Genomic DNA, 115,343 nt, shown 5'->3' with positions numbered 1-115,343 from the left:
CTAGAGCCGCCTTGAATGGCTGAACTCCGATTCGCACTGCATTGCCTGCCAATTGCACGTAACAATCGTGCGCGGCATAGTCGGCACCCATCACCAGCGCGGGACCAGTCATTCCCTCTAAGCCAATGAGGCCAACTTCGGCATCCTTGCCGTCCGGAGTCATCGCGACAACAGAGCCGATGCCTTCCTCAAGGAAGTAAACGGCCTCTATCCTTGAACCGGCAGTCTCCAACGGCATTCTCAGATCAAGGGCACGTCGCTCAAAATGCGGCTCCAAACGCGCGAGGTCATCCGCGCTAAGCCGTCGCAGCAATTCATTTTTGTAGGAAGCATTCACTGGATTGGTCATGGCTCAATCCCACTTGGGGCAAGAGCATTCCAATCTCCTTGCCGTCCGCGCCCGTAAAAACGTGCAGACGATCTCGTGACAATACGCCCCTTGGTACGACAATGACAGCGGAATGCGAATCGATGCACGGCGAGCCCCCGCCGCGTGATTACAAAAGACGCGAAAAGTATGTCAGAGTGGGAAACGTACCAAACTCAGCTTTGTACGAAACCGACATTCTGAGGTCCCAGCTCTTTCCCGTTACCTGTCGTCCTAGCGCGCCGATTCCCTTGAGCTTCGTGAGAATCGCACGAACTCCTGATTTAGAGCCGGCGCGCTTTCAAATCGTAACTGTTCACTGAGAACGACACCTCGCGCTCGGGGATGCCGCTAGATGTAACCGCTCCCCAATGCCGCAGCGCGTCCGGTCGGCCGCGGTGGGGGGCGGAGGATTTTTGTTGTCCTTCGCCGATCGCTCGGATCTACGATTGCTCGGAAAGTTGCGTCGGCGGGACGTCAGCAACACTCAGCGTGTCCGATCGAAATGCCCTAGTGGCGGCTGTCGGATTTATTCTGTACGGGGACACGTTTGAGGATCGACTGATGTCAGCCCGGGGCCGTCTGGTCCAATGTCGCGCGGATAGCGCCGATTCCCAACTCGTCGATGATCATGTTGTGGTGACTGGCCGTCACCACATCCTGCAGGATGGGCGGCCGTTCGGACTTGCCTTTGTTCGAGCTCAGGTTCCGCTGATGACGGAGCATGAGGTACTTTGGCGAATTCTCCCGGCCAATCTACATTCGCGCTGCCGCGAGACTGTTGTGCAGGCTCGGCCTCAATGTGCCGCACCGCACTTCCGTGGTTATCGGGCGTCCGCGACGCATGGGCACGGTCCGAGATCACGAGTGCTGTAGGCACTGGCTAGCATGCCGCGCCCGGCTGTGAACGAGGCGACATGACATTGCCGTGTATACGCAGGTGCGCGCGCCGGGGTCGCTTGCTTTTAGCGAACTTGCATGGCTGTATGGTTTATGAAAATGGCCGGGGGGCTATATGACCATATACCTGTTTCTCAATAGTGTCGCTGCATTCGGCTTGGTTATCCCACTCTATTTTATTCAGCGCGAACCGACCATTCTCGAGACTTTACGGCCAGGCAGGGGGTCGCCTGGGACCGAAAATTAGCTGCGGTGATTCAGGCGGATTTCGGTTGAGGAAAACAGTGCGGCCTGTCGTCGCCGGGTGGAGGGGAGCGTGGCGATGGGCTTAAGCAGATTTGAGAGACCAGTCGTCGTTCAGGTCAACCGTAACAGCTCTGAACGCATCGTGCTTGAGGTGAATGACGCGGCAACTATTTTGATGCGGGATCTTCGTTCTCAGACCAAGAAGCGGAATGCAGCGATGGATGCCTGTCTGCACGTGTTGCGTGGTGAGGCTCATCCGCCAACTGCAAGGCGGGCATTCGTTGCGGCCGCGCTCGAGGCGAAGATTCTACGCGGCGATTAGACCAGCGCGAAGGTCGGCCGGATATCCATTCAGGTTCAATCCTCCTCCCGATCGAAGCATAGAATGGGAAGTCCCTCTGCGTGATCATGGCGCGACCAAGCAGGGTGGCGCGGAGCATGCCTCCGGTGATCTAGGTTTAACAGCTTCCAACGCCCGCAGACTTGGCTCAGCTATTGAACAGAAATGCCGCCTGGAACTCCCGAAGGGCGCCTCGAGCGGTGCAGAGGGTTCATTTGAGGATCACCTGGACGCATGGTGGACACCCTCGCGCCCGACACCGCCTGCTTCATACCACCAACGGAGTTGCTTTGAAGCATTCGCTCGGTGTTGATCCCAACTTCCCTTGTTCCAAAGCTTCCGCCACAGGACAGATACGGTTCTTGGGCGGCAACCCCGTAAATCGTGCAATTTGGCGTGACGCACGACCTGCTCCCCATCCTCGAAGCGAATGACGGGAGCTGAGCGGCCTTGAATTTCTCTTCCTGAGCCACTGTCATGTCACTGGCTATCTGTGGAAGAAAGTACCGTCCCTGCTTAAGCGGCGAACGATAGACGGGCAAGGCGGGTCGCGAACTGATCCAGGGCAGGGTGATCCACCGCCACCCCAGATAAGTAGACGGCCAGACTGCTGCTAGGAAGTCGAACGCTGGACACGCGTGGCCACCGACGGAGCGTCACGCGCCTTCGTGCGCCTTCTTCGGATGGATCCTGATGTCAGCCTGCTGGCGCGGGCCCCGGACGGTCTGATCGCCGTCTTCAACCTCGAAAACGGAGAGCAGTCGTGGCAATCCCTCCTTACACAGCCCCTTCGCGCAATGCCTATGATATCGTGATCATTGGTGGCGCGGTAGTCGGCTCGCCGATGGCGTATTGGCTGAGCCAGGATTTTTCTGAGTACAGTCACAACCAAAGAGGCTCGTGACGGTACTTTTTTGCCCTTTAAGGCACTGGAAAAAGGGATTTCCTGCTGCCGAGCCTTGAAATTGTACTGACGGTACTTTTTCAGGAGACCATTGGGCTGCTGACGGACGCCGCCCTTAAAGCGCTGAAAGCAAAAGAAAAGGGCGCACGTCGTCGGTAGCGGCTGACGCCGGCAGCGCGGCGACGAAGAGTTTCATCTGCGAGACCGCGTTGATCGGATCGGCGTCGGAGAATTGCGTCCCGTCGGTCGAAAAGCTGATGTCCTTGAAGTGCCAGTAGCGATGCATGTTCTTGTCGGCATAGCCGATGTTCTGCCCCGTTGGCGTGTCGTCGTCCTTGGTGTAGCCGTGGGCAGGGTCTTTGATGTCATCAGCCCAAACCGCCGCATGAACGAAAGCATACTGCGCCTTCTTGTCGTCCGGCACGCCGGCGACCCAGCTCTGATAGTCGGGGTTCAGTTTGATCGGGGCACCGGCCTTGGCCTTCGCCTGTGCGCTCAGCTTTGATTAGGCCACGGCGGCGATCTGCATGGGGCCGCCGTCCCACCAGGCCAAGGCGGGAGCCGATGATAGGATCAATGAAAGAACGGAACCAAAGACGAGCGCGCCACGCATGTATTCCTCCCCAGAGCCAACATCGCTGAGACGACACGGCAATGACGACAATGGTGCCTTCACGGAAGGCCGAAACCTCTTCTGGATTCGACAGCAAGAGACAAATAGCGCATGATCCTTCTTGGGTTGGGGAATTCATTCATGCATGTGCACGAATTTTCGTGCGTGTTGTCCGTGGTACTTATCTCGGGCTGCGCAGCCGACTATTTGAACAATTACGATTTCGGTGACGCTCGCCGCTGGCGATGCGTACCACGCCAACATGCTTTTGCAGACGGTCGATCCATTCAATCCCAACAGCAACAACACCCATATCGAGGGCGACGGCGTACGCGCCGCAGCAATCGTCAACAGGTATCGAGGCGTGGCCGCAACTGCCGCAGCTGTGCCATCTGGCGGTGCTGATTTGGACTGCGCAGGCGGCAAGGGAAACAATCCGGTCGCACCCCATGGGGTGAAAATCACCAACGGTGATCCTAACGGACTAGATCGCGATCGCGACGGCATCGGGTGCGAGTGAAAGCGGCCAGGACGGTGGAACGATCTCGCTACGACAATCGGTCCGACAAGTGGCTGAAACGCACCGGAGCCAAGCAATATCGCCCGCGCCGGTGGGCTGGCATGCCTTTGCGAGTGATCTACGTGACGGTAGCCGCGGCTTCGGCTTTGGTGGCGCAGTTCTTCATGCAACACAGCGGCTCATTGCCCGAGGTCACCTACTGAATCTGACCAAGCCGGCTCCAGCGCCGATTGCCGGTGTCGCCTCCATCATCGATGGCGACACGATCGAGATCCATGGGCAGCGTGTCCGCTTCAATGGCATCGACGCGCCCGAGAGCCGGCAATACTGCGACGACGCCAAGGGATTCGAATATCCATGCGGGCGCCGTTCCGCCGAAGCGCTGGACGGCTTCCTAGCAGCCTCGAGGCCGGTCAAGTGTACGTTCGGGACTTGGTCGCTACGGCCGGTTTGTTGGTGACTGCAGGCGCGCCGACGGTCGAGCGTCGCCGCCTGGATGCTCGAGCACGGCCAAGCGCTCGATTGGCCAAAATACAGCGATGGCGCCTATGCAAAACAACAGACCAAAGCGAAGGCGTCGAAGACCGGTCTTTGGGTCGGAACGCTTCTGCCGCCATGGGACTGGCGGGCGCAGCATGGCGACGATGCGCAAGCGCCGCCGGCACCGCTTTTGCGATTGGCAACGGCAACTCCGGCTGCAATATCAAAGGCAACATATCAGCAAACGGCGGCGCATCTATCACGTGCCTGGACAGAAGTACTACAACGTCACCAAAATCACCGAAGCCAAAGGCGAAAGATGGTTCTGTTCAGAAGCGGAGGCCATGACAGCGGGCTGGCGGCGATCGAAGCGCTGATCGGTTTGCGGAAGCATATTCCGTTCGTTTGACTGATTTGGTTGGCGTCTCGACGGAACGGCGGAAACGTCTATGTTGCAGACCTATTTGTGGACTGCACTCGCTGACGCATATGATTGCCGCTTGTTTGATGGGCGGCACCGCTGTCTATGCAAGTTCGCCCTCGCGACCGAATACACTCAATCCGTAAAGCCTTGGTGCATCACCTGTTGATAATTGCTCCAAAAACGAGTCGCTGGAGTGCCTACCGCAAAAAAATGTTACGATGGGACAAATCACGAACAAGGAGATGAAAATGTCTGAATTTGCAGCGGGTGATGTTGTTCAACTGAAATCCGGGGGTCCTCAAATGACTGTTGAGCAAGTAGGCAAGACGAGCATGACGGACGAGGACGGCGTGTGGTGCGTGTGGTTTGAAAAAATCGGAAACAAGCAAGTCGTTCAAAGAGAAACTTTTCCGCCCGTGGCGCTGAAAAAATACGAACGCCCCGCCACCGGATCGATTGCGGTGCACAGAGCCTAACCATGATCCGCGCAGCGTTTATCGGAATCAACAAACATCTTGATCCGCTTGCGCGGGAACTGAGCGGCGCTGTGGGTGATGCTTCGACTATGTGCGCGGTGCTGTCGGATTCTATTGACCGGTTTCAGCCAACGCTTATCACTGACCACGACGCGACTTATGCGAGGGTTTCGGCCATCTTTGACGATGTGCTCGACGGTGCATCAGAAGATGACGTCGTCATCCTGTTTTTTGCCGGCCACGGCACGCAAGACCACCGATTAGTTTTAACGGATACGCGCTCTGACGACGTTCCGGGAACGACAATAGACATGACGGAGATTGCCGCGAAGTTTCGGACTTCGCGAGCGCGCGCTGTCCTGCTTTTGCTAGATTGCTGCTTTAGCGGTGGCGCGCCGGCACGCGTTCTGGATGTCGGATACATTCCGCGCGCAGCGGGGATGCCGCTCGCCGAAGTTGGTGGACAGGGCCGTATTCTTTTCGCTGCATGCAATCCAAACGAGGAGGCCCTCGAAGACCCCCAAACACGCCACGGTCTTTTTACGAAGGCGATTTTGGATTGCATACTGGAGAGTGATGGGCCGGTGAGCGTGGTTGCGATGGTGGACCGCGTTGTGCAAATGGTCCGCGCCAACGCAGCCCGATTCGGTTACGAACAGACTCCGGTGATGTTCGGTCATGTCGAAGGAGAGCTAACCCTGCCGAAAGGTATGCGCGGTAAATGCTACCGCGCGCTCTATCCCGAAAGGGGCACGGTCACTGTTTCAGGTCCAATTGGGGAGCTTTCGGCCTACGGAATTCCTCAGAATGCGCTGAACGCTTGGAGCGATCGTTTCCCCGCCGGTCTGAATTCATTGCAGATCGCCACTGTGAATAGCCATGGCGTGCTCGATGGAAAATCTCTTCTCGTCGTAGCGCCGACAAGTGCCGGCAAAACGTTTGTCGGCGAGATGGCAGCACTGAAAGCAATCGGCGAGGGAAAGAAGGCGGTTTTCCTCCTCCCTTACAAAGCGCTGGTCAATGAAAAATTCGAAGATTTCTCTGCGCTCTATGGCGACCTTTTGAATCTGCGCATCGCCCGATGCAGCGGCGATTGGCAAGATCAGGTTGGCGACGTTCTAAGGGGCAAGTACGACATAGCCTTCTTCACTTATGAGAAGTTTTTGGCTCTGTCAGTTTCCTCTCCGCACATCCTTCACCAAATCGGTCTGGTGGTGATTGACGAAGGACAGTTTATCACAGAGCCGGGTCGTGGGATGGTTGTGGAGCTAATCCTCACCAATCTTTTGAGCGCACGCGAGCGGGGGATTGCACCTCAGTTGGTGACCCTGAGTGCGGTAATCGGCGACACAAACAACTTTGAGCGCTGGCTTGATTGTGAACTTCTCCTTACGACCGAGCGTCCGGTTCCCTTGACAGAAGGTGTCATTGATCGGAGCGGCGTGTGGAAGTTGCAGCGTCCTAATGGTGAGGTGGAGGTCGCGCAGTTGTTCGCACGCTGCGAGATACGGCAGCGCCGGGATAAGCCATCTTCCCAAGACGTTCTCGTACCGCTGGTTCGGCATCTCGCCGGTCAGGGCGAAAAGGTCATCGTCTTTCGTAACGCGAGAGGACCATCCGCCGGTTGCGCGGAATATCTCGCGGCCGAGTTGGGTTTGCCGCCAGCACAAACAATCGCGGACATGCTGCCGGGAATGGATCGTTCGGATATGTCCGAACGCCTTCGCCGCGCGCTCAACGGCGGCGTTGCCTTTCACAACGGTGATCTTAATCGCGAAGAACGCATGATCGTGGAGAGAGGCTTTCGCGACCCAAACGGTGGGATTCAGGTTTTGGTGGCGACAAGCACCGTAGCTGCCGGCGTAAACACGCCGGCTTCGACCGTCATCGTGGCGGAAACGGAATTTCGCGGAGTGGAGCCGCAGCCTTACACTGTCGCTCAGTATAAGAACATGGCGGGCCGTGCAGGTCGCCTGGGCTACGAGACAGAAGGCAAAGCCATAGTTCTCGCCGACACCGGCATGGAGCGAGAGAATCTCTTCCGGCGCTACGTTCAGGGACGTCCCGAACGCATCCAGTCTTCCTTCGACGAAAGAAGCCCGGGCACGTGGGTCGTTAGACTTCTGGCGCAGGTAAAGGATATTCCAAGCAATGCAGTTGTCGATCTGGTGGCAAACACCTATGGAGGATTTCTTGCCTCGCTGAGAGATCCCGCCTGGCGCGGCAGCATGTCAACCCGGCTCCTCAATTTGATGACGAGGATGCAGCACGATGGGTTGATTGATGAGCGCGATGGAAGGCTGAGGCTAACGCCTCTAGGGCGCGCCTGCGGCGAGTCACCCCTCAGCTTGGAATCCAGTATGCAGGCTGTTGAGCTGCTACGCCAATTGCCGCCGGATTCGATAGGACTAGAGACGGTTCTCGTTTTATTGGAAGCGCTGCCCGAACGCGATGAAGACTACACGCCTCAAACAAGACGCGGTGAGCCGCAACGGCAGCAACAAGTTTCGCAACGCTTTGGCCAACATGTGGCGCGTGCCCTATGGCATCGTGCGGAAAGCGATGTGAAATATTACGGTCGCTGCAAACGTGCGCTCATCGTTTCGGACTGGATCGAAGGCGTTACAATCACGGATATTGAGACTGGCTACACCACCAATCCGTTTTCGCCCATTCGTCATGGCGACATAAGGGGTTTTGCTGACGGTACCCGCTTCCTGTTGGACTCGGTGCTCCGAATAGCTGCGATCGTTCTTGGTCGAGCTGATGATCCCGATGAGGTGAGTACTTTGCTTAAACGCCTTGACCTTGGAATACCCGGCGCAGCCTTCTCCTTGACTGAATTACCTATCGTCTTAGCGCGCGGCGAAATCCTCGAGTTGTGGAAAAACGGATATGGAAGTCGAGAGCAAGTCGAACATGCAACCGAAGCCGAACTCGTATCCTTGTTGAACGCGAGAGGGAATATGTTGTACGCCGCATTGCACGAGGAACTTGCTATCACTGGGTCCTGAACAGCCTTCGTATGGCTGCGGTCGATAGGAAGGCAGGGGTTGCGATGGCTTTTTCACGCCCGCTCCAACCTCATTTGGCCAACAGATCGCGATGCGGCAACATGGCATGTAATGATCATCACAAGACCGATGACCGTGCCCAGATTTTGCCCTGAGGAAGAGAACGCGACCACTCCCCTCAGATAGAAATGACCAAGCCCTGCTCGCCTTGGGCAGGAAACACGCAGTGGTAATTGAAGCGGCGCATTGTCTCGGGGTCGTTCCAGATCGTGGTGTTCTCTTGCGCATAATTGAAATAGAGAACCTTTTGACGCACCGGGTCATTCACAAGGATTCTTGCGATAGTTTCGGGATCGGGGTGGTTGTGGCGCGAGCCATCCGTCGAAAAGGCGAATGCCGTGCAATCGAGAATCCTAAGAATCTCTGGCGAGGTATTGGCCTTGCTGCCGTGATGGGAGACTTTGAAGCAAGCGAGGGGATAGGGTTCGGCCTCGCTCGCTCCGAGCTCCCGCAAAGCGCGCTCCATGATGCCCGGATGGGCATCGGCGCCCAAAAGGACGCGGCGACCGCCGAACTCGGCAATGAAGGCGATGCTGCTGCGATTAGGCGCGGCGGTGTCTTCCTTGAAGCGTTTGGAGGCGAGTTGCTCGACGTCCAGCCCGGACAAGGGCTCGCGGCCTGAGCCAGGTTCGCCCATTCCGTGGTCAGGGTCGAATGGGCGGAGTCCATTGGCTTCAAGTTCGTCCATCCAACGCGGGATCAGCGCGGCAAGATCTGCATCGTTGGGCGAGAGTAGGCGAATCGCGAGCCCGGCGAAGCTAATTTCGCCACTTGCCTCCGGGCTCCCACGTGAGGCTATGCGGCTGGCGAAGCGGGAGTTCCATTTCCAATTGAACTTATCGATGCCGGACGAAAGCTTTTCGCCCTGCTCGGCGTTGAGTGGCTCGGTTTCGAGACCCGCTGTAATGCGGTCACGCGCTTCGACAAGCTGATGGTAGGCATTGAACCACACCTCTTTGGGATTGAACGGCGCCGCCGCCTCGCGCACCAAAGGCATGGCTCCTTCGATGTGATCGGCATCGATGTGGCTGATTACGAAGAGTTCGCAGTTGCTCATCTCCTTTAGCGCAGGCCGGGCAGTGCCGTAGTCCTTTGTGCGGCCGAGATCGACCAGGGCGTGATACGAATGGTCCTCATCGCCCCAGGCGAGGACAAGCGCATCGCCCTCAGACGCCGGATTCATGGTGAGTGTGAACATTGAGCTACCTCATGGAGTAAGCTTGACCACTGTGAAGGCCTGTTGCGGATCGACGCGAGCCGCGACCCGCCGGACCAGCCCTCGCTCCTCTGAAGACTCCTCCTGCGACCCAGGAACCGATTCAAGACCGCGGGCCAGCCAGTCGCAGGTGAGCGAGAAAAATGGCACGCCGCGGCTGAACCCTTGTTCGAGCAATTCGGAGATACGATCGAAGTCGGGCGACCTCTCGGTCATCAGGCGACGCGCCAGGATAATAGGCCCGTCGGGGATTTGCGGAAACCGGTTGGTGATGTTCTCGAGCCATTGCCGTGGCACAAGCTCCGATGCTCCGGCTCCCACTGCGATTAGAGCACCCGCCACGGCCGCAAGCGGGTTGGTCATCTTGCTGCGGACGGCCTCGCGGACCTCTCCTTGCATGACCTTGAGAACCTCGGAGCCACGCTCGAAGTCGCGCGAAGCGAGGAACGCCAGCAGGCCGGACCATCGGTATGACTCGACGATGCCCGACGTCGCGGCTCGCCCTTCTGCTGGAGCGGCGGCGACGATTAGGTGAGCGGACCATTCGTTTGGGTCGCTCGGCCGGCCCAACTGCGGCAGAAAGGCCGCTTCGATGCGGGTACCGAATCCAAGGACGGCCCAGAGCGGCCCGCTGCGCTGCGTGTAGGCGTCCTCGAAGACCAGAGGATTGTGCTCGGGCACATCAAAGCGAAGAAAGTCCCGATCGCCCGCTGCCTCCCGCAAGGCGGGTGTTCGCGGGCCTGCCGCACCTAGGCGGGCTGCGTCGCGCGGCTTGGCCATTACCCCGACGAGTTCGGAGAACGAGGGGGCCGGCATTGAACGGGCGACACTGGTGACCGTCGGTCCCCTAGGGTTGAGAGGCTGCTGTGGAAATCGAGGTGCGCTGACCGCGTCTGGCCCCTGGGATATTGAGGTGCTGGCAAGAAGCGCGCCGGCTAAGGTCGCATACCCCAGCCATTCATGCAGGGAAGGGCCGCTGACAATCAGGCTATGGACACTCGCGCCTTGCTCGGCTTGGAGTTCCCTGCTGACGCTCGTCCCGTCGGGAAGCGTAATGACGGCGCTGTAGGCACCCGGCTCGACGTCAAGGCGCAGCTTTTCGCGAGTGCCGCCGACTACTGGTTTCAGTGGACCGGGGTTGTTGCCGTCGCGCCGCGACAATGCGACGACGAAGCCGGCCCCTACCTCCGCTGCGGCAGTAAACTCAAAAACCAATTCGGCGCCGGGGCCGCGACGCGGGACTGGCGAGGCGGTTTCGACGGTCGGTACCGCTCCGATTTCGACGAATGCCACGGGAGCGCGAGGGGTAAGTATCTCTGACCCAAGAGCCTTGCCGTCCCGATCAATTGAAATCGTCACTGTCTTCAGTTCTTCGAGGTCAAACTCCGCGAAGAAGGGCGCGGCCTCGCCCGCAGTTTTCGTAGACACGACCTCCCGATGGTCTGAGATGACGGTGCGACAGCGTGGCCATCGGGCTCGATCGGAAAGACTGACATAGGTTTTCACCCGATCAAGGCCGCCAGGATAGGTGATCGCAAAGCTTCCAGCGGCTCGGCCCGCCGGCGTCTGCAACGACCCGTCTGGTCGAGCAAAGAGCCTTAGAAACTGAGTGAGCCGGTCAACGAGAATGCCGGGTCGAACCGGCCAGCGTGCCCCCGACACGTCGGCCGCGGCACCGTTGAGCGCTCGGAGCAAACTGTCGGTGAAGACAGTTGTCTTATCGCGCCGACCGTCGGCCTCCTCATAGAGGCTAGTTGAGCAGAGCGCCCATTGGTGGCGCGTTCCACCGTGGTCGTCCCGCGCTCGTGAAAGCGAGATCAGCTTGGTGCCGAACTCCTCTTCGGCAGGCAGCCCCAACGAGGTCTTCAAACGGCAGCAATCGAACAATAACAGCTGCGACGTCGGCACAGCGTTCTCGAGCGCTGTAATGAACTGCTCGATCTCGGTCATTCCGGCGGTCTGCTCAAGCGGGTCTGTGTCGTAGTCTTCAAGTAAGAAGGCTGTCCTCCGACCGAAGCTCTCGCCGTGGCTTGAAAGGAACAGCACCATCACGTTGTCCTTGTGCGTATTGGCCCGCTTGACCCAGTCCTTCACTGCAGCCTTCACCTCGGCAAACGTCGCTCGTGGCACGGTTACGCTTGCATATTGGGCGCCAGCCTGCCCAGGGGGCGTTTCAGAGAGGGCCAGTGCAAGGCTCCCGAGCGGCCGCTCCGGGTTGGTGAATCCGGCCTTCTGATCGAGAAACCAGTCGGCGATAGCGCGTGCCGAGATCGGCGGTGAAGTAACCGGCTTCAGCTTCTTGCTCTGAAACGCGCCGACGCCAATGATCATCACATGGGTCGCGGGCCGTCGGTCGAAAGCGGTATCCACAAAGACGAGACCCTTGTCGCGTTCAGCGTTGTCGTCGCTACTCATCAGTCCCCCAGTTCCATTTTGGTCCGGACGCGCCGGCACGAACTATCAGTCTCAGGCGGCTGGCGTTTGCCCCTTCACCAACACAACCTGATCAAGGTCTATCCCCGATCGTGACAACGACTCGAGCAAGGAGGCGTCGTCCAGCAGCAAGGCGTCCTTGAGGCCAAGTCTGGCCTGCTGCAAAGCCATCCCCGCCGGCTGTCCCTCAGCGATCGCTGCATAAAAACGCACTGCGAATACCCTGGCGCCAATATCCCCGACTTCACCACGCATTCCGATAATAACAGGGACCGTTTCGAGCAGCGCTTCGGCGCCGACGAGACTGTCGCACGCATTGAGGACAACGAGAATCGGTGGCGTTGTCGTTGCCGCCAGCAGATCGGCAATCCACTGCAGCGGTATCGGTCGTGCTTGAGTACTGTGGACAAGCCCGTCGTCAAATAGCAAGGCGCCCTCGGCGGCATGACCCGAAAAATGGATAACATGCGGACGTCGTTCGTTTGTCCCATCGATCAGATCGGCGAACGTCGCTGCCGGAAGATGCTCGAGATCGATGAGATCGCGATGCAGCGCACTCTTGAGTGCCTTGAGAACGTCCCGCACCTCACGGTCGGTCTGGAGCCAGCGGCCCTCCTCGACGACTGACCCGTCGTCGCGCTGGTAGATGCGTTCGGTCGCTTCGGGATTGGCTGTGACGTAGAGGACTCGGAGCCGTTCGGGTTTGGGCTCGGGGATACGCGCGAGATGCGGGGCCGACTGCAGGAGCCCGTGAACCTGACGCGCGTGAGTGAGTTCCTCACGTCGGCGCTTCTTGTCGGCGCGCTCGCGTTCCTTGCGCAGGTCTTCTTCCGCGCTAGCGATCGCTGCCTGCTTCCTCGCTTGGTCCTTGGCGTTGCGACCGATTTTCTCGGCGACCGCGGCAGCCTTCTTACCGGTTTCGGTGGCCTTGTGGTCGAGTGACACAGCCGAGCGGAGATAGGAATTGATCGACGACGCATTGCGGGACCGCGCCGCCGACTGACGCTTCGAACCGGCATCTTTCCGCGCCAAAGCAACTGTTGCCTCGTGCCCGGCGAGTTCCTTCCGAAGCCGCCCTTCCGATTGCTTAAGCCGAGCGAGTTCGCTGCGCAGGCTATCGATGCGCGACATTGTCTACTCCGAAATCAGAATGGGTGCGGTCGAGCCAAGAGCAAGGGCTGGCCGGGGGCAATCAAACCGTGGCGCCTGAAACATCGGACCTAGGCCTCCTCGCTTCCCTGGCTCGCGTTTCTGAGGACAAAGTTCAAGTAATTCCGCTCAGAAGGCGGCAGAGTTGGCTGGTTCATGCAATTCTCCATCACTGCTCTTGAACTGGAAGCTAAACCGTATGAACTTGCCTACCAATTGTCGACCCACGAGGCGACGTATGGTCGATCAAGGCGACGGGGTATTCTGCTGAAAGTTCGTGGCGACCGAACAGCGTTCGAGCGGGCCGCGGCATTGGCGCTAGGAAGCGCAGCTCCGCCGAGAAGATCCCAGCGATCCCATCGGCAGGTGGTGGCGGCAGCGGATCGCAAGAGACGTCGGCTCGAATCGGTTCAGGCGAACACAGCTCGCTTTAAGGTTAAGCTCGCGCCTCACGACGGGTACATTGCTCGGCATGCGCTGCATTGGGGATTAGCGTGGCTAAGACGGAAATCGACGCGAACGGAAGTGGGCTAAAAAGCCTTATTGGCTCGCTCAAGGCCAGGGCGAAGCGTACCGCTGGACACTACCGTAAGGAAGACACGGGTATCACGCCCGAAGAATGGCCCAGGGACGCGGAGGTCGAGCTGATTGAAAGCCTTGTGCGGGAGAAGGCCAGACGGGTGACCGGAGGGGATTCCAGCCAGCAGTGGAAGGGGTGCCGTGAGTTCGCGCAGGCGATCAGAGATTCGCGCAACCCAACTGTCTCGCGTGAACATTTCGGGACGGAGGAAGCGCAGCGTCGCTACGAACGCGCAGAAGCCGATTTCTTCGATGGTATCGCGCTCTGGGCCGACAGTACAATGGACTATGTGACCTATCTGAGCGCACTAGCTGTCGAGACGGCTACGAAGCTCCGGATACTCTTTCTAGCGGCCAATCCCTCGGACAGAACTCGGTTGCGGCTCGACAGGGAATTGCGGGACATTCGAGAAGAGCTGGCAACGGCAGGATACCGCGAGCGGTTTGACCTCCAAGCACGCGGAGCAGTCCGTGCCAAGGACATGGTGCGGGCACTGCTTGAGCTCGAACCGGCCTATGTGCACTTCTCCGGCCACGGTACTGCTGATGGTGCAATCTGTGTGGAAGCATCCGATGGCACGAGCCACGAAATCGACCCCGACGCGTTGGCCGCGCTGTTCGCGGCGGCGGGCGAGAAAGTCCGGTGTGTCCTGCTCAACGCTTGCTTTTCTGAAAACCAGGCTCTTGCGATTGCCCGGCATGTCCCCTTCGTCATCGGCATGCGCACGACAATCAGTGACGAGGCGGCGATCGCGTTCGCCACCGGTTTCTACCGAGCACTTGGTGCCGGAAAGGGCGTCCCGGTCGCATTCGAATTGGGGATTGTCGAATTGAAACTGTTTGGCATCGCGGAGCACGAAACGCCTGTTATCGTGCAGTGTCCTTAGCCGGGTGTTCGCTTCTACAAGCCGCTTGAGCTCCCACTTGCGCAACACGATTTGAATGACCTCCGACCGCCCACTTTCATCTCTGCAGCAATGCTGATGAGCGCATCCTCAGTTGCGAGGCGCTTTCTAGCTCTTCAGCAAAGGATTTGCGCGTCACTGTCGGGTTTGGAGCCGTTCTCTGCGCAGTTTTGCTCTCTCCAACTCAGCGGCGATGAAGGGTGTAGCGTGTCTATCGCGCGCCTAGTGTTCTCACGCATCTCGAGGACGGTCGCGGCGCAGCGACAGTCAATGGCGGCTTTCAGTCAACCGCAGCGGCGGGCTTTTGGCCCAACCGAACTGTTGCCAGCGCAAAGCAATACGCGAAAGTCGCATCCTGTCAGGATTGCGGAAACCAAGAGGAAGCGCAAGCTTCGGGATATCGAACCTCGTTCATCCGTCCAACGTTGCTAAAGTGGCTTACGTCGGCCTTCGGCGCATCGGGAGGCGTCGGATGCTCACCCCTGAGGTATGGCGGGCAACGAACCTGACCGGTCAGTTCTTCCATTGAACGTTATTGATGCATCCGCGGCGGGTTTCAGACACTGGACCTGTCGCCATTTTCCTACGAGCGATTTCGTGCAACGAACCGTTCCTCGATGAGGCTGTGATCTAGACCATTCAGGCCGCCGGATACTCTTGCGATGACGCCAACTACGACGTTGAAATGATCGGTCGCATGTCACCCCGGCGGCTCAGGAAGGAGACGGCACGCTAGCCTGTGTGCCCACGTGACCTTATGTGGTGATCGACGCCAGCCAAGGAACAGCTCCATGGATGTGCGACCCGATGATTGTCGCAGCCGCGCTCAACGCCGGCGATGCAGGAACCTTGGCTGCGGCTCGGTCAGCCCTCGAATTGACTTGTCTTGGTCAAAAGCAACCCATCGCACCAAACGTGGTCTACGCAGCCCCACTCACAGGCGGCAGCAGCATCCGGAAAAAAACCACGTCCATTGAGATTTGCACTCGTGTTGCAGAGCAGCGAAATGCCCGTGAGTTTCTCGTACTCTATGAGAAGTTCTGCAAATTGGGTGTTCGGAAGCTCTTGAAACCGTCTGAAGTCGCGCAGTTCCGTCGAGATGGACGACCGCCGGGATTATTTCTTTCCACTCTGAACGGGTTCGGTGGTCGAACAGCATGTAAGGATCCGGCGTGCCGGGGTCAAACATGTCAGGTGCACGATCCTCCAAGCATATTGGCGCTACCGGCCGGAAGTGCTCTCGCACTTTGATCTTGTTGAGATGGTCCTTCATTTCCGGCGAAGTCGCAGCCGCCAGAATGCTTCTGCCTCCCAAGGCACGCGGACCAAGCTCTGCGCGGCCTGCAAGGAACACCACAGGCTTGTTGTCGGCGAGCAAACGGGCAAGATCTTTCAGACTGAAAGCAGCAGATTGCCAACCGGGGGGAATCTTGCCACGGCCCACATTCGGCCCGCTGTAGACTGACCAGTCTGACATCGAGAATTACGGCTTGGGGGGTACTGCCGCGCGATGTCGGCAATGCCCCCCCCCGTGTCCGCCGTTAGCACACGAAACCCGTAACCCGTCAGATATTCCGCGAGCATGGCGGACAGCCGCCTGTCTTCATCGACGATGAGGACCTGGTCCGCCATGCTCGTTTGTCCGCTCCGTTCGAACCTGTGCTCGTACAGAGCTTATCCGCGATCTTCGAGATCCCCGAAATCGTCGAGCAACTGCTCAAGCTGCTCGGCCGTCAACACCTCGGTGGCATCCAGCAGATCGGTCGTCAGCGCGCGCAAAGCCTCGCCGGCCCACTCGACAATCTCGGCGCGCACCTCCTCCACTGCGTCGGGATCGAGGGTTGACGCGCTGAGCAGCTCGGCGAGATCATTGTGCGCCTGGATTAAGCCCTGCTTGATGAGGCGAATATGGTTATGGACCTGGTCGGTGATCGCCGCCAACTCTTCTTCCTGCTCGGGCGTGATGTCAAGATCAACGAGCTTGGACCCTAAGTCATGCGCGCAGTAGCCCGTCCCATGGCGGAGGCCGGTCTGCATGTGCATGTCGGGTCCGCCGTGGCCGCCGCCGACGTCGAAGCGCTGCACGCCTCCGTAACCCTGGCTGAGCGCGCCAGAGACGCCGACGCTGGCAAGCGTGACGACCGCAATGCCGCCGATTGCGATGCGCTTGCCCCAGTTCTTCGACTTCGGAGTGCGGGAGAAATGTTGACGAAGTTTCTGCCACGCAGAGGGTTCAGTTTGGGGCATGAACATATTCCTTTGAATGTTGGTCGAGTGGAATGCCTGGATCAGTAGAACCGGCATTTGCAGCAGATAGGTTTGTGCCAGTTAGAAGGCAAGAGAATATAAGTATATTTCTAAATATATCCGACTATTTTTGCGCGAAACGATGCAATCGGGCATGTCGCCTACAGTTGAAGAGGCATAAGAGCCTATTGATAAGATAGTCTGACTTATTGTTCAACTTCTGGATTGATGTGATAGCGTCAGGAGCCGCGGCGACTCCACGTACCCCTTATGACTGCTGGGCCTGAGGGTGGCCCGTCATCCGATAAGCAACGGCCGAGGGTTAAGCCAGCTGGCCGGCGCAGTGCCTCATGCACAAGAGGCGGGCCATATGTGGATATTCACAAGGAGCGGATTTCGATCGCGGTGGCAGCGAGCTGACGCGGCGGATCGCTGGAATATTTCGGCGAGATTCCCAATGACACTGATGCCATCAAAAAGCTCTGCAACCGTCTGGGCATTCCGGCAAGCCGCTAGCGTTTGGCTAGGAGACCGGCGCGTGCGGTTATGGCCGTTATCGCCAACTCACAAGCCTGAGTCATCGCTGCGACGTGGTGGCGTCATCGCTGATTCCGAGGCGGCCGGCGATCGGGTGAAGATAAACCGTCGGGATGCCACCATGCTCGCCCGCCGCAATCGGGCCGGAGAGTTGACCCCCGTCTGGGTGCCCATAACGATCACGAAGCCATTCGCGACCTGATCGCCTGTGTAGCCCCGTCGTGCGACAGATATTGACGCGAGCGCATGAACGTCTTCGCGATTTCTGCTGCGTCACGGGCATAAGCAAGAGCGTGGGGCGGCCTGGCGAATGGCTTGCTGCCGATTGCTTTTGACATTGGCCTTCGAACATCCCGCTCAGCAGGTCGGATTCAGGACTACGTCGATGCCGTCATGATGCGGAACGGCGCCTGCAGCAGGTCCAGTAACAGATACTCAGCCGATCCCGGAATGAACCGGCGCTCGGTGGGTGATGCCTGCAGGCAATACGCGGTATCGCGTCAGCCAATGCCGTGGTGCTGGTTGCGGAAGTCGGCGACTTCACCCGCTTCTTCAATCCACGCCGGCTCATGGCCTACTTCGGCCTGGTCCCGGCGAGCAATCGAGTGGCGAGACCGTCTGGCGCGGGCCGCATCGCAACGGCCGGCAACACCCATGCCCGGCGCGCGCTGGTCGAGGGCGCCTGAGCTTACAGGATCAGACCGCATCGGCCGGCGCAAGGTCGACCCGATCGAAGCGCTGCCACACGTCGTTCGCGATCGGGTCGTTCCAGACGCGCCGGCGCGTCCAGGCAAAAATGCGGCCCGTCAGGGCGTCAAGTCCGCCTCTTGCACCTGATATCCGCAGTCCAAGTGCCTCGATCGCCGATCGAGTGGCGGGCCAATTTCTACGCCAAAGGCCGTTGTCAGCAATCATGACGGTGGAAGGAATCTAGCGCTTGGTGCCCGCGTCTGGTGTCGACGATGATTTTGATCGCGCACTCGATCTTCTTTAGGACTAATTTGCGCATGTACATGAAGCCAGTTCCCGCTGCGGCGAAGGTCGTGGCGCATGCTGCGCGAATGCCTCGCCGGCATGGCATCGTTCGTCCCGGCCGAAGACGAGCCCACGTCGACCCCGGAGCGGATCGCCGAGGAAATCGTGCGGCGCGTGTTTGCGGAAATGTCAGCGCTGCCCAGAATTGCCTTGGCTATCGGACGTGCAATAATGACGAGTGGAGCGTAGAGGATTACCCGCAATCGCGCGCCCCATGAACACCTCGGCTGGCCACTTGGATCAGATTCTCCACAATGGAAGGGCGGAAGGTGACGGGGGCAGGCACTGCAGGCAGCGAACGACGTGATGCTAAGTACGCGGACATTTGTTCACTAATATACCATGGGAAGTGAATAGAGGCGGCGCTCTGGCAAAGTGAGGCTGCGACACGCACTGACTTCATAGGAGACGCAGCGGCTTTGCTTTCGCACTGGAGCGCTGCGGTGAGCGAGCCTGTCGAGAATGGCGGCGGCCCCTGATATTTAGCTCGGCGATGATGCCATCTGGCAACAGGCGGTGATCAGGGTGGTTTGCGTCGATAGCGTTTCTCGACGATTTCGAACAGATGGAAGTGCTGCTCCTCAATGAGGGAGTGCGTTCCGAAGTCGTCGAGGATGAGGAGCCGCACGCGCGTGAGCTTGTAGATGAGGCGGCGGCAGCGGCCATCAATGCGGGCGAACGCAAATCCCTCGGAGAGCCGTAAAACGCGCAGGTAGAGCACGGAATGATCGAGCCGTGCCGCCTGACGGTCGAAGGCGCAGGCCAGCCATGACTTTCGATCCCGGTCTGGCCGGCGACGACCAGGTTCTGGTGCGCCTTAAGCGAAACTTAACGAAACAAGAACGATACCGATGGCATGGCGAAGCTCGCTGAGGCCAGCTTCAAAGCGGCCGCTTTGGCTCACCGTTTGATGTGGCGGCGAGGTTCAAATGTCCCCGTGGGGCAAAAATGTCACTTGCGCGCACGAGGATCAGCCCCATCTAACCGGCTCCCCCGGGTTGTAAGGGCAGATCGGGCGGGCGAGGGACACCAGGAGTGGGGCTGCAGCCCAAGCTTCTTTGAATAGCAGAAACCATTCTCCCAGGAGAAGGCATGTATAGGCAGCACGAAGATACACCAGGATGGGATCGGTCCAAGGCCAATCGACTCTATAAAGCATTGAAGAAACTTATCGTCGATTTTAAGGTGCCCCCCGATACGCGACTCGACCCACGTCTAATCAGCGTTACCCTGAAAACGAGCGTTACCCCGTTACGCGAGGCATTGATTCAGATCGAAACCGAAAAGTACATCGTCGGATCTCCTCGCAATGGCTACTACACAAGAAAGCTGGATACAAAGCAATTATCAGATGAGTATGGTGTTGCCAACGCAATACTTCAGGGTGTTTTCAGGGAAGGCCCAGATGAGCATTCCAAGCCGTGGTCGACGCTTCCTACGATCCCCAGCTCTAACGACTGTATTTTGTTTGGGGAGTTCCTCGAGGTATTTTATGAGAAGATCGCAGAGGGTGGAAACAATGGAAAAATGCTGGATCTCGTTCATGAGTTCAACATCCGAACGAGATATGTACGTCTTTTGGATTTGCAACGGCCGGAGCGTCTATCATGTATTATAACTGATATGAGACAGCTTGTAGAGCTTCTTGACAAGCAAGACAAAAATGGGGCGATCGCAAATATTGGTCGGCAATTCAGTGCGACAATTGAAACCGTCCCCGAGCTTGTGCTGGAGGGTAATCTTCGTGCCGGGGATACGAAAGAGAGCTGGTTGAAGACATTGCAGTCGAATTTCGACGAGAGCTGACCGGCGGTTTCCACTGAGATGTGGCTCTGGCTCACTTTTGCTGCTGTTGCTGCCGGCGCTTTTGCGGATTCCCCGGAGGATTAACTAATGCAACATCGACTTGCCCGCGCGAGCCTCGCGCCTGACGGATTGGCGCGGTGATTGATGTGAAGGTTATAGCGAACACCGCTCAAAAGCTTCGATCGCGCCAATTTTCGGGAATTTTTCCAGACGGGGGCCAGCCGGAGCGTTCAAAGTAGATATGTGCGTCGGCCCGCTGGCCCGCTCCTCGTCGTACGGACGAGCACACGCTGGTGCTGCTGCGGGGGCTTGCACCGCATACCCGACGCCGTCATCGCCGGCATTCTCAACAAACAAGGCCGCCGAACGGCGTACGGCACCGCTTCGGCGCGCCACGCCGAGGCTCGCCGGCGCACGCCCCCTCGTCTGGCGACAGACGTCACGGTCTCGCCCGAAAGGAAACTCTCCTCAGCGCTTCGGACAGGACCTTGGCCCAATCGACCGCGTGGTCCCCGGCCATGGGGTTCGCTACCTGCCCGGCATCGTGGATGCGCGCCCCAGGCCTTCATGGCTATTACCCATCCGGTTATGCCTGGGGAGCAGGGAGGATTTGCTCCACAGGTCAATAGCTAGGGCGATCGTCTCAGAAGCGACGCACATCCGGAAATGGTAGCACCTCCGCCTGTTGGCGGGGCTGTTTGAATTCTTCGAAGGCGACCGCCTCAATTATAGCGTCCAAGGCTTCACGCCCCGTCTGGCTCATCGGGTCATCACCACCAAGATAGTGGTACGCCCGATCTAAATGCACCCGGGCCGCGGAAAAATCGCTCTTCATTTAACCTCTCAGTAGCCGCCGCGTCAGCCCTCTACGAGGTCAGTGTCGCGCAACGGTGAACATACATAGGACAATTTGATTTAAACTTGACACAATCAGGAGGAGTAGCATGCTCGGACGATGACATTTTGCCAGAACTGTGCCGCAGTGAGAGCTGGCCTCGCAAGCCGCTGAGCAAGGATGTGGTCCCGAGGGACGGGAGGTGCTGCGCTCCCTCGGCACACACGGTGAGCTCGCTGGGTAGGGGTCGAGAGCTGTAATCCGTCGGTGGTCAGCACACCACTCGAAAGCGGGGCTTACGATTGGGGCACCTGATCCTAAACGGGCCGGGACTTCGGCGACCTGGTACTTCGCGGCAGCGGAAACCGGCTTGATTGGCCGTGGGGGCTGGGCGGAACAGATTTCGAGGAGCTCTGCGATAGCGTAGACAATGCGAAGGCTCGAGAACGTTTTAAAAAGCTCCCACACCGGGCCAGCGTAGCGTCTAACCCGTGTACTTCTGTGTGGTCGCCGTGCCGAGCCGCTCTGACGATCCCCAGGCAGGGCTCCGGCAAGATGCCACCGAGGACGCTGTACCATGCATCGGCGCCCGCGATCAGGGCCGCCGTGACGTTCCAGTCGCCGCTGTAGCCGATTGAGAATTCTTTCGGCAATATTTCTTTCTGGTACGCAAGTTGGCCTTCGATAGCATCGCCCCGGTCCGCTGAGTTTTTCATAGCGAGGATCTCAGGCAGCTGTCCCAGACGCGGATGAGTGCTGGCGTGAAGCGAAAATGCGTGTTTGCAGGATCGTCGTAGATCACGATCGGAAGGCCACTTTCGCGCGCCACTGTCGTAAAAATGCTCGAAAACCTCGTCCTCAGTGAGCGGACTGTAGGACAAAGCGGCGAAAATCCCGCGGCTGCGCCGAGGGCCTTCGCATCACTTGCATATTTTACCGCTTCATCGGTGCGCAAAGCGCCCACGTTCGCCTGCTTGAGATCGGTGATCAAATCGGCGCCCTGTGCAGCAAAGGTGGATTCCATCGGCCTGCTCGGCAGCACCGGCACTTACATGTATCTGTCACGCGAGGAACGCCGTCGGGCTTTTCCGAGGCGCTGGACGAAACGGGTGGACGAGTCCCGCTCGCGGTTTACGCCAAGCGATAGTGACGGCAGCGACGGCGTCTTCAAGTCCTACCCACAGGCGCATGAGGTCGTCGCCGACTGCTTCAGGCAAATGCGCGTCCTTGCAGATTAACTTGCGCGAGCGGGTCAGGCTTGCCGGATGATAAATGAGACGGTCAGCATCGCCAAGGCTGACTGCCCTGGTGATCAACGTGAGACCGTCCATCATACGGCGCGCGCCCTCGAACCCCGTTTGGAGAGCCAACATGCCTGAGCCGTTCGACATCTGTCTGCGCGCGATCTCATGGTCGGGATGAGAGCGGAGAAACGGATAGCTAACCCAAGCCACAGCCCGGTGCGTCGAGCGCCTGGGCGACCGCGAGCCCAGAGGCACTGTGACGCTCCATACGCAGCGTGAGTGTCTTCAGCCCGCGCAAGATCAGGAACGCGGACATGGGCGAGAGCGCTGCCCGGGTCGGATAGCGCAGGCCAGTTTCGCGCAACAGGTGCAATGTCTTCGCATCGCCGAGTATGACACCGCCCCGCGCATCGCCATGTCCGTTGATGTACTTGGTCAGCGAATGGATCACGATGTCAGCTCCGAGTTCCAGCGGACGCTGGAGGGCGGGCGAGGCGAAGGTGCTGTCGACCGCGACCTTCACGCCGCGAGAGTGGGCGTGTTTGGCAATGGCAGCGATGTCGAGGATACGGCTCAACGGGTTGATCGGCGTCTCGAAGAAAACGAGCCGAGTCCTTTTCGGTGATGGCCCCCTTGAGATTACTGGGATTTGACAGGTCGAGGGCAACGACCTTAGTCAAAATGCGGCAGGCCCTGTTCGACCATGGCGAGTGCATTGGCATAAACGGTGTTGTGGACGATGAGTTCGTCACCTTGCGAAAGCAGCGAAAGGATCAGCGTGCCGAAGGCCGCCATCCCCGAGGCGAGTACCAGCCCAGCATCGGCTCCTTCGAGATTGGCGAGCCGCTTTTCGAGGACCCCAGTCGTCGGGTTGTATTCGCGTGCGTAGAAGTCTTCCGCCAAGGGCTGCGGCGGCTTCGTTTGCTGCCACGCCTTCAAATCTAGGTCGATGTAAGAAACACAGGCGTCTGAACGGAATTGGAAAAGCCGGCCGGATCGTAGCCGTGATGGATGACCCGGGTGGCAAATGCGAGGTCGACCTCGTTCCGGAATGGCATTGATATTGCCTCGTTTTCAAGCGGATCTTCGGCGCTGGCCATCGGCTTTAGCCCTCTTGATTTCGGGGACAATGCCGTCACACTAACTCAGATGGAACGTTCAGTTGGCGATGAAAGAAATGGTCCAGCCTTCTCCTGCCGCTTCGACAGCTCGCCCTCAAGGTCTGGGCGCGCGCCAGATCTGCGAAGCTCTTCGCGAGCAGATCCTGGGCGGCATCTATGAAACGGGCAGCCAACTGCCGTCGTCCCGGGGCCTCGCAAATGAACTCGGTGTGTCGCGAACCACGGTGACGGTGGCATATGACCAGCTGGTCGCCGAGGGTTTCATTGAGGTCATCCAAGGCGCAAGACCTCGCGTTGCAGCTTCGCTAGTCGGGAGTAAAGCGACCAGCGCGGTGCCGAAACGGACTGGCCCGATTCACCTTTCCAGTTACGGCGAGCGACTGCGCGCCAGTCCGCCACGGTCCGACTACCTCCCCAACCGTCTCAAGGTCGATTTCCGCTACGGCGACCTCGCACCATCTGATTTCCCTGCACTGACGTGGAAGCGCGCGATGAACGCGGCGATGTCACAAAGTACCGGAAGGCTGGCCTATCACGATCCACGCGGCTCGCATCGCTTGCGCCAGGCGTTGCAGGGATATTTGTGGCGCGCCCGAACGCTTAGCTGCCGGGTCGAGCAGATCCTCGTCGTGAGTGGATCACAACAGTGCCTGGACCTTTGCGCGCGTCTGCTGCTGGATCCTGCTGACAGCTTCGTGATCGAGGATCCCTGCTATAGAATGGCGCGCCTGGTCTTTGCCAGCACAGGAGCCACTCCAGTGGCCGTCGCCGTCGATAGCGAGGGCATGAAGACGGAGCTGCTGCAGGAAATTCCGGCGCGGCTGGCCTATGTCACCCCGTCGCACCAGTTCCCGCTCGGCGGCGTCTTGTCGATTTCGCGGCGCTATCAGCTTCTCGAATGGGCTCGGCGCAACGACGCCTATATCATCGAGGACGATTACGATGGCGAGTACCGGTACGACATTCGTCCGGTGCCCCCGTTGCACAAGCTGGAAGACCGCAGTTCCGTGATCTATGTTGGGACGATCTCCAAGACACTGTCGCCGATGCTGCGCATCGGCTACCTGGTGGTTCCGGCCGAGTTGCAAGATGTCTTTGCGACGGCCAAGCAGCTTCTCGACAGGCATTCTCCGGTTGCCGAACAGGAGGCCCTGGCCTCACTTATCGAGAGCGGTGGTTATGAAAGCCATGTGCGACGCGTCCGCCGTCTCAACGGCGAGCGTCGAGAGGCGCTGCTTGCCGTCCTTCAACGCGCGTTCGCAGACAGTATTGTCATCGAGGGTGCTGATGCAGGGCTGCATGTCGTCGTCTGGTTCAAGGATCTTTCTCGCTCGCTGGAGGACATCCTGGTTGAAGAGGCGCGGCGGGTCGGGGTGGGCATCCATCCGATTTCATCACTATACATTCGAGATGAAGGCCGTGCTGACCGGATTGGACTGGTGATGGGCTATTCCGCCCTGACCATTCGGCAGATCGAGAATGGCGTTCGGCTCCTTACTGGCGCTGTTCAACGGGTAAAAAGCCTTGCGAGCACTCGGCAACATCCTCAATAACCGGCCTGACGGTGCACAGGCCTGGCTCGTGACCCCAGAGTCACGCCGGCAGCGATCGCAGACTGGATCAGCAAGACTTGCCATGACTGGCCCTGTCGCCCAGTCAGGGTCCAGGGCAGTACTCTGACCCTGCGACCTGGCGAAGAGAGTTCTCGACGAGACTCCTACATCCAGTGGAAGCAAGGCGCCGTGCGGCCGGCTTAAAGGAGAAAGCGTTGATGGATTTTCCGCTGATCGACGAGGAAATGGCAGAGATCGCACCTGACTTTCGCGCTATCAGCATTCTTGTTGATGCACAGGACAGTGCGCGAGGCGTCATGGCTCGAGACGTGTTGGGAGAGGCTTGCGATTTCGTCCGAGCGGGAGGACCCGCCTGGGGAGAAGCGCACTTAGCCAATTGGGCGGAGGCATACGTCCGATTCGGAGCAAAACCAAACCGGACGCCGTGCTCGGCGCACGCATTGAAAAAACGGGTGGAGAGGGACGGCCGCATCCCATCGATAAATCCTGTCGTTGACCTCTACAATGCAGTGAGCCTGCGTTTCGCAATACCCGTCGGCGGCGAAAATTTCGATGCATACGTCGGTAAACCACGGCTGACAATTGCGGAAGGAACGGAGTGCTTCCACACTGTTTTGAATGGCGAAGCGGTCGTCGAACAGCCTTCCAAGGGGGAGGTCATCTGGCGCGACGATCTGGCAGTTACATGTCGCCGCTGGAACTGGCGGCAGGGCACGCGCACCCGGTTGGAGACGGTGGGCGGCCGCATGTGGTTTATTTTGGAAAGCTTAGCAGCGATGCCGGAGGGAGCGCTCGAGGACGCAGCTAAGATGCTCGTGAGCGGTCTGAGAGAGCTTGCACCAGGGTGTAAGGTTTACGAACAGGAAATCACCACCGCAAAAGCCTCGGTCGCCAGTTCCGCCAGGCGGGTCGGTTGAGGAACGTGCCATCCCTGTCATCGCGGCTGAGCTGGCCTGCATGCGCGGCCTGATAGGCAGGCCGGCAGCACGGAAGCCTATCAGAGATGTCGATCGAGAGGCGTATGCTCACCCGTCGGGGGAGCTCTCCGCCTCCTTCGAAGGCTAACTTCCCGAGCAGATCGGTACGCAGCCATATCTGCGGGTCGCGAGCTTGCCGCCGACACCGCCAGCGGCTCGGCGGCACATGCTGTGTCCTAATTAATTTTGCCAACCCGGGAGGACGGCGCCAGCTCGGCGTCACACAGGTCCTGCTGGGCTACGCAAGCTGGACACACGGCCCTCTACGACTGTTGGGCCACTAAGATAGTTGGCCCGATGATCTGGGCTCGCCAGGTCACTTCACCAACTGGACGACTTCATTTGTAATTAACTGGCTGTTTCCTGAGGGTCAGATTGCCGGTATCCCGACCTGCAGCGCACACACGGAGTTCCCCCGATGTACACCCCTCCCGCCTTCCGCGATGATGATATGGATTTCCTGCGGGCGAGCGTCCGCGCATCTCCTCTGGCGAACTTCGTCACCGCGACGGCCGAGGGACTCTTCGCCTCGCCGCTGCCCCTCTTGCTTGATGAAAGCGAGGGCGAGCACGGCGTGATCTACGGCCATCTCGCCAAGGCCAATCCACAGTGCCGTGTTCCCCCGCTGGGCGACGGTCTGGCCATCTTCATGGGGCCGGAAGCTTACGTGACCCCGGCGTGGTATGCGACCAAACAGGAAACCGGGAAGGTTGTGCCTACCTGGAATTACGTCACCGTCCACGCCTATGGCCCGGTCGAGTTCTTCGAGGACACCGGGAGGCTGCTGGAGGCCGTGAATCGCCTGACCGACCACCAAGAGGGTGAGCGCGTCTCGCCCTGGGCGGTGTCGGATGCGCCGTCGGATTTCGTGCAGGCCCAACTCCGCGGAATTGTGGGTCTGCGCATGTCGATCACGAGGATCGAGGGCAAGCGCAAGATGAGCCAGAATCGGAACGCGGCCGACCGTGCCGGAGTGGCTGCGGGCCTCGCAGCGAGCGAGCGGGCATCTGACCGTGAGGTCGCCTCCTTCATCCCTTAGCAACATAAACTTCGTTGGTATCGACCACCATGACAAATTTGACGCAACTCGCCCCACGCCTTGCCGCGGCTTTTGTGCTGGCGATAACGCCTGGTGCTCGGCGACTCTATGTTGTCGCCCGCAGTCTCGCCGGCGGTCGCCCCGATTGCGTTCAATACGCTCGCCGACGCGTTGGCCTTGTGCCCAGAGCCATTAAAGGCCGCACAGCAGCGCGTCCTGGATTGAATCAGAGCCTGAGGGAGAGGTCGGGGAGGCCCTATGATTGCACTGGCCGTCCACCTCGCTACGGCGGAGCAGCCGGCCACATCAGTTTGGCTCCGGAGCGGTTCAGCATCCTTGCGGCCTGGTACTCACTCTGCAGAAGCGGCTGGGTAGGCTGGATCCATCTTCGGTCATTTCGCTTAGCAGATGAATGTCTCAAGAGGCGCGGTGGTACCCGTTGCGTGAAAGTCGGCTCACAATGATAGACAATCCTATGAATAGAGAGCGGGTGACTTCGACCGGCTCGCCTCCCTATGCCGAACATTTCGGCCTTGAAAATCGAGAAACGGCCAGTGAGCCGCGAATGGCGGCCGCCTTGATGAAAGAACGCCACTCCGTGCGCCTGGCGCCGCTTCGGTTTGCGCTCGACCATATGGCGACACCTGGGCTTGACGTCATGACGTTCCTCGCACTCGCCCGCGATCTCGGTCTGACCGACGTGCAAGTCCGGACTAATCCTTGCAGCAAGGCTGTTGTGCGCGGCAAGCCGTCGGCGGATATCCGGGCTGCCGCTGCCGAAGCGGGAGTCACGATTATCTCAGTCAACGCCTTGCAGCGATTCGACGAGTGGACTCCCGCCCGCAAAGCCGAGGCCAGCAAGCTCGCCGATTATGCGGCCGCCTGCGGCGCCCAGGCGCTCATGCTGGTGCCGGTGAACGACGGTTCGCGGTCCGCCAATGCCGAGCGCCAAGGCAATCTCCGCGTCGCCTTAAAGGCGCTAAAGCCAATACTTCAGTCGCGGGGTCTCGTTGGGTATATCGAGCCGCTTGGGTTCCAGACCTCCTCACTTCGGTCGAAAAAAGAAGCGGCTAGCGCCATTGCCTCGGTTGATGGCCAGTCCGCCTTCCGGCTTGTCCACGATACATTCCACCACACGCTTGCCAGCGAGACGTCCTTCTTCTGCGACTTGACCGGTCTCGTGCACATTTCGAGCATAAACGATCCAACCTTCTGGATTCGCCCGGATCGCATCCTGGGCGGCTCGGACAATTGCAGCCAAATCCGGACGCTACTCGATGGCGGCTATTCGGGCCCCTTCTCCTTTGAGCTTGTGGAGGAGGTCCATGCGTTAAATGACTTTGCAGGCGCATTTGCCGCCAGCATCGATCTCATCCGACGCGGGCTTCTCAGGCGAGTTCCGGTTTGAGGCGCGGAGGCAATTGAGCGGAGAAGTCATTGGAGATCGCTCCTGTGCCCTGATCATGCAGGTGCTTTGCGGGTCGCCATTGTTTCAAGACTGGCCATGGACCGCCTTGGGCGGCCCTGCCAAGTAGATGGGTCGGCAAGGCGAAACCTTGGATCTGGTGCTGAGGGGGCGGGCTATCGAAACTTTTGTGTTAGACCATGTCTGATTGAGGGGCGAACATTAGCGTAGCCCGATCTAAGTCAAGCGAGCTTGCGCCCAGCCGATTTGGGGTTTCTTCAGCACTGCCTCGCAACGTCCGGGGTTCAGCTCAAAGACATCGATCGTGTGTCGTTCCACGCTGCCGAAGCGAATGTAACCCCCGCTCGATAAAGGCCTCGAGCCCGACGCTTCAATCCCTTTCACGCCAACCCCCCCCTACGCCGCTCGCTCACTGCCGCGCTGTTGAGCGCGCGCTCGCGAGCGGCTTCTCCCGTCGAGTTACACCGTCCCGGCACGTGACCCGCAGAACTGACAGACAGATTGGATCGGCTCTTGAGCAGTTCCTTTCAGTTCGTACCCCTGCCGTCGATGCACAATCAAAGACACGATAGATAGTTTTTGCATGCTGCGGACTCCGCCACCTGGTCGATATCGAGAGATGGCATAGTGCCTACTTGCTTCTAGGTACTCGCAGGAATCGTTATGGTCCGCGGTGTACGTCACCAACAGGTCTTGCTCGGGCGGTCGGATGCATATAGCTCGACTGCAGAAGAATCGGCCGGACCTTCACCCGTCGCCTGCCGCGACTTCCAGCGCAATTCGTTTTCAACAAGGAACTACCTATGAGGCGGCAGCCCCCGGCATTCACGGTCGAGATAAGACAGAAGCGCAGTTCTCAAAAGCGAAGTGGTTCCATCTGGAGCGGTGTCGATCTTACCGCAGCAACGGCCGAGACAAGAAGAGAACTCGAGGAGATGGATCTGCCAAATCATCGACTTGTTGACTCAAGCGTCGTAGCGCTTGATGCTGAACACAGGCACAAACCGCGAGCGGAGCATCTCATGGCAAATTCCCTGGACGCTGAACCAGTAACAACTACAACCCAACCGGCAGCCAAAGTGGAGATGCCTGAAAAGAAGAAGGCCAAACGGTCGCCGAAGGCGAAGGCTGAGCCTAGGCCAGCTGCTCGGAAGAATGCCAGCGCGGCGTCTAAGGCGGAGGAAGCACCAGCAGCGACGACCGGACGTAAGACCTACTCTGAAAAGGAGCGCGCCGAGATGCTCGCCCTCATACAAAAGTCTATCAGTGGCGGCGCCACCCACAAGAGCGCCGTAAAGCAGGCCGGCATCTCGGAACAGACCTACTATCAATGGAAGAAAGCTACGCCGCCGGCGCCGGTTGGTGACGATCTGAAGGACCTCGTCGCGCTTGAGGAAGAAAACAAGCGACTGAAGAGCCTGCTCGCGGAACGCCTGCGCAAGGAGAACGCGGAACTGAAGAGGAAGCTCGGGCTTTAGTAATCCTGAATCGCGGATCGGAGCGCCAGAATTCTTGTCCGACGCCCGCTATCCGAGAGGTCGTAGTTTACGCGTCTGCGCTTCCCAAGGACCTGAACGCAAGTCGAAGAGCATTTGCGTCAGGCACTGCCCACCGTATTGCGGGGCAAACAAGCAAAAGGCCGCCCGTTGTTCCGGGCGGCCTTTGCCATTCAAATCATGCAGCGTGCCTATTCGGCGGCTTTCGGGAAGGCGATCGCTGGTTCCGGACCGGCATCCGCTTTTTGCGCATCCGACGAGATCTCACCCTTGCCGCGCCGGTACAGCCGGCTGAACAAGCCGCGCCGTGCGCCCGGCTTGATCTTGGCGCGGGTGAACACCATCAGCATCGAGGGTGTCACCACCAGCGTCAGCACCGTCGCGAAGGACAGGCCGAAGACGATCGCCGAGGACAGCGAAATCCACCATTGCGTCGACGGCGCGTTGATCGTCGTCTCGTGGTGGAAGATTTCCAGCCCAAGGCCAAAGGCGATCGGCAGCACGCCGAGAATGGCCGATACCGCCGTCAGCACCACCGGGCGCGCGCGCTCGCGGCAGGTCTGCAGCACGGCCTCCATCTTGTCCCAGCCCTCTTCGCGCAGCCGGTCATAGGTGTCGATCAGCACGATGTTGTTGTTCACCACCACGCCGGCCAGAGCGATGACGCCGATGCCCGACATGACGATGCCGAACGTCTCGCCTGTTATCAGCAGTCCGAGGAACACGCCGATCGTCGCCATGACCACGCAGGACAGCACCAGCCAGACGCTGGTGAATTTGTTGAACTGCATCAGCAGCACCAGGAAGATCAGGAAGATCGCCGCCCCGAAGGCCTTGCCAAGGAAGGCGCTGGCCTCGGCGCTGTCTTCGTTCGAGCCGGCCAGCTTCCAACGTATGCCGCTGCCGAGATCCATCCCGGAGACGGCCTTGGTGACCTCCGCCTGCACGGCCGCGACCTGGGCGCCTGCGGCAACGTTTGCCTGGACGACCACCGTGCGCGCGCCGTCGATACGGTTGAGGATACCGACCGTCGGCTCCGGCTTGCGCACGACGAAATTCGAGATCGGCACCGAGCCTTGCGAGGTCTGCACCCTGAGCTCGTCGAGCGTCGACAGCGTGCGCCGGTCTTCCGGCAGACGCAGCCTGATGTCGACGGCGTCGTCGGCGCCGGCAGGCCGGTATTCCGAAAGCTTCAGCCCGTTGGTCACCAGTTGCACCACTGTGCCGACAGCGGTTGGGCTGATGCCATATTGCGCTGCCTTGGCACGGTCGACCTCGAGCGCCCAGTCGACGCCGGGCGGCGGGAGGCCGTCGGAAATGTCGATGACGCCAGGCACCTTGCCGATGCGTGCCGCAACCGCGCGCGCTTTGTCGTCGAGCCCCTTGGGGTCGACGGCCGAAAGCCTGATCTGGATCGGCTTGCCCGTCTGCGGGCCGGCTTCCGGAACGCGAACCTCGACGTCGACGCCTGGAATGCCGGCCATGACGCCACGCAAATCGTTCAGGATATCGTTGGCCGATTTGCGCTCGCGCCAGTCGATGAATTCATACTGGATGACGCCGACGACGTCCTCGGACACATCCTGGCCGCCGCCCTGCGTCTTGCCGACACGGGTATAGACAGACTTCACGCCCGGCCAGCCGAGCAGCCGGTTTTCCGCCGTCTTGGTGGCCGCGTCCATTTCGGCAAGCGAAAGATTGCCGCGGGCGTGGACATAGAGCAGGCCGTAGTCAGGCTCGACATTCGGGAAGAATTCGACGCCGGCGCCGAATTTCGAATAGGCGTAGCCCACGCCAAACAACAGCGCCACGGTGAGGACAAGCACGGTGATGGGATAATGCACCGCCTGCTTGACCACGGCCATGTACCAGCCGTCGCGATTGTCGTCGGGGTGATGGGCGGGCGCCTTGGCGAATATGGCGCCCAGCGTCGGTGCGAAGACCAGCGCATAGAGCATCGAGGCCGAGAGCGTCACGATCAGCGTGATCGGCATATATTTCATGAAGTCGCCGATGATGCCCGGCCAGAACAACAGCGGTGAGAAGGCGGCAATGCGCGTCATCGTCGCCGCGATGACCGGGCCAGCCATGCGCTTGGCGGCAAGCGCGAACGCTTGCTCCTTCGGCATGCCCTCGCTCATGCGTCGCTCGGCGAACTCGGTGACGATGATGGCATCGTCGACCAGCATGCCGACAGCCAGGATGAGGCTGAACAGCACGATCATGTTGATCGTGTAGCCCATCATCGCCAGCAACAGGATGCCGATCAGGAAGGATGAGGGGATGGCCAATCCGATCAGCAGCGAGGCACGACCCGACAGCGCGTAGAGGATGACGATGAACACCAGGATGACGGCGATCATGACGTGGTTCTGCAGATCGCCGAGCAACTGGTTGACGAAGACCGACTTGTCCTGCGTGTAGGTGACGTTCATGCCTTGCGGCATCGTCTTGACGTAGGCGTCGGACACCTCCCTGACCTTGGCGAGCGTGTCGATCAGATTGGCGCCGATGCGCTTCTTGACTTCGATGGCGATGGCCGGCTTGCCATTGAGGCGCGTGATCGTCGTGGCATCGGCGAAGGTCGAGCGGATCGTCGCGATGTCCTTGGCCTGCACCACGGCATTGGGGCCGGCGACCACGGGCAAGGCCGCCACGTCCTCGGGCGTCTCGATCAGTGACGGCACCTTGACGGCGTATTTGCCTTCCGAGCCTTCGATATTGCCGGCGGCGACCAGACTGTTGGAGGCACCGACAGCGCCGATCAGCTGATCGAGTTGCAACCCGTAGGACGACAGTTTCATCGGATCGATGACGACTTCGACAAGATCGTCGCGCGAACCCTGCAACGAGCCCTCCAGGACGCCTGGCACTTCCTCGATGCGGTCGCGCAACTCGCGCGCCGCGGCGGCTAGCACGCGTTCGGGCAATTCGCCCGACAGGGTGACGACGAGGACGGGGAATTCGGAGATGTTGACTTCGGTAACGACCGGCTCTTCGGCCGCCTGCGGCAGGTCGGCCTTGCCGTCCTGGACCTTGGAGCGCGTGTCCTGCAAGGCCGTCGCCAGATTTGTCTGCGGCTGGAACTCGACCAGCACATAGCCGCCGCCCTGGAAGGCGGCCGAGCGCATTTCCTTGAGGCCTTTCAGGCTCTTCAGCTTGCTTTCCATCGGCCGCAGCAGAAGGCGCTCCGAATCCTCCGGCGAAATGCCCTGATAGATCAGGCTGATATACATCATCGGAATCGGAACGTCGGGCTCGGCTTCCTTCGGCGTCGACTGATAGGCGACCCAGCCGGCGAGCAGAAGGAAGACGAGGACCGAAATGGTCAGGCGGGCATTGTTGATTGCGAGTCTGACGATATCCATGGCTAACGCCTGTTCTTGAATTTCACGAGCTGCGTCGCAGCCAAGTGTCCCCGCCCGGGGTCTGTCCGCCGTACCCCATGCTACTGCGTGCCGGCGGTCGCTTCGCCCAGCAGTTTCTGGATGGTTGCCTGGTCGGCTTCGACCGGCTTGACCTCATCGCCTTCCTTCACCAGTTCCTGGCCGGCAACGATGATGCGCGCATCGGCAGGGATGCCGCCAAGCACCAAGCCGGTCGGCGTGTCGTCGACGAGGTCGATGGGGAAGAACGCAACCTTGTTGTCCTTGCCGACGGCACGGATGCCGAGGTCGCCCTTGTCGCCGAGCGTCACCACCGAGCGCGGCAGCAGCACCGCATCGGTCGGCAGCGCGCTGAGTGCGATTTCCGCCGTCATGCCGGCCGGCACGGAGCCGTCGGCATTGGGGACGGCAACCTCGACGCGGAAGGTGCGGGTCGCCGAAGAGGCGTCGCGGCTGATGTAGCGCACGGTGCCTTCGACGGTCTGGCCGCTGACCAGCCGTATGGTGGCCTTGTCCCCGAGTTTCAGGTAGCCGAGATCGCGCTCGCTGACTTCGCCGCGGGCAATCACCGGATCGAGCTTGAGGATGGTTGCCACCTCGCCGCCCTGCATGATGGAACTGCCAAGTTCCACCGGCACCCGGTCGATAACGCCGTCGAAGGGCGCCTTCACCTCGTTGCGGTCAAGTTCGGCCTGTGCCGTTTCCAGTTGCGACTGCGCCGAGGTCAGGTTCGAGCGCGCGGTGTCGAGCTGCAGCTTCGGCAGATTGCCGGTCTTCATCAGCCGCAAGGCTGCGTCCAACTCGGCCTGGCGCTGCACCACCAACTGCTTTGCATTGTCGACCATCGAGATCTTTTCTTCCGCCGCAAGCATCAGCACCAGATCCCCCGTCTTGACGTGATCGCCTTGCTTGACAGGCAGCTTGTCGATGACACCGGCGACGCGCGTCGCCAGCACCGCCCGCTTGTCGGCTTCGGTCAGCCCGGAAATGCGGATGGCGCGTGCATAGGTCTTGCGTGGCGGCGTCACCACCGCAACGGTGCGCAGCGGTGCCTTCGGCTCGGCTTCAGCCGTCTTCGGCTTGGCCGCGTCCGGCGCCTTGGCCTGTTCGGCTTCGGCTGCCTTGGCTTTGTTGGCGGCTACGCTGCCGACCGACGAAAACTCGCCTGTCGCCATCCACGCCGCGAAACCAATGAGCACAACAATGGCTGCAAGCTTGTGAAACCTGATGTTGGGCATCGTCATTTTTCCACCGCGGGTTCACCTCTGTATGAGGCAAGCGGTCCTCGTTGATGCCGGAGAAGCCAACCCAGGGAAGCGACCACGATCAGATGGCACAGAAGCTAGGCTGCGACCGTGAACCGAGAACGGCGCCAGTCAGAGAGTCCCCGCTTCAAAGAACCGGGCGTAAGGTCCATCCGCGAAGTGGAGCTGCAACTCATCAAAATTCTGCACGGTCTGGTCTAGCGCTCGCGTTTCCTGGCGCTGAAGGTTGGCTGGATCAGATAGCTCGATGGTCGGCGCGCCCAGGAAATCCCAAACCTTTCCTAAGCAAGCAGCGGGCTCGTGAAGGAGGCTCTCGTATTCCACTACGAGCAGCTGGCTCGACGTGAAGGAGTGCTCAATGCGCGCGTGGAAATCGTCCGCGGCTTTGAAGTAAGCCTCACAGTCAGCGATTGACAATCGGACGCGCGGTGGCCGAGCGGCGTCCGAACTGAATTTCAGCCATTGCCCGCTTTGTCTTGCCTGTGCAAAGGACCGTAGCGATTCTAATATATTTCGAGTTACGAGAATGACTTTGAGGGCTGGCCAACGAGTCAGTTCGGCAAAAAAAGCTGGGCGTTCGCGAAATTGGGGTTCATTGATCTTGCAGCCGACATGCGTCACTTTCTTGTAGTCTGGCGTGGGATAGCGCAAGTAGGCTTGTTCGAGGAGCTCACGATCGGTGCGTAGCAGGCGATCCTTCCCGGGCCAATTGGCATCATACTCATTGAGCAGCTCACCGTTGCTTAGTACCGTCGGATGCTCGTTTAGCAATTCCTCGAGATAGTGTGTGCCAGTCCTTGGCATCGCAAGGATCACAAAAGGCTGAGGCGTAGGCGTGGGGTGAGTCATTGCTATGTGTTTCCAGCTAGTAGCGGTCGCGAGGGTTTAGGGCAGACCAGGGCACAACAAGCTCGGCTGCTATGTCTTGAACTGGACTCAATCCTCTCGTGCCGGTCGCAGCAGCATCAACGCATCAGACGTCGACGAAACAGCGCAGCAGAGAGGAAAAACGGCAATACGGCGTACATACAAAGTGCGCCGATATGCAGCCCGACGTTGTCTGCCAAATGGCCGAGCATTACCGGACGGATCAGGTCGATAGAGTTCGCCAGCGGGGAGAAGGCCGCGACGCGCTGAAAGGCGCCTGGCAGTTGGCCGACTGGAAAGACCGCACCAGACAGGAACAGCATGGGTGTGATGACGAGCGTCTGATAGAATATAAAATAGTGGTAGCTGGGCGCGAGCGCGATGACGACCATTGCGAGGCTGGCAAAGGCAAAGCCGGTGAGAGCGACCACCGGCAGCACATAGGGCACGGACGTCCACGCCGCATAGCCCAGCGTAGCAGCAACAATGGTAATTGCCGTGCCTGCGAGAAAGGCCTTGGTGGCTGCCCACGCCAATTCACCGAGAACGATGTCGCCCAGCGTGAGTTGTGTATGCAGGATTGCTTCCCAGGTGCCCAGGTCGCGCATGCGACTGAAAACCGCGTATATTGTTTCGAAGGTCGATGCGGTCATCGCGCCTGTCGCGACCATCCCGGCTGCCAAGAAGGCAATATACGAGGCGCCTTCAACCTGACCCACCATTAGGCCAAGACCAGTACCGAGCCCGAAAAGGTAAATTAAAGGATCGGCGAGAGTACCGAGAAGAGACGCAAATGCGACCTTCTTCCACGCCAGATAGTTGCGGCGCCACACCGCAATCCAGTTCCACGCGTTGGCGGGCAGTGCCGCCGCAAGATCTTCACGCATCATTCACTTCTCCATCTCGCGTCCGGTTAGCCGCAAGAAGACGTCCTCCAGACTTGGTGGGCGCTCCAGAATCCGCAGACCTGCGCGCCCGCGAAGCTGGCCACGCACCTGCTCTGGATCGGGCGCATAGCAAAAGAGTGTCTCGCCGCTTACCTCAATGCGCTGAACGTACGGCTTGATTAGCGAAGTCAGCTCCTGCGGATTGCCGCCAAAGATCTCGATCACATTGCATCCAATATGTTCGTCTATCAACGCATGAGGGCTGCCCTCGGCAATCTTGCGTCCCCGCTCCAGTACACACAGCCGATCGCATAGCCGCTCAGCCTCTTCCATGAAGTGGGTGGTCAAAATGATTGTCTTTCCGCTCGCCAGCAGAAAACGGAGCCGCTCCCAGATCAGGTGGCGGGCGTGCGGGTCGAGGCCGGTAGTTGGCTCGTCCATTATAAGAAGTTGTGGGTCGTTGATCAGCGCGCGTGCCAACGTTAGACGCCGCTTCATGCCGCCTGACAGCTGGCCGACACGTGAGTCCGCCTTGCTCTCAAGGCGGGCAAACTCGAGGAGAGATGGAACGACCTCTTGAATCTTCCGTGTGCTCATGCCGAAGTATCGCCCGAACACCACCAGGTTCTCGCGGACCGTGAATTCCAGGTCCAGGTTGTCGAACTGCGGAACGACACCTATGCCCTTGCGGGCCAAGCGACTTCGAGCCGGCACCGGCACCCCGAGCACCGTGATCTTACCGGAGTCAGGCCGGGTCATGCCGAGGAGCATGCGGGCAATGGTGCTCTTGCCTGCACCGTTCGGCCCCAGCAGGCCGAAGCACTCTCCCGTCCCCACAGTGAAGGACAACCCTTTCACAACGAGTTTGCTGCCAAATGACTTGGTTACCTGGTCAAGGTCGATTGCTACATTGGACATACGTCTATCTCAGGCTGAAAACAGGCCAATCGGCCGGCCGGCAGCTTACTTTCGAGGTTCTGGTCCAGAGCAGCTGGTACCTGTGCTGGTCCTTGAGGAATGAGAGAAAGCGATTGTAGCAGCCGCGCAAAAAAGGGTCGAAGGCTACAGTCGCTTTCGGCTGGTTCTCGGTCTGATCGTTGATGTATGCCTAAGCTCACGACGTATTCTCTACCCAAGTGCTCAGTCGGAGCTGTGAAGAACGCCAGGCTCAACCAGCTGTGCAGAATCGCGCGAACGATCAGTACGATTCGAGCCGGCAATTCCCGGACTGCCTGTACCATTTGCCCTGGTGATCGGGTTTGCGACGATGATCGGCTTCTTGCTCCCATGGGGCTGGATGGCATTTTTGCGCGACAGCCAATCACTGTTGCTCAAGGTGCACAACGCATAAGCTTTCAAGGGAAGTAGGAGAAAGATGTTGATGAACGTGTGCAGAGAAAAGCCGAAGAACCGGACTTGGCGTGCACGCAAAGCTATCACGGTGCATCGAATGATCGTCATGCCGGCAATGATGATTGCCGTTGGCCAAGGCACCGTATTTGCCAATGCGAGCTCTGCGAGCCCGGCGAGTACAGCGACCGCGAGCAACAATGGACCGAGATTCTGTCCAATCACGTCCAACGTGAGGTAGCGATCGAGGCCCGGCAACAGGCGCAGTGCCAGCAGCGTGTCGCGGAAAGTGCTTCGTGCCCAGCGTAGTTGTTGGCGCAGATAGGGTCCCATCTTGTCCGGAACGACTGTCGCCGCGATGGCGTCCGGAACGTACTCGGTCCGAAAGCCTGCTTTCAGCATCAGGATGGTAAGATGGCGGTCCTCGCCGAAGTCGCTAGGTTTGCCCCTAAACAGCTGAGTTTCGTATTGATCCAGCAGCGACATCAGACAAGAGCGGCGGTACATTGCACAGGGGCCGCAACAGCACATGACCGCACCAAAGCGGGCCTGCGCTGCCCGTTCCTCGTTGCAAGCGAGCCAGTACTCCATGTCAATTAACCGGGTCAACCAAGTGTCGCTCCGGTTGGATGCCGTCAGCTGGCCCATGGCGGCGCCGATCGCTGGATCCCGCATCCTTGCGGTAAGTTTCGCGATCACGTCGGGCTCGAGAGTCGTGTCAGAGTCGACGCTGAGCACGAAATCTCCAGACGAACCACGGATCGCGGCGATCTGTGCTTTACGTTTGCCGACGTTGTGGGGGAGCTGAATAAAGGTGAATCTGGGGTCGTCTACGTAGGCGTGATGCACCGGCATGAGGGCGTTGCGATTTCCAGAACCGTCATCAACCACATAGACGTGCAGCTTTCCGGCGTATTCCTGGTTTGCAACCGAAGCCAGACAGGCCGAAAGTGTGCGCGGCTCCTCGTTGTAGCAGGGGATAATGACATCCACGCTCGGCCAAAGGTCGAAGGCGAGCAAGTCGTCCGAGCTTGAGGCAACGTGTCCCGGCTGCGCATAAACCGCTTGCATGCCTTTATAAACGGTCGAGAGCAGCGCGTAACACGAAACGGCGACGGTACTGGCTGTGGTAAGCGGGTCCATAGGATCTCGTTTGTTCAATGATGTTGAGGAAGGGGTCGGACTGTGAATCCGCGGTCGTGCAGCGCTGGGATCAGGCGGGACAGCGCCATAACGGTCTGGTCGCGTGGATTCCTTCGAGAGCAGTCACACCCGTCGTGAAGGAGCACAATCGCGCCCGGGCGGACCCCGGCGAGAACTGCATCGACAATCAAGTCCGCGCCGGGGCGAGACCAGTCTCGCGGATCGACTGACCAATGCAGGGGTGCCAATCCAGTGCTCGCCGAGACTTTGAGAGCTTCTTCGGTCCAGCTCCCATAGGGCGCACGAAAGTACCGCAGCGCAGCTTGGGGGCACGCCATCCTGATGGCGCTGTTCGCCTCAACTATTTCACGTTCAACTTCGCCGGGTTCGCATCTGGACAGGTCGCGATGAGTCATCGTGTGATTGGCCACTTCATGCCCATCCGCAATAATTCGCCGGACAAGCTCCGGCCGGTCTACAGCCGCGTCACCGATCAGGAAGAATGTCGCCGGTGTCCGGTGTTGCGCCAGCACGTCGAGGACCTCCGGTGTCCAAACGGGATCGGGACCGTCGTCAAACGTGAGATAGACGCTGCGCTCTTGGGTGCCGTCTGCGCAGTGACTGGACATTTCACATATGCGGTCCAGATGTTTCATAGCTCCGGACCGTTCCGCTCGATGAAGGTGCCGGACGGCCACTCGTCAATCGACCGCCCAATCGGCGAGACAAAGAGGAGATCGTCCTCCAAGCGCGTGGGCGGCAGGTCGGGATGCATGTCTGCCAGGGTCGAGCGGATGCGAACGTCCGGCACAATCTTCCCAAGCCCCACCTTGCAGAGCCTCTGGATGTGATTTCGCATTTCGTGCCGAACCTGGCCGAAAGCGAATGGAACGCCCATCTGCTGCAGCGCCGGATACAGACTGCGCAGGGACAAGCTGATGCCGAGGCCCTCAAGATCCCTACGCACCCCGTACAATCCGAGTTCGGCCACCAGCACGTCGATTTCGCCAACTTTGATGAACCGGCGCAGTAGACCGAGATGTGCCGCTACACCGTGCGTGTCCCTACCAATTGCGCGGAACTCTGGCCTCGCGCCGAACCAACTGCGGCCGCCTTCGAATCGCATTGCGGAGAAGGTGCCAGTCCCTCCATAGGTTTTGTGCAAGAAGTCTGACAGCTCGACATGCTCATGCAGTTGCAACTCGTTTTCCCAACACAACCTCCACTGCACTTCAGAGCGCATGGAAAGACCTCTGTCCGTTCCTGTTTTCCTGAGGTAAGCGCCTAATGACGGGGAGCTTGTCGCGTCGAGCCGGCGCGATATGGCTTTCGCAGGTCACCGGTGAACTTTAGCCGCACTGGACATGCGATCCGGTCGACACCGGAAGGCGTACGCCAGAAATGCTGTCCGGCACCCACGCAAGCATCAAGTTCCTTTAGGGCTTGCTTACATCTCTTGTGAGGTCCCTATGCGACGTTCAGCAAAACTGGTAAAATCGTTTGTTTCGATGAAAGGTATCCACTCTATGGATAGCCGCACGCATGCGTTTCAAGGGGCTTGATCTCAACCTTCTCGTTGTGCTGGACGCATTGCTGGCCGAGCGCACTCTCTCGGCGGCGGCACGCCGCATAAACCTAAGCCAGCCGGCCATGAGTGCGGCTGTCGCCCGGCTGCGCGACTTTTTCGGTGATGAACTGTTCAGTATGAACGGTCGAGAGCGCATCCTGACCGCACGAGCGATTGCACTTGCCCCCGCAGTCCGCGACGCTCTCCTGCGTATCCAGTCCTCGATTATTTCTTCGGATCCGTTTGACCCGGCTCGATCCGATCGACGCTTTAGGATCATTATTTCCGATTTCGCCACGCTCGTTTTTTTTGAAAAAGTCGTGGAGCGTGTCGCTCGTGAAGCCCCCGCCGTCACGTTCGAATTGCTGCCACTCGATGACTACCCAGACGAGCTCCTCCGGCGCGGCGACATCGACTTTGTAATTCTTCCGAATATGTTCATGTCGGGCGCGTTTCCAAGCGTGGCGCTTTTCGATGAGAAGCTGGTATGCGTGGGCTGTGCCGCCAACAAGCAGCTGCCACGGCAGCTTACATTTGAGAGATACCTGTCGATGAGGCACGTCTGCGTCAGGTTCGGACGTTGGCGCAAGCCCTCTATCGAGGAACTGTTCTTGCTCGAGCACGGCCTAAAAAGACGTGTCGAAGTCGAGGTGCAGGGCTTCAGCATGGTGCCGCCAATGGTGTCCGGCACAGCTCGTATTTCGTCCGTGCCCTTCCGGCTGGTTAAGCACTTCGAAAGAACGTTCCCCCTTAAGGTCGTCGAACTTCCACTGCCGCTTCCCGTTTTCACCGAAGCCGTCCAATGGCTGGCCAACCACAACGGTGATCCAGCCAGCATCTGGATGCGGGAGATAATGGTGCAGGAAGCATCCCGACTTGCTACTCCTGCGAATCCACGCGAGGCCCCCAGCGCTCCTGGATTTGTGTCGGCCGTTACCGCCCACACTCATGTTGCCTGAGGCGACAGATCGTCAGCTGATCGGCAGGTGTTGCGCTTGCAGACTGTGAGACGCCCGGAGCGAGGAGCGGAGCTCGAAGTGCATGTCTCTGGTCGGTACCTCATCCGGTTCGCATCTTGGCTGGCCTTGGTCTGAGGCCCATCGTGGGTTATGCCAGGGTTGCGGTCGATGCTCGCTTCGAAGCTCTGGTTGGAGTTGTCCTGCCATACGCTTGGGTGCAGAAGAAGTTCTCGATCAGATGACGCTTCCAGATCGAGAGGCGGCGGCAAGGCGCGCCTCGGATCGTGCTGGATTGCGATCCTGGCGCCGCGCTCGTTCAGATCGGCAATGATGGTGTTGATGTTGAACCCCGTGTCGGCGATCGGATCGCCGAAGGCGACGCCCTCGATGCGCGGGCGAAACCCCGTATCGAAGCGGCCTCCTGACGGGGGACGAAGCACACAAGTGCCGAGCGGATCGGTGAGCGCAAGGATCTTGGTCGCCATGACGACCCTGGAAAGGCCTGCGCCTGGCTTTGAGACCCCTGTTGCGCTTCCGCGGCACGCGTATCAAACTCATCGCACGGCCATGGGTGCAGCCGTGGCCGGGCTGCGGGATGAACCGTTTACGACAAGCGCCGCGGACGTTTGATCCGCATGCAGCAGCACATGCCCTGCAAACCCCGGCGGTGAGACCTGTCGCGCGATGCCTACGACAAGGTAGGCTCCGGTTACCCGTGCTCAGATCATGGCCATGCCGCCATTGACGTGGACGGTCTGGCCGCTGACGTAGGCTGCTTCATCGGAGGCGAGGTAGGCAACCGCGGACGCGACTTCAGCGCTGGTGCCCATCCGCCGGGTCGGGATCGCCGCCATAATCGCCTCTTTCTGCTTGTCGTTGAGCTTGTCGGTCATGGCCGATTCGATGAAGCCCGGGGCGACGCAGTTGACGGTGATGTTGCGGGTGGCGATCTCCTGCGCCAGAGACTTGGAGAAACCGATCATGCCGGCCTTGGAAGCTGAGTAGTTGGTCTGGCCCGAATTACCGGTGATACCCGAAACTGAAGTGATGTTGATGATGCGGCCGTGGCGGCGGCGCATCATCGGGTGGGTCAGTTCCCGGGTCAGCCGGAAAACGGCGGTCAGGTTGACCTCGAGCACTGAGTCCCAATCGGCGTCCGACATGCGCACGAACAGGCCGTCCTTGGTGATGCCGGCATTGTTGACCAGGATGTCAACCCCTTCGAGATCGGCCTCCGTCTTCTGGCCAAGCGCCTTGACCTCGTCGCGGTTCGACAGGTTGGCCGGAAACAGCTTGACCCGGTCGCCCAGTTCGTTGGCCAGCGTCTCCAGCTTTTCGATGCGCGTACCATGCAGGCCGACAATGGCGCCCTGCGCATGCAGTATCCTGGCTATCGCCTCGCCGATGCCTCCCGATGCCCCGGTGACGAGCGCCTTGCGGCCCTTCAATTCGAACATATCTTGTCCTCTTCTCTTCAGGCCGGCGAATTCGGTTTCGCCTGCCGGAAGTCTCGGCTCGATGGATGGCTTCCTGGGCGCTCCCGATCCGCGGCGACGTAATATTTTATCCAGCCAAACGGCCTTGGTGAGTTCACGCACCAATTGGGTTGCGGCGGCATCGGCCGCACGACCAGACGCGGCTCGACCGATCTGACCACCTGGAGCTGACTGGTGGACACTGGGAGAGCGTTCAGACTGTCTAGCAAGGCTCGCGGAAGGACTTTGCGGCGACATGGACGCTCACTATACGTGCTTGAACGCTAGAACTGCGTTCGTGCCCCCCATGGCAAACGCGTTGCTCATGGCCACACGCACCTTACGCTCGCGCGGCACGTTGGGCGTGACATCGAGATCGCAATCGGGGTCTGGCTCGCGATAGTTGGCGGTCGGAGGTACCACGCCCTCCTGAATCGCCATCACACAGGCGATCATTTCAATCGCGCTGGCTGCACCTAGGCAGTGACCGTGGGTGGATTTGGTGGAAGAGACGGACATCGAATGAGCATGCTCACCGAAGACTCGCTTGATCGCCGCCGTTTCGATTTGATCGTTGGCCTTGGTGCCGGTGCCGTGCGCGTTCAGGTACTCGACGTCCTCTGGATTCAGTTTCGCATCGGCAAGGCAGGCGCGCATCGCGCCTTCCGGCCCGTGAACTGCCGGCGCGGCGATGTGGGAGGCATCGGCAGACAGACCGATGCCCGCGACCTCGGCAAGAATCTTTGCACCCCGGGCGGTAGCATGCTCATAGCTTTCCAGTACGGCCATGCCCGCACCTTCGCCCAGCACCACTCCCTTCCGGTCCGCGGAGAAGGGCCGGCAAGTGTCCGGAGCGAGCACGCGCATGGCTTCCCATGCCTTCATCATCATGTACACGAACGCCGCGTCGCTGCCTCCCGCAAGCATCACGTCGGCCCGGCCATACTTGATCTGGTCTACGGCCGAGGCAATCGCATGATTGCCCGATGCACAGGCGGTGGTGACGGCGAAGACCGGCCCGCGAAGGCCGAGGCTCATGCTGACCTGGCACGCAGCCGCGCTCGGCATCGCCTTTACTCCCGAGAACAGTTCAACGCGGGACGCTCCCCCCAAAAGGACGTCGCGGTAGCCTTTCTCGGTCGCATCGAAGCCGCCGAAGCCGGCACCCACTATTGCGCCAAAGCGATGGGCATTGCCTTCATCGCAGGAGAGTCCGGACTGTCGCATGGCTTCGCGTGCTGCAAGCACGGCAAGCAGGCTGAAACGTCCCATGGAGAGCAGCTGCCGAGGCTCAATGTCGTGCTCAGGCAGCGTCTTGATCTCGGCGCCGATCGCGCCCTCCAGTCCGTGAAGCTGTGCATTGACAATGGGACCGATGGCCGATCGGCCCTCGCGCATGCCTTTCCAGATGGACCCGACATCGGTGCCCAGCCCGCACAGCCCGCCCAGTCCAGTGATGACGACCCGGCGATCCATTCAAGCCGCCTTGTTGAGCAAGCCGCGGATGGCTTCCACCATGTCCCCGACAGTTTGGAGATCAGACCACGCATCGGCCGAGTTCATCTCGATCTTGATGCCGTACGCCTGCTCGAGATCCCAGAGCACGTCCGCCAACCCCAGTGAATCGATCCCGAGCGCAGTCACTTCGTTCGCAGTGGTTATTTCGCCGACGGATGCTGCAGTCGTTCCCTCGGCGTTCTCCGATTCGATGCGCTTCCTGATTATCTCAATGACTTCCGTTATAAGTTGATCAGACATTTGTCTCTTTCCATTTCAGCTTGTTTTTACGTGGCGCGACATAACTCCTTGAGCCGCGCGCATCGGGGAACCAGCCATCAAACTTCTGCAACTGAAGAAGCTTAACGCCCATGGAGCCGGATAAGTCCGGCTGGCCTGCGGCGCAGGCCGCGATGGCGAAGAATCTTGCTGGGAGGCCGTAGCCACTCGGGACGGATATGCAGCCCCGAAGCTTCACAGCTCCGGACCGTTGCGGTCGATCAGCGTGCCGGAGGGCCATTCGTCCATGGAGCGTCCAATTGGCGATACCAACACGAGTACGTCATCCAGGCGCGTGGACGGCAGGTCGTGATGCACATTTGCGCGGCTCGAACGGACCCGGACGCCTGGCACAATGGTGGCTATGCCCTCTCTGCAGTACCTCTCAACATGGTTACGCATGGCGTGCCGAACCGTGCCGAAAGCGAAGGGAACCCCCATCTGCTGCAGGACGGGATATACGGCGCGCATAGAAAAGCTGATTCCGAGCTTCTCAAGATCCTGACGAACGCCATACAGGCCCAACTCAGCCACAAGAACATCGACGTCGCCAACCTTGATGAAGCGGCGCAGTATTCCGATGTGTGCCGCTACGCCCTCAGGGTCGCTGGCAATAAGGCGGAGTTCGGGTCTTGCGCCGGCCCAACTGCGGCCACCTTCGAATGGCTTTGCGCCGAAGACCCCGTTTCGTCCATAGATCTTTCGGAAGAAATCGGAGAGCTCGACATGGTCGGCCACTTGCAAGCTATTTTCCCAGCATAACCTCCACTGCACGGCAGAGCGCATGGAAGAATTTCTCCTTTCGGGTTGTCCTTAAGACGCTCATCACGGCATAGAGGCAGCGGTGATCGGTGCGTCAGGTGTTTGTCCATGCGAGATTTCAGCACAATGATAAAATCCTTTGTTTCGATGGAAGGTATCCACTCTATGGATAGCCGCAGAAATGCGTTTCAGGGGGCTTGATCTCAATCTTCTCGTCGTGCTGGACGCATTGCTGGCCGAGCGCAATCTCTCGGCGGCGGCACGCCGGATCAATCTCAGTCAGCCGGCGATGAGTGCGGCCGTCGCCCGACTGCGCGATTTTTTCGGCGATGAACTGTTCAGCATGAACGGCCGCGAACGTATTCTGACGTCACGTGCGGCAGCACTTGGCCCCGCAGTTCGCGACGCTCTGCTGCACATCCAGCGTACGATTATTTCTTCCGATCCGTTTGACCCGGCTCGATCCGATCGTCGCTTCAGGATCACTATTTCCGATTTCGCCACGCTCGTTTTTTTTGAGAAAGTCGTGGAGCGTGTTGCCCGGGAAGCCCCCGCCGTCAGTTTCGAATTGCTGCCTGTCAACGATAGCCCCGATGAGCTCCTCGGGCGCGGCGACGTCGATTTTGTAGTTCTTCCAGATTTGTTCACGTCGAGCGCGCATTCGAGCGTGGCCTTGTTCGACGAGAGGCTCGTATGCGTCGGCTGTCCCACGAACAGGCAGCTGAGACGGCAACTTACATTCGAGAGATACCTGTCGATGAGGCACGTCTCGGTCAGGTTCGGACGTTCGCTGATGCCGTCCGTCGAGGAATGGTTCTTACTCGAGCATGGTCTTAAAAGACGTGTCGAGGTGGCCGTGCAGGGCTTCAGCATGATCCCACCCATGGTGTCCGGCACGGCTCGTATTGCGACCATGCCCTTCCGGCTGGTTAAGCACTTCGAAAAAACCTTCCCCCTTCAGATTGTGGAACTTCCGCTGCCGCTTCCTGCTTTCACCGAAGCGGTCCAATGGCCAGCACTCCATAATACCGATCCGGCAAGCGTCTGGATGCGCGAGGTAATGATGCAGGAGGCAGCTCGCATGGCTGTTCCGCTGTGACAACACGCGAGGCTTTACACGTCCATTTCGCTTTCTACCTCTTCGACCAACTGCTTTCGCGTCGACAGCACGCGCTGGATGAAATCAATACTGGCGGCAAGCGCGCCAGCGAGCTCGTCAATCGTGCACACTTCCTCTACCAGTTCGAACGAGAAGGGTCCCGCATAGCCATGGTCAAGCAGCGCCTGGATCTGACTGGCATTGTCAGAACCTCCAAGAAGGCGATCCGGGCAAATCCAGAACATCGGGTCGTTCACGCCTGAAATGTGCGCCAGTCCGGTAAGCTCGCCAAACAAGGAGGCCTCGCCGGCGAGCGTGTGGTGGAACGTATCGTGCATCAGGCGAAACACGGTCTGGCCGTCAACCGCGGCAATCGCCTCGACCGCTTCCTTCTTTGATCGGAGCGAGCAGGTTCGAAAGCCCAGCGGCTCAATCAGGCCGACAAGGCCGCGCGATTGGAGGACCGGCTTGAGCGCGTTTAGAGCGAGGCGGAGACAGTCATGGCGCTCGCCAGCGCTGGCGCGCGAGCCGTGGTTGACTGGCACCAGCACGACCGTCTTGGCCCCGCACGCCGCAGCGTAGTCGGCCAGCTTGCTCGCCTCCGCCCGGCGGATGGCAGTCCAGTCGTCGAAGCGCTGCAAAGCGTTCATCGAAATTATCGTGACGCCGGCTTCGGTAGCGGCCGAGCGGACCTCAGCAGCCGGAATGGCGCGTGCAACAGGATTGCTGAAACGATGGTCACGGATTTGAACATCGGTCAGGCCCTGATCACGCGCAATTGCGAAAATTGCACTGACGTCGACAGAAGGCGCCGCCATGTCTTCCAGCGCAAAGCGGGGAGATACCTGGCGCATGGGCTTGGCTTTTCCTTCAAAAAGTGCGGCGCCAGTCTTGTCTGGCTTCTCCGCGCGCCCCACCGCAGGCGGATGCACAAAGCTGATTGGAGCAGGCTAGTCAATCGAGCGATTCTTGCATTTATGATAGAAAATTGGCACGCACTGATAGAATCACATCATTCAGATATTCTCCGGCACATAGATATCGAACGGCAGAAATGTCTGGCCCGATGTCTCCGCCGTGCCGTTCTTGAGGGCGCGGTCCATCAGCAGCATCAGCTCCTGGCAAAGTCGGCGCAGTGGCGTGGCGAGCGCCATCGTGACGATGTCATCCGCGAGAGCCGCCCGTGACTCCGGCGTGATTTCATTCACGATCACGACGAGATCCTGACCGTTGCACTCGTCCCGGAGCGCGGAGATGGCACCCTCCATGCCACCGCCGGCCACGTAGAACCCGACGAGCTCAGGTTCCCGCTGCATAAGATGCAGTAGCGCCTCGTAAGTGATCTGTCGTTTCTCAAAGTTCAAGAGCGTATCGAGCACCTCGAATGCTGGCTCGTTCTCACGGAAATAGGAGCGGAAGCCGCTTTCCCGCAGCTCATGACTCTGGAAACGGTGGCTGCCGACAAACACCGCCACTTTGCCAGGCCGTTTAGCGGCTTTGGAGAACATCCAAGCTGCCGTGCGCCCGACCCTGTGGTTGTTGAGACCTACGTAGCCCTCGCGCGCGCCAGCGGCGAAGTCAGAAAGCAGCGAGAAAACCGGGATGCCTTTTGCCTTGAGCTCCTCGACTGCCGCCGTGATCTTAGGGTGGTCTGGCGCCACCATGCCGATCGCGTGACAGCGCCTACCAAGATTCCTGAGGCTAGCCGCCAGCTCCCCGGGCGAATGCGAAGGCGCGAATTCGATAACCGGAGTGCCATGGAAGGTCTCGGCCGAAGTAACCGCTGCTTCGACCTCGCGCGCGAAATCTTGGTAGAAATGCTGGGCCGGCTTTCTCAGGATGAAGCCTAGCCGGTACTGCGGCAGGTCCCGTTGCAAGCGCTGTTTGATGAGACCCGCCGCATGATAGCCGATCGCGTGGGCGGCTTCATTGACCAGCCGCGCGGTCCGCTCCCGCACCGGAAGACGATCGTTCAGGACGCGATCGACCGTTGCTACGCTCACTCCGGCTTCGCGGGCGAGATCGGCAATTGTGGGGCGCTTGGCCGTCGCGCCAATTCTGATCGGCTGTCCCTGTGTCATCGGCCCGGTCCCGGCGACGGTTCCGGGCGGCAACGTGAAGATTTCGACATGCTCCACGATCGGCAACCTATCCAATGAACAGCGCTCAAGGAGCAACCGAGCATTCGTCGCTCTCGGTTTCGTTTGCGTAAGGCATCCATGTTTCTTGATTCACCGCATTGGCGCTTCTGATCTTGTGTCTCGCGACGCGCTGTTTAGAGCCGCGAGCCGATTGTTTCGTGCTGATGACAGCGCGGCGACTTGATTGGTCGCGCTGCAGCAATCTTGCTGGGGCGGGGTGGCCGGTTTAGTCTCTCGGCAAGCTCCCGCAGAAGGCGGCTTTCATGCGCGCTTCGTCCAATTCGCCTTCCCAGCGGGCGACGACGAGCGCAGCCACCGCGTTACCCACTACATTCGTCAGCGCTCGGCATTCGGACATGAAGCGGTCCACACCAAGGATCAGAGCCATCCCAGCAACGGGAACAGTTGGTATTACGGAAAGCGTGGCGGCCAACGTGACGAAGCCAGCCCCCGTAATACCTGCGGCACCCTTCGAGGAAAGCATCGCGACGACCAACAGGAGAATCTGATCGGCAACCGACAAATGCGTGTTCGTTGCCTGGGCGATGAAGAGGGCGGCAAGCGTCATATAGATATTGGTACCGTCCAGATTGAAGGAATATCCCGTCGGGATGACGAGACCCACGACGGAACGCTTGGCGCCTGCCTTCTCCATTTTCTCCATGAGCGAGGGCAGCGCAGCCTCCGAGGAGGACGTTGCCAGGACCAGCAGCAGCTCTTCCTTGATGTATCGCACGAGAGAAAAGATTGAGAAACCGTTGTATCGGCACACCGCGCCAAGAATCCCGAACACGAAGACGAATGCGGTGAAATAGAACGTCGCGACCAGCATGGCGAGGTTGGCCACTGAACCGATGCCATATTTGCCGATTGTGAAGGCCATGGCGCCGAAAGCGCCGACGGGCGCGGCCTGCATCAGGATGCCGACCAGCTTGAACACCGGCGCGAGTAGCGCTTGAAGCAAGGAAAGCACAGGCTTGCCGGTGTCTCCGGCCATCGCCAGAGCGCTGCCGAACAGAATCGAGAAGAACAGGACCTGCAGGATGTTGCCTTCGGCGAAGGCACCAACGATAGTTGACGGGATGATGTTCATGAGGAAGCCGGTCACCGACTGATCGTGGACCTTGGCCACATAGCCCTGCACGGCCTGGCCATCGAGCGAGGCCGGATCGATATCGAGGCCAGAGCCGGGTTGAACGACATTGGCGACAATGAGACCGACGATCAATGCGAGGCTCGAGAAGGTGAGGAAATAGATCATCGCCTTGCCGGCGACCCGGCCGACCTTCTTGAGATCGTTCATGCCCGCAATGCCGGTCGTTACGGTTAGAAAGATCACAGGTGCGATAATCATCTTCACGAGCTTGATGAAAGCATCGCCCAGCGGCTTCAGAGCCTCTCCGGTGCCCGGATACAAATAGCCGACTGCGACACCGAGGGCGATGGCGGTAAGCACCTGCACGTACAGTTGGGCGTAGAAGGCCTTGCGGGCTGGGGGACCGGCGCTTCGAATCGGTGGAGCCAACAGCTTTTCTCTCCCTGACCGGATCGGGGTGGGCCTCCTCCCTTCCCGCGCTTCTCCATCGCGGCGCTCCGGTCGAGCGCTGCTGTCGTTTCGGCTGCAAGCGTCGTGCCAAGTGGAAATCCCGCGCCCAATCGTGCATGTTCAGACGCTCGGTCACCCGGTGTCCCCGAGGTTTGTGCGGGTTTCCGCACTGGCTGCCTGATCCTGGGCGAAATCCCGCACTTAGGCTCGGCATTGTGCCGCGTCGAAGCAATACGGTCCGGTAGAAGAAAGAGGATTGACAGGGCGCCGTGCAGTAATTGCTTTGCCTGGCAGAGCGGCCGCCGGTTGTGTCTCTGGCGCCCCGATGTCCCCGCTTCCTTGTCGTATTTGCGACCGACCGCCACCGGAGTGGAGGATCACCTACACGAGCGTGCTCTGGCCGCGCTCCCGCCGAAGCAGAGCGTCTCGAAGGGGCCGTCGACAGACCGATTGATCCCGCGGGTCCTGGCGCAACCGTGTGATTGAGGAGATGCTTTGCAGCACGAACACTGAAGCCCGCACGACGACAACTTCGCGCCATGGCACGCGCCAGCCTGCTCTCGTGGGAATGGCATCAAATAGCGAGGAATGAACGATTGTCGCGGTCACTCAGCGAGCCGGAACCAGGAGGACGTCGGCAGCGATTGCCGGCGATAGAAGCGCGCAAATGCGTCGGCTCGCTCAGCGCGCCAGGCACCCTCGAGACGCCGGGGCAAACATCTTTGCCGTTCCCATCGATCTCCTAGAATCTGAATGATGGATTCTATCATAGCCTCTCTCATCCTTTCAGAAATGCAAGGAAGTTCGGTTGATTGGCCACATCGTTCCGAGCAGCTGTTGACTGCCCATCTCGTTCCGAGCAGCAGTGGTGGCCACCGGAAGAGCCTGTAGAGCGCCCCGATTCACTAAGGATAGTCCAGCTATGCATCGAGCATCGCCTCCCGCATTTTTCGTGCCTGCCTTTCATCGGACCCTGACCGAAGCCAAAAACCGAGACCTACTTTTCGTCTTATGCCTCCTGCGGAACTCCGGCGTGCTGCCGCCAACCCCGCGTCACGATTGTTTCTATCGACGTCCCAAGCACTCGTGGCTCCGACGCGCGAGCAAGTGCGCCAATCTGCGGCGGCCTACGGGGCGAAGAAACTCATGCCGGTCCCGGCCAACGGTGGCTGGGGCGCCGATGCCATTTGACCAGGGCCTCTACGCCCGGCGACGTCGCAGGCCCACATGGCGCGGCGTTGCTGTCGCGGCCCGGAATGGAGGATGACATGCTAAATCATGACAACAATCGCCAATCTGAAGAAAGTGCTGAGCAGACGCCGTCATGCTGCCCATCGCTTCACGACGCCAAAATGGAATCCGCTACTCTGCCGTCACGTGAGAGCGAGCTTGCCGGCGTAGTGGAAATATTTACTACAGCACTTGCCGCCCCCTCCGCGCTCGATGTCACGTTGACAAAGGTCGTAGATATTCTGCGATCGTTTCTGCCGATGCGGCACGGCATCATCTCTCTCTTAAACAGTCATGGCGAACTGGAAATCTTCGGCGCCGGCTCGAGCGAGAGCCGCCGTGTGCCGCGGAACGCGATCGACCACATTATGAGGGCGGGCACGCCCCTGGTCACCGAGAACATCGCCTTTCATTCGGCTTTCACCGCCGCCGACACGGACGTGCTCGGGGTCTCCAACAACGCAGCAGTGTCCTTCATCGGCGTTCCCATTCGCGTCGATGCGGATGTCGTGGGCACACTGACCATCGACCACGTACTGGGCGAAGACCCAAGAGCTTGGCTCGATCACAACCTCTATCTGCTCAACCAAATCGCTAATTTGGTAGGTCAGACAGTCAAGTTTCGTCGCTCCCTAGGGGGCGGTCGCCAGCAACCCATGGCCCAGCACGACTTGCAGCCAAAGCAGAACCAACCGGCGCGGCAGCGTAACAAGATTCACATCGAGGGGATGATTGGCGACAGTTTGCCGTTTCGCGATCTGATTGAGAATATCCAGGTCGTAGCCAAGCTCAAGATTGCGGTTCTGTTGCGAGGCGAGTCGGGTACCGGGAAGGAGAAGGTCGCCAAGGCCCTCCATGATTTGTCGCCGCGCGCCAAACGCCCCTTCATCAAGGTCAATTGCGCTGCGCTATCCGAGACAGTCCTGGAATCCGAATTGTTCGGTCACGAGAAGGGCGCATTCACAAGCGCGTTCAACTCGCGCAAGGGGCGCTTTGAGCTCGCCGACAAAGGGACGCTGTTCCTGGACGAGATCGGCGAGATCTCGCCATCGTTCCAGGCAAAGCTCTTGCGTGTGCTGCAGGAGCAGGAGTTCGAGCGCGTCGGCGGCAACCAGACCGTCAAAGTCGATGTTCGGATCATCGCTGCCACGAACAAGAACCTGGAAGAGGCAGTTGCCAGAAATGAGTTCCGGGAGGACCTCTATTACCGCATCAATGTGTTTACGGTGCGGGTGCCGGCGCTGCGCGAAAGGCGCAGTGATATTCCGCTCCTCGCAGCCGAGTTTCTCAAAAATTTCAATGATGAGAACGGCGTTACGATGACCCTCGATCCCGGTGCGGTTGAAGTGCTGATGAACTGTGATTTTCCCGGCAACATTCGCGAGCTCCAGAACTGCGTGTATCGGACAGCCGTTCTGGCGATGGGGGCATCGATAGGGAGAGGCGACTTTGCATGCTGCCAAGGCCAATGCTTCGCAGCGGCGCTGCATAAGGTCAGATCCGTCAGCCTGGCGCTGCAATCGCGTCCGATGTTGCCGGCGCCAGGGGGTGCGGCCATAACGCCGGCTGCTGCCGGTACGTCTCCCTCCGTCGCAGTCCCGCCTGAGACTACAGGGGAGCCGCCACTCAGCAGGATAGCTCACTTGAACGGTACGAGAACGACCGGTGCTGAAGCTGTCATCGCGGCCATGGAAAGATGTGGCTGGGTCCAGGCAAAGGCGGCACGCCTGCTTGGACTGACGCCGCGCCAGATTGGCTACACGCTGAGGAAATACGGCATTGAGATCAAACGTCTGTGAAGAATCAACCGAACCAGATGAAGCCTTGGTGCTTTGGCGCCTTGAGACGAGCGATGTGGGGTCCCCGCGTCGCCATTTCGATTCGATCGACCCAGGCAAGAACATGGGGCCATGACGCTTTGCTACCTAGCAATGAGATTGGCGGGCAGGAGGCCAATTTCAAGCTGTTTCGACCTGGTTGGCCCCAACGACAGGTGGCCGTTATGTAAAGCAAAATAGAACGAGGAACCGGTGACCGGTGCTACCACCCGATATGAGCTCTGTGCGCTCGCTATCCTTTTTGGTGTAGAACACGTCCATGCTAAAGACTCCTGTAAATTGCGGGCCCGCCTTTAAATTGCGGGCCCGCCTTTTCGCAGGAGCCCACGATGTCTTTTGAAAGGAAAATCTGGAAGGGCGTGCCGACCAAGATCGAAGAGAACCCTTGGCAGGCCGCACACCTTATTGACGAGGACTTGTACGATGGATCGGTGATCGCAGAGCAATGGATCGTTGCAGCGGCCGACTGGCGGTTTGGGCCTGAACAGGTTCGGTGCGTCGGAGCCGGGTCCCAGGCGCCCGGTAGCGGGAGCATCCCGGCGAAGTAGTTCATCTCGACATCAAGAGCTGGGCCGGCCTTGGCCTCGTCGGACATCGCATCACCGGCGGCAAACGGGCGTAGTCAATCGCCTCCTCGGCATCGGCGGGATTCGTCCATGTCTGGATCGACAATGCTCCGTGTGTGTCCGCTTTCGTCCAGGTCATGTCCGACAAGCGCAAGGTGTCCGCGGTCCTCAGAAGCCGCTGGTGTGGTTTGCCCGCTCTTGCTGATTCACGCCTGATGTTGGTCATTCATCTGACGACGTTGCTTGCGCCGGCAAGGGAAAGGTCTCGTCAATGCCAAACACAGGGTACGCACGAAGGGTGACCCTCACAGCTGCGATGTCCGACGAGTCACGCGAACTCCTGATCCAGGCGAAGACCCGACCACTGTCTACAGAGTGATTGAAGCAACGCCTCGGGGCCTTAACTGAAAGATTCCTCCAGCTGGCGGCGCAAGAACAATAGCGCCACGACTGAGACCGGTACGCCGGCGAACTGGATGGCCGACGTCGCCAGCAGCGCGATCGCTACTAGCGGCGCCGGCGCTGGGCCGCCGAACCCGTTGATGATCAAGCGGATCAGGGCTGCCTCGCGCGGCTTGTGCCGCGTTGGTTTGTACCCCATCAGACTCCCTTCATCCTATTGTCACGGCCGGCAGCTGCGACGATAACTAGCCCGAAATCTTGAACCTCCTGCCGACCCACGACAGCCACTTGGCCCGCCTGGGGTGGCGCGGGGAAGGGCAGGGCGCTCCGTGCATCAGGGACACGACCGGGAGCCCGGAGTGCGAATCGAACTTGCAGGCGATCTCTACAGCCTGCTGTGAGGTCCCGCCGGATTCGAGAATGGCCTCCGCGTAATGGGAGCCGCTGCCGACAACAAAATAGGGGCTTTCGAGCATGCCGGTCAGTGTCCAGGCGCCAGACGCCACTTGAGCGCGCCCGTCGGGATGAACGACCAGCAGACCGACGTTGGAGCCTTTTACACCCTCTGGCGTGTTGTGAACGTCAGCGCCAGCGGCGTACCAGTCCAGAATGGCCTCACCGGCGCCAACCTGGGGAGTCGTTGCGCCAATCAGGCGTCCATCCGGAAGACGGCGGATTTTGAGCTTGGAGCCGATTGACCCCAGGCCGGCGCCGTAGGCACGGCTGTCGGCGGCCATTACGCCGTGTTTGTAGGCGATCGTCGTCACAGCCACGTCCCCTCGTCAACCTTGCTCATGGCCGCGTCGGCCGAGCGTACGATCTCGACAGTGTCGACGCCGGCAGCGACCGTTTTCGCGGTTAGTTCCTGGGGCTGGAGCCCTCGATTCTTGACGACTGCCCTGGCCTCGGTCACGCATTGGTTGGCGATCTTGTGGATCTCCCGGTCCAATTGTGCGGTATCCATCTTTACTCCTGCTAACGGTTTCGAATTCCTTGCTATTTCGGTAACGGTCACGCAATCCTCGTGCCAAGGAGAGCGCCGACAACAGCAAAATGCCGGGCGTGCAGGTCACTTGTCGATTGCGCAGTCGTCGCCGGCTGGCGCGTGTGCAGGTTCACGTGGTTTTCGTCTCTGGGGTGCTATCTGAGTTGGCCCTTGCTGGCGGAGGCCAGAGCGCCGTGGCCACGTTGCGCGAGGGGATGTGCCGTGCCCCGAAGGTCTCGTATTCGTAGCGCTGAGGTATCATCGAGCTCACAGCGGTTTCCGGTGAGATAGGCGTCGGGATCGGCCAGAAAAGCGAGCGCCTGCTTGCGCGAGATCGTCAGCTCGCGCCCAGCATTTAGATGGAGACGCCGGCGAGACGGAGCGATCGCATCTGCGGCACTCGAGAGGAAAAAGGCGAGCGGATAGCGCAATTGGTGCTCCTGCCATGGTCGGGAACGCCCCGCCCTTAACGAAAGGCCGGTAGTCGGACCGCATTCGCCGATGCTGCACAACACGTGCCGTCTGCTGGATTGACGCGATCTTGCGAAGGAGTGCTCGAACTATGCCCGAAAATGAGTTCTCACGCTGACGCCCGCAGACTTGCCGGCCTCATCCCGGTGAGACGTAGCCTGCCGTCGCCGAACTTGGAAAAGGCGGGCTGGCCTCGATATTGGCTGACGGCTGTGTCGAGTGTCCAGCAGGCAGAACCTAGAAACTGGCGATGAACACGGCGAAGACGGCCAGCTTCGGCAATGATGGTTGAGCGACGCGGCTACTGGAACGCGACTGGGGCGAACGTAGACTGGTCGCGGGTTCGTCGATTACGCTCCCACAAACAGCGGGGAGGTGCCTTGCACCAGACGGCTGGGCGCCGGGTCCGCGGGATCAATGGCTGCCGAACCGACTCTAGGCCGAATGGCCTCCAGCGGTCTCGTGCTCAATCGCGTCCCACTCGCTGCCCCACTTTTCCGGTATCCGAGTACGATAGCGGTCTATGATCGCCATCCGACACGGAGTGTCGGATTGTCGGGTCCGCGACAAACCTCTTCGTTCAGGCACTTTCTTGTCTAGGGCTTAGGCTAACCGCTGGAAACGAATGTCGGGTCGATGGGTGAGTTGATACGATTTTTGCGAGCCTTGGTGTGGAGCAGGAAGAGGTGGGATCTTGGAAGCGTGGACCGTCGATGCCACACGCTCGGCGCGCGGCAGCCGGTTTGCCTCGACCAGAGCCACACGCTGTTGCGGGACAGTATGCTACCGAGGAAAAACCTGAAGTGACCGCAGATCAAACATCATCCGCTGGACAGTTGCCCACCCGTCGGGGCTTATGGCCCTGCGTCAGGTCTACAGCGTTTCTTCAACGCTTGGAGGCAGATGGTTGCCGCCGTTTTCTGGATCGGTCTCGTTCGCACGGCTTCTTGTCCAGGGCTTGCTGGAGGCGAGGCAGCGTTCGTCTGATTGGAAACGGATTAGGGTTATCCCGCTCATCATACGGCCGTCACGCGGTTGGCTTCCTTGAGTGCGAGTGGTTTTCTCTGCCCGCTTCATCCGCGGCGTTCGCCGACGCGCCTAAAGCGGATACTGCCGGCGATGCTTGCATCAGGTACGAGAGGCGGCTTTTACGGTCGCATCAGCTTCCTCTTTGGGAATGTCGTCGAAGGATGAGTAGTTCAGATCGTACAGTTTGGAATAGAGCCCGCCCATAGCCATCAGTTTGTCGTGGTTGCCGGTCTCGATAACCTGGCCGTTCTGAAGTACGATGATCCGATCGGCATAGCGGATTGTGGCGAGCCGGTGAGCGATGACGAGGCCAGTGCGGCCTTCCAGGAGTTTTCTCAGAGCCTTCTGGATCAACATTTCCGTGTAGCTGTCTATGTTGGCGGTGGCCTCGTCAAGAACCAGGATCTTGGCGTCGGCAACAAGAGCGCGGGCGAAACTGACAAGCTGACGCTGGCCGAGAGAAAGGTTGCCGCCGCGTTCGCCGAGCTGGGTTTCATACCCGTTGGGAAGGCTCGTGATGAAGTCGTGGGCTCCGACCACCTTAGCGGCCTCGATCACCCTGTCGCGCGTGGCCTCGGTCTTGTGATAGCGGATGTTCTCGAAGACTGTCCCGGTGAACAGGAACGGTTCCTGCAGTACCATGGCGATCTGGAGGCCGAGGGATTCCTGGGTGAGGTCGCGCACATCGCGTCCGCCGACCAGCACCTGGCCTTGCTGAACATCATAGAAGCGGTGGACGAGGGCCATTGCGCTCGATTTACCAGAGCCGGTCGGCCCGACCAAGGCGACGGTCTCGCCGGGATTGACCTCGAAAGATACGTTGCTCAGCACCGGATGGTTGGGATCGTAGCCGAACGTAACGTTCCTGAACTCAACCGAGCAGTCCATTTCCGCCGAAAGTACCCGCGCGTCGCGTTTGTCCTGCACCTCGATCTGGACGTCCAGCACCTCGGTCAGGCGCTTGCCGGAGGCCATCGCTCTCTGCATGACCGAATATTGCAGGGTAAGTGAACGAATTGGGTCAAAGAAGCGTTGGATATAGAATATGTAGGCAACCAACGCTCCTACTTCGATGGGACCATTCATGGAGCCGCCGACCACAATTACGACAGCCATGGCGAGGCCTGTGAGGCCATCCACGATCGGCACCATTATCTGTGTATACCTGGCAGCGATCAGGTGGGTTGTGAGGTCAGCATGTGCCTTGTCGTCATACAATGCGAAGTTTACCTGCTGGCGGTCCATGGACTGAACGGTGCGCACGCCGTGAATGGCTTCGGCCAACGCGCCGTTAACAACTGAATTGGTGTCTTGTGCAGCAGTGAAGGCGTCGCGAGCACGCGGCAGCCAGACGATGCGGATAACCAACAGGACCGGCAAGACAGAGAGCGTCAGAAGGCCGAGCCTGAAGTTGACGCACAGCATAACGACAATGATGCCGAAGAGAAGCGTTATGTCGCCTACAGAGTAGATTGAGCTTTCGAGGAATTCCTGGATAGAGTTGACGTCGCCTTGGAGGCGGGACATCAGGCGTCCGATCTCGGTCTTGTCCATGAAGGAGAGCGATACCATCTGCAGATGCGCAAACATGGCGCGGCGGATGTCGAAGAGGACGTTTCCGGCCATTTTCCCGATCACGGCTTCCTGTGCGTAAGCGGCGCCGAAATTAACCAGAATGGCGAGCGCAAACGCGCCGGCGGCCTCAAGCAGTGCGGAGCGATCAACGCCTGCCGGGGTTATGGCCTCGTTGATCGCGTAGCGGATGATCAGCGGGATGAGAAGCTGCGTGCCAGTGAAAATCAGTAATGCGGCGACGGAGACGGCTGCCGTGGCCTGGTAGGGACGAACGAAGGCCCAGATGCGCCGAACGATCTTTTGGTCAAAGGCCCGGCCGAACATCTCCTCCTCGGCGCGATGGGAACCGACGACCGCGCGCGGGGGACGTCTGCCGCCGTCATTGGGTTCGATTTCGATTTCGCTGGCGTGCTCCTGGGCCATCAGGGCGCGCCCCTATACTTCGTCACAATGTCATCTCCCGGGCGCAACTGCAGATCATGAAGGGCCTTGTAGCGTCCTTGCTTGGCCAAAAGCTCTTGATGGGTACCACGTTCCACGATCTTGCCGTTGTCGACAAACAGGATCCGGTCGGCGTGCTTGAGCGAACTTAGCCGGTGGGCGATGATGATCGTCACCCTATCCTTGGCGAAACGCCGTATCGCCACGCGAATGCGCTGTTCGGTGGCGGCGTCGATCGCGGCCGTTGAGTCGTCGAAAATGACGACTGATGGACGCAACATCATGGTGCGAGCTATGGTGAGGCGCTGCCGCTGACCCCCTGACAGAGAAGTGCCCCGTTCGCCGACGACCGTCTTGTAACCTGCGGGGAGGCCCAGGATGTAGTTGTGCAACTGGGCGGATTCGCTAGCGCGCTCGATCCGCTGTTCCTTTGCCCAAGGGTCGCCATAAGCGATGTTGTTCTCGATCGTGGTAGTGAACAGGAATGCATCCTGCTGTACGACAGCGACCGCCTTGCGAAGCGTGGCGAGGGTGACCCCACGGATGTCCTGCCCGTCAAGCATGATGGCGCCCCCAGTGACGTCGTAAAAGCGGGGGATCAGGTGAGCGATTGTCGATTTGCCCGAACCCGGCGGACCCACGATCGCGATCGTCTCGCCCCTACGGGCACAAAAAGTGACATTCTCAAGAACGGCCCGGTTTCCGGTGCCGGGATATGCAAACGAGACATTGTCGAAGCGCAGAGTGCCTTCACCGATCTCAAGTGGTCGGGCGGTGGGAACATCCCTGATCGTATTGTCCTGATCGAGCAGACCGAAGAGGCGCGAACCGCAAGTATAAGCGCGGGCGAAGCCGTTGACCATCAGGCCAATCTGCCGGACGGGCATTTGCAGGATCGTCATGAAGGCCAGGAACATGGTGAGCGTCCCAACGCTGATCTGGCCGACGATGACCTTGTTGCAACCGATCCAGAGGACCAACCCCATGGCGAGAAAGAAGGCCAGGGTCATCGCCGACGTATTTGGCACGTACACGTCAACCTGCTGGTGAGCGACTTCGAGCGCGTTTTTCGACGCGCGGTCGAACTTTGCCATCTCGTAGGCCTGTGCCGAAAAGGCCCGGACAACGCGGATACCCGCCAGATTTTCCTCCATCACACGGCCGAGGACGGAAAGCCGCTCCTGCAGGTTGAGCCAGATGGCGCGTAGCTTGACCTGCGTGATCGACGATCGCCAGGCTACGAAAGGCACGAAGCTCAGCGCGATGAAACCGAGCAGCGTGTCGGTTGAGATCATCCTGTAGCCGCCGATCCCGATCAGCATGGTGAGCAGAAGCAAGCGAACCAGGGCGGTGGAAAAATACATCCGCACACCATCGAGATCGAGGATGCCGAGGGTGATCAGGTCGCCTGAATGCACCCGGTCGTGAAAGGAAAAGCTGAGGCGCTGGACCTTGTCGTAAAAAGCCAGCCGCAGTTCGTACGCGACGTGATGTCCGACGGCCTCGGCAAAATAGTTTTGCGCCATCGTGAAAAGGCCGCGTAGCGTACTCGCGGCGAGCAGCAGGAGAGCCGGAACCCACAGCGCTTGTTCTGCAGCCGCCCCCGTGGCACCGCCCCCGAGGACTACCTTGGTCTGGTCGATAGCGTCGCCGAGAAGCTGGGGAATGAGCACCTGCAGGATTACGGCTGCGATAGTCGACCCGATCGCAAGCGCGGCTTGGCCCGGATGCCTCAGATTCATGCGCGTGATGCGCAGCAGCGTGCTCAAGCCCCGGCCCCACCCGGCCGCTTTCACATGCGCGGACGATTTGAGAGAGGTCGTGCCAACAGCATCACTGCTCACGGTGTGTCCCTAACTTAACTTAGCGCCTTCAAAAACAAGCCATCGACTCACACCAACGAAGTCCTCAAGTTGACCAGGGCATTGGCTCAAGTCGTTGACCCGGCGAGTTGCGCCACGGCATCGCTGTCTGGCATGTCAATCACCGTGATCCCGCTTGCCCCAAGGAAACGCGCTTCGTTTCTGGTCAGCGTTTTCCCGTCCATTATCGCGTAACGTGGGCCTTCTGAGCGCTTCATGATCTGCCTGGCGTAAGTGCGCAGCATCTGATCGTTGAAGCGGCAGCCGAGGAATAAAAAGCCCCGGTCGGTGCGCCGTTCCTTGACCACGTCAGGGATAGGGGTCTGGATGTCGATCTCGGTCAGGGCTTCGACATAGTCGGAATCGGCTATGAGGAAATTTGCGGCCGGCCTGATACTGCCATGAGGCGCGTAGAGAACCGTCCTTGTCGCTGCTCCGGGCTCGAGCTCCGTCCCGAACAAGTCGTAGGTTCTGGTCCAAATGTCGCGAGTTTCGTTCGCCCGGGTGACGCCTTGTATCTCGGCGACGTCGGTTCGGCCGGCCTCAGCCAGCGCCGCCCTCATGGCGCCTTCGTACCAGCTGTCGACGATGAGGGAGAGCGGGAGCTTTGCGAGCCAGTTGTGGAGGAGCGTCGGCGCCGTCGGCCCCGCGAATATATCTGCCATCCAGGCTTGAAGTGTGCGGCGATGCCGGCGCTGCTCGATGAATTGCGCGACCGACCACATGTTGGTGCGGATCTTCGAGGGAGCTGTGGCCCGGGTGTTGAGTGCGGCGGCGACGGCCTCCGGGGTGCACGGTACAGGCGGCTCCGCTGAGCTTAGCCGCAGCAGACCCGGACCGAGATACGGGATCACGTGATCGGAAATGAGCGCTTGTCTGGCCAGCTCAAGCAGCTTTCGGGCAAAACTGTCGCGGACGACGAAGAGGTGGCCCGAGGTCGGGATCGTGTTCATGCTCGTTTCCTCTCCACGCCTCCTGATTGAGGCGAAACGTCAGTCGTCGTCCGAAAGCTTTCTTGCCTCGACGGTGATCGGCAGACGCGTATTCGGGGGAAGATCGGGTAGGAGAAGGCGCCAGCCGTTCCTGAGCGTTACGACCCCACCCCACAAATCTTGGTTCTCGAACTTGATAATCGCCTCTTCGAGATCTTTTTTGGGGACGTACGCGGACAATCCGGCATCGGTCCTGCGGATCATAACTTTCATCAGGCCGTCCCTTGCTTCGCGTTTTCTTCGGCCCTACCGGCAAGGTCGGCCCTGTCGAGGCTCATCAATTCGCGCGCTCGCATGCCAACGACCGTGCCACGGTCGATCCATTCGACGGCATAGATGAAGAACTGCTGTAGAAAGGTGCCGATGTCGCGCACATAACCCTCTTCACCCTTGCGCACGAGATTTTCGCCGATCTCCCTGCCAGGATAGGTGCCGTCATTCTTTATGTGACGAGTGGCGCGGACCCGCTCTCCCGGCCTGAATTGGGGAGGCCTGCGGATTTCGACCTCCTGTTCGCGTGCGAGCCGCATGGCGGTTCCTTGTTTGTTTGAGGCCAGAGTTGTTGATGGGGCGCGCAGGCTTTCCCGGAAGCAGCCCTATGCCGGGTCAGGCGGGAACGCAGGTCTTCGGCACCGGGCATACCGAGGCACATTGTTGCGTGTCGAATTCTCCCTGGCATTCTGTGCACTTCTGCGGCTCGACCACGTAGCTCTCGCCTTTGAACTTGATCGCACCGGACGGGCATTCGAATTCGCAGGCGCCGCATTGCGTGCATTGGGATGCGATGATCTTGAAAGCCATTTTGACTCCTGTTCGAGTGGAATGAGACGGCTCAGGCGTTCGCCGCGAGTGCCGGGACGCCGGACTCGGCGGCGTAAATCGCGCCGATTGCCGTTTCGATATAGTCATGGCCATAAGCGTCGGTTGCTCGGATACCGGCGTCCGCCAACTTATCCTTGGGGCAGTTTCCAATCTTGGCGCAAAGCACGATGTCTACGCCTTCCAGCGCGGCGATGACGCACTCGAGAGTGTCGTTCTCGCCCCACCCGCCGAGGCAATACTGCTCAACCTTGCGGTGCCCGACAAAGTTGATACCTATCGGCGAGGCTTCATACACCTGGAATTCCTTGGCATGGCCGAAGTGTTCGTTGACGCGGCCGCCGCCCCTAGTCGCCACCGCGACGACCAGGGACTTGCCGGAGCCGGCTGCCTTGACCATTCCAATCGCTTCGCTCCTGGCCGCCAGGTGATCACGGCGCTCGTCCGCGACCAGCTCCCGATAGGCTTCGCGCTTGCCGGCATCATAGGTGAGCTCGCCAGGAATCTGGTCGATCGTGAATTCCTGGCCACGATCCTCGCCGAGCAGGCCGACGGCATCTGCCCGGCACTGCCGGCAGTGGCGCATCAGCTTGGCGCCGCCTTGAAGAAGATCCTGAAGAGCCGTCATCTCCATTGCATTTGGGCCGCGCTGCCCGGTCAGTCCGTAGTACGTGCCGTGAGCCGGGTCTGAAATCAGGGGCATGACGTTGTGCAGGAACGCGCCGCGCTGCTTGACCTGCTTGTTCACCTCAACCAGGTGCTGGTCGTTCACCCCGGGGATCATCACTGAATTGATTTTGGTGAGGATGCCGCGCGCGCTCAGCATCTCCAAGCTCAGCATCTGTCGCTCGTGCAGGATCCTGGCGGCTTCGATGCCGACGTAGCGGCGGTGGTCGTAAAAGATCCAGGGATAGATCTTTGCTCCGACTTCCGGATCGACCATGTTGATGGTGATCGTCACGTGATCGACATTCATGTCGGCAAGCTCGGCGACATGGTCCGGCAGCGCGAGCCCATTGGTAGAGATGCAAAGCTTGATGTCGGGGATTTCCCTGACGACGCGTTCGAACGTCGCCTTTGTCTTCTCCCAGTCGTAGCAGGCATCGCCCGGTCCGGCGATGCCCAGCACGGAAAGCTGCGGCACTTCGTTGGCGACCGCGATAACCTTGCGTACCGCCTGGTCGGGCGTCAGCTTTTCCGAGACAACCCCAGGCCGGCTTTCGTTGGAGCAGTCATATTTGCGATTGCAATAGTTGCATTGGACATTGCACGCAGGCGCGACAGCGACGTGCATGCGCGCGAAATAGTGATGCGCCTCTTCAGAAAAGCACGGATGATCCTTGATCTTGTCCCAGACAGCCGGATCCAGATCGTCCGGTCTTGTCGACGACCCGCAGGAGGTAGATACGCAGCCACCCGAATTCGCGCTCGCCAGCAACTGGTCGGAGAGCTTCGTCTCGGTCAGGCTCTCAACCGAAATTGCCGGTGCGGACATCGAACGGCTCCGTTGCGGGTTAACGTCGCAGTTCAAAGCGCAAGCGCAATGCCAACTCAAAAGGCGGCACTATGATCGGCAATTGGCTTTCGCGTCGGATATCATGAGGCTGCTCCGACATAAATTTGTCGGACCTCGGACAGCGGCAGCCGCATAAGGTGAGGAAGGCGACTACGGCCGGACATCATTGAGAGACAGAAATCGCGTGTCGATCCCTTCACCCGTGAGCGCCTCGGCACAACGTTCTCGACCGGTCTCCGGCGAAGATGTCGATCTCGGCGACTGTGAACTCATCGGCGGTGAAGGTGTCGCCGCATACTGTGTCGGCATGGTTCCAGCTGGGAGATGCGTGCCTCCCCTTTACTCTCGTCCAGACGCCCGCCTGGGCTCCTCATGATCGCGATCAAAAGCGTGATCATCGTCAGAGACCCGAGCAGCTTGGCCTTGGCACGGACAGTTCCCGCGCACCTGGCGCAGGGGTATGGTCTTGTTCTCGACATCGTGAGAACGCTGGAATTTCTTCATCTCGATGTCATGTCGGCGCAAAGCGTATCTGACCTGCCGCGTTCGTTAACCCGGTCCGGCGGTATGTGAGCCCTGGAAACACTCAGGAGTTGTGGTCCAATGCTCCTCCCAAGTAGCATTCATTCAATTCTGGAAGCACACTGTTCACCCGCCCCCTTTGCGAGGATGGCGCCAGAAGCGGTTGGCGCTTGTGGTAACTTCAGGAGTACACACGTGCCCTATGCAAACGCGGATCATCCGAACTTGAAGAGGACACCGAAGCCACCGCGCGGATAGTTCCATTCGATCTCGCCGCTGGCCTCGCACAAGATGCGGCAGGTGCCGCACTCCATGCAGCCATCAGCGGTGATTTCAACCTGACCTTTGTCGTTCGACTCATAGCATTTCGCTGGACAGACGTGGGTCAGCGCGACCAGATTCGCGCTTGGTTGCTCGTGCGGTCGCACCTTTATATGCGGACGGCCGGAGTCCACCAGATAGCGGTTCTGGTAAAGCTTGTCCTCTACACGCAAGTTCGTCACTGGGTTTGTCATGTGGTCAGTGCCTCACCGCCACGCCAATGCCAGGCGGATAGCGTCCCTGACCAGACCCAACCGCGATCGCGCCTTGATGAAGGCTGCGGTAGTAGCCCTTTCCTTCTCGATCTTTGGCGTGCCGTCGACCCGCATGAAGTTCTGCGCGGCTTTCGACATTAGCCGCGGGTAGGTCGTGAAGAAATTAGCGGCGTTATTATGGAGTAAGGCTGGCATGTCTTTGTATTTCCGCAGGTCCTTCACCACGAAGGATTCGTCCAGCATCGTCTTGTAAAGGGCGAGGTTCCGTTTGGTCATAGGATCGTTGCGTCTCTTGACTTGGATGATAGCTTCAGCCGCAATGCGACCGGAGGTCATGGCGAGGTTCGAACCCTCGCGGTGAATGGCGTTGTTCAATTGCGCAGCATCGCCAACAACGACCCAACCGTCGCCAAAGAGCTGCGGAATTGCCTTGTAGCCACCTTCAGGAATGAGATGCGCCGCGTATTCCTTCACCTCCGAGCCGGCGATCAGCGGCCGGATCGAAGGATGGTTTTTTAGCGCCTCCAGGAGGGCGTAAGGGCTCTCCATCTTCGCGGTGAAATCCGAGACGAGGCAGCCGATGCCCAGTGAGATCGATTCCTTGTTGGTGTAGAGGAACCCGAGCCCGGCCATGTCGTGGGATATCGTGCCGACTGCCTCGATCACGCAGCCTTCACTCCCTTTGACGCCGAACCGCTGCTCAATGACCTCTTCGGGCAAGAAATGCATTTCCTTGACGGCCAGCGCCACGGCTTCGGGCGTCAGCATCTTGCGCAGGCCGCCTCGCGTGCCAAGCAGCCCGCAGACACCTTCTGCAAGAACAACGACGTCCGCGTAGATCGCTCCGCCAGCCCGATCTGTCCGCACCCCGATCACCTTGCCCTTGTTGTCACGCACGAGTTCCGTCACGGTCGTCTCGCACAGAAGCGTCGCGCCGGCCTGGCGCACCCTGCGCGAAAACCACTTGTCGAACTGGGCACGGATGATGGTATAGCGATTGGGGCTCACCTCGTTGAAGTCCTCCGACCGATAGTGAATCCCGGTGTGGGAGGTCTCGTCCATGACCCATAGCCGCTGTTCGACCAGATGCCGCTCCAGAGGTGCATCATCGCGGAAATCCGGGATGATCTTCTCCAGCATGTTCGCGTACATGATGGCGCCCTGAACATTCTTGGAGCCCGGATATTCACCTCGCTCCAACTGGAGTACCTTCAAGCCGTCGCTTGCCATCGTGTAAGCAGCTGCGTTCCCGGACATGCCGGCTCCGATGACAATCGCGTCGAATTCTTCGTTGATCATCTCGATCTCCCTTAGCTCGCAAGCTTGTCGCGGCTGTGCGGTGACAGCCGCCGGGTGAAGGCCTCGGTGAGCGCGGGGAGGAAGCGGACCGCATCGGTGACGATCCCGAGGTGAGCGAAATCGAAAATCGGAGCGTTCGGGTCGGTGTTGATGGCCACGATGAGATCGGCTGCCTCAACCCCAACGCGGTGCTGGATCGCGCCAGAAATACCAGCCGCTATGTAAAGCTTCGGCCGGATTGTCTTGCCAGTCTGGCCGATCTGCCGATCCGCCGGCATCCAGCCCTTTTGGACCAGCGGCCGCGAACAGCCAAATTCGGCGCCAATCGCTCGCGCGAGACTCTTCACAAGCTGCAGGTTCTCCGCCCCGCCGAGGCCGAGCCCTCCCGCAACCACCACATCGGCATAGGCGAGATTGGCTGTGCCTGACTGGCTATCCGGCAGGAAGCCGAGGATTTTGGTGACGATCTCATCCTCGGCCAGTGAAAGCTTGTGCGCGATGACGCGCCCGATCGCTCTGTCCGCCCGCTGCGGCATGGGCATGACCCTCGGTCGCACCGTCGCCATCTGCGGCCTGTAGTTCAGCGTGTATATCGTGCATAGCAACGAACCCCCGAAAGTCGGACGGGTCGCGGCAAGCGAACCGTCGGCATCCACATCGAGTTCGGTGCAGTCGGCCGTGAGCCCTGTTAGCAAGGTCGTCGCGACGGACCCGGCGAGATCCCTGCCGAGCGTGGTCGCTCCGAGAAGCAGAATCTCGGGTTTGTAAGTATCAACCAGATCGGTCATCGCCTTGGTGAAAGGCTCATTCCGATAGTCGGCGAGCAGCGGCGACTCGACGAAGTAGACAAGGTCGGCGCCATAGGCGAAGGCTTCGGCGACCGCGTTCTGGGTGGCTTCTTCCGGCGGTCCGAGCACAACGCCACAGAGCTGGACGCCAAGTTTGTCTGCCAGCTTGCGGCCCTCACCAAGCAATTCGAAGGACACGGAGTGGACCTGGCCGCGTTCAAGCTCGATGAAAACCCAAACGTGCCGATAGGCCCTGAAACGCTCGGGCAGTTCCTTCGTCATCCCGGCACGGCCGGCGGGCGGGCGGGGAGTGTCTGGGTTCGCGCTCGACATATGGTCTGCTCCTTGCCGTCAGGCGCCGTCGAAGGCGAGTTCCGGTTCCAGTGCCGGCTGGCGGGTGAAAATTGCAACAATCAGTTCGTCGGCGAGGTCGCGCAGCGTCTTCTCGGCCGTGTCAATTTGCGCTGCCTTTTCCGACCGCGCCGTAGGGGCGAAAACGCGTCTGACGACCGTCGGCGAGCCACGCAAGCCGCACTTGGTGAGGTCCTCAATGCCCGCCTCGGCCGCACTCCATTTCACAACCTGCCTCCGCGCAGCGCTCAATGCGTCTTCGATCGAGCCCCGACGCATCTCGTTGGTGCCTTCCAGCATGGTGATGAGGCAAGGCAGCTTGCTCTTCAGCGTCTGCGTCCCGCCCTCGCAACGACGCTCCACCGTGATCTCGCGCGCAGCAAGATCGATGGTAGCGATTCTCGCGACATAGGTGAGTTGGCTGAGATCGAGACGCTTGGCGATGCCGGGCCCGACTTGCGCGGTGTCGCCGTCGATCGTCTGCTTGCCCGTGAAGACCACGTCCGGCGTGCCGAAGGTTTCGCCGATCTTCGCGATTGCCTGGGAGAGAGCAAGTGATGTCGCCAGTGTGTCGGAACCGGCAAAATAGCGGTCGGTCAAAAGCACCGCGCGATCGGCGCCGTAGCCAAGCGCTTTGCGCAGGGAGTCCTCTGCCATGGGCGGACCCATGGTGAGCACGGTGACCTCGCCGCCATAAGCGTCGCGTAGCCTGAGAGCTTCTTCGAGGGCGAATAGGTCATAGGGGTTGATGATGGTCGGCACACCCTGGCGCATGATGGTGTTCGTCACCGGATGGACCCGTATCTGTGCCGAGTCCGGCACCTGCTTAATGCTGACGACGATGTGCATTGGCGTTTCTCTACGCTGTTATCCGGCGGGCTGGCGGTGCGAGTTCTTGGCTGCATCATTCGTGCCAAGTGCTTTGCGGCCCTGTTCCCCTTCGGGCTGCTCACTACGGATGGCGCCGTTGCGATCCCGAACTTGTCGACTTCTTGACATTGTCGCGTCGCGTCTATGTCGCGATCATTCCCTGCCGAACGGCTTCAGGACGGGATCGAAAGGAACGAAGGCGCGGCGTGTCGTGCAAGCTTTATCCGGATCGTGATCTTTGAGCACCTTGAAGACCCGGTGCGTGAGCGGCGAGGAAACCGCGAAGTCCCCGTAAGCCCGTTCCAGCAGGGCGCGCACGCGCGCGGCGATCACCTGGTCGGGCAGACCGGAGAAATCTTCCTCAGCAAGATATTGTCCCACACGCTTCATGATATGGAGCCGTGAAACGTCGAGCACCTTCGGATCATAGGAGACGCCAAGGACAGAGAAGAACTCCTCCGCGGCCGACACTCCTTTCAGTCGCGTAACGATATCGGTGACATCGATGGGACGGCCGTCAGCGGAACAGGTCATTACATTCTCCCTTGTCGGAAAACTGTTGGGTCAAATACGAAAAACTCTGATCTACAGCCGCGAAAATCCGCAGTTTGATGCACGAGGTGGGCTGAGCCAGCGAGGCAATCGGTTGGTCGCAAGGCTGGGCACCCCGGTGCCCGGGCGTGGCGAACAGGCGCCATGCGCAGCGCCGAGCAGTGCGAGATGGGCTCGATTATTGCCGCATTGGCTCTCGATCTGCCCGGGCTCCGACCTGAATGGGACCGAGGTCTTGTTGCTGGCATCTATGAGGAGATCGGCCAGACGCGGCCGGATCATGCGCCTTGATCTCCGGAGGGTTTTGGAGGTCACAGCCCCGACGATCGGCTTGGTGGCGGCTGTCGGTCGGCGTGACGCCTGCGCGACCTTGGCTGCCAGGGCAGGCAATGCGGTCAGGTCGATGCCAGCATCTGCGTGCTGGAGGACAGCTAACGCGGCGGCCACCTCTTCCAGCGCGGCATTGCCCGCGCGCTCGCTGAGTCCAAGGACGGTGGCCGAGGCATGGCGCGCGCCGGCGCGGATCGCCGCCAGCTGGGCGACAAGCTCGAAGGTCGAAAAGGGGTCGAGAACGCCGGCTGTGCCAGCCAGCCTCACGCGCCTTGCGCCGGCGCGCGCCGCCATCATGATAACGCGCCCGAGATGATCCCGGTCGGCCCGTGAAGCATCCTCGCAGCCAACGGCGACGGAGGAGCCGCTGGCGGCTGCGCGCCCGACCATATGCTCGATAAGCTGGAGCGCTCCCGCCTGATCGAGGCCGAGCTTGGTGGCAAGTTGGATGTTCGATGCAGGAAACGACAGATTGACGGCCCGGACCGCGCCCTCGATCGCTGCTTCGAGATCCGGTGAGGTCATCCGGCACCAGGCCGTGAGCCGCACCGAGAGGCTCCGCGCGACCACGGCGCGAATTGCGTCGATCTCGTCGGCGCCCATTGCCGGCGTGCCGATCTTGATCTCAGCGACGCCGGCTGCTGCAAGCGACTCAGCGATCTCAAGTTTTTCCGCCACGGTGAAGGCAACGCCGGGTGCCTGCTCGCCCTCGCGCAGAGTCGTCTCCTTGAGAAAGACCTGACTTCTCATGAATGGTCGCCCGAGCTTCCGGCGCTGAGACAGGGACCGCATTGAAGGTCTTCGGCACTCCGCCCTTCCGGCGCAGAACTGAGGGACTCGCGCAGCTTCTCCACGATGGCAGGCAAGACCTCGAGCACCCGGTCCACGTCGTCTTGGTCGTTGTCACGCGAGAACGAGAAACGGACCGCCCCATGTGGGATGTTCATCGCCCTCAGCACATGGCTCGGCTGTGCACAGCCAGAGGTGCAGGCGGAGCCTGAGGAACAGGCGATACCCACGCGGTTGAGGAGATGCAGGATTCCATCACCTTCGATACGTTCGAAGGCGATGTTTGCGGTGTTCGGCAAGCGCTCGAAGGGATCGCCGTTGACGAAGGTGTTTGGTACACGCTGAAGAATCCCGTTCTCCAGCCGGTCGCGTAGCCACTTTATCCGTGTGGTCTCATCATCCATGAATTTCAGGGCGAGTTCGGCTGCCATGCCGAGCCCAACTATGCCGGGCGTGTTTTCGGTTCCCGCACGCCGGTCTCTCTCTTGGTGACCGCCTTTGATCAGCGAGTGGAAGCGCACACCGCGCTTGAGGAAAAGTGCGCCGACGCCTTTCGGTCCATGCAATTTATGGCTGGAGAGCGATAGCATGTCGATAGCGGTCGATTTCAGGTCCATGGGGAGCTTGCCGACCGCCTGCACGGCATCGGTGTGGAAAAGGGCGCCGACTTCCTTCGCCAATTCGGCGAGCTTTGCGACGGGGAAGATCGTACCAGTTTCGTTGTTGGCCCACATGATCGAGACGATTGCCACGTTTGAGCTGAGGGCTGCCCGGTAAGCGTCAATGTCGAGCCGGCCATGGTGATCCACCGGGATCCTGTGCACCTTGACCCGGCGCGTCTGCTCAAGATGTGCGCAGAGCGCCAGCACTGCGGGATGTTCAACGGCGGACGTCACGATCTCTGTCCGGTCAGGCATCACCTCGAGCGCCGAAAGAATGGCCGCGTTGTCGCTTTCCGTCCCACCCGAGGTGAAGGTGATCTCGTCATCAAACGCCGCGCCGATCAGCGCCTGCAGCTGCCGCCGCGCGTTTCTCAACGCGGCGCCGGCAAGGGTGCCAAGACCGTGCGCCGACGAAGGGTTGCCGAATTGATCCGTAAGGAAGGGCAACATCGCTTGAACGACCTCGGGATCGACCCGTGTCGTTGCGTTGTTGTCGAGATAGAGAACTGTCATGGGTGTGGTCTCCAATCGAGCGGAATGACGTTAAGCGCAAGGATTCATCGCGCTTGCACCCGCCGTTGATAGCCGAGACGATCCAGAGCCGGTGCAGCACCCACAAATTGATTTAGACAGGCGCCGCCGTCGCGATCGACGAGCTCACCTCCCGGGCCCTCTCTCCTGCTTCGACGATCAGCTGAAGGACTTGCCGCATGAGCACTTCGCTCGCGCGTTTGGGTTATCGAAGACAAAGCCGGAGGATTCGAGCCCCGTGACGAAGTCGACGGTCATGCCGGCGACATGCGGTTGGGAGCCGGCGTCTAAGAACACCTTGATCCCATCTGTCTCGAGGATCGCGTCGCCCTCGCGCGGGACGCTCTCCAAGCCGATTGAGTATTTGAAGCCGGAGCAGCCGCCGGGCTGAACCATGATGCGAAAGCCTTCCGCGGGGTCAGTAGCGGCGGAAAGAGCGGTCTTGACCGCGGCAACGGCCTTGTCGGTGAGCGTAATCATGGCTCGCTTATCCTCGTGCGTGACGATTTTGCGGATCACCATGCATGGTCCGTGCCAATGGGAAAAGCGGCGCTGGAACAGTGCGACATCGCTAACACTGCCGCGATTCCGGTTCGGAATTGCTGCGAAGGCGTCCGGCAATCGACACGTATTGTCGGATTTGTCGCGTCCGCCACAGGGGCTGGGCCCGAGTTCCCGCTGAGCTGGCACGTAAGCCAGTTTCCGAGATGCTTCGGCAAATTGGCACGAGTTTTGAGGCTCCCTTTTGGCGAGGACTAACGCTCCTGACCGACAGTATGGGCAAGCAGAGGTAAGACATGCACCAGCGCGAGAAACCTTCGCCAGAGAGAATCCGGCGGGCACGCGAAGACAGCCCCAAAATCCGCGACCGCGATCTCGCTGGCCAATTGGGCATCTCGGAAGCGGAGCTCTCCGCGGCACATTGCGGTTTTGGCACGGTGCGCATCGAGCCACGCGTCAATGTTGTTCTAACCGCTCTCAAGGCGGTCGGCGAGGTAATGGCGCTGACCAGCAATGATAGTGCCGTGCATGAGAAGATAGGCATCTACGACAAGGTGCTCACCGGCAGCCATCACGCCATGGTGCTCGGCAATGACATTGATCTGCGCATCTTCCCGAAGGTGTGGGCGCATGGCTTTGCCGTCGAGACACGCGAAGGCGGGGAGATCCGCCGCAGCCTGCAATTTTTCGACGCCGCAGGCGAGGCAGTGCACAAGGTGCATCTGAGGCCGTCCTCAAACCTCTATGCCTATCAAAGACTGACAGACGAACTCCAATCCTCGAACCAGGAGCCGATTGTATCGGTTAAGACGAGGTCAGCCGAAAACGAGGCAAACATTCCGGACCAAGCCGCTACCATCGACGACCTGCGGGAGCACTGGAGCCAGCTGACCGACGTACACCAGTTCTTCGGCATGCTGAAGACGCTGAACCTCAGGCGCCGCCGGGCGGTCCGCATGGTCGGCCAGGACTACGCCTGGCTGCTTGACAATGCTGCCATTGGCGGCATGTTCCATCGTGTCGCCGAGGACGAGATGCCGATCATGTGCTTTGTCGGCAATCCTGGCTGCATCCAGATCCATTCCGGCCCGATCAAGTTGGTCAGGCAGATCGGGCCTTGCATCAACGTTCTCGACGCCACTTTCCACCTGCATCTCAGGACCCAGCACATCCGCGAGGTTTGGGCCGTGCGCAAGCCGACCAGGGACGGCCACGTCACGTCACTCGAAGCCTATGGCGCCGACGGCAATATGATCATCCAGTTTTTCGGGACGCGCAGGGAAGGCGAACCCGAGCGCGACGACTGGCGGTTACTGACCGAGAACCTGCCGCGCTTTCCCAATTCAACCGCCGCTTGAGGTAGGACCGACGCATATTGATTTCCGTTTTCGCTCGGCGTCCGCGCCGCTACTCTGGATTCTGCTGACCACCTCTGCGCCTGCCGAGGCCAACGAGAGCACAGCTGTCTTTTGCGACCCGTCGCGGATCGCCTTGACCGTAGTCTCCAGCCCCAGGGCGCTACACCCGTGGCGAGCCAGCCATCGATGGTTCCGTTGCGATGTCCCAGAACCGGAAGCTGCCCCTGGTCTAATGCGTCAGCTGTACGTCGATCGAACGTCCAACATCCCGGCCCTGTACGGCGCCGGGTGGCATCAAGTGGTCGAGGTGAAATCGATCGGTCCCTTCGTCCAGTTTCCAGAGGGATGGGTCCACAAAGGCGTGCTCGAATGATCCATAAGGTCGGCAAGGCCCGTCGGCGTCCAATGCCAAGTCCGCAAGGGTAGCGTGCGAGATGGATGCAAAGCTGAACGCCGCCCGAAGCAGACCGTATCATCAAAGAACGCCAGCGCATCCTGTTCGTGCTATCGGAGCAGGGCGGTTAGATTCTCGGCCCGGGGCGGCGACGCAGCAGTCGAAGGCCTGGTTGCCGGTACGACGAGTGCGGTCGAGGATTTCTCCGGCGGGCAGCAGCTGTCCGACGAGGCGATCGTCACCGCCAGGCGAGGTGATCCTGACGCAGAAGAATGTCGGGGCGGAATCTTCAGAGCTAATTTGCGGCCTCGCGATAGCCTCGGCGGACGTAGGCCTTCTTTTCGCCGTTGGCGGCGTCGGCGGCCCCAAGCTCCAGCTCCGCCGCTCGGCGGCAAACCAGCAAGGGATCGGGGCCGGAGCCTTCTTCACGAGCGCGCAGGCTCATCATGGTCAGTGATCGTTCCTGCGAACCAATCGCTGTCAGCAAATCCACCTTGCCTGCGAACCGTCGATTACCACCGCAAAGCCGCTCGCTCCCTACAGCGCTTGTGGAGAGCGCGCTCGCGAGCGGCTTCGCTACCGCCGAGCGACACCCGGTCTGGGAGGGACCTCGTTCGATCCTTAGGCAGCTTCCACCAGGCTCCTCGTTAGCTTCTATGCGCACCGTTGTGATGTCTGGAACGGACAAGAATGTCGAAAGCCCTACCAGGCGTAGCCCCATACCGGGTCGCCACGACGATATATGAGCGGGTGCCAACGGTGCCCCTATTCGGCACGCGATTTGCTCAATGTCATCTGAGGCGATGTCGGCAGTGCGTCACGCAGTTCAGCGGCGTAAACGCCTGAACGCAGGAGGACCAAATGGTAGCCAACCCGGTTCCAGATCATGTCCCCCCGGAAATGGTGGGCGACTTCAGTCTTTTTACCTCGCCAGGCATGTCCCCGACGCCCAACGGCGATCCGCACGCAGCAGTCGCTTGCGTGCATGCCGGGCCGCCGATCTTTTATTCGCCTTGGAACACGCGGGCCGGACAGGGTACTTGGGTCATCACTCGGGCGGCAGATCAGCGCCGGGTGCTGCAGGAGACCGAAGTCTTTTCCAGTCATCGCAGCATCTTCGCATCTGCATTGGGCGAAGACTGGCCGATGATCCCGCTCGAACTCGATCCACCGTACCATGGAGTCTTTCGCTCACTGCTCAATCCGCTGCTTTCGCCACAGCGCGTAGCGGAATTTGAACCAACTATCCGCGAGCGAGCGATAACGCTCATCGACAGCATCGCCTCGCGGGGCACGAGCTGCGACGTGATGAAGGATTTCGCCTTTCCCTTCGCCGTCAACATCTTCCTTCGCTTTCTCGGACTGCCGGATCACCGTCTCGATACATTTGTCGGCTGGGCGAAAGATCTGCTCCACGGCGACGATGTGAGACGGCCGGCGGCTGCTCGGACTATTGTGGCGTTCATCGACGAACTAGCGGCGATGCGCCGCAAAGAGCCCGTCGACGATTTCATGAGCTTCATCGTGCATGCACAGGTCGAGGGTCGCGGGTTGACGGACCAGGAGGTCCGTGGCATTGGCGTGCTTACCTTCGTTGCGGGACTCGACACCGTCGCTGCAGCCATTGGCTTCGACTTGGCCTATCTCGCGCGCAACCTCGAAGATCAGGAATTGCTGCGGAACGAACCGGACCGGATTGTGCTCGCAGCCGAAGAGTTGCTGCGCGCCTATCCGAGCGTTCAGATGATCCGCGTGGCACGGAAAGATATCGATTTCAAAGGCGCGCCGATCCGCAAGGGAGACTTTGTTTCCTGCGCCACGATGATTGCAAATCGTGACCCTGCGGAATTCGAGGCCCCCAACACGGTCGATCTGACGCGAGAGGGCAACCGCCACGCCGCCTTTGGCTATGGTCCCCACCGTTGCCTTGGCTCTCATCTCGCCCGGCGGGAAATTGTCATTGGGCTGGAGGAGTGGATGGCGCGCATACCGCCCTTTCGGATCAAGGAGGCAACAGCACCCATCACCCATGGCGGCCATGTGTTCGGGATCGAAAATCTGATTCTGGATTGGGCTTGACCAAGGCCGCCCGGAACTGGGCACAGACGTGGGAAGTAGCCGTGCGCATTATCGTTCACAAAGCCAGGTGCCAGGGTCATGCGCAATGCTCGGCGCGAGCGCCGGCAGTCTTCAAGCTGGATGAGGCGGGCTACATCCTACCTGGTGACATTGATGTTGCGGATGGGGAGCAACTGCTTGCGGCAGATGGGGTGCGATCCTGCCCCGAACTAGCGCTGGAAATAGACGATCCGCCTGCTGCGCGCATAGTAGCCCAGGCCACGCGCAAACGGAACAATGCGCTCCCGGAACACCTCAGAACGACGGAATTTTCGACTATGGACCCCGCAAAAACTACCGAACTACTCGACCGTGAGGCGATCCGCGACTGCCTCTATCGGTACTGCCGCGGGATAGACCGCGCCGATGAGGCAGCGCTGCGTAGCGCCTACTGGCCTGATGCACATGACAATCATGGGGCCTATCGCGGCTCGGCCGAGGGCTTCATCCGGTTTGCGCTCGGTGTCTTCAAGACCGGACCGCGCAACATCCATCAGATCACGAACGTCCTTGTCGAATTCATCAAACCGGCTCAGGCCGCAGTCGAGAGCTATTTCACCGCGCTGCAACGCGGACCGGACAAAGACGGAGAAATGCGCCAGATGCTGCTAAGCGGGCGCTACTGCGATCTGTTTCAAAAGAGGGCAGGCGAGTGGCGGATTGCCGATCGGACCGTCGTCTACGATTGGCTCGAGGAGCAGGTCCCAGCTGCGGTGCTTGAGACAGAACGGTTCGGCCTGCGACAGCCGATTGGAGCACCGTATCCGAACGATCCGGTCTACGCGATCGGAAAGCATCGCGTTGCTTCTCGCGATAATGCGTCCCCAGCTCCGAACGGGAAAACCACATCGGTGGGACGATAATTTATGACAACTCTGCTACGCCACAGCAAGCTTAGCGATACCCTGCACGCTAAAGATGCGGCCGCCAGGGTAGCCTTTCTGCCCCGCGACAGCGTGACCGCGACAGCGCTCTGGTCTGAGGCCACGAGCGCGCCGAGGCCGGTCTACATCGATTTGCTGGACTTGGCAGAGCCGCTCATCGAGGCAAGCCCCTGTGCTTGAGGCGTCGGACACACATTCGACTATCCGACCGAGAGTTGGATCGCAGCCAATGCGGACGACGCCTGTCTGGGAACGCACGCGACCGGCGCCAGCACAGGGTGCTCTACGGGGGCGCACCATTCCGCCGCACCACGTCGAGGGCAGAGATTTCAGAGACTCCTGGAGAAAGTTCCCATGAAGCATGCAGGACGGGTCGTAATCATAACAGGCGCCGTGGGCGGAATCGGCCGTGCCCTGGTCGATGTTCTTGCGGCAGATCAAGACACTATTGTTGCGGTGGACCTTCCTGGGACCGGCGTGTTTGAACTGGCCCGCGATCTCGGCGAGCAGCACCTTGGCCTCGAGTGCGATGTCTCGCGAGAGGGAGATATCCTCGCGCTCTATGGCCGGGTCGAAGCACAGTTCGGGCAGATCGACGTCCTCATCAACAACGCCGCGGTGGGACCCAATGTGGCTGCCACTGTCGACACCGATGTCGACGCCTTCCGACGCCGCCTGGCAGTAAACCTGATTGGGCCGTTCGTCATGGCGCGCGAGGCGGCGAGGCGCATGAGGCCGGGAGGTGCCATCGTCAACGTCGCTTCGATGTCGGGCGTGGCCAGCAATCCCAGACGCCATGCCTACGCAGCCTCGAAAGCAGGCCTGATCTCGTTGACAAAGTCGCTTGCATGCGAATGGGCTTATCGCGGCATCCGCGTGACGGCGGTAGCGCCGGGCTGCGTGCGCACGCCTATGACTGCAGAGCTGGAACGAGCAGGCAAAATGGACCTCTCGGCGATGCGCCGTCGCGTGCCAATGGGGCGCATGGCTCGGCCCGACGAGATCGCCCGGGCTGTGCGTTTTCTGGCAAGCGCACAGGCGCACTACGTCACGGGATCCGTGCTGGCGGTCGACGGCGGCTGGATGTCATTCAACCAACCTGGGGATGCCTGCCCTGAGGTGGAAGGCGTTCCCCTAAGCGAACTCTCCTGTCCGGCCCAACGCGCCGACGCGCGAGTGGTGCTCGTCACGGGTGGTGCGAACGGTATAGGCGCCGCCGTTGCTCGCCGTTTTGCCGCGAATGGTGATACCGTAGTGATCGCCGATAAAGACCGCACCGCGGCAACTCTCCTGGCTGCATTGCTCGGCGGAAAGAACATCGCGAAATCGGTAGATGTGGCCGTCGAGGCCGAGGTGGTGGCGGTGTTTGAGGAACTGAGGGAGCGCTTCGGGGGCGTCGATATCCTCGTCAACGGTGCTTCTGTCGTCGACACTTTTGTGGCTGGGATCGAACAAATGCCTGCAGACATCGAACGTGTCCTGCATGTCAATCTCACTGGCGCCTTCGTTTGCGCGCGTGAAGCGATCAAAGCAATGCGCCCGGGCGGCGTGATCCTCAACCTCGGATCGATCAACAGTTTTCTGCCCTTCGCGCCGCGTCACGCCTACGGTGCCTCGAAGGCGGCGATGGACATGCTGACCCGATGCATGGCGGCCGAACTGGGGCCCGCCGGCATTCGCACAGCCACCGTCGCTCCTGGCTATATCCGCACTCCCGCCATTAGCGAGTTGGCGAAAACCGGCCACATCGACTTGGCAACGATCGGCCGACGGATCCCTTTGGGCAGGATGGGAAGGCCGGAAGACGTTGCAGATGCAGCGTTTTTCCTGGCTTCCTCCGACGCCTCATACATCAACGGCTCGATCCTCTATGTGGACGGCGGCTGGACCGCGTTCGGTGACGCAGGAAACGCCAGCGAACTCTACGACGAATGCTTTGCGGAGGCGGGTGTTTGAACGTCGACCATCGCTACGCTACCGGGCGCCGTCCATGAAAGCGGAGACCTGGCTTGGAACGCGCCCGCGGCGCGGCCCCGATCCAAGATGTCGGCGGGGCAACGTCCCTCGGCATGGGGACAAGCTCTCGCGCGTGCCGGCAACCATGGATCCGGACTGCTTATCGTACCACTATGCCCCTGCCAGGCGCCCGATCCGAGGCAATCGCGTGTCTCGGATGAGCGCAGTTCCAAATCCGCCAACCATCAGCAAACAAGGAAACATAGTGGAATTCGCCACCTTCATCCTGGCCGCCCAACGTGGGTATCATCAATCCCCCGAGATCGTTATCCGAAACTCGATCGAACAGGCCATCGCTTCGGAACAGGCCGGCTTCGGCACAGCCTGGTTCGCAGAACACCACTTCAACAACTACAGCCTGATCCCTTCGCCATTGATGATGGTGGCCCACTGCGCCGGAGTGACGAGCACCATTCGCCTCGGCACTGCCGTCTGCGTGCTGCCGCTCTACAAACCGCAGCGCCTGCTCTCCGAGATCGGCTTCGCCGATATCCTTGCGAACGGTCGCCTGGAACTCGGCGTCGGCTCTGGATACCAACAGTTCGAGTTCGAGCGCTTCGGCGTCAGTATCGATGAGGCGCCGGCGATCTTTTCGGAACATCTCGATATCCTTTTGAAGGGTCTCAACCAGAACATCTTCGAGCACGATGGCCACTATGAGAAAATACCCCCGACGGCGATTTCAGTATGCACCGTCCAAAGGCCGGCACCGCCCATCTGGATGGCCGGCGGGCCGGCCCGCATGAAACGGGCCTACCGAGAGGGTCACAATTTCTTTGTCACCGCATTCCACGACGGCCTGGCGAGCTTGAGCACGTTGCGCGGAGCAATCAAGGAGGCGGCGGCTTCCGAGGACAGGAATGTGACGGACGCCAGGATATCGCTGTTGCGTTGCTGCTACGCCAGCGATGACGAGGAGGAGATCAACAGCTATCTCGACAACGCCCGTTTCCAGCGCCGCCTGTCCGAGGCGCTGCATCAGCGCCGGCAGCAGAGCCACGACGGCTATCTGCTGCAGGAAACGCCCACCCAGCAGGATCTGTCCTTCGGGGCAATGCGCAACAACCTGCCGATCGGCAGTGTGAATCGCGTGATTGATCGCTTGCTGCAAGAGATCGACATTCTGAAGCCGGATCAGATCGCAATCCAGACCCAGTTGGGGGATTTCGACCAAAAGCTAATGCTGCGCCAGATCGAACTCTGGGGAGACAAGATCATTCCCGCAATCAACAAGGCGCTGGGTTATGCGCGCGTTTGAAATCATAAGGGGGCCAACTTCGTGGCCGCAGCTTCTTTTTCGTTCCACTCGGCATAAACGGATTCAAATGGCACGTTCATGAACGGAACTTGGCGTGGGTTTCGATGAGTGGCGCTGCCGTCACCTGGACGGCCCCAGATGGGGTTCCCCACTATCTCGCCTGCCGACGGGCGAGCCTTCACGGCTAACCGTCGCTTCAGGACCTGCTCGCGCCGTCAGCCAAATTCACGGCGTCGTGTCCTGGGTGAAATTCTCGCCTGCCCGACAGGCTGCAGGACGCGTTTCAAGGCGAGGCTCAATTGCATGATCAAGGCGGTCGATTTCCCCGACCGCTCATTGGGCACGAGCCTGCGCACACGTGTGCCCGAAAGACTGACTGACCCGCGTTGCGCTCGGCAGAGTGCTGCGTGAAGGCACAGACCAGGAGAACGGAACCATGTCCGGTCAAAACGATGCGCATATCGGCACCGGCCAATGGCCGACGATCCAGCCGGAGAAGGAGTTCGACGAACATGTGCTTGCCTGCGTCTTCTCCTGTGCGCTCAAGGAGGTCGAGGCTGGCACGACAGTGGCGGAGTCAACAGGCCTTTCGCTTGCCGAGCTGCGCGAGGTCTTGCCCCGCGGTTTCCCTGGTACCGCGATGGCAGCATTCGCCTCGGCAAACGTCAGCGATGCTGAGCCGGGTGTAGAGGAAGAACTTCTGCGCGGCCTGCTACTGGCACATGCCCGGGCGAGTCATCCGGCGAGCGCCCGCTTCGCTAAGATCCTCGCCCGGCGCGCCATGCATGATGGCCATCTGTGGCAGGACCTTGGGCTTCCCGACCGGACCGAGCTCAACCGCCTTCTGGCCACACACTTTCCGACGCTGGCGGCCGGCAACACCCAAAATATGAAATGGAAGAAGTACTTTTACCGCAAACTCTGCGAGGCCGAAGGGTTTTCGCTGTGCACTGCGCCCAATTGTCGGGAATGCAGTGATTTCGAAAATTGCTTCGGCCCCGAGAAAGGCGAATGTGAAGAACGCGTCACACCGGTTTAAACGCCGCTTTTCGTCACGAGGCCCTGAGGCCTTGATTACCGTTGTGCCACAAGCGTTTTTCCCGGCGCCGCTGTACGGAGGAGGGGACATTCATCGCCTCGCGATATTTTGCGACGGTGCGGCGAGCGAGATCGATACCGTCTTCCTTGAGCCGGTCAGCGATTTCATCGTCCGAAAGCACGTTCTCAAACGATTCTTCGGCGACCATTGCTTTGATCCTATGGCGGACAGCTTCGGCGGAGTGCGCGTCACCGCCTTCGCAAGAAGCGATCGCGACAGTGAAAAAGTACTTGAGCTCGAACACTCCACGTGGGGTGTGCATGTACTTGTTCGACGTTACCCGGCTTACAGTCGACTCGTGCATGTTGATCACGTCAGCGACCGCCTTGAGATTGAGGGGTCGTAGGTGGGCGACGCCATAGTCCAGAAAGGCATGCTGCTGGCGCACGATTTCGTTCGAAACTTTGACGATCGTCTTGACGCGCTGATCGAGACTGCTGATTAACCAGAGCGCATTCTGTAGGCATTCGTTGAGAAATGTCATCTCTTTCGATTTTTTGGCGACTCGGCGTGAAACTTCCTTGAGATAAGTGTGTTTGATCATCAACTTGGGCTGCGTGTTCGGATCAGGCTCGATCTGCCATCCACCTCCGGGCGAGGGAGTGGCCCAGACATCCGGCACGATGCATTCCGGCGCGCCCGAGTGGAATGCGTTTCCGGGCTTGGGGTCGAGCGCACGGATTTCCTGCAGCATGTCGAAAAGATCTTCGTCGTCGACGCCGCAACGCACCTTCAAAGTCCGATAATCGCACCGCGCAAGCACGTCAAGGTTGGCAATCAAAGCCGCCATGGCCGGGTCGAACCGGTCTCGCTGGCGCAACTGTATCTCAAGACATTCGCCGAGAGATCGTGCGAAAATCCCCGGCGGATCGAGGTGCTGCAAGATACCCAAAACTCGTTCCACATCGGCCAGCGGGATGTTTAGCTTCCCAGCCAGCTCCGAAGCACTTGCCCCAAGCAAACCAGTGTCATCCAGATGTCCCGCAAGCACATTAGCAATCAGCCGCTCGTGCGGCGTGAAGGCGGTGAAGGAAATCTGAGAAGCGACATGGTCGTGCAGCGTTTCTGGTAAGGCGACAAACTCCTCGAAGGCACGATGATCGCCAGGCGCGGTGCTCGATTTCCCTTGCCTGGGCAGATCCCGGGACATCTTCGCATACTCCAGAAGGGGATTTCTCTCGAGCTCCTGGGCCACGAACTGATTCAGTTCGGGAATGTTCATTTGAAGCAGGCGAATCGACTGGATGAGTTGAGGCGATAATCCCAGAGACTGTTTCTGAAGTAGGCTCAATGACGGTTGCATGGTCACTTATTCCTGTCTAGAAGCTCTTGACTGCGGCTGGTTTCGATCTCTCACAGGGTCGACGCCTCTCATGCGCGTCACCTTTGAATGACCTTCCCGGACGCGCCGCTTTAGAGCTTTGCCCTTGTGCAAGTGGCGTCCAAACGCAGCTGCACATCCTCGGCACCAGGTCATGCAGCGTCCTTCAATGTTTGAAGGACGTTCTGCGGGGATGAGACGCCATAAGGGTCGGTCCCGCAGTTGTCGGAGAAACCTTCCTCCTCAAACCACTGCTCCACCACGCCATTATTGACCAGAGCCGCGTAGCGCCAGGAGCGCATACCGAAGCCGAGATTGTCCTTGGCAACCAGCATGCCCATTTTGCGGGTGAACTCGCCTGAACCGTCGGGGATCAGCTCGACTTTCTGCAACCCCAAGGACTTCCCCCATGCATTCATGACAAAGGCATCGTTGACGGAGAGGCAGTAGATCGCGTCAACTCCTTCCTTCTTGAATTCCGCATAGAGATCTTCGAAATTCGGCAGTTGGTAAGTCGAACAGGTCGGTGTGAAAGCACCGGGCAGCGAAAACAGGATGACCCGTTTGCCGGCAAAGTAGTCGTCGGATGTTCTTTTTTCCCAGCGGTAGGGATTTGGCCCCTGGACTGAATCATCGCGGACACGCGTAAGAAACGTGACGAAGGGAACCTTCTTTTTACCGGTCATCAATTTTCTCCTTGAAGGGAGGTGGCACTGGATTCTTGCAGGGGCTGGCGCAATACCGAGCTGCGGGTCTCGTGCATGGCATGATGCCGACGGCGCTCCCGATGCTTTCTCCATTCGGGTGTATGGGAACGGCCCGGCTCCAGGTGTTCTTCACCCGAACCGCATCGACGTGGGCGATTGGGGGACGCGGCTCCGGATTCGTGGCAACGGCCCGGCTCCAGACCTTTCTCACCCGAAAGCCATCGATATGAGGGATGAGGGCACCTTCTAGCGCCGCGATTGGTCTGGCCGCGACTAGGGCGCCGGAGCCGGCATGGATCACCCACTCCTCATACCCGGGGTCAAAATGCTGGCAACCGGACATGACCAGGAGCGGGATGAGCATATGCGTCGCAAAAGTGATTCTCCGCGCCGCAGAGCGGCGTGGCTGAACTGGTTCAGCGTATTGGCTGGACTTGCCTGTTTCCGGCCGACGTGGGCTCGGCCGAAATTTTGAGAAGCCTCTTGGCCACTGACATGCTGATGCAAACCGATTTCCGGCAAATGCGCGAGCATCATCTGGCGTCTCGGCATCGGACCCCAGTTGCAAAGCCGCTTCGGAGGACGGATCTCCGAACCGGACGACGTCCCGATCTTCAGCGAAGACGGCCACCGTCGCCTTTGTCCATCGTTTGGAGCTTGGGGCGTCAGCCATGGTAGTCACCTTCTTCCTGGTTTGATGGGCTCTAAGCACAAGGCTGCAAGCGGCATGCCATTTCCAATGAAGCTGCTCCTGCACCAGCGCTATCGCTTCGGTACGACGTCTTCGCCAACCGGAGGTGCGCGCCAGAGCCGTCACGTCATCACACCGAACAAAAGTCCTGTGTAGAGAGGGTATTCACCCGTCCGGCGCCGGCTGGCAAAGGACGGGCCAGACAGGGCAAGCCCAGGCAATACCCCGCATCGGCCGGCACAGCGATTGCACAGTGTGTTTGCCCTGGCGTGTTTTTACGTGCGACTAACGTGAACGCAGGCCGGCAGCGCCACGATCCGGATTCGATAAGGATCGCTTTCGACTCGGCTACGATCTTTACACGCATGGTGTTCCTCTCGCCGAGCGTCCCTATCGAAATCCATTGTGTCGGAAACTGGACTAGAATTGTCGCAAAGCCGACCCAAAGGTCGCCAAGAAGCGTCCGCTGTTTGCGGGAACCGGCAGAACGCAACGGAGCGCCAACCGGGCACGCAAATAGCCAACAATCTTGTCAGTGGGACGTCTGCAAATTTCGAGGAGAGCCTCGGCTGCCCCTAGCGAGGCTTGATGCAGGAGCGCATTGATCTTCCGCTCCAACTCAACTGAAAGGATTTCTGTGATCCATTCGATCGCTATGCCTGGCAGGCACTAAATCGGCATTTCAAAACCGATGATTTGACGGGTCTCGCTAGCTCGCGCCGAAAAAGTTTGCTGCCCATTTGTGCCCGACGTTCAAACGGTTGAAGAGCAGATTGCGCCCTTATCTCCCAAGCTCGTCGGCGTCCACCAGCGGGACGAGGTCGTTGCCATGAAGTTGTCGGACATAGTCATTCGAGAGGTGAGACCGTCGTTGCGCTGACACCCTTGCAATATCAGGACATCGATGTCGGCGAAGATGGGCTGCGCAACCTGACCAAGTCCGCCCGGCCGAGCGCTGATCGCTCGCTGTAGTCTCGGTGCAGGCCGGCAAGGCACCGGCGCTGGTCCATGCCCGTTGAAGAGCCGACGTGGAAGAGGCAGTACCGCGATCCAGGCGGCCATCCTAGGCGAGACGAAGGCCTGGATCGAAAAAGTATCGTGCGCAGACCGCGTCGCGCGGCTGGTGCGAGTCCACCTCGACGGCGAGCTTCTCTCCCACCAGGCGGTTAGGTTGCGTGTTTCGGGTCGAATACGAACACTGTGAGTGCCGCGAGCAATGTGGCAATTGCGGTGTAGGCAAAGACACCCGTGACGTGGTCGGGATCCTTCAGCAGCAGTCCGCCGAAAATCGCGCCGGCTGCGATGGCTACCTGGAACGTTGAGGTCATCAGCACGGCGGCGCTTTCGGCCTGCTCGGGAACCGCACGCAGCAGTATCCAAGTCTGCAACCCCACCGGCACCGCGCCGAAGGCAAAGCCCCATACGGAAACCGCAATCGCCGAGGCAAAGGTCGATGCTCCAAACTTCAGCAACGAGACAGCGGCTATCGCCATAAGGAAGGATGGCAGGGCCGCGACTGCCTTGAGACTGTGTTTGGCCAGGAATGCTCCGGCAAAACTGCCGAAGAAGCCGCTTATGCCAGAAAGGAGCAACAATATCCAGATCCCGTTGGTACCGAGCTTGGGAGTCGTCTCGAGGAAGACCCGAATATAGCTGAAGCTGGTGAAGTGCCCAGAAGCGACCAGCAGTACGACCAAAAGTGCGACCTTTATGGTCGGATCTTTGGCCGCATCCAGCAGACTGCGGAATCCAGCCATTTCAACCGGAGGCAGCGTCGGCATCGTTAAAAGCAGCACCAGCAGCGTAACAGCATTAAGCACTGCGGTGAGCGTGAAGGCCACTCGCCATCCCAAGCTGCCGCCGACGACGGCGCCGAATGCAGGCACGCATACGAGAGCGACCGAAACGCCGGCGAGGATGATTGACATGGCGCGCGGCAGAAGATGATTTGGAACGAGCCGTATCGCCAGCGATGCCGAAATCGACCAGAAGCCTCCGAGCGCAATGCCGAGCATAACGCGTGCTGCCAGCAAAACCGGCAGCGACGACCCGACTGCCACCAGAAGGTTGGACAGGATCTGAAGCAGCATCATTGCCCACAGGACGGTCCTGCGGTCCAGGCGCTTTGCAATAATGGCCATCGTCGGCGCTGAGATCGCCGCAGCAATGCCCGTCGCTGTGATCGCATATCCAGCCGCATCCACTGAGATGCCGAGATCGCGCGCTATCAGCGTCAGCACGCTGGCTGGCAGACACTCTGCCGCCACCAGCCCGAAGGTGCCCAAAGCAAGCGAAATGACCGCACCCCATGCGGGAGGAGATAGTCGATCCGGCGTTTCTGGGCCGTGCAGAACAGTCTCGATAAGACCCGTCGCCGATTCGGTCATGAACATCCTCGCCCAACATGGGTTGGCTGCGATGACCCGAACTAAAGGCAGAAGCGCGCCATCGCTGCCCGACATCTTGTGACAGTAGGGCGTGCAATTTCGGTGCCGGTTCTCCGTGCCCGACGGGGGTGTCATCGTCGGCAGACGTCTCATCAGGCTGTTCTATGCCGACCTCGGCGTCCGTCTCGAACCAGCCATGCGCGCCAGCAGTTCCGAGCCCGGATGTCTGATGTTCCGTGACGGGACGACGCGAGCCGGTCGCTATGACCGCCGCCTTTAAGCAGCCAAAAACCGGCTCTGACTGAAAGGACCATTTCCGGTGGCTCGAACCTGACGTTTTGTGTCGGGCATTGTCGGGTCCGCTACACGGCTTGTTCCAACAATAATCTATCTGCCAGCGAGCACTTGTTAGCGCACAAGCTAACTAGCTAGAGCCAAAAGGAAAAATCCCGCTTTGGCTGTCCTTCGAAAAAGTTGGCACGAAACTTGAGACCTCGTTGTGAGGCGGCAAGAGCTGCCCATCGGCATTTGTGTCCCGGGCAGCCGCGACGGATGAAACCAAGGAAGGAAACCTATTAATGTCACGTCTGCGTCAGATCGCCTTTTACGGCAAGGGCGGCATCGGCAAGTCCACCACCTCCCAAAATACGCTCGCCGCTCTCGTCGACCTCGGGCAGCGAATCCTCATCGTCGGCTGCGACCCCAAAGCGGATTCCACCCGCCTGATCCTGAACTCGAAGGCTCAGGATACTGTCCTGCATCTCGCGGCACAGGAAGGTTCGGTGGAAGACCTCGAGCTTCAGGACGTGCTCAAGGTAGGCTACAGAGGCATCAAGTGCGTGGAGTCCGGCGGCCCGGAGCCGGGTGTAGGCTGCGCCGGCCGCGGCGTCATCACCTCAATCAATTTCCTTGAGGAGAACGGCGCCTACGACGATGTCGACTATGTCTCCTACGACGTGCTCGGGGACGTGGTTTGCGGCGGTTTCGCGATGCCGATCCGCGAGGGCAAGGCGCAGGAAATCTATATCGTCATGTCCGGGGAGATGATGGCGCTCTATGCCGCCAATAATATCGCCAAGGGCATCCTGAAATATGCACATTCGGGCGGTGTTCGGCTCGGCGGACTGATCTGTAACGAGCGTCAGACCGACCGTGAGCTTGACCTGGCCGAAGCACTGGCTTCCAGGCTCAACTCCAAGCTCATCCACTTCGTGCCGCGCGACAACATCGTCCAGCACGCCGAGCTCAGAAAGATGTCAGTGATCCAATATGCGCCCGACTCCAAGCAGGCCGGAGAATACCGCGCGCTTGCTGAGAAGATCCATGCGAATTCTGGCCAGGGTACCATCCCGACCCCGATTACCATGGAGGAGCTCGAGGACATGCTGCTCGATTTCGGCATCATGAAAACCGACGAGCAGATGCTTGCCGAGCTTCAGGCCAAGGAAGCGGCAAAGGCGGCAGCCCAGTAACCGATATTGGGCGCCCTCCTTGAGGTGGCACGCCTTGCAAAGAACGGCGCCTCGTCGGTGAGGCGTCACCAGACACCTTGAAAGGGGTCCCATGAGCCTGGAATACGAGAATGATGGTGCTCTCCATGCGAAGCTTATTGAGGAGGTGCTATCGCAATATCCGGACAAAGCGGCGAAGCGCCGCAAAAAGCATCTCAGCGTCGCAAAGAGCGGGGACCAGGCCGGCGGGGAAAACGAGATCCTTTCCGAATGCGACGTCAAATCGAACATCAAGTCCATTCCGGGAGTGATGACCATACGCGGCTGCGCCTATGCCGGCTCAAAGGGCGTGGTCTGGGGTCCGGTCAAGGATATGGTCCATATCTCGCACGGCCCCGTCGGTTGCGGCCAATATTCCTGGTCACAGCGCCGCAACTACTACGTCGGAACAACGGGCATCGACACGTTCGGGACAATGCAGTTCACATCCGATTTCCAGGAGAAAGACATTGTCTTCGGCGGTGACAAGAAACTGGAACAGATCATCGATGAGATCGAGCTACTGTTCCCGCTGAATAACGGCATCACGGTGCAATCCGAATGCCCGATCGGTCTCATTGGCGATGACACCGAGGCAGTTTCTCGCAAGAAGGCCAAGGAGTACGAAAAGACTATCGTGCCGGTGCGCTGCGAGGGCTTCCGCGGCGTCTCGCAATCACTCGGCCACCATATCGCCAATGACTCCATCCGCGACTGGGTCTTCGACAAGAAGGACGTCGATTTCGAGGCCGGTGCTTACGACGTCAACGTGATCGGCGACTACAATATTGGCGGCGACGCGTGGGCCTCGCGCATCCTGCTTGAGGAGATAGGATTGCGCGTGGTCGGCAACTGGTCCGGTGACGCGACACTCGCCGAGATCGAGCGCGCCCCGAAGGCCAAGCTCAATCTCATCCACTGCTACCGGTCTATGAACTACATCTGCCGGCATATGGAGGAAAAGTATGGCGTCGCCTGGATGGAGTACAATTTCTTCGGACCGTCCCAGATCGAGACCTCCCTGCGTAAAATAGCCAAGCATTTCGGCCCCGAAATCGAGGAGAAAGTCGAGAAGGTCATCGCCAAGTACAGACCGCTTGTCGACGCGGTCATCTCAAAGTACCGGCCACGCCTCGAAGGCAATACCGTCATGCTCTACGTCGGCGGCCTGCGCCCCCGCCACGTCATCACAGCTTACGAAGACCTCGGCATGATCATCGTTGGCACCGGCTACGAGTTCGCTCACAACGATGACTATCAACGCACGGGCCATTACGCAAAGAATGGCACGCTGATCTATGACGACGTTACCGGCTACGAGTTGGAGAAGTTCATCGAGGGAGTTCGCCCCAACCTGGTTGGCTCTGGCATCAAGGAAAAATACCCCGTGCAGAAGATGGGTATCCCGTTCCGTCAAATGCACTCCTGGGACTATTCGGGACCTTATCACGGCTATGACGGCTTCGCCATTTTCGCGCGCGACGTGGATCTTGCGATCAACAATCCGGTCTGGGGCCTCTACCAGGCACCTTGGAAACAAAGCCCGTCCCGTGGGCAGGCGATGGCTGCCGAATAGATGCCCTGTCCCAGGCCTAGTCTCCCCAGAGAGACGATGAACCCTCGCGGCTTGTGAGCCTCGGGAAACCGCAAACGTCTCCACGTACCTGAGCTGCCGTATGGCGCGGCCAGATGGAAAGAGGTAATACCAATGCCGCAGTCGGCCGAAAAGATTCTCGACCACGCTCCGCTGTTCCGCGAGCCGGAATACAGGCAGATGCTCGCCGGGAAGAAGCTGAATTTCGAATGTCCGCACCCGGATCAGATCGTTGCCGATCAGGGTGAATTCACCAAGACCTGGGCATACCGCGAAAAGAACCTCGCCCGACAAGCGCTTGTGATCAATCCCGCCAAGGCCTGCCAGCCGCTCGGCGCTGTGTTCGCGGCCGCGGGCTTCGAGCGGACCATGTCCTTCGTCCACGGTAGCCAGGGCTGCGTGGCCTACTACCGCTCTCATCTATCGCGCCATTTCAAGGAGCCTGCTTCGGCGGTTTCCTCCTCGATGACCGAGGATGCGGCAGTATTCGGGGGCCTGAAGAACCTGGTCGATGGGCTCGCCAACACCTACCAGCTTTACGACCCGAAGATGATCGCAGTCTCGACGACTTGTATGGCGGAGGTCATTGGCGACGACCTGCACAGCTTCATCGAGAACGCCAAAGACGAAAAGTCGGTGCCGCGCGACTTTGACGTGCCCTTCGCCCACACGCCGGCCTTCGTCGGTAGCCATGTCGACGGCTATGACGGCATGCTGAAGGGCATTCTAGAGCACTTCTGGAAAGGCCAGGAGCGCACGGAAACCAAGGGAACCATCAACCTCATTCCGGGCTTCGACGGCTTCTGCGTCGGCAACAACCGGGAACTCAAACGCCTGCTCGATATGATGGGTGTGTCCTACACCTTCATCCAGGACGCCTCTGACCAGTTCGACACGCCATCGGACGGGGAATACCGCATGTATGACGGCGGCACCAAGATCGAAGAGGTGAGGGGGGCACTTGACGCCGAGGCAACGCTTTCGCTCCAGCACTACAACACGCGAAAAACGCTGGATTATTGCGGGCAAGTTGGGCAGGCCACGGCTTCCTTCCATTATCCGCTGGGCGTCCAGGCGACCGACGAATTGCTGATGAAGGTGTCGGCGCTTTCCGGCAAGGAAATCCCCGAGGCAATCCGACTGGAGCGCGGCCGACTGGTTGATGCCATGGCCGACAGCCAATCCTGGCTGCACGGCAAGAAATACGCGATCTACGGCGACCCGGACTTCGTGTACGCCATGGCCCGCTTCGTCATGGAGACCGGCGGCGAGCCGACACATTGCCTGGCAACCAACGGCTCCTCGGCCTGGCAAGCCGAGTTGCAGGAACTGCTTGACGCCTCGCCCTTCGGCATGGACGCTCAGGTCTGGGCGGGTAAGGACCTTTGGGCGCTGCGATCGCTTCTCTTCACCGAGCCGGTGGACCTGCTGATCGGCAATTCCTATGGCAAGTATCTGGAGCGCGACACCGGCACGCCGCTGATCCGCCTGACGTTTCCAATCTTCGACCGGCACCATCACCATCGCTTTGCGCTCATGGGCTACCAGGGCGGGTTACGCGTGCTGACCACGATCCTCGACAAGATCTTCGACAAGCTCGATCGCGAGACGAGCCAGACGGGCGTGACGGACTATTCCTATGACCTCACCCGCTAAAGCACACGGCCAGCTTTTCGCCCAGGCTGTTCATTGCCCGAATGGACTTTGGAGACTGACGCAATGACCTCGCTCAGTGCCAAGATCCAGGACGTTTTCGACGAGCCTGCATGCGACAAGAACCGTGGCAAGGACGTCAGGGCGCGCAAGGAAGGCTGCGCACGGCCGCTGACGCCGGGAGCGGCAGCGGGCGGCTGCGCGTTTGACGGGGCCAAGATCGTCCTGCAGCCGATCACTGACGTTGCCCACCTGGTGCATGCGCCGCTCGCCTGCGAGGGAAATTCCTGGGACAACCGCGGTGCAGCTTCGTCCGGGCCAACCTTGTGGCGCACAAGCTTCACGACCGATCTTACCGAACTCGATGTGGTGATGGGGCGGGGCGAGCGGAAGCTCTTCAAGGCGATCCGCGAAATCAAGGAAGCCTATGCGCCCGCAGCAGTCTTTGTCTATTCGACCTGCGTGACGGCGCTCATCGGCGACGATATCGAGGCCGTCTGCAAACGCGCCGCCGAAAAGTTCGGCCTGGCCGTGGTTCCCGTCAACGCGCCGGGCCTGGCTGGCTCCAAGAACCTGGGCAACAAGCTTGCCGCGGAGGCGTTGCTCGACCATGTCATCGGCACGGTGGAACCCGACGACGCCGGCCCGTATGACATCAACGTCCTTGGTGAATTCAACCTTTCCGGCGAATTCTGGCTGGTCAAGCCGCTCCTGGATCGGCTCGGGATCCGGGTTCGCGCCTGCATTCCGGGCGACGCGCGCTATCGCGACGTAGCTTCCGCGCACAGCGCCCGGGCGGCCATGGTGGTGTGCTCGACGGCCCTCATCACTCTAGCCCGCAAGATGGACGAGCGCTGGGACATCCCGTTCTTCGAGGGCTCTTTCTATGGCATCTCGGATACGTCGGAAGCACTCCGCAACATTGCTGAGCTCCTGGTGAGGAAGGGGGCCGATCCGGAGATCCTGGACCGCACGGAGAGGCTGATCGCCCAGCAGGAGGCGATTGCATGGAAGAAGCTCGAAGCCTACCGGCCGCGGCTCCAAGGCAAGCGCGTGCTGCTCAACACCGGTGGTGTGAAGTCCTGGTCGCTCGTCCATGCGCTGGTGGAGATCGGCATGGAGATCGTGGGCACCTCGGTCAAGAAATCCACGCTCGAAGACAAGGTGCGCATCAAACAGATGCTCAAGGACGACAACGATACGTTCGAGCAGATGTCAGCGCGCGACCTTTACGCCATCCTCTCTGGAGGCAAGGCCGATATCATGCTCTCGGGTGGGCGCACGCAATTCGTCGCGCTGAAGGCCAAGATGCCCTGGCTCGACATCAACCAGGAGCGCCAGCACCCTTACGCCGGTTATGACGGCATGGTGGAACTCGTACGCCAGATCGACCTCGCCATTCACAACCCGATCTGGCGCCAGGTGCGCGAGCGACCCCCGTGGGATGGTCCGATCCATGGGTACGACGCACTGCCGGGCCCAAGCGACGACGCCGAGAACCTGCACGCTGTCCAGGAAACCGCCGGCAAGGCGCCGACGATTTGCGTGAGTGCTGAGGAGATCCGATGACGCGTATCCTTCCCCAGACAAAATCAGCCGCGATCAACCCGCTGAAATCGTCACAGCCGCTTGGTGCCGCCTTGGCGTTTCTCGGCATTGACGGCGCAGTGCCGCTGTTCCACGGCGCCCAGGGCTGCACCAGCTTTGCCCTCGTGCTGTTCGTGCGGCATTTCAAGGAAACGATTCCCCTACAGACGACCGCGATGGATGAAATAACAATCATCCTCGGCGGGTCGGACAATCTGGAAGAGGCGATCTTCAACCTCAAGACCCGCACGACGCCAAAGCTGATTGGGGTCTGCACCACGGCCCTGGTGGAAACCCGTGGCGAGGATTGCGCAGGCGACATTTCGGACATCAGGCTGAGACGGGCGGAAGAACTCGCGGGTACCGAGATCGTGCTGGCCAACACGCCGGATTTCGCCGGCGCCCTTGAAGAGGGCTGGGCCAAGGCTGTCACCGCCATGATCGAAGGCATTACAAAGCCTGGGGAGCGGGCGCGGCAGTCAAAGAAGATCGCGATCCTTCCTGGCTGGAACCTCACCGTGGCTGACCTCGAGCATTTGCGCGAGATGGTCGAAAGCTTTGGCCTGCAATCGGTGATCTTGCCAGACCTTTCAGGCTCGCTCGACGGTACCGTGCCAGACCACTGGGTCCCCACCACCTATGGCGGAACGAGCATCGAGGATATCCGCGAGCTCGGCACGGCCGAGCACTGCATCGCGATCGGCGAGCATATGCGCCGCCCGGCCGAGGTTCTCTACAAGGCGACCGGCGTGCCTTACGTGCTGTTTCAGTCGCTGACCGGATTGAAGGGCGCCGATCAGTTCGTTTCGCTGCTGTCGGCTATTTCTGGCCAGCCTGTGCCGGCAAGCGTCCGCCGTCGGCGGGCGCAACTGCAAGATGCGTTGCTCGACGGACATTTCCACTTCGGAGGCAAGAAAATTGCGATCGCTGCTGAACCAGACCAACTCTATCAATTCGGAGCGTTCTTCGTCGACATGGGCTGCGCAATCACGGCGGCCGTCACGACGACCGGTATGTCGAAAATTCTGGAAAAGGTACCGGCGGAGTCGATTCAGGTCGGCGATCTCGGCGATCTGGAATCACTTGCAAGCGGCGCTGATCTTCTGGTCACCCATTCACATGGACGCCAGGCCTCGAAACGCCTTGGCATTCCGCTTATGCGCATCGGCTTCCCCGTCTTCGACCGGCTTGGCAGCCAGCACAGGCTCTCGATCCTCTATCAAGGGACCCGTGACCTGGTCTTCGAGGTTGCCAACCTGTTCCAGGCCGGCCGGCGTGCGCCGACGCCTGATGAGCTCGATCCATTCCGCAAACGCCAAACGCCAGGTGAGCCCGATGCGTCGCTTCTCACTCGTCACTGACGAGGTTCACCGTCCGATGCGTGAACGACAAGCAGGCGCTTTGCGGGTGGCAATCGCTACCCAGGACGTCAAGCAACTCAACGCCCATTTCGGGTCGGCCAAGCGCTTTGTCATCTACGATATGACGCGCGAGGAGTGGGAGCTTGTGGAAGTCATCGAGTTCGACGACGTCTCCGACGAAAGTGGGAAACATCACTCCGAGAGGGATGACCGCATCACACCGAAGATAAAAGCGCTGAAGGGCTGCCACCTCCTGTTTTGCCTGGCGATCGGTGGACCTTCGGCAGCCAAGCTTGTTTCGGCAAAAATCCATCCGATCAAGGTGCGGCATACTCAGAGCATCCAAGAGGTGCTGGTTCGCACGCAGCTGATGCTCAGGACCTGCCCTCCACCTTGGCTGCGCAAGGTCCTGGCTGAGGCAGGCGTCGCGAAACAGAAGCCGTCCTTTGAAGACGAGGACTGAAATGAGGAGGCGAAATGTTCGACCCTGCCCTTAGCCTTGCTGTCGATGAGGACGAGGTGGCGCTTGCCAGCCCGTTTCTCAAATGCCTCGTGCGGCTAATACGTGCTCAGGACTCCTACGGCGCGTGGGAAGGCAAAGCGGACCGCGAACTGCTGGCCGCCTTCATCATCACCAAGCAACAGCGCCGTGCGATCCCGATCATAGGCGATCCCGACCCGGACGTCCTGTGGAGGCTAGATATGTTCTACACCGCCATTGGGCTTGCGATCGAGGAGCGCTGCGGCCTGATGGCATCGCCGATCATGGAGCTGAGCCGTGAAGGCTTTGGGCGCGTGCTTTTCACGACTGGGCGGCTGGTCGCTCTGTCGAAGACGCTGCGCGACGTCCACCGGTTCGGCTTCGAGACGTTGCGGAAGCTCGCCGGGGCCGGCACGAAGCTGGTCAGCGACGCAATCGCAGCCATCGAAACCTATCCCGAGGTGGCGCGTGCGTGATGAAGCAGGTTTCGAGCCCAGGGGCCATGACAATCTTCAGCAGCCGCGATGGCCAACCGTCGCAGCCGACGCCGTCCAGGCGGATCAAGCTCCTGAAGTAACACCGATGAAGCCACTCATCCTGATCTGTTCGCAAGATGCCGAGCTTTATCTGTTGCTCAGCCACATACTGGAGGTGGACGGCTTCGCCACTGAGCCGGTAAGGAGCGCCAAGGAAGTGCTTGCATTGGCCGACGAACGCGAATTCCAGGCCGTCGTGCTGGACTGCGGTCCGGCGAGCATAACCGGGGCCCCAATCTGCGCCCGGCTCAAGGGGGAGCCCCGGACCGCCGACCTTACCGTTATTGCCCTGATCGCGCCGGGTGCCGAGGACCAGCACCTCGATCTCCTCAAGGCTCGCATTGACGAGAGATTTGTGCGGCCGATCGTCCCGGCCAACCTGCTCGACTTTCTACGGGCGAGGCTGGCGCTGCCGAAGCGGGGCGCACATGGCGTTGAAAACGGCGGCTGGCTCACCTTTGGTGACCTCGAGATGAAGGTGGATGCCCGCCGGATTCGCGGCAATGGCCACGACATTCACCTCGGAGTCATCGAGTTCAACGTGCTGCTGCTTATGATGGAGGCTCCCGGCAAGGTCTTCAGCCGGAAGGAGCTTATCGGCACGGCTTGGGAGAAAAACATCCATGTCGAACCACGCACCGTCGATGTCCATGTCAGCCGGATCAGAACAGCCCTCAAGAAGGCTTGGCCCGGCGGCGGCATTCTCACTGTCAGGTCGGCCGGCTACTCGCTCCAGATGCCGGACGGCTGAATCAGTTGAGGTGTAGTGCCACTCCCTTTCCCTCGCGCTGTGAGTCGGTGTTGCGGCCTGCCGCTAGACTAAACGAGATACTCAGGAAGAAGCAGGCAAATGGGTTTTAAAAGCGTACTCTGTGTGACGGACGCAGACCATTCCGATCATGACGTCGAAACTGCTGCCGGCTTGTGTGCTGAAGTCGGTGCGCATCTTTCCGTACGGATAATACCGGCTCTGATGCTCGTTTTGTCATATCGGCCGATGAGAGATGGTGTCCCCGAGTGGCCCACGGGGCGTGGACAGGCAATGGCCACATTGAACAATCAGTTTCGGCAAGACAGATTTACACTGGACGTGCCCAGACTGGAAAGACGCTCCGAGAAGATCCAGGAACTGCTGAGGGCAATGTGCCTTTCCTATGATGTCGATACGGATTATTGCAATTTGACTGGCGTGGGGGAGGTGGTGCGACAGCGGGCACTCTGCGCCGACCTGACCATTGTCGGCCCCGCACTTCTCAACGACAGTGTTGTCGGACCTGTCGTCATCAACGGCAGCTTATTTGATACGGGAAAACCGGTGCTTATTGTGCCCAAGCGCGCTGAGGCGACCCTGTGGCCAAGGCGCGTCCTGGTCGGTTGGGATTCGCGACTCGAGGCATCCCGTGCCGTTCGGGAAGCGCTGGGTCTCCTATGCGCTGCTGAGGAAGTTCGTGTTGTCCTGGTGGGTCCGAAGGCGAACCACAAAGGGTACGGCGCGAAACCTGGAGCCGATATTGCTGCCTATCTCACGCGCCACGGTGCTCGGGTGTCGGTTGACCTGTTGCCAAGTGCTGGCAAATCGGCGGCCAAGGTGCTTGCGCAGCACGCAATCGATACATCTGCCGACATGATAGTCATGGGCGCTTATGGCAGCCGTCGCCTGCGTGAGCGGCTCTTCGGCGGCGCAACGAAATGGATTGTTGACAAGCCGACATTGCCGCTGTTTTTGGCGCGCTGACCGGCTCGGGAGTTGCACCGATGCCGCTCGAAGCTTTAGTTCACTTGGGCGAACTATTCAGATATCGGGAAAAAGATCGCGGCGGCGCGAAGCTCCTCGAGGCAGTGCACGAGGCCTGACCGAACAAAATGCTCCGGTCTTGAGTTGCTTGTCGAACTCTCGCCCGAGACGGCCCCAAAGGCCGTGCAGCGGCGCTGCTCGAGCTCATCGAAGCACGGCCGCGGCAGATTGGCCCAAGACGAGAAAGGTAGCTTGGCTTAATTCAGTTGAGAAAGACAGTCGTTAGCTTGGTAGACGAGTTAGGACCTATTGCTGCGGCCAGCACAGCCGTTCGCTCAAGGCAATGCTCTTTGCAGCGCCAGGCATAGGCTGCCATTGTTCCCGGCTGCCCCATGTCGAGGGCAATTGCAGCTTCATATAACTCAAGACGAGTGCCCTCAGGCAACTTAAGGTAGGGCTTTCGCCGCAGCTCGTGATGACCTTTAGCTGGCGCCGGACGGAAGCAGTGTGCGATCCTCACTGCCCCGGAAAGCCTGCCTTAGCCGAATTCATGGCTGACGAAGAGATGAGCTTGGCGAAAATAGGGGCAAGGATATGCCGGCTCGCCGGCGAAAGGTGGATCGCGTCAAGGTAGAAGACGTCTTCACCTGATCTCAGCGGGCAGTTTTGCTGCCCACACAGAGCTGGGACTATGGGAATGAACTGTACGGTTCGCGGCAGCAGATCCGCGAGCATTCGATTGTTCTGCCAGGACATCTCGGCCGGCATGGTAGAGCACGGCGCGTCGCCCTTCATGAAGTCGGCACGGACGAGGCAAGTCAGCACATCGATGGATGGTTCCGGCGTGGGTCCAACCACGGCGGTCTTGATGCCATGGGCCGCCAGTGAGGCAGCGGTCTGTTCTATCGCGGACGTGAAGTTGGCATTGGAAGTCTCCTGCGAAGGCCAGCTTCCGTCTGTCGAGAGGAAGCTGCCTCCACGCCCCGAGTAGGCGTTCCAGCGGCCTGCCAGGATCACGAGTGTGATGTTGGGATCGGCAAGCACCGATTGGAGCGCGGACGCATTGAAGGCCGGGCAATCCGCTCTCAAGGGACTGGCGGGAAGCATCGTCATGTCGGGAAAAGGAGCGCACCCCGCCTTTGTGATCTGTCTGACGCGCACGCCTGTCGTCCGGGCCGCCTCGTCTAAAGCAGAGGCAAGATGGGCAGCCTGAGAATCGCCCCACAAAACGACCCTCGGAGCGATATTGCCGAAGCCGAGGATGCATTCGCCCGTCTTGGGAATGAGCCCGCCACGCTGGAGGCAGGAAGAGGATTCGAACTTGGCTCTTTCCGCTCTGAGCGCTTGAACAGAAGGACCGTCGTCAGGACCCCGGCTTGGGAAGCCGGAGCTGTAGATGATAGCCAGGGATAGACAGCAGACGCCGGCCATTGTGCCGGCGGTCGGTACCATCCACTTCCAGCCTGTGGCCCTCCGGCGAAACGGGCGCTCGACAAAGCGCCAGGAGAGTGCTGACGCGAGCAGTGCGGCGAGTACGACCGCGACACGTTCAGAGACGAACAATTCGCGATTCCGATAGATGCCTGCAAAGACCAGCAACGGCCAGTGCCAGAGGTAAAGCGAGTAGGATGTGAGCCCGATGAAGGCGGCAGGCTTGATCGACAGCGCTTTCGAAACCATCGTGTCGCGGTGAAAGCCGGCCGCGATGATGAGCGCCGCTCCAATGCAAGGAGCAAGCGCGTATAGGCCGGGAAATGGCGTATCCTGATTGAGCAGGAAGAGTGAAGCGGTGATGAGCGCCAGACCTGAGGCAGCGAGGAGTTCCGCAATCGTTCGGGTTGGCCTCATTGCCTTAGCAGCAGGCAGCGCGATCAGCCCGCCCGTGAGCAGTTCCCAAGCGCGTGTCGGAAGCATGTAGAATACAAAGGGCGGATCGCTCTGAAGCCAGTGCTGAGCGGCGGTGATGGAGATGATGCCCAGCGCCGCGACGATGACTGCCGCCCACGGTCTCAGCCATCGCATCATGAGTATGACCACCAGAGGCCAAAGGAAATAAAACTGCTCCTCGACGGCCAGCGACCATGTGTGCAGGAGAGGGAGCGAGGTCGCGGCTTCAGTGAAATAGTTGGTGTTGACGTAAAAAAAGAAGTTGCTGGCGGAAATCGCAGCGGCAATGGCGCTGTTGCCGAAGCCGATGAACTCACCCGGCGGCAGCACAAACCACCCCATCGCAAAACATGCGGCCAGCATCGCGAACAGGGCAGGAAAAATCCGTCGGACCCGGCGGTGATAGAAGTCCAGCAGCGAGAATTCGCCCCTGTCGGTGCGCTCGATGATGTCAGACGTTATCAGGAAGCCGGAGATCACAAAGAAGACGTCGACCCCAACGAACCCGCCGCTGACCGCTGAAAAACCAGCGTGATACAGGACAACCGGAACAACGGCGACGGCCCGCAGACCGCTGATATCCGCTCGGTACTTCATGCAGCTGATCGTCCTCAGAAGGTTCCGAGCAGCGTTTTTCATGGTCGTTACGCATCGTAAAATCGATAGTTTCGATGAAGTGCATCTACCGTATGAATGCGGGCCATCGCGTGCGACTAAGAACCGAACCAGACCGGACACAAATCGCGCAACGCAGAATCCCGCTCGATCAAAGTGAAAGACGGTTTTTCACTAGAAGGCGAACCCGTCCGGTCACCGGCCACTCCGGCTTGTCAGCGTGCGCAGTGGTGCGCCGATGGTACGGGCGCCGAGGCAAAGACCGCCACTCCAGCGCGCTACATGAGCTTGAGATCGTCAGTCGGATCGATCAGCTGCTGCCTTGCGTCAGCTCGACTTGAATTGGTGTGGCTCTTGTTCATCTCTTCCGCGGTCCTTGTGCCCACCTAGCGCATGTGCGCAGTATCCACCTTCACCGCGCCCGTGATGTCGATCGGCGATTGCCGCGCGGCCGTTGAACAGACGAAACCTATAAGCGCGGCTGGACGGCCAGTCAGAAACAGCACGCTGCCGGATTGGCCACCTACCGCAGCTGCAAAGCAGGCCAGTCATCTCTCAATCGACTGGCTCGCCCGTGCCACGTGGGGCAGTTCCGATTGGGATGATCGGCATCGCCGATCGTACGGTTTCTCATAAGTAGATCGGGCGTCGAGTTTGCAGGCGAGTTGCGCAGGCATTCGTTATGGAGCTCTGGGGTTCGGTTGTTGATCGCATGCGAGGCGCACGCATTCACATCGTAGATGGGCTCCATCGAAACAATCTATTTTACGGAGAGTAACGGACATGAAAAAGCGTTGCTCGGGAGGCGACGCCCACCGGAAATCTCTCCAGGTCATGCGCAAGGCGGAAGGTGGAGCGGCGTCCTCCTTCTGATGCCTAGGGTTCATCACTCAATTTCGTCGCTCGCTTCCTGGATCCATCCCGCAGCGTCACGAGCCTGATCATTTGTGCTCGCGACCGGCGGACCCGTTCGGCGCGACCGGCAGACGATCTGCATTCCTCCAAATCCGATGCCGTGCGCGAGCTTCTCAACACTCCGGACGGATTTTCGGCGAAGGTGAGCTATCTCAAACGGTATGCCGCCACGCTTCGCTGCGGACTTAAGGGCGCAATGGATGTCGCCGAAGCCGGATCGTGGGTTGGACCCGAGGGTGCAAAGCGGTCTTGGCGTATGAGATGCATGAACGAACTGCAGCCGCTATCTCGATGACGATACCTTACTGAACCAATCGCGCGACGAGGATTGTCTGGCCAGGAACAACGTTCCGACCTGGTGGCCGCGCGCTCCTTGCCGCGATTTGGCGTGTGCTGGCGTCTTCAACGCAATCGCTGCTGATCGCCTCGAGCCGCTGTCGGCTTCCACCGTAATCGACGGCGGCTGCGCCGGCGGAGATGTAAGCTCGAGCGCAGCGGTCGGACGAATGGCCCACGTCATCGGCATTGACCTCGACGAAGGGAGCTTGTGCTGGCGCGCGAAGAAGCTGCCGCGCGCACCTTAGTCGAGTGCTAATGGGAGCGTCATGCGACGTAAGAATGCTATGCCTATCAGATCATCATGGGAGAGATCCACGTCGCATGACACATGAGACATTACCGGATTCCCCGGACGGCGCCCATCTGAAAAAAACGCTAGAGTTGGTCAAGCTGGTGCTGTTCCGAAGGGCGACAAAGTGCAAACCTTCAAGGCCTGCCGTTCAACGTCGGATACTCGACACGATCACAAACCCGCTGTCAGTTGGTTCCATCAAAGTTTCCTCCTGGCACGTCGATTGAGGGAACATTCCGAACACATCAGCGCACGTCCTGCCATGATCAGGCTAAGCGAACATTTATTCGGGATCGGAGCTACCCTGTTAGCTTACCGGTAAGAGCACCGGGACAAATCTGCCGCCGGTGCAAGGTTTCCCACCTCAACGTCGGATAGCCGACACGATCACAAACCTGCTGCCAGTTGTTTTGATCAATTTTCCTTCTGGCACGTTCGATGCAGGGAATCTTCTGAACACATCAGAAGGATGTCCTCCTATGGTCAGGGTCACTGAAGAATGCTGTTGCCGCACTGGGACCGCGCTTCGGCTGATCCACAACCGGTCAGAAGTGGGCGCATCACCTTGGAGGCGAGCGACTGCGCCCGCTTCACACGCCGAATAAGGTCGGTAAGCATCCGCTGAGCGAGACGCTATCATCGAAGCGGGTGGAAACGTCGATCCCGCGCACGGCCCCCACGTCCCGACATGAGTGTCGATCTCATCACTTGGCTGGATCCCTGGGCCTCACACAGCCGACCACACGAACGCGGGGACAAACGCTAGCGAATCCAGCCGCACCGGCGTCGAGAATGGCCGCGTAGTGCGGAAGCCGAATGACCATGGCCGATGTTCGCCGCGAGCATCGCGTGTTTGGGAAACATCTATAGGAGCAGGACAAGTGGACATCTCTTGCATTGGGGTGGGTGCTGGACCGCCTAATCTCAGCCTTGCGTGTCAGATACACGAGCAGATCGGTCGAGGGGCACTGTTCTTGGATCGGCAGGTCGACTTCCGGTGGCACCCCGGCAGCGCATTGGATTCGCCGGAACCCCAGGTCAACCACCTCAAGGATCTGGTCACGCTGGTGAACCCGCGATCAGCCTACACTTTCGCAAACTATCTATACGAGAACGGGCGTCTATTCCACTTCCTGAACGCACAGTTCGAGGCCGTGCTCAGAGCTGAGTTTGAGCAATACCTGAACTGGGCCTTCCACCGGAACCCGCTTGTCTGCGGCGGCGAGACTGTGCGCGAAATCCGCTTCGAGGGCGAATTTCGGGTGTGGACGGACGACGCAGTTCGTGGCGCCAGAGACCTCGTGATCGGCATCGGCAAGCAGCCGCGGATTCCGTCTCAGTTTCAGGGCTGGACCGGGCGCAACCTGTTCCACTTATCGGATTTACCGCGCATCCATCCTGAGGATTGGAAAAAGGACGTTTGCGTGGTTGGTGGAGGCCAGTTGGGAGCGGAGGTGCTATTACACCTCGTCGGCCTGCCAAAAGAGCGGCGGCCTCGATCGATCACTTGGGTCTCGGAGGGCGAAAACTATCAGCCCATCGACAACAGCCCGTTTACAAACGAGTTGTTCATAGCGTGCTCTTCGGATCGCTTGGCGGCAATGAGCGAGTCGCAGCGCAAACTGTACCTGAGGCGTTTCGTGCTTGCTTCCGACGGCATTTCGGAAGAGACGTTGAGCGCGATTTATCAAGCGCTATACCGGCACGCGTTTTTGGAGCCAAGCCACTGCGAAATCACACTGCGGCCGGGCTGCACCGTCTCGCACTGCGTCAACGCCGGCGCGGGTCACAGGCTGACCCTGCGCCGCGGCAGGAGTGAGCTCGAAGAAGTCACGGCCGACATCGTCATCCTGGCCACCGGTTACGAGAACGCGTTGCCAGACTTCTTGGAGCCGATGGCCTGCCGGCTGGAAAAGAGCGACAACGAATTGGCTATCCGCGAAGATTTTTCCGTGTGCTGGGACGGACCGCCTGAAAGGCGCATCTTCGTACAGAGCGCGACCCTCGGGCAGCGCGGGCTGGCTGATCCAAATCTAGGCCTGCTGGCCTGGCGAGCGCGTCGCATCCTCGACAGCCTTCTGGGACGCGTGCCGCAGGCGAACCGCGAGCATGCCGGCTTCATCAGACCTGCCCCCGTCGACAACTGGCCGCACCCCGTGGCGGAAGAAATGGGCAGCGGGATATGACCTACGGCTACTGATCACCAGCGGGAGGGGCCGAGGAATGCTGTCCGCCTTCGCTGCAGCGAAGAGCGGGGTGGATGCGGCATCCGTGTCCCCGCGAAGCAGCATTCGCGCTGTCCGTCGGCAGCTCGCACTCGACGCTGGGCCTCATCGACAACGGCTTTAGCAGAAAAGCTCAACCGTAACCGGGCGGCACTCAGTCGTTGCACGCGGGAGCCAGTCGCGGAGCTAGCCCCGCCCTTTCGAACGGCGCCGAAATGCTGCTGCTGGAGGAGCCGAGCCATTTGACCGCAGAAGAGAGCCAAGCTGTTCGGTTTCTTACGCAGGAGTGGTTGCGGTGTCCAAAAACTTACAGCCGGCAGAAACTTGTCGGGTCGAAGACAGCTGGCCAACTGGGCCTATGAGGTTTCAAAGGGGTAACCATGGAGTTAACGGGCACTAAGCGTGCTGGCACGGCCTTTGCGGCAATACTCGTGAGGGCTGACCGCATGAGAACACGCAAGCCGGATTGGTTGCCTGCCAACTCGTGTGTTCCGCTCTTGAGAGAGAGAACGACCAGCTAACCCATAAGCGCCAGGAAAGGTGTGGGAATTTGGAGAACGAAACGGTGTTGCGTATTGAGTCCCCCGCTCCGCCAATCAAAGTGGACACTTGGCTGCGTGGCGAACCCATCACGAACTTTCAGCCCGGCAAGGTCTGTCTGGTCGAATTTTGGGCGACTTGGTGCGGACCTTGTGTGGCGGCTATACCCAATCTGATGCAGCTGCAAGAGGAATATCAAGACAGTGGATTCGAGGTCGTCGGAATCGCAACTAGCGAACAGGCTCCAACCGCAGACGAGGCGCGGACCAAGTTGGATGCGTGGCTGACCGAGAGGTTCCTGAATCTGAATTACCGGATTGCGTTCGATTTTACCGGTGAAATGAACAGACTATGGATGCAGGCGAGTTCTTCTCCCGGAATCCCTGAGTCGTTCCTGGTTGATGGCAACGGCCGCATCGCTTTCATCGGACACCCGGCGGAACTCGATGAGGTTTTACCCAAAGTTCTGAACGGCAGCTGGCGCAGCAGCAATGAAGCGAGGGCCGCCGACATAAGGCGGTTCGCTACTAGCCAACGCACAGCGCGCGAACGGGCCCGGACCAAACCGATATACGCCAAACTTAAGCCCGCCACACAGGCCGAGGATTGGCCGGCCGCACTCTCGGCAGTTGAAGAAGGCCTGGCATTGATGCCGGACTATATCGGGTTTCGGCAAACTCAAGCGAATCTTCTGCTTCACAAGCTGCGGGACATGCAGAGCGGCTTGCCAGTCATGCGCCAGTTAGTCGAGGACGCGATCAACAAAAAAAACGAGGCCGTGTCTTGGATGGTCATGGCCCTGAATCAGCTCTTCGATCCCGCGATAGACAACTCCCATCTTCCCCGTGCTGAGCGCTTTGCGATAGGCAACACGCTCTCGGAACAAATCCTGACACTGAATCCCCCGGATGGCGACGGGCGCCTTAAATTCCGTTGCTACCTCCCGGTAGCTCAGTATTACCACGAGAGCGGCAACAACGCTCGCGCGATCGAGTTGATCGAAGCGGCACTGAAATCGCTGGATATTCCGGAGCCAATGCCTGATCACATCAAACAGACACACCATAGCCCCTTGCTTCAAGCCCTGGCCGACTACACGGGTGAGAACGTCTGTTGCGGGGACTTCTGTGTGGCACCGCAATCAAGGCTCCTGAACACTAAAGCGGAGTGGCCTCATGAGCAGAGATTGCAAAAGGCATGACAAGTGGAATCGAACCCTGGTCAATTCGCCCAATGCATGCAGCCCGCTCGCAGCAAGTATGCCCATGCAGCACCGAGGGGATCGTTGCTGTAGGTCAAGGCTGGGGCGTCAACGACCTCCAGAGACGGTTCGCCGCGGACGCGATGTTCGACGAGAATTTAAGCTATCGCGGAGGACGTCACAGTCCAGGACATGTTCAAGGTCGGCCCAAGCACAGCATTACCTGGAACCCGGCCCGGCCAAGCCGGGGGGCGGCCGCGTAAGCGGGCCCGAAGTTGGCGCAGCCGAACGCAGAGCTCGCCCTCTGAGACGACACTGAATTGAGGAAACGATATGTCTCACACCGCGCTTGATCCTGCCCGTCGACCATCGAACGGCTCCTGGCGCTGATCCGAGCTCAGGACAGGCGATGCCAGGGCAAATGACCGAGCTGCTGGTCGGCTTCATCATCACGAAAAACTGCGTCCTTCAGATCCCGATCATTGGCGATTCTGCTGTGTAGGCTCGACATATTTCACACAGCAGCGGGGATTGTGATCGAGGAGCGCTCTTGCGTGACCACATCGCCAACAATGATGAAATCGATCGGGGTTTCGGGGTTTTCACGGGCGGGCAGTTAATCGTTTGAGACGTCCACCGCGTCGTCTTCGAGACTTTCCGGAAACTTGCCCGCACCGGTACGAAACTGGGCGACGATGCGACTGCGGTCATTGCCTGTCCGACGTTGCGAGGATGAAACCGAATTTTCGAGGAAGGCTCATGTCAAATCTGGATGAGATGTTGAAGAAAGTCCGAAAGCTGCAACTGCGCGCGGCGATTGCCAAGACGAACTTGCGCGACCTTGCCGAGGGCCTCCCGAACAAATGGACTGAGATAGCGGAAGTCGCCGAGACAGCGCACGCTGTTTATGCCGAGTTGAATAGTGCCCGGAGAGAGCTCGCCAAAATGAGGACCTTACGATGACGAGCATCACCCGCGACGGCTCCAAATGGGTGCCGGAATATCTGGCCGCTATAGACGAGAAAATCTGTATCGGCTGCGGTCGCTGTTTCAAGGTCTGCTCGCGCGAGGTCATGCATCTTCACGGCGTGGATGACGCGGGTGAAATCCTCGGCATCTGCGACGGGGAAGACGACGACTTCGACGGTGAGCTCAATCGTATGGTCATGGTAGTGGACCATGCCGGCCGCTGCATTGGCTGCGGAGCCTGTGGCCGTGTCTGCCCAAAGAACTGCCAGACGCATGTCGCGGCCGACCAGATTGCAGCATGAGCAGCATCAATGACGGGATAGGAGAACGACTTTGGACCTCATCATCTTTAGTCGACTCGCGGCGGTGGTTGGAGCGGCAACGCTGTGTCCGTTCTCTTCGCTTAGCACGCGATCCGTCTAGCCGTCGTCGCTACGCTGGCCTGTTCGCTACTGCTCCAGAGGGATTATTTCGGCAGCGTGCTCTTTCTGCTCTGGCGGTCCAGTGTGCTTGTCGAGCAGAGGTAAGGGTAGGCCAACGCAGTTCGAACCAGCCGCCACAAGATGACGAGTTGAGGAATGAATGTTCAGATGTATCTCAGCTCGTTCTGACTGCGCTGTGTGTTGACGCTGTGTTGAGGCGTAGTGACAGAGCGGAACTCACGTTCACGCCCAACAAGAGACATCGAATTGATAGGACAAGAATACAGGTGGGCCGGAACTGGCCAGGGGTGGCAACATGCTCGGTGAAGCTGTTTGCGTTCGCCACGCACATAGGAGGCTCGCAGCACGCCGGCACCGGTCGATCGAACGGAGACGCCGGCGATGATGTGAGTCACTTCTACAACGTTCCAGAACATAGCTGGCTCAGCACGAACGCCCATGACCTAGGCTGGAGATAGTTCAGCTTGAATACCTCTGCTGGAGAAAACATGCTGAAAAAGTTCCCACGCTATCCGCTCACCTTTGGCCCAACGCCGATCGAGAAGCTCGACCGCCTCGGCAAACATCTGGGCGGCAAGGTAGAGATCTACGCCAAACGCGAGGACTGCAACTCAGGTCTCGCGTTCGGTGGAAGCAAGCTGCGCAAGCTCGAATACATCGTTCCCGATGCGATCGCGTCAGATGCTGATACGCTGGTCACCGTCGGGGGCGTGCAGTCCAACCACACCCGGATGGTCGCAGCGGTCGCGGCCAAGATCGGCATGAAATGTCTTCTGGTTCAGGAGAGCTGGGTTCCACATGACGATGTCGTCTACGACCGGGTCGGCAACATTCTTTTGAGCCGCATCTTGGGCGCAGAGGTGCGCCTGGTCGACGAGGGCTTTGACATAGGTATCCGCTACAGTTGGGAAGAAGCGCTCCATGATGTCAAGGCAAGGGGCGGCAGACCTTATGCGATACCGGCCGGGGCCTCTGTCCACAAATACGGTGGCCTTGGCTATGTGGGGTTCGCTTACGAGGTGCGCGACCAGGAGAAACAGCTTGGTTTTGCCTTCGACTACATTGTGGTCAGCACTGTCACAGGTTCAACGCATGCCGGCATGATCGTCGGGTTCGCGAAGGACGGTCGACAGCGCAACGTGATCGGTATCGATGCATCCGCCACTCCAGCAAAGAGCAAGGCGCAGGTGCTTAGCATTGCCAAACGTACAGCGATGCTCGTCGAGCTCGAAACGGAACTTGTCGAGGCTGACGTGGTGTTGCTCCAGGACTACGCGTACCCGCGCTATGGCGTTCCGTCCGAGGAAACGAAGGAGGCGATCCGTCTGTGCGCGCGGCTCGAGGGTATGATCACCGATCCGGTCTATGAGGGCAAATCGATGCAAGGGATGATCGACCTCGTCCAGAAAGGTTTCTTTCCAGAGGGGTCGAGGGTCCTTTACGCCCATCTGGGTGGCGCGCCCGCAATCAATGGTTACGGCTACACCTTCCGTAACGGCTGACGGGCGACAGCTCGCGTATGCCGCCCTGCCGTGCCGGACGTGTCCACGACAGTGCCGAACCGGAAAGGCCGGAGCCAATTCCGCGGACGGTCGATGATCTGGTAAATAATTCAGAGCGTTACGCGCAGAGGCTCGCGACCAAATTCCTCCCTGGGCGGTTGGCCGTCGAGAGACACGAGGCCGTTGAGTTCGTGCTCCGCTGCCATTCTGCGACCCAACGACTGTTCACTCCGCGACAAAGTGCGTTCGGTTCATCTCCTGGGTACCTTACCCAGCCCATTGCAATCTGAAGAAAAGCTTTGCGCCCAAGTTGGCACGACTCTTGAAGCTCTGTCGACAGGGGAGGAGCCAGGACTCAGATTCCACCACGCAATTGGGATGCTGGGCTGGAGCAGCTCGCACCAATGAGAACGCAACTGAAGGAGAGATCATGGAATTCTCGCGGATTGCGGCCGAGTTAAGCCTATTCCTCGACACGACTAATGATGTCGCTGAATCCGAACAGTTGTTCGAATTGTTGTCCGCGTTTGCGCTGAATTTCGATTGCCCGTGGATAGCCTATGGCCCCCTTGCACCAGAACAAAAGGTTTTGAAGCCGACCCGACCGGACTCTGCGATGATGTGGAATTACCCTGATGAATGGCAGGAGCGCTACTTAAAGATGGGTTATGCCAAAATAGACCCGCTCATCAAGAAAGGTCGAAAGGGGGTAGGGCCCTTCCGGTGGAGTGAGGTTTATACCCACGAAAGCACGACTGAAAATGAACGCCGCGTCCTGGACGAGGCGGGGACGTTCGGCTTGAAGTCAGGCGTTACCGTTCCATTACATGGTCCCGCTGGCAGCTTTAAGCTTATGTGTTTTGCTAAATCCTCGGACGGCGAATTGGAAAATAGAGCGATCACCTATCTGCAAATTGCCGCAGTACAGTTTCATCTGAGGGTTGCGAAGCTCGGAACGCAGAGGTCATCGGAGCACGCCTATAAGATCTCTGATAGGGAAAGAGAGTGCATTCATTGGATATCGAAAGGAAAAACGTCAGGGGAAATAGGGACGATATTAGGACGGTCCCAAAACACGGTTGATTTCCATGTGAAAAACGTGATGCGGAAGTTGGACACGACCCGCAGAACGGCACTTGCTGCGAAAGCTGTGGAACTTGGGATTATCGAACCATAGAAAGGAAGATTCGGCGAGCTCGGTGCGCGGCCTGTCGTGGAGCTCGAGCCTCGTCATACGCGGCGCCGATGGCTGCCGCAACCTCCAAATCCATCACTCGCTCGCCGAGAAGGCCTATCATGTCGCGCAAGAGACCGGCCAAGAGCGCACGCAGGTTCCTCATGCCATCGGTCGTCGATGATTCCTTTAAGACCCGCAACCGAGCTTTGCCGGGGAACATCGATGACCGGATGACCGCCGCAATGCCGCTCGCTGCGGCACTGTTGAGGGCGCTCGCGAGCGGCTTCGCGATCGCCGCGCTCCACAGCCTGTGGTGACGTGCTCCAGCGGTCGGACGACTCCTATGATTTGGTCGGCCGAATTCTCGCAGGGGCGATGGGGCTGATCCGTCAACTACCCGATGCCGTAGTATCGGTGCTTGTCCGGAAAATCTATATGTTGTCCACCGCATTCACCCTAGGTATCAGCTCTGGAGCAACGCAATAATGGGGTATTTTTAAGAGAGATAGCCACACCAATTAGAATTCCCGCGAAGTACCGGCCCAAAAAAGTCAATCCGACGATTCTGGTGTCAATGTGACATGAAGAACATTCACCACGAGCAGAAAGTTTTATCACTCTCCCCGTGAATGATCTCCGTGCAGAGGACCTAAAGATGAACATCAACGCGTTCACGGCTCATGAATCCAATGTTCGCCGATATTGCCGGGCCTTTCCCACAGTCTTTACGAAGGCACTGGGGGCGACGATCTGGGACGAGACCGGCAAGCCTCACATCGATTTCCTTGTGGGTTCCGGCGCGCTCAACTACGGACACAACAACCCGAATATTATGGCACCAGCAATCGAATATCTTATCGGTGAGAACATTGTGCTGTCGCTTGATATGCATACGGTGGCTAAGCGTGACTTCATTGAAGCCTTTGTGGATTCGATCCTGAAACCCAGGGGGCTTTCCTACAAGATACAGTTTCCTGGGCCGACGGGCACAAACGCCAACGAAGCGGCGCTGGCCCTTGCGCGAAAGTATACCGGCCGCTCGAGCGTCATGGCATTCACAAATGCGTTCCACGGTATGTCGCTCGGCTCGCTAGCGATCTCGGGGTCGGCGTCCACCAGAGAGCTGGGAGGCGTTGCGCGCCACGATGTGATCCGTATCCCATTTGACGGCTATCCGAGCCAAGCGTTCGATTCCGCCAATTACATTGATTGCGTTTTGAGCGACCCAGGGAGCGGCATAGAAAAGCCAGCCGCAATCATTCTGGAGACCATCCAGGCAGAAGGGGGCATGAACGCCGCATCCGCGGCTTGGCTCATAGAAATTCAGCGCATTTGCCGCAAGCATGGCATTGTTTTTATCGTCGACGATATCCAGGCGGGTGCGGGCCGAACAGGCGATTTCTTCTCCTTCGAGTTCGCCAAAATCGAACCCGACATCGTGTGCCTTTCCAAGTCACTGAGCGGTTCAGGGAGTCCGTTCTCCATTGTCCTTATTCGCCCCGACATGGACATATGGAAACCCGGAGAACATAGCGGGACCTTCAGAGGCAATAATTTCGCCTTCGTGACGGCAGGGGCCATGTCCAAAATGTGGTCGGACAGCCGGTTTACTGCAGGCGTGGAACAGACAGCGGCCAAACTGCAGGGGCACCTTGACCGCCTCGTCGCGAAATTTCCCAGATACATTGAACAAAAACGGGGCCGCGGTCTGATGGCTGGCCTCAAGTTCCGTTCACCGGCCCTGGTCGGCAGCGTGCACGATGTCGCGTTCGAGAATGGCCTGCTTATCGAATCCTCAGGGCCAAATCGCGACGTGATCAAAGTCCTCCCGCCGATAACCATCACCGATGTCGAACTTGATAACGGCGTCGCCATTCTTGACCACGCACTACAGGAGCAAGACAATGCGTAATCAGATTCCTCAACCGCCCGCCATCTCTCCTGTTTCGATCAGACACCGGACCGGCTCGATCAGCACTGCTGACATCATCTCGGTCCTGAAAGGCGAGACGACCGCTCTGCACATCAAGCAGGCTTTCAGCACTGAAGTAGCCGAGGAGATCAGCGCGAACTTCAGTGCCAGTACCGGTCTCAAGCAGCGAAAGGATGGAGTGCCAGGACAGTATGTTGGCGCATCCCACTACAGGAAGGATGCAGCCACCTATTTCGCAGAGGCCGAAAATGCGCGGCCGCACGTCGAGGCCCTGTTTAAGAATTTGGTTGACCCGGTCCGAGCAATATTCAGCGCATTGAAGCGCGAGCTTCACAACCAGGGCATCGAACTGCGACTGGCCCGTTCAGAACACGGTCAGGCCAATGTTTGTCGTGCCATCAACTGGTCTGGCAGCGGCGCATTTTCATTGGACCCCCACGACGACGTCGCTCAAGTCTTATGTGCTGGCAATGGTTATGAGCTTTCTTCCGTGGCGCACAACACTGTCGCAGCATTTAACTTCTATCCGAGCATGCCCGAGGAAGGCGGCAATCTGAGGCTCTGGAGCCATAAGCCGACAGTTGCCGACCGAAAGTCGCAGGGCGTGGAAACCACCGGCTATCCCTACTCGGCAGCCTATCTCGAGGCCGTTCCTTGCCGCGAGATCCAGCTCAAGGCCGGGGATATCGCTTTGATCGATGGCGGCTTCGTTCACGGGGTTACCGGTCAACCAGGCAACGGAAAGCGTCGCTTGTTGCTGAACAGCTTTTTCGGGTTTGCGCGGCCGGATCTTGTTCTCTGGTGGACCTGACTTTGGAGGACCGACCTTTAATGCGGATGGATTGCGCATCTATCAGCGTCGATGCGCAGTCGACTGCTGCTGACCTTCGACTTACGCCCGCCCGCCACCGGATCGCCCGCAACGGATGATTGCGCCGCACCCGCGCCTCAAGGTCAACATAGCTAAACAGTTCGCCAGCTCGATCGTCGCCGCCGCGCACGTCACTTCCGAATCCCTTCGGAACCAGTGAATTACCGCTGCGATCCGGTGGCGAGTGCCTTTTCAACAGCTTGCTAGAGAAATACCCAAACATCGGGGTTGCAGTCATGCTGGAAAACCGGTGCGGTTATGTCAGTCGCCCATGCCAACAACGCCGCCGATAGCGCTGCCGCAAAGGCGGGTACTGACTGTCAAGGTATCGCTATCCCAAGCGTTGCAACAGATTCGTCAAACAAGTTTACAGACTCTTTGCGAATGCAAGTCGCTGACCATGGTAAGTTCGCTTTAAGTCCGAGATTGGCCGTAGCTAATCGTCAACTCAATGGTTTGGAATGCGTGAACATAGAACCTGCAGCTTTGATCGCAAGACGCACCAGAGAGGCCCTTTAATTGATATCGACATTTTCGAAGCTCATGAGTCTAACGTTCGTCGCTATTGCCGGTCGTTTCCAACCGTCTTTACGAAGGCCCTCGGAGCGACAATCTGGGACGAGGCCGGTAAGCCATTTCTCGATTTCCTTGTAGGGTCCGGCGCACTCAACTAGGGACCCAACTATCCTTGCGCCAGCAATTGAATATCTCGTCGGTGAAAACATTCCTCTCTCGCTTGATATGTATACTGCGGCAAACGTATCCGGGCAAAGACAACGAGGACGCGCTACCGTGCAGCAAGAAGGGGTGGGTAACTACCGAACAGGCGCATATCCCTATTTCACATTCATCAAAATCGCGTTGCAAAAGGTATGCATGATTGCTGTAAGCTATAATGTTTACTCAGAATATGTGACGTATAATTGTGTAAGAGACTGTCGAGAGTTCGAGTTCAGGAAAATTCTATGTCATTTGATTTAGACAACTTTTTCTGGTTCGATGCGGGGACTTTGGCCGGAAAGGGTTCGGCCACGCTCGTTCGCCTCCGCTCGTGGAGCAGTGCTGCTATATCACGGAGGCGGTCTGCAAAGTAAATCATTCCACCCTTCATCGCTGAGATCCGGCAGGGAACTGTCGATCTGTTCGCTGGCAAACAATCACCAGGGAGAACTACAATGTTTCGCAATAATTTGAATTCGGACCTCGTCCAGTTGCAAAAGATCGACCCGCTGGCCTTCAAGGCGATCGAGCCCGGAATAGCTAGAGAGTCATCCGCCTGCCTTACAAATCTGGCGAATCTCTCGCGCAATGAGTTCACCTCGGAAGGGCGTGGGGCGGATTACCTCGATAGCATCCAACTGTCGCTGCTGGCACGATCGGAGGGTGTGATGGATCTTCTGGGCAAGATGCACCCCAATGGTTGCGACGGACTTTGTTCATCAATGATCATCTGCGATCTTCTCGCCGGTGACGGCTACGTGAACAAGGTAGCCCATCAGATCTTGGGTGCGGCGCGCTGCCCGACGTTCATCAACTCTGACATCTCTCAGTTCATGGTGGACCGTTGCATCCGCGACGGCCTTTTCGCAATCTGGCAAAGCGCGACCGATCCGTTCTGGATTAAAGACGGGTCGGTGGACGGTGTGCTGATGGCTTACGGCACGCACCACATCCCGCACGCTCAACGCACCACCGCTGTCCAAGCGGCTGCGCGAATTCTTCGGCCCGGTGGCGTCTTCGTTCTTCATGACTTCGAAGAGGGTTCAGCCACCGCCCGCTGGTTCGCTGACGTAGTGTCAACTCATTCGGTGACGCCACACGACTATCCTCATTTCACCGCGGGCGAGGTTCTTGATCTGTTCGCTGCTGCGCAGTTCGATGAGGTGACTGTGCAGCGAATTACAGACCCATTCGTCTTCCAGGCAGAAGACGAGGAGAGCGTTCTCCAATCGCTGGCCAAATACGTCGTGAAGATGTACGGGCTAGAGAAGCTCCGCAACGATACGCAGCGTGTGCTCGCGCTTCTTGATGAGTATTTCGGGCTCGCCGTGACGGGAACCTCTCGCGGTGGCTTCGAAGCGCGCATAGCGCGCAACGCTTTGGTCGGCAGTGGGCGACGGGTGTGAAATTATCACTGGGTCGACCAAGGTCGATTTCTGCTTCACCCTGCCGTGTGTCATCTGCTTTGAATTCTCGAATTGCTACCGCTCAATTAGAGTTGTCTAGCCCAACAGTATGAAACGTATCAACATCGGACACAGCGAGATATCTGAACAGGCGATTGGCTTTCACTCAGTCCGATCGATAGACGAGGTTTCTGGCGAGGCGCCGGAACTTGCATGTCGTGCCATGGTATCTAAGAGAGGGCTCGTCAATCGCCTTGATCATAGCCGCGCATCTTGATCGCCTGCCGATCTTAGAGTCGATTGGTGCCCTCGCAACCGATCTGCCCTCGCAACTGAGAAGCCAATGCCACGGCACCTACTCCAAGCACCTATCGAACTAGAGGATGTACCCGGATACCGTTGGAAGGATGGGCTTCTTGGGCCGGATGAGCCTAACCCGGTTGGGCATGTTTGCCCGACAGGATCATCGCCGTTTCTTCTGCTCTGCGATCATGCTGGTCGGCTGATCCCTAAGTCGCTCGGGTCTCTTGGCGTCTCTCCAGCCGATCTCATACGTCATATTGCTTACGACATCGGTGCTCTCGGCGTCAGTAGACGGGTGTCCGAACGACTCGACGCCGAGTTGATCTACCAGCGCTACTCCCGGCTTATCGTTGACTGCAATCGTCCACCCCACAACCCGACAGCATTTGTCACGATGACCGACGGAACGACTATCGCGGGGAATCTGGATCTAACTGTACCGGCTGCTGCCATGCGCCTGTCTGAGATCTTTCATCCCTACCAAGCGAGGATCGAGCATGTGGTTCGGACCCGTCTTGCCGCGAAACGTCCAACGGTGATCTTGACCGTCCACAGTTTCACCCCTTGGCACACCGACTACCCGACGCCGCGCCCTTGGCACCTAGGCCTTCTTTTCAACGAAGATCGCCGCCTGGCAGACGCGCTGGCCGAAGAATTCAAGATGGCGGGCGATCTCGACATTGGCTTCAATCAGCCTTACGCGCTGGAAAATGAGTCGGATTATGCAGTCCCCGTCTACGCGGAACATCGAGGTCTGCTCGGAATCGAGTTGGAAATTAGGCAGGATATGATCACGGAACCGGCCGATCAGATCAAATGGGGTGATCGGTTAGCGGAAGCACTGAGAGCTGCGCTTAGACGCATCGCTCCTGAATTTGTCTGAAAGGAACGCACGGCCCGAGCCAGCACTCTCGGAATGAAAATCCCCGCGTGGTGATGATTGGCAATCAGGGCTTGTCGGTTGTAATAAAATGCGCGGACGCTCGTTTCCGGTGGAACGCGTAGCGGCCTATTCGGCAGATTTGCAACCTGAGCGGGCCCGTTACCTTAACCACTGTGCGGAATTCGGGCCGACTCCCGCTTCGCTGACGATAAGGCGCATCGAGCTTGAACACAGTAAGGGGTGGTGATCAACGGTGCCGGCGGTCGGCGTCACTGGTCGGTGGATGACAAGGCGCGGATCATCGCGGAGACGCTGGAGCCGAACGCAATCATTTCCTAGGCCGCCCGTCGGTATCGCCTTAGGCCGCAGCAGGTCTTCGCCTGGCGCCGCGAAGCGCGCAAAAAGGCCACTTCGGTGCAGCAAGATTCTCCTGCCTTTGTGCCGACGGTGTTGGCGGCGGCGGAACCTGTAGTCAGCCGTTCACCGAAGCAGCGGAAACGGCAAGCCACCCGAGATGCCGGTATGATCGAGCTTGAGATCGACGGCATCGTCATGCGCGTCGGCCGGGGCGCCGATATCAAGACGGTGGCCGCAGTAATCCGCGCGCTGAAGGCGGACCTCGTGATCGGGCCGACGGGGGCGGTCAAGGTGATGGTCGCGACGAAGCCAGTGGACTTCCGCAAGGGCGCCGAGGGTTTGGCCGCGCTGGTGCGCGAGACGATGGGCGCCGATCCGTTCTTATGCATCGGGTGAGATTTTGTGGCGGAGCCGTCCTGGCGCCAGCCGAGGTCTGCCAAATCTGGAATCCT

Annotated in this window: 92 protein-coding genes and 6 pseudogenes (1 of these 98 running past the window's edge); 48 read left to right on the top strand and 50 right to left on the bottom strand. The window is 59.4% G+C overall.

The features are described from left to right. Nucleotides 1-349: the 5' portion of a Crp/Fnr family transcriptional regulator gene (locus tag FJ423_RS00515; RefSeq protein ID WP_064994871.1), read on the bottom strand. It extends 374 nt beyond the left edge of the window; 349 of the gene's 723 nt are visible here — the first part of the coding sequence; it begins with the start codon at nucleotides 347-349; the stop codon falls past the left edge of the window. 1,240 nt (nucleotides 350-1,589) lie between these two features. On the opposite strand from FJ423_RS00515, the gene FJ423_RS00510 reads away from it, so the two are divergent. Next, entirely contained in the window at nucleotides 1,590-1,835 is a 246-nt protein-coding gene (locus FJ423_RS00510) for a DUF982 domain-containing protein (protein WP_041163934.1), read from the top strand. A 1,037-nt stretch (nucleotides 1,836-2,872) separates the two neighbouring features. Here FJ423_RS00510 and FJ423_RS00505 read toward each other — a convergent pair. Further along, on the bottom strand, nucleotides 2,873-3,181 hold the full coding sequence (locus FJ423_RS00505; RefSeq protein ID WP_064994870.1) for a hypothetical protein: 309 nt from the start codon (nucleotides 3,179-3,181) through the stop codon (nucleotides 2,873-2,875). Between the two features lie 415 nt (nucleotides 3,182-3,596). On the opposite strand from FJ423_RS00505, the gene FJ423_RS00500 reads away from it, so the two are divergent. The 4 genes from FJ423_RS00500 (at nucleotide 3,597) to FJ423_RS00485 (ending at nucleotide 8,284) form a co-directional block, all read left to right on the top strand. Beyond that, nucleotides 3,597-3,890, top strand: a complete 294-nt coding sequence (locus FJ423_RS00500) for a calcium-binding protein (protein WP_224655969.1) — start codon at nucleotides 3,597-3,599, stop codon at nucleotides 3,888-3,890. A gap of 496 nt (nucleotides 3,891-4,386) precedes the next feature. Further along, nucleotides 4,387-4,779 carry a hypothetical protein gene (locus FJ423_RS34725; protein WP_318013159.1) on the top strand — a complete coding sequence of 131 codons (393 nt, stop codon included), beginning with the start codon at nucleotides 4,387-4,389 and terminating at the stop codon, nucleotides 4,777-4,779. A gap of 263 nt (nucleotides 4,780-5,042) precedes the next feature. Then, nucleotides 5,043-5,270, top strand: a complete 228-nt coding sequence (locus FJ423_RS00490; protein ID WP_084016088.1) for a DUF2158 domain-containing protein — start codon at nucleotides 5,043-5,045, stop codon at nucleotides 5,268-5,270. Between the two features lie 2 nt (nucleotides 5,271-5,272). Beyond that, nucleotides 5,273-8,284 (top strand): DEAD/DEAH box helicase, encoded by a 3,012-nt coding sequence (locus FJ423_RS00485; RefSeq protein WP_064994868.1) that lies wholly within the window; start codon nucleotides 5,273-5,275, stop codon nucleotides 8,282-8,284. 178 nt (nucleotides 8,285-8,462) lie between these two features. On the opposite strand, the gene FJ423_RS00480 is transcribed toward FJ423_RS00485, so the two are convergent. Genes FJ423_RS00480 through FJ423_RS00470 form a run of 3 tightly spaced genes read right to left on the bottom strand, consistent with a single transcriptional unit; the run spans nucleotide 8,463 to nucleotide 13,124 of the window. Continuing rightward, nucleotides 8,463-9,542, bottom strand: a complete 1,080-nt coding sequence (locus FJ423_RS00480; protein ID WP_064994867.1) for a hypothetical protein — start codon at nucleotides 9,540-9,542, stop codon at nucleotides 8,463-8,465. A 9-nt stretch (nucleotides 9,543-9,551) separates the two neighbouring features. After that, nucleotides 9,552-11,975 carry a caspase family protein gene (locus FJ423_RS00475; RefSeq protein ID WP_064994866.1) on the bottom strand — a complete coding sequence of 808 codons (2,424 nt, stop codon included), beginning with the start codon at nucleotides 11,973-11,975 and terminating at the stop codon, nucleotides 9,552-9,554. Between the two features lie 51 nt (nucleotides 11,976-12,026). After that, nucleotides 12,027-13,124 (bottom strand): CHAT domain-containing protein, encoded by a 1,098-nt coding sequence (locus FJ423_RS00470; protein ID WP_064994865.1) that lies wholly within the window; start codon nucleotides 13,122-13,124, stop codon nucleotides 12,027-12,029. Between the two features lie 512 nt (nucleotides 13,125-13,636). Here FJ423_RS00470 and FJ423_RS00465 point away from each other — a divergent pair. Further along, a complete protein-coding gene (locus FJ423_RS00465; RefSeq protein WP_064994875.1) occupies nucleotides 13,637-14,608 on the top strand; it encodes a CHAT domain-containing protein in 972 nt (323 codons plus the stop codon). A gap of 882 nt (nucleotides 14,609-15,490) precedes the next feature. On the opposite strand, the pseudogene FJ423_RS00460 reads toward FJ423_RS00465, so the two are convergent. Continuing rightward, nucleotides 15,491-16,097: pseudogene (locus tag FJ423_RS00460) on the bottom strand (carbamoyltransferase C-terminal domain-containing protein); the annotation flags it as partial. Between the two features lie 203 nt (nucleotides 16,098-16,300). Then, a complete protein-coding gene (locus FJ423_RS00455; protein WP_064994874.1) occupies nucleotides 16,301-16,873 on the bottom strand; it encodes a periplasmic heavy metal sensor in 573 nt (190 codons plus the stop codon). 1,013 nt (nucleotides 16,874-17,886) lie between these two features. On the opposite strand from FJ423_RS00455, the gene FJ423_RS00450 reads away from it, so the two are divergent. After that, nucleotides 17,887-18,096 carry a transposase gene (locus FJ423_RS00450; protein ID WP_084016086.1) on the top strand — a complete coding sequence of 70 codons (210 nt, stop codon included), beginning with the start codon at nucleotides 17,887-17,889 and terminating at the stop codon, nucleotides 18,094-18,096. 869 nt (nucleotides 18,097-18,965) lie between these two features. On the opposite strand, the gene FJ423_RS00445 is transcribed toward FJ423_RS00450, so the two are convergent. Further along, on the bottom strand, nucleotides 18,966-19,211 hold the full coding sequence (locus FJ423_RS00445; protein ID WP_280952669.1) for an ATP-binding protein: 246 nt from the start codon (nucleotides 19,209-19,211) through the stop codon (nucleotides 18,966-18,968). A 326-nt stretch (nucleotides 19,212-19,537) separates the two neighbouring features. Between FJ423_RS00445 and FJ423_RS00435 the strand changes: the two genes are divergently transcribed. Continuing rightward, entirely contained in the window at nucleotides 19,538-20,251 is a 714-nt protein-coding gene (locus FJ423_RS00435; RefSeq protein ID WP_064994861.1) for a GntR family transcriptional regulator, read from the top strand. 643 nt (nucleotides 20,252-20,894) lie between these two features. On the opposite strand, the gene FJ423_RS00430 is transcribed toward FJ423_RS00435, so the two are convergent. The 3 genes and pseudogenes from FJ423_RS00430 to FJ423_RS00420 all read right to left on the bottom strand — a co-directional run bounded on the left by FJ423_RS00430 (nucleotide 20,895) and on the right by FJ423_RS00420 (nucleotide 23,388). Beyond that, on the bottom strand, nucleotides 20,895-21,086 hold the full coding sequence (locus tag FJ423_RS00430) for a hypothetical protein (RefSeq protein ID WP_013533545.1): 192 nt from the start codon (nucleotides 21,084-21,086) through the stop codon (nucleotides 20,895-20,897). A 712-nt stretch (nucleotides 21,087-21,798) separates the two neighbouring features. Beyond that, the gene (locus FJ423_RS00425) at nucleotides 21,799-22,110 is read right to left on the bottom strand and encodes a dihydrodipicolinate synthase family protein (protein ID WP_140688030.1); all 312 of its coding nucleotides are present in this window, start codon (nucleotides 22,108-22,110) and stop codon (nucleotides 21,799-21,801) included. Nucleotides 22,111-22,147: 37 nt separating this feature from the next. Then, nucleotides 22,148-23,388, bottom strand: a pseudogene (locus tag FJ423_RS00420) (aminotransferase class I/II-fold pyridoxal phosphate-dependent enzyme). A 110-nt stretch (nucleotides 23,389-23,498) separates the two neighbouring features. Between FJ423_RS00420 and FJ423_RS00415 the strand changes: the two are divergent. From FJ423_RS00415 to FJ423_RS00390, 5 genes are all read left to right on the top strand, one after another. Further along, on the top strand, nucleotides 23,499-25,004 hold the full coding sequence (locus tag FJ423_RS00415; protein ID WP_064994856.1) for a PLP-dependent aminotransferase family protein: 1,506 nt from the start codon (nucleotides 23,499-23,501) through the stop codon (nucleotides 25,002-25,004). A 215-nt stretch (nucleotides 25,005-25,219) separates the two neighbouring features. Further along, nucleotides 25,220-25,942 carry a B3/4 domain-containing protein gene (locus tag FJ423_RS00410; protein WP_176479568.1) on the top strand — a complete coding sequence of 241 codons (723 nt, stop codon included), beginning with the start codon at nucleotides 25,220-25,222 and terminating at the stop codon, nucleotides 25,940-25,942. A gap of 478 nt (nucleotides 25,943-26,420) precedes the next feature. Further along, nucleotides 26,421-27,041, top strand: coding sequence for an FMN-binding negative transcriptional regulator (locus FJ423_RS00405; RefSeq protein ID WP_064994855.1), 621 nt, complete (start codon nucleotides 26,421-26,423; stop codon nucleotides 27,039-27,041). A 565-nt stretch (nucleotides 27,042-27,606) separates the two neighbouring features. Beyond that, nucleotides 27,607-28,449 carry a TIM barrel protein gene (locus FJ423_RS00400; protein ID WP_064994854.1) on the top strand — a complete coding sequence of 281 codons (843 nt, stop codon included), beginning with the start codon at nucleotides 27,607-27,609 and terminating at the stop codon, nucleotides 28,447-28,449. An 821-nt stretch (nucleotides 28,450-29,270) separates the two neighbouring features. Next, on the top strand, nucleotides 29,271-29,945 hold the full coding sequence (locus FJ423_RS00390) for a transposase (RefSeq protein WP_224655970.1): 675 nt from the start codon (nucleotides 29,271-29,273) through the stop codon (nucleotides 29,943-29,945). Nucleotides 29,946-30,154: 209 nt separating this feature from the next. Here the strand turns inward: FJ423_RS00390 and FJ423_RS00385 are convergent, their stop codons facing one another. From FJ423_RS00385 to FJ423_RS00350, 8 genes are all read right to left on the bottom strand, one after another. After that, entirely contained in the window at nucleotides 30,155-33,331 is a 3,177-nt protein-coding gene (locus tag FJ423_RS00385) for an efflux RND transporter permease subunit (protein WP_095790674.1), read from the bottom strand. Nucleotides 33,332-33,411: 80 nt separating this feature from the next. Then, nucleotides 33,412-34,587: an efflux RND transporter periplasmic adaptor subunit gene (locus FJ423_RS00380; RefSeq protein WP_086081372.1), complete on the bottom strand. Its 1,176-nt coding sequence runs from the start codon at nucleotides 34,585-34,587 to the stop codon at nucleotides 33,412-33,414. Nucleotides 34,588-34,725: 138 nt separating this feature from the next. Then, on the bottom strand, nucleotides 34,726-35,463 hold the full coding sequence (locus FJ423_RS00375) for a sulfotransferase (RefSeq protein ID WP_064993564.1): 738 nt from the start codon (nucleotides 35,461-35,463) through the stop codon (nucleotides 34,726-34,728). A gap of 116 nt (nucleotides 35,464-35,579) precedes the next feature. Then, complete coding sequence (locus tag FJ423_RS00370) at nucleotides 35,580-36,368, bottom strand: ABC transporter permease (protein ID WP_064993578.1); 789 nt, start codon at nucleotides 36,366-36,368, stop codon at nucleotides 35,580-35,582. A gap of 3 nt (nucleotides 36,369-36,371) precedes the next feature. After that, nucleotides 36,372-37,286 carry a nodulation factor ABC transporter ATP-binding protein NodI gene (gene nodI / locus FJ423_RS00365; protein WP_064993563.1) on the bottom strand — a complete coding sequence of 305 codons (915 nt, stop codon included), beginning with the start codon at nucleotides 37,284-37,286 and terminating at the stop codon, nucleotides 36,372-36,374. 222 nt (nucleotides 37,287-37,508) lie between these two features. Next, complete coding sequence (nodC, locus tag FJ423_RS00360; protein ID WP_064993562.1) at nucleotides 37,509-38,861, bottom strand: chitooligosaccharide synthase NodC; 1,353 nt, start codon at nucleotides 38,859-38,861, stop codon at nucleotides 37,509-37,511. A 14-nt stretch (nucleotides 38,862-38,875) separates the two neighbouring features. Further along, nucleotides 38,876-39,517 carry a chitooligosaccharide deacetylase NodB gene (nodB, locus tag FJ423_RS00355; protein ID WP_064993561.1) on the bottom strand — a complete coding sequence of 214 codons (642 nt, stop codon included), beginning with the start codon at nucleotides 39,515-39,517 and terminating at the stop codon, nucleotides 38,876-38,878. Beyond that, nucleotides 39,514-40,104: a NodA family N-acyltransferase gene (locus tag FJ423_RS00350; RefSeq protein ID WP_064993560.1), complete on the bottom strand. Its 591-nt coding sequence runs from the start codon at nucleotides 40,102-40,104 to the stop codon at nucleotides 39,514-39,516. The genes nodB and FJ423_RS00350 overlap by 4 nt, the downstream gene beginning before the upstream one ends. A 299-nt stretch (nucleotides 40,105-40,403) precedes the next feature. Here FJ423_RS00350 and FJ423_RS00345 point away from each other — a divergent pair, with 299 nt between their 5' ends. Further along, nucleotides 40,404-41,387: a LysR family transcriptional regulator gene (locus FJ423_RS00345; protein WP_064993559.1), complete on the top strand. Its 984-nt coding sequence runs from the start codon at nucleotides 40,404-40,406 to the stop codon at nucleotides 41,385-41,387. Here the strand turns inward: FJ423_RS00345 and FJ423_RS33415 are convergent. The 5 genes from FJ423_RS33415 to FJ423_RS00320 form a co-directional block, all read right to left on the bottom strand. Next, nucleotides 41,375-41,872, bottom strand: a complete 498-nt coding sequence (locus FJ423_RS33415; protein WP_064993558.1) for a hypothetical protein — start codon at nucleotides 41,870-41,872, stop codon at nucleotides 41,375-41,377. The two genes, FJ423_RS00345 and FJ423_RS33415, sit on opposite strands and share 13 nt — an antisense overlap. 234 nt (nucleotides 41,873-42,106) lie before the next feature. Continuing rightward, on the bottom strand, nucleotides 42,107-42,844 hold the full coding sequence (gene fabG, locus FJ423_RS00335) for a 3-oxoacyl-[acyl-carrier-protein] reductase (protein WP_064993557.1): 738 nt from the start codon (nucleotides 42,842-42,844) through the stop codon (nucleotides 42,107-42,109). Nucleotides 42,845-43,129: 285 nt separating this feature from the next. Continuing rightward, a complete protein-coding gene (locus tag FJ423_RS00330; protein ID WP_064993556.1) occupies nucleotides 43,130-44,338 on the bottom strand; it encodes a beta-ketoacyl-[acyl-carrier-protein] synthase family protein in 1,209 nt (402 codons plus the stop codon). Next, the gene (locus FJ423_RS00325; RefSeq protein ID WP_064993555.1) at nucleotides 44,339-44,620 is read right to left on the bottom strand and encodes an acyl carrier protein; all 282 of its coding nucleotides are present in this window, start codon (nucleotides 44,618-44,620) and stop codon (nucleotides 44,339-44,341) included. It lies immediately after the preceding gene. A gap of 213 nt (nucleotides 44,621-44,833) precedes the next feature. After that, complete coding sequence (locus FJ423_RS00320; RefSeq protein ID WP_064993554.1) at nucleotides 44,834-45,424, bottom strand: NodA family N-acyltransferase; 591 nt, start codon at nucleotides 45,422-45,424, stop codon at nucleotides 44,834-44,836. Between the two features lie 157 nt (nucleotides 45,425-45,581). Between FJ423_RS00320 and FJ423_RS00315 the strand changes: the two genes are divergently transcribed. Then, nucleotides 45,582-46,499 carry a LysR family transcriptional regulator gene (locus FJ423_RS00315; protein ID WP_064993553.1) on the top strand — a complete coding sequence of 306 codons (918 nt, stop codon included), beginning with the start codon at nucleotides 45,582-45,584 and terminating at the stop codon, nucleotides 46,497-46,499. 14 nt (nucleotides 46,500-46,513) lie between these two features. On the opposite strand, the gene FJ423_RS00310 is transcribed toward FJ423_RS00315, so the two are convergent. The 3 genes and pseudogenes from FJ423_RS00310 to FJ423_RS00300 form a co-directional block, all read right to left on the bottom strand. Further along, complete coding sequence (locus tag FJ423_RS00310) at nucleotides 46,514-47,353, bottom strand: TIM barrel protein (protein WP_064993577.1); 840 nt, start codon at nucleotides 47,351-47,353, stop codon at nucleotides 46,514-46,516. 162 nt (nucleotides 47,354-47,515) lie between these two features. Next, entirely contained in the window at nucleotides 47,516-48,580 is a 1,065-nt protein-coding gene (locus FJ423_RS00305; RefSeq protein ID WP_064993576.1) for a LacI family DNA-binding transcriptional regulator, read from the bottom strand. A gap of 194 nt (nucleotides 48,581-48,774) precedes the next feature. After that, nucleotides 48,775-50,168, bottom strand: a pseudogene (locus FJ423_RS00300) (dicarboxylate/amino acid:cation symporter). A gap of 1,286 nt (nucleotides 50,169-51,454) precedes the next feature. Here FJ423_RS00300 and nifA point away from each other — a divergent pair. Together nifA and FJ423_RS00290 are read left to right on the top strand one after the other, a co-directional pair. Continuing rightward, nucleotides 51,455-53,215 (top strand): nif-specific transcriptional activator NifA, encoded by a 1,761-nt coding sequence (gene nifA / locus FJ423_RS00295; protein WP_064993575.1) that lies wholly within the window; start codon nucleotides 51,455-51,457, stop codon nucleotides 53,213-53,215. A 368-nt stretch (nucleotides 53,216-53,583) separates the two neighbouring features. Continuing rightward, nucleotides 53,584-53,802: a hypothetical protein gene (locus FJ423_RS00290; RefSeq protein ID WP_064993551.1), complete on the top strand. Its 219-nt coding sequence runs from the start codon at nucleotides 53,584-53,586 to the stop codon at nucleotides 53,800-53,802. A gap of 418 nt (nucleotides 53,803-54,220) precedes the next feature. Here the strand turns inward: FJ423_RS00290 and FJ423_RS33410 are convergent, their stop codons facing one another. The 10 genes from FJ423_RS33410 to nifB all read right to left on the bottom strand — a co-directional run bounded on the left by FJ423_RS33410 (nucleotide 54,221) and on the right by nifB (nucleotide 63,891). Further along, nucleotides 54,221-54,421, bottom strand: coding sequence for a hypothetical protein (locus FJ423_RS33410; protein WP_176479567.1), 201 nt, complete (start codon nucleotides 54,419-54,421; stop codon nucleotides 54,221-54,223). Nucleotides 54,422-54,467: 46 nt separating this feature from the next. Next, a complete protein-coding gene (locus tag FJ423_RS00280) occupies nucleotides 54,468-54,989 on the bottom strand; it encodes a hypothetical protein (protein WP_064993549.1) in 522 nt (173 codons plus the stop codon). Further along, a complete protein-coding gene (locus FJ423_RS00275; protein ID WP_064993548.1) occupies nucleotides 54,986-55,186 on the bottom strand; it encodes a hypothetical protein in 201 nt (66 codons plus the stop codon). Before FJ423_RS00275 ends, FJ423_RS00280 begins: the two co-directional genes overlap by 4 nt. A gap of 1,620 nt (nucleotides 55,187-56,806) precedes the next feature. Continuing rightward, entirely contained in the window at nucleotides 56,807-58,705 is a 1,899-nt protein-coding gene (locus FJ423_RS00265; RefSeq protein ID WP_064993547.1) for an ABC transporter ATP-binding protein, read from the bottom strand. Further along, complete coding sequence (locus tag FJ423_RS00260) at nucleotides 58,705-60,567, bottom strand: ABC transporter ATP-binding protein (protein ID WP_064993546.1); 1,863 nt, start codon at nucleotides 60,565-60,567, stop codon at nucleotides 58,705-58,707. The genes FJ423_RS00265 and FJ423_RS00260 overlap by 1 nt, the downstream gene beginning before the upstream one ends. Before the next feature lie 86 nt (nucleotides 60,568-60,653). Then, complete coding sequence (locus FJ423_RS00255) at nucleotides 60,654-61,538, bottom strand: SIR2 family protein (protein WP_064993545.1); 885 nt, start codon at nucleotides 61,536-61,538, stop codon at nucleotides 60,654-60,656. Between the two features lie 39 nt (nucleotides 61,539-61,577). Then, a complete protein-coding gene (gene nifT / locus FJ423_RS00250) occupies nucleotides 61,578-61,790 on the bottom strand; it encodes a putative nitrogen fixation protein NifT (protein WP_064993544.1) in 213 nt (70 codons plus the stop codon). Next, entirely contained in the window at nucleotides 61,790-62,107 is a 318-nt protein-coding gene (locus tag FJ423_RS00245; protein WP_064993543.1) for a nitrogen fixation protein NifZ, read from the bottom strand. The genes nifT and FJ423_RS00245 overlap by 1 nt, the downstream gene beginning before the upstream one ends. Nucleotides 62,108-62,183: 76 nt before the next feature. Continuing rightward, nucleotides 62,184-62,378 (bottom strand): 4Fe-4S dicluster domain-containing protein, encoded by a 195-nt coding sequence (locus tag FJ423_RS00240; RefSeq protein WP_013533512.1) that lies wholly within the window; start codon nucleotides 62,376-62,378, stop codon nucleotides 62,184-62,186. 31 nt (nucleotides 62,379-62,409) lie between these two features. Next, entirely contained in the window at nucleotides 62,410-63,891 is a 1,482-nt protein-coding gene (gene nifB, locus FJ423_RS00235; protein WP_064993542.1) for a nitrogenase cofactor biosynthesis protein NifB, read from the bottom strand. 393 nt (nucleotides 63,892-64,284) lie between these two features. Between nifB and FJ423_RS00230 the strand changes: the two genes are divergently transcribed. Further along, a complete protein-coding gene (locus FJ423_RS00230; protein WP_064993541.1) occupies nucleotides 64,285-64,485 on the top strand; it encodes a hypothetical protein in 201 nt (66 codons plus the stop codon). Nucleotides 64,486-64,649: 164 nt separating this feature from the next. Here the strand turns inward: FJ423_RS00230 and FJ423_RS00225 are convergent, their stop codons facing one another. From FJ423_RS00225 to FJ423_RS00190, 8 genes are all read right to left on the bottom strand, one after another. Next, nucleotides 64,650-64,949: a ferredoxin family protein gene (locus tag FJ423_RS00225; protein WP_064993540.1), complete on the bottom strand. Its 300-nt coding sequence runs from the start codon at nucleotides 64,947-64,949 to the stop codon at nucleotides 64,650-64,652. Between the two features lie 12 nt (nucleotides 64,950-64,961). Beyond that, entirely contained in the window at nucleotides 64,962-66,269 is a 1,308-nt protein-coding gene (locus FJ423_RS00220) for an FAD-dependent oxidoreductase (protein ID WP_064993539.1), read from the bottom strand. A gap of 11 nt (nucleotides 66,270-66,280) precedes the next feature. Continuing rightward, complete coding sequence (locus tag FJ423_RS00215) at nucleotides 66,281-67,390, bottom strand: electron transfer flavoprotein subunit alpha/FixB family protein (protein WP_064993538.1); 1,110 nt, start codon at nucleotides 67,388-67,390, stop codon at nucleotides 66,281-66,283. Nucleotides 67,391-67,408: 18 nt separating this feature from the next. Beyond that, on the bottom strand, nucleotides 67,409-68,257 hold the full coding sequence (locus FJ423_RS00210) for an electron transfer flavoprotein subunit beta/FixA family protein (RefSeq protein WP_013533507.1): 849 nt from the start codon (nucleotides 68,255-68,257) through the stop codon (nucleotides 67,409-67,411). 174 nt (nucleotides 68,258-68,431) lie between these two features. Then, the gene (gene nifW / locus FJ423_RS00205) at nucleotides 68,432-68,812 is read right to left on the bottom strand and encodes a nitrogenase stabilizing/protective protein NifW (RefSeq protein WP_064993537.1); all 381 of its coding nucleotides are present in this window, start codon (nucleotides 68,810-68,812) and stop codon (nucleotides 68,432-68,434) included. A gap of 51 nt (nucleotides 68,813-68,863) precedes the next feature. After that, nucleotides 68,864-69,838 (bottom strand): pyruvate carboxyltransferase, encoded by a 975-nt coding sequence (locus tag FJ423_RS00200; RefSeq protein ID WP_246679119.1) that lies wholly within the window; start codon nucleotides 69,836-69,838, stop codon nucleotides 68,864-68,866. Nucleotides 69,839-69,906: 68 nt separating this feature from the next. Next, a complete protein-coding gene (gene nifS, locus FJ423_RS00195; protein ID WP_064993536.1) occupies nucleotides 69,907-71,124 on the bottom strand; it encodes a cysteine desulfurase NifS in 1,218 nt (405 codons plus the stop codon). 177 nt (nucleotides 71,125-71,301) lie between these two features. Beyond that, entirely contained in the window at nucleotides 71,302-71,622 is a 321-nt protein-coding gene (locus FJ423_RS00190) for an iron-sulfur cluster assembly accessory protein (protein ID WP_064993574.1), read from the bottom strand. Between the two features lie 317 nt (nucleotides 71,623-71,939). Between FJ423_RS00190 and FJ423_RS00185 the strand changes: the two genes are divergently transcribed. Next, the gene (locus tag FJ423_RS00185; protein ID WP_064993535.1) at nucleotides 71,940-73,001 is read left to right on the top strand and encodes a ChuX/HutX family heme-like substrate-binding protein; all 1,062 of its coding nucleotides are present in this window, start codon (nucleotides 71,940-71,942) and stop codon (nucleotides 72,999-73,001) included. 689 nt (nucleotides 73,002-73,690) lie between these two features. Here FJ423_RS00185 and FJ423_RS00175 read toward each other — a convergent pair. Then, entirely contained in the window at nucleotides 73,691-73,888 is a 198-nt protein-coding gene (locus FJ423_RS00175; RefSeq protein ID WP_064993534.1) for a hypothetical protein, read from the bottom strand. A gap of 368 nt (nucleotides 73,889-74,256) precedes the next feature. On the opposite strand from FJ423_RS00175, the gene FJ423_RS00170 reads away from it, so the two are divergent. From FJ423_RS00170 to FJ423_RS00150, 6 genes and pseudogenes are all read left to right on the top strand, one after another. Further along, on the top strand, nucleotides 74,257-75,474 hold the full coding sequence (locus FJ423_RS00170) for a cytochrome P450 (protein ID WP_064993533.1): 1,218 nt from the start codon (nucleotides 74,257-74,259) through the stop codon (nucleotides 75,472-75,474). Then, nucleotides 75,369-75,638, top strand: a pseudogene (locus FJ423_RS34720) (ferredoxin); the annotation flags it as partial. The gene FJ423_RS00170 and the pseudogene FJ423_RS34720, both read left to right, overlap by 106 nt. Nucleotides 75,639-75,791: 153 nt before the next feature. Then, nucleotides 75,792-76,376, top strand: coding sequence for a nuclear transport factor 2 family protein (locus FJ423_RS00165; RefSeq protein WP_064993573.1), 585 nt, complete (start codon nucleotides 75,792-75,794; stop codon nucleotides 76,374-76,376). Between the two features lie 375 nt (nucleotides 76,377-76,751). Continuing rightward, the gene (locus tag FJ423_RS00160) at nucleotides 76,752-78,353 is read left to right on the top strand and encodes an SDR family oxidoreductase (protein WP_064993531.1); all 1,602 of its coding nucleotides are present in this window, start codon (nucleotides 76,752-76,754) and stop codon (nucleotides 78,351-78,353) included. Nucleotides 78,354-78,618: 265 nt separating this feature from the next. Continuing rightward, a complete protein-coding gene (locus FJ423_RS00155) occupies nucleotides 78,619-79,671 on the top strand; it encodes an LLM class flavin-dependent oxidoreductase (RefSeq protein ID WP_064993530.1) in 1,053 nt (350 codons plus the stop codon). A gap of 436 nt (nucleotides 79,672-80,107) precedes the next feature. Next, nucleotides 80,108-80,710 carry a nitrogen fixation protein NifQ gene (locus FJ423_RS00150; protein WP_064993572.1) on the top strand — a complete coding sequence of 201 codons (603 nt, stop codon included), beginning with the start codon at nucleotides 80,108-80,110 and terminating at the stop codon, nucleotides 80,708-80,710. Between the two features lie 13 nt (nucleotides 80,711-80,723). Here the strand turns inward: FJ423_RS00150 and rpoN are convergent, their stop codons facing one another. The 3 genes from rpoN to FJ423_RS00130 all read right to left on the bottom strand — a co-directional run bounded on the left by rpoN (nucleotide 80,724) and on the right by FJ423_RS00130 (nucleotide 85,876). Beyond that, nucleotides 80,724-82,073, bottom strand: coding sequence for an RNA polymerase factor sigma-54 (gene rpoN / locus FJ423_RS00145; RefSeq protein ID WP_084015736.1), 1,350 nt, complete (start codon nucleotides 82,071-82,073; stop codon nucleotides 80,724-80,726). Nucleotides 82,074-82,243: 170 nt separating this feature from the next. Next, complete coding sequence (locus FJ423_RS00140) at nucleotides 82,244-82,777, bottom strand: peroxiredoxin (RefSeq protein WP_064993528.1); 534 nt, start codon at nucleotides 82,775-82,777, stop codon at nucleotides 82,244-82,246. Between the two features lie 1,878 nt (nucleotides 82,778-84,655). Continuing rightward, the gene (locus FJ423_RS00130) at nucleotides 84,656-85,876 is read right to left on the bottom strand and encodes an MFS transporter (protein ID WP_064993570.1); all 1,221 of its coding nucleotides are present in this window, start codon (nucleotides 85,874-85,876) and stop codon (nucleotides 84,656-84,658) included. A 578-nt stretch (nucleotides 85,877-86,454) separates the two neighbouring features. On the opposite strand from FJ423_RS00130, the gene nifH reads away from it, so the two are divergent. From nifH to FJ423_RS00085, 9 genes are all read left to right on the top strand, one after another. Then, entirely contained in the window at nucleotides 86,455-87,348 is an 894-nt protein-coding gene (gene nifH, locus FJ423_RS00125) for a nitrogenase iron protein (RefSeq protein WP_064993527.1), read from the top strand. Between the two features lie 91 nt (nucleotides 87,349-87,439). After that, nucleotides 87,440-88,942 (top strand): nitrogenase molybdenum-iron protein alpha chain, encoded by a 1,503-nt coding sequence (gene nifD, locus FJ423_RS00120; RefSeq protein ID WP_064993526.1) that lies wholly within the window; start codon nucleotides 87,440-87,442, stop codon nucleotides 88,940-88,942. 132 nt (nucleotides 88,943-89,074) lie between these two features. Further along, the gene (nifK, locus tag FJ423_RS00115) at nucleotides 89,075-90,616 is read left to right on the top strand and encodes a nitrogenase molybdenum-iron protein subunit beta (RefSeq protein WP_064993525.1); all 1,542 of its coding nucleotides are present in this window, start codon (nucleotides 89,075-89,077) and stop codon (nucleotides 90,614-90,616) included. Nucleotides 90,617-90,679: 63 nt separating this feature from the next. Next, nucleotides 90,680-92,182, top strand: coding sequence for a nitrogenase iron-molybdenum cofactor biosynthesis protein NifE (nifE, locus tag FJ423_RS00110; protein WP_064993524.1), 1,503 nt, complete (start codon nucleotides 90,680-90,682; stop codon nucleotides 92,180-92,182). After that, the gene (nifN, locus tag FJ423_RS00105; RefSeq protein ID WP_064993523.1) at nucleotides 92,179-93,561 is read left to right on the top strand and encodes a nitrogenase iron-molybdenum cofactor biosynthesis protein NifN; all 1,383 of its coding nucleotides are present in this window, start codon (nucleotides 92,179-92,181) and stop codon (nucleotides 93,559-93,561) included. The genes nifE and nifN overlap by 4 nt, the downstream gene beginning before the upstream one ends. Beyond that, a complete protein-coding gene (gene nifX, locus FJ423_RS00100; protein ID WP_064993522.1) occupies nucleotides 93,527-94,024 on the top strand; it encodes a nitrogen fixation protein NifX in 498 nt (165 codons plus the stop codon). The genes nifN and nifX overlap by 35 nt, the downstream gene beginning before the upstream one ends. Before the next feature lie 14 nt (nucleotides 94,025-94,038). Continuing rightward, nucleotides 94,039-94,518: a NifX-associated nitrogen fixation protein gene (locus tag FJ423_RS00095; RefSeq protein ID WP_064993521.1), complete on the top strand. Its 480-nt coding sequence runs from the start codon at nucleotides 94,039-94,041 to the stop codon at nucleotides 94,516-94,518. Next, nucleotides 94,511-95,329: a response regulator transcription factor gene (locus tag FJ423_RS00090; RefSeq protein ID WP_064993520.1), complete on the top strand. Its 819-nt coding sequence runs from the start codon at nucleotides 94,511-94,513 to the stop codon at nucleotides 95,327-95,329. Before FJ423_RS00095 ends, FJ423_RS00090 begins: the two co-directional genes overlap by 8 nt. 291 nt (nucleotides 95,330-95,620) lie before the next feature. Continuing rightward, nucleotides 95,621-96,313, top strand: a complete 693-nt coding sequence (locus FJ423_RS00085; RefSeq protein WP_224655972.1) for a universal stress protein — start codon at nucleotides 95,621-95,623, stop codon at nucleotides 96,311-96,313. A gap of 516 nt (nucleotides 96,314-96,829) precedes the next feature. On the opposite strand, the gene FJ423_RS00080 is transcribed toward FJ423_RS00085, so the two are convergent. After that, a complete protein-coding gene (locus tag FJ423_RS00080) occupies nucleotides 96,830-98,797 on the bottom strand; it encodes an acyltransferase family protein (protein ID WP_064993569.1) in 1,968 nt (655 codons plus the stop codon). A 2,256-nt stretch (nucleotides 98,798-101,053) separates the two neighbouring features. Here FJ423_RS00080 and FJ423_RS00075 point away from each other — a divergent pair. The 14 genes and pseudogenes from FJ423_RS00075 to tnpB form a co-directional block, all read left to right on the top strand. Further along, nucleotides 101,054-102,547 (top strand): SidA/IucD/PvdA family monooxygenase, encoded by a 1,494-nt coding sequence (locus tag FJ423_RS00075; protein ID WP_224656172.1) that lies wholly within the window; start codon nucleotides 101,054-101,056, stop codon nucleotides 102,545-102,547. A 604-nt stretch (nucleotides 102,548-103,151) separates the two neighbouring features. Continuing rightward, entirely contained in the window at nucleotides 103,152-104,327 is a 1,176-nt protein-coding gene (locus tag FJ423_RS00070) for a redoxin family protein (protein WP_064993568.1), read from the top strand. 759 nt (nucleotides 104,328-105,086) lie between these two features. Further along, nucleotides 105,087-105,290, top strand: a complete 204-nt coding sequence (locus FJ423_RS00065) for a CCE_0567 family metalloprotein (RefSeq protein ID WP_064993516.1) — start codon at nucleotides 105,087-105,089, stop codon at nucleotides 105,288-105,290. Further along, nucleotides 105,287-105,598, top strand: coding sequence for a ferredoxin III, nif-specific (gene fdxB, locus FJ423_RS00060; protein WP_064993515.1), 312 nt, complete (start codon nucleotides 105,287-105,289; stop codon nucleotides 105,596-105,598). The genes FJ423_RS00065 and fdxB overlap by 4 nt, the downstream gene beginning before the upstream one ends. 111 nt (nucleotides 105,599-105,709) lie before the next feature. Continuing rightward, the gene (locus FJ423_RS34715) at nucleotides 105,710-105,823 is read left to right on the top strand and encodes an exopolysaccharide production repressor protein (protein WP_140688170.1); all 114 of its coding nucleotides are present in this window, start codon (nucleotides 105,710-105,712) and stop codon (nucleotides 105,821-105,823) included. A gap of 404 nt (nucleotides 105,824-106,227) precedes the next feature. After that, nucleotides 106,228-107,241 (top strand): 1-aminocyclopropane-1-carboxylate deaminase, encoded by a 1,014-nt coding sequence (locus FJ423_RS00050; protein WP_064993514.1) that lies wholly within the window; start codon nucleotides 106,228-106,230, stop codon nucleotides 107,239-107,241. A gap of 430 nt (nucleotides 107,242-107,671) precedes the next feature. Then, nucleotides 107,672-108,418: a LuxR family transcriptional regulator gene (locus tag FJ423_RS00045; RefSeq protein WP_064993513.1), complete on the top strand. Its 747-nt coding sequence runs from the start codon at nucleotides 107,672-107,674 to the stop codon at nucleotides 108,416-108,418. A 119-nt stretch (nucleotides 108,419-108,537) separates the two neighbouring features. Beyond that, complete coding sequence (locus FJ423_RS00040) at nucleotides 108,538-108,735, top strand: hypothetical protein (protein ID WP_064993512.1); 198 nt, start codon at nucleotides 108,538-108,540, stop codon at nucleotides 108,733-108,735. Between the two features lie 338 nt (nucleotides 108,736-109,073). Continuing rightward, nucleotides 109,074-110,330 carry a diaminobutyrate--2-oxoglutarate transaminase gene (ectB, locus tag FJ423_RS00035; protein WP_064993567.1) on the top strand — a complete coding sequence of 419 codons (1,257 nt, stop codon included), beginning with the start codon at nucleotides 109,074-109,076 and terminating at the stop codon, nucleotides 110,328-110,330. Continuing rightward, nucleotides 110,323-111,162, top strand: coding sequence for a hypothetical protein (locus FJ423_RS00030; RefSeq protein ID WP_064993511.1), 840 nt, complete (start codon nucleotides 110,323-110,325; stop codon nucleotides 111,160-111,162). Before ectB ends, FJ423_RS00030 begins: the two co-directional genes overlap by 8 nt. Before the next feature lie 578 nt (nucleotides 111,163-111,740). Further along, nucleotides 111,741-111,978 (top strand): annotated as a pseudogene (locus FJ423_RS34550) (diaminobutyrate--2-oxoglutarate transaminase); the annotation flags it as partial. A 419-nt stretch (nucleotides 111,979-112,397) separates the two neighbouring features. After that, the gene (locus tag FJ423_RS00015; protein ID WP_064993510.1) at nucleotides 112,398-113,348 is read left to right on the top strand and encodes a methyltransferase domain-containing protein; all 951 of its coding nucleotides are present in this window, start codon (nucleotides 112,398-112,400) and stop codon (nucleotides 113,346-113,348) included. 343 nt (nucleotides 113,349-113,691) lie between these two features. After that, nucleotides 113,692-114,534 (top strand): N-formylglutamate amidohydrolase, encoded by an 843-nt coding sequence (locus tag FJ423_RS00010; protein ID WP_084015730.1) that lies wholly within the window; start codon nucleotides 113,692-113,694, stop codon nucleotides 114,532-114,534. A 621-nt stretch (nucleotides 114,535-115,155) separates the two neighbouring features. Next, nucleotides 115,156-115,272 (top strand): annotated as a pseudogene (tnpB, locus tag FJ423_RS00005) (IS66 family insertion sequence element accessory protein TnpB); the annotation flags it as partial. Between the last annotated feature and the right edge of the window lie 71 nt (nucleotides 115,273-115,343).

The sequence above is a fragment of the Mesorhizobium sp. B2-8-9 genome (genome assembly GCF_006439475.1).
GTDB lineage: Bacteria > Pseudomonadota > Alphaproteobacteria > Rhizobiales > Rhizobiaceae > Mesorhizobium.
The sequence above is the reverse complement of the archived record's forward strand: the minus strand, read 5'-3'. Positions and strand labels throughout refer to the sequence as shown.

Bases quoted from the DNA above. Each gene is read 5' to 3' on its own strand.
- FJ423_RS00510 (WP_041163934.1), top strand. From the start codon at position 1,590: ATGGGCTTAAGCAGATTTGAGAGACCAGTCGTCGTTCAGGTCAACCGT.
- FJ423_RS34725 (WP_318013159.1), top strand. From the start codon at position 4,387: ATGCTCGAGCACGGCCAAGCGCTCGATTGGCCAAAATACAGCGATGGC.
- FJ423_RS00490 (WP_084016088.1), top strand. From the start codon at position 5,043: ATGTCTGAATTTGCAGCGGGTGATGTTGTTCAACTGAAATCCGGGGGT.
- FJ423_RS00485 (WP_064994868.1), top strand. From the start codon at position 5,273: ATGATCCGCGCAGCGTTTATCGGAATCAACAAACATCTTGATCCGCTT.
- FJ423_RS00480 (WP_064994867.1), bottom strand. From the start codon at position 9,542: ATGTTCACACTCACCATGAATCCGGCGTCTGAGGGCGATGCGCTTGTC.
- FJ423_RS00475 (WP_064994866.1), bottom strand. From the start codon at position 11,975: ATGAGTAGCGACGACAACGCTGAACGCGACAAGGGTCTCGTCTTTGTG.
- FJ423_RS00470 (WP_064994865.1), bottom strand. From the start codon at position 13,124: ATGTCGCGCATCGATAGCCTGCGCAGCGAACTCGCTCGGCTTAAGCAA.
- FJ423_RS00455 (WP_064994874.1), bottom strand. From the start codon at position 16,873: ATGCCCCAAACTGAACCCTCTGCGTGGCAGAAACTTCGTCAACATTTC.
- FJ423_RS00435 (WP_064994861.1), top strand. From the start codon at position 19,538: ATGTATAGGCAGCACGAAGATACACCAGGATGGGATCGGTCCAAGGCC.
- FJ423_RS00430 (WP_013533545.1), bottom strand. From the start codon at position 21,086: ATGAAGAGCGATTTTTCCGCGGCCCGGGTGCATTTAGATCGGGCGTAC.
- FJ423_RS00425 (WP_140688030.1), bottom strand. From the start codon at position 22,110: ATGGAATCCACCTTTGCTGCACAGGGCGCCGATTTGATCACCGATCTC.
- FJ423_RS00415 (WP_064994856.1), top strand. From the start codon at position 23,499: ATGAAAGAAATGGTCCAGCCTTCTCCTGCCGCTTCGACAGCTCGCCCT.
- FJ423_RS00405 (WP_064994855.1), top strand. From the start codon at position 26,421: ATGTACACCCCTCCCGCCTTCCGCGATGATGATATGGATTTCCTGCGG.
- FJ423_RS00400 (WP_064994854.1), top strand. From the start codon at position 27,607: ATGGCGGCCGCCTTGATGAAAGAACGCCACTCCGTGCGCCTGGCGCCG.
- FJ423_RS00390 (WP_224655970.1), top strand. From the start codon at position 29,271: ATGAGGCGGCAGCCCCCGGCATTCACGGTCGAGATAAGACAGAAGCGC.
- FJ423_RS00385 (WP_095790674.1), bottom strand. From the start codon at position 33,331: ATGGATATCGTCAGACTCGCAATCAACAATGCCCGCCTGACCATTTCG.
- FJ423_RS00380 (WP_086081372.1), bottom strand. From the start codon at position 34,587: ATGCCCAACATCAGGTTTCACAAGCTTGCAGCCATTGTTGTGCTCATT.
- FJ423_RS00375 (WP_064993564.1), bottom strand. From the start codon at position 35,463: ATGACTCACCCCACGCCTACGCCTCAGCCTTTTGTGATCCTTGCGATG.
- FJ423_RS00370 (WP_064993578.1), bottom strand. From the start codon at position 36,368: ATGCGTGAAGATCTTGCGGCGGCACTGCCCGCCAACGCGTGGAACTGG.
- nodI (WP_064993563.1), bottom strand. From the start codon at position 37,286: ATGTCCAATGTAGCAATCGACCTTGACCAGGTAACCAAGTCATTTGGC.
- nodC (WP_064993562.1), bottom strand. From the start codon at position 38,861: ATGGACCCGCTTACCACAGCCAGTACCGTCGCCGTTTCGTGTTACGCG.
- nodB (WP_064993561.1), bottom strand. From the start codon at position 39,517: ATGAAACATCTGGACCGCATATGTGAAATGTCCAGTCACTGCGCAGAC.
- FJ423_RS00350 (WP_064993560.1), bottom strand. From the start codon at position 40,104: ATGCGCTCTGAAGTGCAGTGGAGGTTGTGTTGGGAAAACGAGTTGCAA.
- FJ423_RS00345 (WP_064993559.1), top strand. From the start codon at position 40,404: ATGCGTTTCAAGGGGCTTGATCTCAACCTTCTCGTTGTGCTGGACGCA.
- FJ423_RS33415 (WP_064993558.1), bottom strand. From the start codon at position 41,872: ATGGCGACCAAGATCCTTGCGCTCACCGATCCGCTCGGCACTTGTGTG.
- fabG (WP_064993557.1), bottom strand. From the start codon at position 42,844: ATGTTCGAATTGAAGGGCCGCAAGGCGCTCGTCACCGGGGCATCGGGA.
- FJ423_RS00330 (WP_064993556.1), bottom strand. From the start codon at position 44,338: ATGGATCGCCGGGTCGTCATCACTGGACTGGGCGGGCTGTGCGGGCTG.
- FJ423_RS00325 (WP_064993555.1), bottom strand. From the start codon at position 44,620: ATGTCTGATCAACTTATAACGGAAGTCATTGAGATAATCAGGAAGCGC.
- FJ423_RS00320 (WP_064993554.1), bottom strand. From the start codon at position 45,424: ATGCGCTCTGCCGTGCAGTGGAGGTTATGCTGGGAAAATAGCTTGCAA.
- FJ423_RS00315 (WP_064993553.1), top strand. From the start codon at position 45,582: ATGCGTTTCAGGGGGCTTGATCTCAATCTTCTCGTCGTGCTGGACGCA.
- FJ423_RS00310 (WP_064993577.1), bottom strand. From the start codon at position 47,353: ATGCGCCAGGTATCTCCCCGCTTTGCGCTGGAAGACATGGCGGCGCCT.
- FJ423_RS00305 (WP_064993576.1), bottom strand. From the start codon at position 48,580: ATGACACAGGGACAGCCGATCAGAATTGGCGCGACGGCCAAGCGCCCC.
- nifA (WP_064993575.1), top strand. From the start codon at position 51,455: ATGCTAAATCATGACAACAATCGCCAATCTGAAGAAAGTGCTGAGCAG.
- FJ423_RS00290 (WP_064993551.1), top strand. From the start codon at position 53,584: ATGTCTTTTGAAAGGAAAATCTGGAAGGGCGTGCCGACCAAGATCGAA.
- FJ423_RS33410 (WP_176479567.1), bottom strand. From the start codon at position 54,421: ATGGGGTACAAACCAACGCGGCACAAGCCGCGCGAGGCAGCCCTGATC.
- FJ423_RS00275 (WP_064993548.1), bottom strand. From the start codon at position 55,186: ATGGATACCGCACAATTGGACCGGGAGATCCACAAGATCGCCAACCAA.
- FJ423_RS00265 (WP_064993547.1), bottom strand. From the start codon at position 58,705: ATGGCCCAGGAGCACGCCAGCGAAATCGAAATCGAACCCAATGACGGC.
- FJ423_RS00255 (WP_064993545.1), bottom strand. From the start codon at position 61,538: ATGAACACGATCCCGACCTCGGGCCACCTCTTCGTCGTCCGCGACAGT.
- nifT (WP_064993544.1), bottom strand. From the start codon at position 61,790: ATGAAAGTTATGATCCGCAGGACCGATGCCGGATTGTCCGCGTACGTC.
- FJ423_RS00245 (WP_064993543.1), bottom strand. From the start codon at position 62,107: ATGCGGCTCGCACGCGAACAGGAGGTCGAAATCCGCAGGCCTCCCCAA.
- FJ423_RS00240 (WP_013533512.1), bottom strand. From the start codon at position 62,378: ATGGCTTTCAAGATCATCGCATCCCAATGCACGCAATGCGGCGCCTGC.
- nifB (WP_064993542.1), bottom strand. From the start codon at position 63,891: ATGTCCGCACCGGCAATTTCGGTTGAGAGCCTGACCGAGACGAAGCTC.
- FJ423_RS00230 (WP_064993541.1), top strand. From the start codon at position 64,285: ATGATCGCGATCAAAAGCGTGATCATCGTCAGAGACCCGAGCAGCTTG.
- FJ423_RS00225 (WP_064993540.1), bottom strand. From the start codon at position 64,949: ATGACAAACCCAGTGACGAACTTGCGTGTAGAGGACAAGCTTTACCAG.
- FJ423_RS00220 (WP_064993539.1), bottom strand. From the start codon at position 66,269: ATGATCAACGAAGAATTCGACGCGATTGTCATCGGAGCCGGCATGTCC.
- FJ423_RS00215 (WP_064993538.1), bottom strand. From the start codon at position 67,390: ATGTCGAGCGCGAACCCAGACACTCCCCGCCCGCCCGCCGGCCGTGCC.
- FJ423_RS00210 (WP_013533507.1), bottom strand. From the start codon at position 68,257: ATGCACATCGTCGTCAGCATTAAGCAGGTGCCGGACTCGGCACAGATA.
- nifW (WP_064993537.1), bottom strand. From the start codon at position 68,812: ATGACCTGTTCCGCTGACGGCCGTCCCATCGATGTCACCGATATCGTT.
- nifS (WP_064993536.1), bottom strand. From the start codon at position 71,124: ATGACAGTTCTCTATCTCGACAACAACGCAACGACACGGGTCGATCCC.
- FJ423_RS00190 (WP_064993574.1), bottom strand. From the start codon at position 71,622: ATGATTACGCTCACCGACAAGGCCGTTGCCGCGGTCAAGACCGCTCTT.
- FJ423_RS00185 (WP_064993535.1), top strand. From the start codon at position 71,940: ATGCACCAGCGCGAGAAACCTTCGCCAGAGAGAATCCGGCGGGCACGC.
- FJ423_RS00170 (WP_064993533.1), top strand. From the start codon at position 74,257: ATGGTAGCCAACCCGGTTCCAGATCATGTCCCCCCGGAAATGGTGGGC.
- FJ423_RS00165 (WP_064993573.1), top strand. From the start codon at position 75,792: ATGGACCCCGCAAAAACTACCGAACTACTCGACCGTGAGGCGATCCGC.
- FJ423_RS00160 (WP_064993531.1), top strand. From the start codon at position 76,752: ATGAAGCATGCAGGACGGGTCGTAATCATAACAGGCGCCGTGGGCGGA.
- FJ423_RS00150 (WP_064993572.1), top strand. From the start codon at position 80,108: ATGTCCGGTCAAAACGATGCGCATATCGGCACCGGCCAATGGCCGACG.
- rpoN (WP_084015736.1), bottom strand. From the start codon at position 82,073: ATGCAACCGTCATTGAGCCTACTTCAGAAACAGTCTCTGGGATTATCG.
- FJ423_RS00140 (WP_064993528.1), bottom strand. From the start codon at position 82,777: ATGACCGGTAAAAAGAAGGTTCCCTTCGTCACGTTTCTTACGCGTGTC.
- FJ423_RS00130 (WP_064993570.1), bottom strand. From the start codon at position 85,876: ATGACCGAATCGGCGACGGGTCTTATCGAGACTGTTCTGCACGGCCCA.
- nifH (WP_064993527.1), top strand. From the start codon at position 86,455: ATGTCACGTCTGCGTCAGATCGCCTTTTACGGCAAGGGCGGCATCGGC.
- nifD (WP_064993526.1), top strand. From the start codon at position 87,440: ATGAGCCTGGAATACGAGAATGATGGTGCTCTCCATGCGAAGCTTATT.
- nifK (WP_064993525.1), top strand. From the start codon at position 89,075: ATGCCGCAGTCGGCCGAAAAGATTCTCGACCACGCTCCGCTGTTCCGC.
- nifE (WP_064993524.1), top strand. From the start codon at position 90,680: ATGACCTCGCTCAGTGCCAAGATCCAGGACGTTTTCGACGAGCCTGCA.
- nifN (WP_064993523.1), top strand. From the start codon at position 92,179: ATGACGCGTATCCTTCCCCAGACAAAATCAGCCGCGATCAACCCGCTG.
- FJ423_RS00095 (WP_064993521.1), top strand. From the start codon at position 94,039: ATGTTCGACCCTGCCCTTAGCCTTGCTGTCGATGAGGACGAGGTGGCG.
- FJ423_RS00085 (WP_224655972.1), top strand. From the start codon at position 95,621: ATGGCCACATTGAACAATCAGTTTCGGCAAGACAGATTTACACTGGAC.
- FJ423_RS00080 (WP_064993569.1), bottom strand. From the start codon at position 98,797: ATGAAGTACCGAGCGGATATCAGCGGTCTGCGGGCCGTCGCCGTTGTT.
- FJ423_RS00065 (WP_064993516.1), top strand. From the start codon at position 105,087: ATGTCAAATCTGGATGAGATGTTGAAGAAAGTCCGAAAGCTGCAACTG.
- fdxB (WP_064993515.1), top strand. From the start codon at position 105,287: ATGACGAGCATCACCCGCGACGGCTCCAAATGGGTGCCGGAATATCTG.
- FJ423_RS00050 (WP_064993514.1), top strand. From the start codon at position 106,228: ATGCTGAAAAAGTTCCCACGCTATCCGCTCACCTTTGGCCCAACGCCG.
- FJ423_RS00045 (WP_064993513.1), top strand. From the start codon at position 107,672: ATGGAATTCTCGCGGATTGCGGCCGAGTTAAGCCTATTCCTCGACACG.
- FJ423_RS00040 (WP_064993512.1), top strand. From the start codon at position 108,538: ATGTCGCGCAAGAGACCGGCCAAGAGCGCACGCAGGTTCCTCATGCCA.
- ectB (WP_064993567.1), top strand. From the start codon at position 109,074: ATGAACATCAACGCGTTCACGGCTCATGAATCCAATGTTCGCCGATAT.
- FJ423_RS00030 (WP_064993511.1), top strand. From the start codon at position 110,323: ATGCGTAATCAGATTCCTCAACCGCCCGCCATCTCTCCTGTTTCGATC.
- FJ423_RS00015 (WP_064993510.1), top strand. From the start codon at position 112,398: ATGTTTCGCAATAATTTGAATTCGGACCTCGTCCAGTTGCAAAAGATC.
- FJ423_RS00010 (WP_084015730.1), top strand. From the start codon at position 113,692: ATGCCACGGCACCTACTCCAAGCACCTATCGAACTAGAGGATGTACCC.